This is a genomic window from Streptomyces sp. NPDC020965, from assembly GCF_044333555.1.
GTDB lineage: Bacteria > Actinomycetota > Actinomycetes > Streptomycetales > Streptomycetaceae > Streptomyces.
This window is the reverse complement of record NZ_JBIRRE010000017.1, coordinates 57,672-141,892: the sequence shown is the minus strand read 5'-3', so window position 1 is coordinate 141,892 and position 84,221 is coordinate 57,672. Positions and strand designations below refer to the sequence as shown.

The following is an 84,221-nucleotide window of genomic DNA, read 5'->3' as shown; positions in this document are numbered from 1 at the left end:
GTGGTGGGGGCCGGAGAGGACCAGGGATGTGGGGCCGTTGATGGCGGCTATGGATACGTCTGAGGTGAGTAGGGGTTGTATGTCGTGTTCGCTGACGCGGATGGCGATCATGGTGCCGCCGGAGGGCAGTGATTGGATGAGCCTGCCCCGGGCGGCGACGAGTTGTGCGGCGTCTTTGAGGGACATGATTCCGGCGATGTGGGCGGCGGAGATCTCGCCGATGGAGTGGCCCAGGAGTGCGGTGGGTCGTAGGCCCCAGGAGGTGACGAGTGTGGCCATGGCGACTTCGACGGCGAAGAGTCCCGCTTGGGTGAAGACTGTTTCGCGCAGGAGGGCGGCCTTCTCACTGTCGGCCGGGGCGAAGACCACGTCCTTCACGGGGCAGGGCACCGACCCCGCCAGCGCCTGGTCCAGTTCTGCACAGGCCGCGTCGAACGCCTCCGCGTACACGGGGTAGGTCTCGTAGAGTTCCTGTCCCATGCCGGGCCATTGGGCGCCCTGACCGGCGAACACCCACCCCACCCCGCCACCGCTCGCGGGGGCCGTTGGTACGGTCAGCCCGCGCAGCCCCTTCACGGCCTCCGTCGTGTCCTCGGCGATGACGACAGCGCGCCATTCCCAGGACGTGGTACGGGTCGTGGCCAGGGAGCGGGCCACCGCAGCCGGTGTGGCACCGGTCGATTCCAGGTGGTCGGCCAACCGCTCGGCCTGAGCCTTGAGCGCGACCGCCGAACGCGCCGACAGCACCAGCGGCACTGGCCCCGCCACCACCTCCGGAGCAGTCAAGGCTGCATCAGCCGGAGGTTCCTCGATGACGATATGGGCGTTGGTCCCGGAGACACCGAAGGAGGAGACAGCGGCCCGACGCGGGCGCCCCTTCGCCTCCCACGGCACCGGTTCGGTGAGCAGTGAGATCTGGCCACCCTCCCACTCCACGAGGCTGGAGGGCTGGTCCACGTGCAGGGTGCGGGGGAGGAGTTCGTGGCGTAGGGCGAGGATCATTTTGATCACGCCGGTGACTCCGGCCGCCGCTTGCGCATGGCCGATGTTGGACTTGACCGAGCCGAGGTGTAGAGGTTGGTCGCGTTCCTGACCGTAGGTGGCCAGGAGTGCTTCCGCCTCGATCGGGTCACCCAGTGAGGTACCCGTGCCGTGGGCTTCGACAGCGTCGACTTCGGCGGGGGTGAGTCCTGCGTTGGCGAGGGCTTGGCGGATGACCTTCTGTTGTGCGGGGCCGTTGGGTGTGGTGAGGCCGTTGGACGCACCGTCCTGGTTGACGGCGGACCCCCGTACCACCGCCAAGATGTCACGACCGTCCCGTACGGCATCGGAGAGGCGTTGGAGCACCAGCACGCCCACGCCCTCGGCCCACCCCGTACCGTCCGCGCCCTCGGCGAACGACTTGCACCGACCATCCGGCGACAAGCCGCGCTGCCGGGAGAACTCCACGAAGACATCGGGTGTCGCCATCACGGTCACCCCACCTGCCAACGCCATGGAGCACTCACCCGACCGCACCGACTGAGCCGCCATATGCAGGGCGACCAGCGACGACGAACACGCCGTGTCCACCGTCACCGCGGGCCCCTCGACACCGAGGACATACGACACCCGACCCGAAATGACACTCGGCTGGGTGCCGGTGAGGAGATGGCCCTCGGCGTTGCCAGGGGTGAGCGGGCTCGGGCCGTAGGACTGAGGGGTCGCGCCGACGAAGACACCGGTCTGCTGTCCCCGAAGGGAGGTGGGATCGATCCCGGCGTCCTCCAACGCTTCCCAGATGGTCTCCAGCAGCAGCCGTTGTTGGGGGTCCATCGCCAGTGCTTCACGCGGCGAGATCCCGAAGAAGGCCGCGTCGAACGCCCCTGCGTCGGCCAGGAAGCCGCCGTGCCGGGTGTACGTCGTCCCTGACGCGTCCGGATCGGGGTCGTAGAGCCGCTCCAGGTCCCAGCCCCGATCGGTCGGGAACCCGCCGACCACGTCCCGCCCGTCGGACAGCAACTCCCAGAACTCCGCGGGGGTCCCGACTCCACCTGGCAGCCGTACGCCCATCCCGACCACCGCCACGGGCTCGGAGCTGGCCAAGGCCGCGGTGGGCCCTTTCCGTTCGGTGCCGAGCACGCGGTCGTGGAGGTGTGCGGCGAGGAGAGCCGCGGTCGGGAAGTCGAAGGCGACCGTGGCGGGCAGCCGCATCCCAAGGGCCGCGTTCAGCCGGGTCCGCAGGTCGACGGAGGTCAGCGAATCGAATCCGGCCTCCTTGAACACCTGCTTGGCGGGTATGACACCGGGTTCGCCCAGCACGATGGCCGCCTCGCGACGGACCAGATCAGTGAGGTCCGCCAGCAGTCGCTCACGTTCTGCGGCGACGAACACCCCATTGAGTTGCGGCGGCTCGCGGCGGGCGGAGTCCGCCCGGTCCGAAGCTCCCTCGCTGGTGGTCGCTGCCGGGTCAGGCAGGGGGGAGCCGTCGGGGGTGAGCCAGAAGCGGCGGCGTTCGAAGGCGGAGGTGGGGAGGGCGGTGAGTGGTGCCGGGGGCAGCACGCTGGTCCAGTCGATGGGCGCCCCCGCGACGAACGCCTCCGCCAGGGAGCGGGTGAAGCGATCGAGGCCGCCGTCATCACGGCGCAGTGAACCGCAGACGACGGTGTCCGTCCCCGCCGCGTCGGCGATGTCGGCGATCGCGGCGGCCAGTGTCGGGTGGGCGCTGGACTCGATGAAGAGGCCGAACCCTTGGGCGCAGAGGGCGGTGATCGCGTCGGCGAACTGGACACGGCTGCGGAGGTTGCGTGTCCAGTAGTGGGGGTCGACGGGGTCGTGGAGCCAGTTGACGTCCACCGTGGAGTACCAGGGGATGGTGGGTGTACGGGAGGAGATGTCGGCGAGGAGTTCGTTGAGGCGCGGTGCGATCGTGTCGACGTGAGCGGAGTGTGAGGCGTAGTCGACGGGGATGCGTCGTACGCGTGTGTTGTGGGTGCGGTGGTGGTGTTCGAGTGCGTCGAGGGCGGTGGTGTCGCCGGCCAGGACGGTCGCGTGGGGGCCGTTGACGGCGGCGATCTCGACCCCTTCGGGGAGGTCGATGGTGTCGGGTGGCAGGGCGATGGAGAGCATGCCGCCCTTGCCGGAGAGCTGCTCGGCGATGACCTGGCTGCGTAGTGTGACGATTTTGGCTGCGTCGTGGAGGGTGAGTGCGCCGGCTACGCAGGCGGCGGCGATTTCGCCTTGTGAGTGTCCGATGACGGCGTCGGGTTGGAAGCCGTAGGTGTTCCACAGTGCTGCGAGTGACACCATCACGGCGAAGGACACGGGTTGGACCACGTTCACCCGGTCGAGCCCGGGGGCATCCGCTGTCCCGTACACGACATCGCGTAGGGACCATTCCACATGCGGGGCGAGCGCCGCGGCACACTCTTCCATCCGTGCGGCGAAGGCGGGTTCCGTCTCCCACAGCTCGCGGCCCATGCCGGCCCACTGCGCACCCTGACCGGGAAAGACCAGCACCGAACGGCCTGCGTCCCGGGCCACCCCCGCCACCACACCCTGATCCGGACGGCCCTCGGCCAACGACCGCAGACTGTCGGCTCCGAAGGCCACCGCCCGGTGGTCACGCAGCGGGCGGCAGGCGATGAGGGAGCGGGCCACGGCAGCCGGGGTGGTGTTGGCCGAGTCCAGATGCCGGGTGAGGCGTGCGGCTTGTGTGGCGAGGGCGGTCGCGGTACGACCGGACACGACCAGCGGCGGTGTGTCGGCGCCGTGCGGGTCCGTCGTCAGGAGACCGGCACCACCAGGCCGTGGCGGCGAGGCGGGCCGCGCGGTGGGTGCCTCTTCCACCACCAGGTGCGCGTTGGTCCCGGAGATACCGAAGGAGGAGACTCCGGCCCGGCGCGGGCGACCCTTCGTCTCCCACGGCACCGGCTCGGTCAGGAGTTCCACCTTGCCCGTCGTCCAGTCGACCCTTTCGGAGGGCTGGTCCACGTGCAGGGTGCGGGGGAGGAGTCCATGGTGCAGGGCGAGGATCACTTTGATGACGCCGGTGACTCCGGCGGCGGCCTGGGTGTGTCCGAGGTTGGATTTCACCGAGCCCAGCCACAGCGGCAGTTCACGTTCCTGACCGTAGGTGGCCAGCAGGGCCTGGGCCTCGATCGGGTCGCCGAGTACCGTGCCCGTGCCGTGCGCCTCGACCGCGTCGACCTCGGACGGAGCGAGTCCCGCGTTCATCAGTGCCCGCCGGATGACCTGCTCCTGGGCGAGGCCGTTGGGTGCGGTGAGGCCGTTGGACGCACCGTCCTGGTTGACGGCGGACCCCCGTACCACCGCCAACACTTCACGACCCTCCCGTACGGCGTCCGAGAGGCGTTGGAGCACCAGCACGCCCACGCCCTCGGCCCACCCCGTACCATCCGCGCCATCGGCGAACGACTTGCACCGACCATCCGGCGACAGCCCGCCCTGCCGGGAGAACTCCACGAAGACGCCGGGTCCGGCCATCACCGTCACCCCGCCCGCCAGCGCCGTAGAGCACTCGCCGGACCGGACCGACTGTGCCGCCATATGCAGGGCGACCAGCGACGACGAACACGCCGTGTCGATGGTCACGGCGGGTCCCTGGAGGCCGAGGACATAGGAGATCCGGCCGGACAGGACGCTGGGTGAGGTGCCGGTGAGGGTGTAGCCGCCGGTGTCGCCGCTGGATTCCTGCATACGACTGCCGTACTCCTGCGCCATGGCGCCGAAGAACACACCGGTATCCGCACCCTGCAGGGCGGCGGGGTTGATGCCGGCGCGTTCCAATGCCTCCCAGGAGGTCTCCAGGAGCAGCCGCTGTTGCGGGTCCATCGCCAGCGCCTCACGCGAGGAGATCCCGAAGAACCCCGCGTCGAAGAGGGCGGCGTCAGGGAGGAAGCCGCCGCTGAAGCCGCGGACCTCGTCGCTCCAACCCCGGTCGTCGGGTGCGGGGGTGACGAGGTCGGCGCCCGCTTCGAGCGCGTTCCAGAAGGATTCGGGCGAGTCGATGCCGCCGGGGTAGCGGCAGCCGATGCCGACGACGACAACCGGGTCGTCGGTCGCGTCAGTCACGCCGGCCGGGGCGGTCGGTGTGGGGCTGGTGGGGGCGTCGTAGGGGAGCACCGGACCGTCGCCGAGGTGGGCGATCAGGCGCTCTGGCGTCGGGTGGTTGAAGAGCGTCGCGCTGGTGAGACGGTGGCCGACGGCCGAGTCGAGCCGGGAGGTCAGTTCGACGAGCATGGCCGAGTCGAAGCCGAGGTCCTTGAAGGAGGCGGCCCGGTCCACACGGGTCGGGTCGGACACCCCGAGGACGGTCGCGATCTCACGCAGGACGACGTCGGTACGGTCCCGTGCGGGAGCCGGCGGTCGGGCCGGCGCGTCGGTATCGCCGACCCAGTGGCGCTCGCGCTGGAAGGCGTAGGACGGCAGCGGGACGCGTCGGGCGCCGGGGAAATGGCGGTCCCACGGCACCGGCACGCCTTGGGTGTGCAGTTCGGCGAGGGAGGTGAGGAAGCGGCCCCAGCCGCCCTCGCCCCGGCGCAGGGTCGGTACGGCGACGACGGCGCGGTCTTCGGCGAACGCGCAGTCCCGCACCCCGGAGAGCAGGATCGGATGCGGGCTGATCTCGATGAACGCGTCGTGGTCGGTGGCGAGGAGGGCGCGGAGGGTGCCCTGGAGGTCAACCGGTTCGCGCAGGTTGCGGTACCAGTAGGCGGCGCCCAGCTCGGTACCGTCGAGCGGGCCGCCGGTCACCGTGGAGTGGAAGGGGACGCGCGACGCGCGGGGGCACAGTGGGGCCAGCGCGGTGATCAGCTCGTCTTCGAGGGGTTCCACGGCGGCGGTGTGGGAGGCGTAGTCGGCCTCCACCCGCCGCACCCTGGTGTCCGGTTCCCACGCGGCGACGATCTCTTCGAGTGCCGCGCGGTCACCGGCGATGACGACGGATTCGGGCCCGGAGACGACCGCGACGGAGACCCGGCCCTCCCAGGGGGCGAGTCGGGACCGTACCTCCGGTGCGGCGAGCCCGACCCACACCATGCCGCCGACGCCGGTGAGGTGCTCCGCCGTGAGCTGGGAGCGGATCGCGATGAGCCGGGCGCCGTCGGCGAGCGAGAGCGCACCGGCCACGCAGGCGGCGGCGACCTCGCCCTGGGACTGGCCGACGACGGCGGCGGGTTCGATGCCGCTGGAGCGCCACACCTCGGCGAGGGCGACCATCACCGCCCACAGCACGGGCTGGTTGACGTCGGTGCGTTCCATGGAGGGGGCGCCCTCGGCGCCGCGCAGGACATCGCGGAGCGACCAGTCGACCCAGGGAGCGAGGGCCTGCTCGCAGGAGAGCAGGGCGGCGGCGAACACCGGCGACTCCATGAGGAGCCGCTCGGCCATACCGGTCCACTGCGACCCTTGGCCGGGGAAGACGAAGACGGCGCGGTCGGCGACGGGGCGTGCGACGCCGCGGACGACCCCGCCCGCCGGCTGGCCGTCGGCGAGTGTGCGCAGGGCCGTGATCAGCTCATCACGGTCGCGGCCCATGGCCGCGGCCCGGTGGGTGAGGGGTGTACGCGCGGCGGTGAGGGTGTGCCCGACATCGGCAGCCGAGAGCTCTGGACGCGCCTCGACATGGTCGGCCAGCCGTTGGGCCTGCGCTCGTAGGGCGGCCTCGGTGTGGCCGGAGAGCACCCACACGTTCGTGGGTGCCCCGGCCCGCGCGGTGTCCGTCTCCGGCTCGTCGTCGTACGGAGGTGGGGACGAGCGGTCCGGTCCGGCCTCGTCCCGCGCGGGCGGGGACTCCACCACCACATGTGCGTTGGTGCCGCCGGCGCCGAAGGAGGAGACGCCCGCGAGGACCGGGCGCCCCTCGGCGCGGGGCCACGCGGTCGGCTCGGTGACGACCTTGAGCTGCCATGCTTCGGTGTCGATGGCCGGATGGGGCCGTAGGTGGTTCAGGCTCGGCGGAAGAGTGCGGTGACCGACCGCGAGCAGGGTCTTGAGCAGTCCGGCGATACCGGCAGCACCCTCCAGGTGCCCGATGTTGGTCTTCACCGAGCCGACGAGGAGCGGGGCGTCGCGCGGTTGGGAACCGTAGGCGGCGCCGAGCGCCTCGGCCTCGATCGGGTCGCCGACCGGTGTCCCGGTGCCGTGCAGTTCCACGTAGTCCACGGCACCGGGCGCCACCCCGGCGCGGCGGCAGGCGGCGCGCACGGCCCGCGCCTGGGCGCGGGCGCTGGGGGTGGTGAGGCCGGGCGCGGGGCCGTCGTTGTTGACGGCCGTGCCCCGTATGACGCCGTGGATCCGATCACCATCGGCGACGGCGCGCGCGAGTGGCTTGAGGACCACCAGCCCGCCGCCTTCGCCGCGGACGAACCCATTGGCGCGGGCGTCGAAGGTGAAGCACGCGGCGTCCGGCGACAACACGCCGAGCCCGGCGACGGCCTCGGCGCCCTCCTCGCTCAGGTTCAGTTGCACACCGCCCGCGACGGCCAGTGACGACTCGCCGGAACGGATGCTCTCGCAGGCGGCGTGGACGGCCACCAGCGCCGATGACTGACCGGTGTCCAGGGTCATGCTCGGGCCGGACAGGCCGAAGAAGTGGGAGAGCCTGTTGGCCAGGAAGCCGCGGTTGGTGCCGGTGAGGTGGTGGTGGCCGACCGGCGTACCGGCGCGGCGCAGGAGCAGCCCGTACTCCTCGGCGGTGGCACCGACGAACACGCCGGTACGGGGGGCGTCGGCGGCGTCCGGCCGGATGCCCGCGTCGTCGAACGCCTCCCAGCACAGCTCCAGCAGGAGTCGCTGCTGTGGGTCCGTGGCACGGGCCTCACGCGGTGAGAGGGCGAAGAGGGCGGCGTCGAACTCTTCGACGGCGTCCAGATATCCGGCCGTCGCCATCACGCCGGGCCGGGTCGCGGCGCCCAGTGCCTCGGCGCGGCCCGCTGGGGGTGGGCCGATCGCGCTCCGTCCGCCGATCAGCAGCTCCCAGAAGGCGGCGGGGTTCGCGGCGCCGGGCAGGCGGCAGGCCATGCCGACCACGGCGATGTGATCACCGGGTGCGTCGTCGGGACACCGGTCGGCGAGTTCGCCGGCCCCCTCGGATTCGGTGGACCTCCCGGGTTCGGTGAACCTCTCGGAGTCGGCCGCGCCCCCGGAGTCGGTGGGGCGCGCGGGGCCGATCACCCTGGTGGACGCGGCTGTCGTCCCGGATGTGGTGGGGGGCGTGGCACGGGCCGACGGGTTCATCGACAACTCCTGTGGACGGGGCTGTGGAGAGGCGGGCTCGACTCCGACGGGACGCATCGCGCGAACAGCGCACGGGGGACGCGCCGGGAACAGGCAGCACCGGGAAGCGGCCGTGTGGCGCGTCTTCCGCCAGGGGCCACGGATGTCTGCTCTGAGGTGGGGGGAGTGGGGAGTGGTGGGGGAGCTCGCGGCTGTGGAGCGCCTACTCGGCTGCGTCCAGGCCCGCGGCTTCAAGAGGGGCCGCGTACGGGGCGATCGATGTCATCAGCTCGGCTTCCCAGACCGACGGGTGGGTGGCCCGGCTGCCGGTCGCGGGCAGTGCCCTGGCCGACTCGACGGCCGCGAGCAGAGCATCGGTGGTGACCTTGGCGTTGTACCGTTCGGTCAGCCAGTGGCGGCCGGCGTCGCGGACGCGTTGCTGGTCCGGCGAGTGGACCAGCTCTAGTGCGCGATCGGCGAGCTCTACGGTGCGCAGATTGGGCACCGGCCAGGCCGACGGTGCCTCGAACAGCTCGTCGCCGCCGCCGAGCCCGTAACCGGTGACCAGACAACCGCTGGCCAGCGCTTCGGCGATGGGCAGACCGAAGCCCTCCCCTTCCGGGGCGCCGAGTGCGATGAACACCGAGGTGTCGGCGAGCACCCGGGCGACCTCTTCGTGCGGCAGACCACGGATGTCCCGCAGCTCGACGCCTTCGCTGCGCGGGTCGTTACGGAGGAGTTGCTTGAGCAAGGAGCTCTCCGACGGCCGTTTGCGGGACATCCAGGCGATGCTGGGCGTCCTCTCGTCGGCCGGGCGGAAGAGGTCGGCGTCGATGGGGTTGGGCACGAGCATCGGCGGTGGCAGATGGGGGATGGCCCGGCTGAGCACCTCGACACCGTCGCGGGAGATGGTCCAGAGCGCGGGCTGGTGGTCCCAGCCCGGGTAGGGGTGGACGTCGGGGCAGGTCAGGAAGGTCATGAAGTGGCCCTGAACAAAGATGACCTTGCGTCCGCCCGGCGCCGGGTCCACCCCGGGCAGGATCGTCAGTTCGGGGAGGACCACCAAGTCGTCAGCGTCCAGATCGATCTCGGTGCCGGACAGGGTGGGCACCGTGTCGTCGAACCAGGTGTAGCGAAATCCCGGGGTCGGGGACCATCGGTAGGCATCGACACCAGCGGCCACGAGCAGTGCCACATGCTCGGTCAACAGCCGGTTTCCCCCCACTGGGTATTGGTACTCGAACCCCGTGTAGATAACCCGTCCACCCATCATTGACCTCGCATCCATGGCACACGACAAAGGGACTCGCGCTGGTGACGACTGGTTAATGGCAAGAGCGTCGAAGGGGCGTTCATGCCCGACCTCGGCGGTGTCCCTCGAAGGGACAAAGGGACTAGATGGCCTGACCATCCGATCGCATGGAATTTCGCGGAAATGAACGACTCGAATCGCTGTCGACCATACCTGCAAGATCCAGACGGGGCAATGGTCTAGTCCCTTCGTAGGCGCTTCGAAAGGTTGCCGTCAAGAGAGATGGCAATGGTTCAAGCCATGAAACGTAATTTCGGGCCAATGTCATTTTTGCGTGTCACCGACTGGGGGTTTCTGTCGTCCGGGCTCCCGGCTGAGGGTCATCACGGCTGGTCCAGACCAAGGGTCGGATGGGTGGGTTGCCGGGACGCGGGCCTCTGGCTGCCCGGGGGGATGCCCCGTGCGGCCGGGCAATGGCGGCGCCATTGCCTTTGACTGCGTGCCTCACAGTCACCGGCGGAAGTGCTAGGGCTCATCCGCTGGATAGCCTCGATGAATTCCCGGAAAACCCTCCAGGTCGGACAATCCGCACGCATCGTTATGCATCCTTCGATGGTGCAATTCCGCCGCTGTAGTCCGCCGCTGTAGTCCGCACCCGGCAGAACGGTGCCGGTAGAACGGTGTCAACAGAGCAGTGCCGGCGGAACGGTGAGGCGGATCAAACGTAAGGGGTTCACGCCTATCGACTGGGTCGATCGTTTGGATGTCGCGGTGGCGGAGGCGGCCGAACAGGCGTGGAGTGCTGGACGGTGGACGCAGGCTTTGATTCCGCGCCCCCACTGGACTCCCGCCCCGGCCGATGGCTGTGCGGGGTGCCCCTAGGGGAAGGCAACTCTCCGTATCAACCTGCTGGTTGATCACGTTGCGTCCCTGGGTTGACGCGGTGCCGGCGGTCGGCGCGTGACGATGGCAGCCGATCGATCCACGAGGAGGACCACAGTGACACCAGTGACGCCCTCGGCAGGTGCTGGGGAAGCCGGCGGTCGGCCGACTTCCGGCAGCCCGCACCCTTCCGGGAGACGGGGCGCTCTCGACGGCGCGGACGCTCCCGGGAAGCCATCCGCATCCGCGCCACACCGGGCTCGACGCGGTGTGCTCATGACGGCGGGAACCCTGCTCGCGCTGGCGGGCTCGCTCGGCACGGCCGCCGCCGCACCCGCCGGCAGTCGCTCCCCGGACACCGGCACGGCCGCCGCGCAGGCCGGTGGGACGAGTCGGTCGACGGACGGCGTCTGGCGGTTGGACGGTTACGGGATGGTGGTCTCCGTCCGTGGCGGGGAACTGCGGAGCTGGGACACCACGGCGATCAGCTGTATTCCCGCCCTGGCCGCTCCGCAGCAGGGCGCACCCGCCCCCGACGGTACCGTCCGGTTCGACGCGGGCGACTTCACCCTGACCGTACGGCCCCAGGCCCGGGACCGTGCGGTCCTGCGCGTCCTCGGCACGGTGGGCGACCGGGGGATGCGCCGGATCGGCGCCGTGCCCCCGCTCTGCGGCCGGGCTCAGCCGACCGGCCCGGTGGCCTCGTTCGACGTCTACTGGCAGACGTTCAAGGAGAATTACGCCTTCTTCGCGAGCCGGGGCGTCGACTGGGAAGCGGCCCGCGCGGAGTACCGGCCCAAGGTCCACGCCCGGACGACCCCCGATCAACTCTTCGACATCCTCAGCGAGATGACCGCGCCACTCCAGGACGCGCATGTCGCCCTGGGCGCGGCCACCCCTGAGCTCACCCGCTCCTTCGAGATGTTCCGGCCCGGAACCACCCCACCCACCGATGAGTACGACCGTCGGATCAGGAAGTTCATCGAGCGCCGCGACCTCGGCGGCACGCCCCTGGAGCAGCACGCCAAGGGCGCCGTCGGCTATGCGGAGCTGCCCGGTGGCATCGCCTATCTGAGGATCAGCCGCTTCGGCGACTACGCACCCGGCACGGGTGACTTCGAGGCCGACTCCGCCGAGCTCACCCGAGTGCTGGACCGGATCATCACCCGGACCCGCACCACCGGCCCCGGCGCCTGGCGCGGCCTGATCATCGACGCCAGGTTCAACCAGGGCGGGAGCGATGCCCTGGGTCTCCAGATCGCGGCCCGGCTCACCAACCGCTCCTACCCGGCCTACGCCAAGCAGGCCCGCAACCACCCCGACGACGACACCCGGTTCACCCGGCGGCAGACCCTGCACGTCGTCCCGGCCACCGGATCACCCCGCTACACCGGGCCGATCGCACTCCTCACCAGTGGATCGACGGTCAGCGCCGGAGAGACCTTCACCAAGGCACTGGCCGAGCGCCCCGAGTCCACGACCCTGATCGGGGCGAACACCCAGGGCGTTCTCTCCGACACACTCGGCCGCTCGCTCCCCAACGGCTGGCAGTTCAGTCTCTCCAACGAGAAGTACACCAACCCCAGGGGGTTCTCCTACGAAGGGCCCGGGATCCCTCCGCACATATCCACACCGGTGTTCACCGAGAAGGAGTTCGCGGCCGACCGCGACTCGGCGTTCGACCGCGCCAGGGCGCTGCTCACCCGACGCCCCTGAACCCGTACCCGGTCCCACCGGCCCGACGTCACCGATGCGGTGTGACATCCGGTGGGACCGGCTGGTTCACGCACCTTCCACCTCGGCCATGGCCGCGACCGAACGGTGGAAACCCATCCCGGTCCGCCGCAGCGCGGCGTCGAGCTCCACCGTCCCGAGCTCCCGCTTGCTGCGCATCGCATTGAAGTCGTCGACCGCCAGATGGAAGAACACCCCGTCGTCCAGGACGTCCAGTAGCTTCCGGGCGATGCCCGACTTCCCCGAACTGGAAGTGCCATGGAGAAGGATGATCCGCCCGGATGCCATGCCCGAATGCTCGCACGGGGCTGCTCCGGCCCTCCTCGACGCCTTGGACCTGGATGGCCTGACGTTCCGCGGGCCGGGCGCGGTCTCGGGGACGTGGGTCAACCGGGGACGGATGTGTGATAATCGCGACTGATCACTTCGTGCGCGATGTCCGATGGCGGCGGAACTTTTCGCCGGTCGGGGCCTCCTACGGGCCCGCGCTGTTCACAGGGAGAGGACCGGTCTCCATGGCGACCGAGCAAGGGTCGGGGCCTGCGGAGACGGCCTGGACGCGATCCGACTCCGGGCCCGCAGTAGCGGGTGGGACGGGGGGGTCGGGTGGCGCGACCGTGCAGATCGTTGATCACGCCCTGCTCGTCCTCAAGGCGATCGCCGAGGCCGACCGACCGCGCGGGGTCCGCGAGCTGAGCCGCGATCTGGTGATCAGTAAGAGTTCCACCCAGCGGATCCTGGCCTCCCTGGAGCGGGTCGGGCTCGCTGTGATGGAGGAGCATTCCCGGAAGTACGTGATCGGCCCGGCGGCGCTCACTCTCGCGTGGAAACACGCGGCCAACAGCGACCTGGTGGGTGCGGCGGCCGGAGCCACCACCCGGATCGCCGCTGTGACCGGGGAGACCGCATGCGTCTCCACGGTCGTGGACGGCCGGCGTGTGACGGTCTTCGAGGCCGAGAGCTCCCAGCCGCTGCGCTTGATCACCGGTGTCGGCCGGCCCTACTCGCTGTTCTCCGGGGCCACCGGCAGGGTCCTCCTCTCGATGTTGCCCGAGGCGGAGACCGAGCGGCTGATCCAGGCGCATGAACAGGGTGGGCCGGATGATGCCGCCTCGGTGCATCGAGAGATCGCCGACCGTGTCGCCACCGCCCGGGAGCAGGGCTATGCGCTGAGCCGGGGCGAGTGGATCAATGGCGGCTGCGGTGTGGCCGTACCCATCGGTGTCCAGGGGAGCGTCACCGCCGCCTTGAGCATCTACGGCCCCGAGGCGCGGCTCAGTGACCGGCGTATGACGGATCTCGTCCCGGACCTGCTGTCGGCAGCCGCGGAGATCGCTGTCCGCTGGCGGCAGCCGGCCTGACGCCAGGGACGTCCGCCGCCCCGTCGTTCTTACTGACACCGCACCGGGAGCCCCGGTGCGGTGTTGCTGTCTGCCCTGCCGCAGAGCCCTGCGGCAGGGCCTTTCCGCTGTCGCCTCGACGTACCCCATTGACCTGGCCGAAAGCCGTCGGTACGTTGTCCCAAACAATCTGGTCCACTGTCCCAGATCGCTCGCACGGTCGGTGGGTCCGGGGGGAACCCGGTGTCGCCGGGGGCTGATTCCCGCCGGGCGCCCCCGCGTGAATGCGCATGTATGACGTCATGTCAAGGGTGGACTTATGCCTGGAAGCGTGACAGCTCTATCTATAGTCCGATGTTGAGGAGAAAAGCCTTATGTTGCTCGGCTGGCGTGCACGAATCGGTCAGATACGCCCCGCTACGGCCATCGAGGGAGCGGAGGAGTGGCGGTCCGTGGCCCCCACCGGAGTCGCCTTCGCGGATGCCCGGACCATCGTTCCGCGCGTGGACGCGGAAGGGCTCAAGGAGATGATGAGCCAGGTCCTGGAAGCCTCCCGGCAGCTCGCGACCGCGAAGGTGGACCTGATCGTGCAGTGCGGTGCGCCCGGCACCTTCATCCCGGGGCCCGGTACCGATCAGAAGGTGACCGACGAGATCACCGCCGAGACCGGCGTCCCGGCCATCACGATGATGCAGGCGACCGTCGACGCGCTGCGGGCGGTCGGGGCGACGTCGGTCGCCGTCGGCAGTATCTACACCGACGAGGTCAATGAGGCACTGCGGGTCTATCTCACCGCGCTCGGCTTCGAGGTCCCGGTGATGGAGGGCCTACAGATGACCGACCCCTACGAGGCCAGCGTGCACGACGCGGACAGCGCGTACCGCCTGGGACGCCGGCTCCACCGGGCGGCACCCGATGTGGACGCCCTGCTGATCTCCTGTGGCACCTACCGGACCTTCGAGATCCTGCCCTACCTCGAAATGGACACCGGGCTGCCGGTGGTGACCAGCAATCAGGCATCACTGTGGAAGGCCCTGCGCCACCTCGGACTGCGTGACGAGATCCCGGCGCTCGGCCGGCTGGGCCGGCTCGACTGAACCCCGCGACCGCGACCGGCAGGGTCGCCGTCCGTTCCCCTCCCGTGTAACGCCCGCCCCGTTCGCCCTGTCCCACCAGCAGAGGAAGCATCACCGTGCTCGTAGACGCGCTGCAGTTCGTCAAGCCCTCCCGGGAGCGATTCGAGGAGTGGCACACCGCTGGAATAGCCGGTGTCCATGCCACCGTCGCCATCTGGGAGGACTCCACCGAGACCATGCGTGAGGTCGGCCGCTGGCAGCGGCTGCTCACCGAGAACGCCGATCTGCTCCGTGAGGGCCGCTCCGGCGACGATATCCGCGCCGCCGGCGAAGCCGGCCGTACCGCCGTCGTTCTCGGATTCCAGAACAGCAGCCCGTTCGAGGACGACCTCGACCTCGTCGGCGCCTTCCACCAGGCCGGGGTGCGCATCGCACAGCTCACCTACAACACACAGAACTCGGCCGGCGCGGGCTGCTGGGAAGGCGACGACGCGGGGCTCTCCCGCACCTACGGGGTCAACCTGATCCGCGAGATGAACCAGGTCGGGATGGTCATCGACATCTCGCACTGCAATGAACGCACCTCCCTCGAAGCGCTTGAGGCATCCGCGCGGCCCGTCGCGATCACCCACTCCAACCCCCGGGCGTTCGTCGGCGAGAACGTCGAACTCGCCTTCCGCAACAAGTCCGACACGGTCCTGAAGAAGGCGGCGGAGAGCGGCGGGGTGGTGGGGCTGAGCATGTACCCGCGCATCGCGCCGAACGGGGTCGCGTGCAGCATCGGCGAGTTCTGCGACATGGTCGTCTACACCGTCGACCTGATCGGCGTGGACCACGTCGGACTCGGCTCCGACTACTACGCGGGCCAGGGCGACGAAGAGCTGCACTGGTGGCGCCAGGGGCGGTGGAGCCGCAAGCCGATGGTGCCGATCTCCGGGCCCGTCGAATTCCCCGAGTGGTTCGCGGCGGGCAGCGGCTACGCGGCCGTGCTGAAGGAACTGCGCACCCGTGGCTTCAGCGAGGAGGAGGTCGGGCGGATATCCGGCGGCAATTGGCTCCGGATGTTCGACGAGGGCTTCGCGGCCGGTCCGCGGAACTGACTCCAGAGCAACGGCGCGATGGCGTGGAGAGGGACGGGGTGGGGCATGAACCGGTTTGACGTGGTGGTCGTCGGGGGTGGGCACAACGGCCTGGTGACCGCCGCCTATCTGGGCCGTGCGGGACTGAGGGTCGCCGTGATCGAGGCCCGCGAGGGCCTCGGCGGTCCCTGCGGCGGGTATGAGTTCCTGCCGGGCCGCCGCCTCGCCTTCACCAATTCGCCCGGCTCGCTCAACCCGGCCGTGGTCGGCGAATTGAAGCTGGCGGAGTACGGTCTCCGATTTGTACGGGCGGACCCGACCGTCGTCCAGCAGTTCGGCGGTCGCTGCTTCCTCGGCTGGCGCGACCCCGTTCGGATCGACCGCCAGCTCGATGCCTTCGCACCGGGGGAGGCGCGCCGGTACCGCGGACTCATCGGCGCTCTCGAACGCCTCGGAGCGAGCCTGGGCGTCTCGCTGGACGAACCCCCGCCCGCGCTGGACACCTTGCGGGAGCGGCTGACCGACCCCGCCGACCAGCGGCTCTTCACCGCCGTGTTCGAGGGCAGCCTCACCGGTCTCCTCGATGAGCATCTGGTGTCGGACCAGGCCAAGGCGCTGCTGGGGATGCTCGCCCTCAATGCGCAGCTCGTACCGCCGTCCGCCCCCGGCACCGCCGTAGGGCTGATGATGCGCCCGTTCGCCCTCGCCGCGGCCGCGGCGGGCGCGGACGCCGCCGAGCGGGTGGCACTGCGCGGTTCCACCGGACTCCCGGTGGGATCCATGAGCGCGATCATCGACGCGCTGGAGGGTTGCTGCCGTCGACACGGTGTGGAGATCCGGACCGGTACGGCGGTGGCCCGCGTCCGCTACGACGCGGACGGCGTACGCGGCGTCGTCACCACGACCGGGGAGGAGTTCACCGCCGATCGGGTGGTGTCGGCGATCAACCCGGTTCACCTGTTCCGCGATCTGCTCGACGACGGGGCCATGGGGGCGCCGGTCCGCGCCGCGGTCACCAGCGCGGACATGCGCGGTTCGGCGTTCAAGCTGGTCCTCGAAGTCGACTCGCTGCCCGCCTATGCCGGACTGCCCGGGGACGTGGCCGCCGACCAGGTCCGGGCTTGCCAGTTCCGGGTTGGCTCCTCCCTCGCCCATATCGAGGAGTCCGTCGGTCGGGCACAGGCGGGCGACTGCTCCGAGCACCCCTTGATGTGGGGGTTGATCCCCACCCTGACCTCGCCCGGACTCACCCCCGGAGACACCCACCTCATCAGCGTCAACGCCTGGCACGCCCCCTACCGTCCGAGCGACGGCGACTGGCACGCCGCACGGACCGAGCAATTCGGTCGGCGCTGCGTCGAGGAACTCTCACGGCTGATGCCGGGGCTCGCCGACCGCGTCGTCGACCACCGATTCATGAACCCCGTGGACCTGGAGAGCGAACTGGGTCTCATCGAAAGCAACATCACCCACGGCGACATGCTGCCGGAGAACCTCTTCGGCAACCGTCCGCACCCCGCTGTGGCGGGATACCGCACCCCGCTCGCCGGCTTCTACCTCACCGGCGCCGGCACCTGGCCCGGCGGCTATGTCACCGGAACGCCCGGCAGGAACGCGGCGACCGCGATTCTCCACGACCTTTCCGACAAGTGAAGGCGACAGCCATGAGGCATTCCCACCCCCGTGGGGCGGCGCGCTCACGAATACACCGGCTGCCCCGGGCGATCGTCTGCACGCTCGCCGCCGCTGCCCTGGTCACCGGCTGCAGCACCAACCCCGGGTTCGGCCGCGACCCGGACACCGTGATCATCGGCGCCGAGGGCGAGATACCCACCCTGGATCCGCACCGGCTCTCCGGAACCGTGGGACTACGGCTCGTCGACGTCCTCTTCGACCCCCTGATCCGCGAGGACCTCACCACCAGGACCGACCGCGCGCCGGAACTCCGCCCCGGGCTGGCCCTGTCCTGGACCATCTCACCGGACGCCCGTACCTATACCCTCGCGCTCCGGAAGAACGTCACCTTCACCGACGGCGCGCCGTTCGACGCCGCCGCCGTCAAGGTCAACTTCGACCGGATCATGAACAAGAAGTCCGCTGTCTACGACGCGACCGCCAGTGGGAACATGAAGTTCCTGACCCGCTGGATCGAACGGGTCGAGGTCAGCGGCCCGTACACCCTCGCACTCCGGCTCACCAAGCCCTACGCCGGCCTGCCGAGGATGCTCACCGACCGGCGGATGTCGATCATCAGTCCGCGGGCGCTCAACGGACAGCGGCCCGACGACATCGGTCTGCACCCGGTCGGCACCGGGCCCTTCCGCCAGCGCAAAGCCGACCACGGCAAACGCGTCACACTGAAGCGGAACTCCACCTACTGGGACGGCGCACCAGCCGCCCCCACGATCATCGTCGAATCCGTCACCGACCCCACCACCCTGGCCATCGCCGCCCAGACCGGAGAAGTGGACGCCATCCTGAGCGCGGGCGCGCAGCAGGTGCAGCAGCTCACCCACGACGACGCCATGGCCGTGCAGTACCCGGAGCCCGCGAACCAGTACTTCCTCCGCCTCAACACGCGGATCGCCCCGACCAATGACATCGCGTTCCGGCAGGCACTCAACCACGCGGTCGACCGGAAGGCGATCGCCACCCTCACCGGAGGCCAGGTCACCCCTTCCACGGGACCCCTGCCACGCGGCAACGAGGCTTACACCGCCGCATCCGGGAACAGTGGGAGCACTCCGTACACCCACGATCCCGAACGGGCCAGGGAACTCATCCGGCAGAGCGGGGTCAGCACGCCGGTACGGCTGAGGCTGCTCGCCCCCGACAGCGGGCCCGGCTTCTCGCAGGCCACCGAGATCATGTCACTGGTCCAACAGGACCTGAAGGCAGTCGGCGTCCAACTGGACCTCCAGTACATGGAGTTCGCGTCCTTGGTCGCCGAGGAGGGCAAAGGCTACAACGGCACCACCCACGGCTCCTTCAACGGCTGGACGACAGGAGCCGACGCCGCCGACTTCCTGGAACGGATGTTCAGCGGCGATCTGCACCCGCCCAACGGTGTCAACCGCGGCTGGTACCGCAACACCGCCGTGGACACCCTCTTCGACCGGGCCCGCGCCGAGCGGGACAACGGTCGTCGGATGACGCTCTACCAGCAGGCAGCCGCCCAGGTCGCCACCGACGCACCCTGGCTCTTCCTCTACCAGGACCGGCTGCCCCGACTGCTGAGCCACCAGGTGCACGGCGTCACCGCCGCCGCCTCCCCTTACATCGACTACACCACCCTCCGCCGCGGGTGAGGAGAGCAGCCATGAAGGCCACTGCGGCACCCCGTTCCGAGACCGTGCCCCCCGTGCGCCCCCGCCGACGCGACCGGCTCCGGGCCCGGGCCGGAGGCGGCAGTGCCACCGCCGTCATCGGCGGCACGATCGTCGCCCTCACCATCGTCGTCGCCGTCCTGGCACCGGTCATCGCCCCCTACGACCCACTCGCCACCAACCCGTCGGCCGTCGGACTCACCCCGTTCAGCGACGGACACCATCTGCTCGGCACCGACGAGGTCGGCCGGGACATCCTCAGCCGGCTGATGCACGGCGCCCGGCTCGCCCTGCTGGTCGCGGTCCTCCCGACCCTCCTCGCCCTCATGGTCGGCGGCCTTCTCGGACTGCTCTCCGGCTATGTCGGCGGCTGGCTCGACAGCACCCTGATGCGGATCTTCGATGTGATGTTCTCCTTCCCGGGCATCCTGCTCGCCCTGGGGATCAGCGTCGCCCTGGGCCCCGGCACCACCTCCATGATCGTCGCGATGGTGGTGGTGACGGTCCCCGAGTTCGGACGGATCGTCCGCGGCCAGGTCGTCAGCCTCCGTCAGGAGCAGTACGTGGAGGCCGCCGGCGCCCTCGGCTACGGCCATCCGAGGATCGCACTCCGGCACATCACCCCCAACCTGCTCGGCGGTGTGGTCGTCTTCGCCACCCTCCAGACCGGGCGGAACGTCATTCTCAGCTCCAGCCTCGCCTTCCTCGGGCTCGGGGCCCAACCCCCCACCCCCGACTGGGGCCAGATGCTCAGCGGCGGGCGCGCCCTCCTCGTGACGGCGCAGCACGTCGCCACGATCCCGGGCCTGGCGATCGTCGTCCTCGCCGTCGGCTTCAACCTGCTCGGTGACGGCATCCGCGACCGTCTCGACCCGCGCACCCGGCAGTCCCGGGCCGCGCGCGGCAGCAAGCCCGCGTCATGGAACCGGTGGCGCCGGTCATGAACAGTCCTGGAGATTCGCCATGTTGACCTTCACCCTGCGCCGCGCCCTGCAGATGCTCCCGGTCATCCTGGGGGTGACCATCGCCACCTTCGGCCTCGGTCAGATCATCCCCGGGGACCAGGCGAGCGCCCTGCTGGGCCCCAGCTCATCGGAGGAGGACCGCCAGGCCCTCCGCGCGGACCTGGGCCTGGACGAGCCGGCGCTCTCCCGCTACTTCAGCTATCTCGGCAATCTGCTCGGCGGTGACCTGGGCCGCTCGCTCTCCTTCGGCCGGCCGGTGTCCGAGGTGCTGTCCGAACGGCTGCTCAACACCGTTCTGCTCTCCGGCACCGCAATCGTCGTGGCGGCGGTGGTGGGTGTCGCGATCGGCACCTGGGCCGCGCAGAAGCCGGGGTCCGCCCGGGACCGTGGACTCACGGTCGGCGTCCTGTTCTTCAACTCCGTCCCGTCGTTCTGGTTCGGCCTGGTGCTGATCGTGGTGTTCTCCCTCCAGCTACGGATACTGCCCGCGACCGGGATGACCTCGATCGGCGGCGGCGGGGCCCTCGACGTCGCCGCGCACATGGTCCTGCCGGTCACGACACTCGCCGCCTGGTCACTGGCCGTGATCGCCCGGATGACCCGCTCAGCAGTGCTGGAGGTGATCGGCAACGACTATGTGCGCACCGCCCGCTCACGCGGCGTCGGCGAATTCCGGGTCATCGTCCGGCACGTCCTCCCGAACGCCATGCCGTCCGTCATCACCGTCATCGGCCTCCAAGCTGGGTTCCTCCTCAGCGGCGCGGTCCTCACCGAGACGGTGTTCTCCTGGCCCGGCATCGGACTCGCCCTCCACCAAGCCATCTCCACCCGGGACATCCCCCTCGTCCAAGGCGGAATCCTGGTGATCGCCATCGCCTTCGTGCTGATCAACTTTCTGGTCGACGTACTCCAGGCTTACTTCAATCCGAAGATCAAACTTGCCTAGGGAGAGGGAACGCACCATGACCGTTCTGCAGGTGGAACACCTCAAGGTCTCCTACGGCGGCCGGGGCCCTGGCCAGGGCACCCCGCTGGAGACCGTCCGCGACGTCTCCTTCAGCGTCGCGGCCGGCGAATCACTCGGCGTCGTCGGCGAATCCGGGTGCGGCAAGAGCCAGACCATGCTGGCCGTGCTCCGGATGCTCGGCACGACCGACGCCGCGATATCGGGCCGCGTCGACTTCGCGGGCGAGGACCTCACCGCGCTCTCCCCGAAACAGATGCGCGCAATCCGGGGCTCCGGGATCGGACTCGTCTCCCAGGACGCGCTCTCGGCCCTCAACCCCGCCATGACCATCGGCAAGCAGATGGCCGAACCACTCATCCACTACGACGGGCTCAACCGCCGCGCCGCCACCACCCGGTGCGCCGAACTCCTCGACCTCGTCGGCCTGCCCGCCGCCCGCGAACGCCTGAACAACCACCCCCATGAACTCTCCGGCGGAATGCGCCAGCGCGTCCTCATCGCCATGGCCATCAGCCGCGACCCCAAGGTCCTGATCGCCGACGAACCCACCACCGCCCTCGACGTCACCATCCAGGCACAGGTCCTCCAGCTCATCGACCGGCTCCGCAAGGAGCTGCGGATGGCACTGATCCTGATCACTCATGACCTCGGCGTGGTCGCCGGGATCACCGACCGGATCGCCGTGATGTACGCGGGGCGGATCGTGGAACTCGCGCCCACCACGGCCCTCTTCGACGCCCCTGGACACCCGTACACCCGCGCCCTGATGAAATCCGTACCCCGGATGGACCGCCCCCGGGTGGACCGGTTGCCCGCGATCCCCGGCTTCCCGCCCGACCCCGCCGCCCCACCACCGGGCTGCGCCTTCCAGCCCCGCTGCACGGACGCCCGCACGGAGTGCGGACAGTCCGTCCCGCCGCTGCTCACCGTGGCGGGCGGAGTGGCCGGACACCAGGTCCGCTGTCCGTACACCGGCCCGGCCGGCGAAGGAGGGAACGCATGACCACCGAAGCCCTGACTCCGGACGCCGTCACCGTCGAGGACCTGACCGTGCTCTTCCCCGTCCGCTCCGGTGTCCTGCGCCGGCTGACCGGCACGGTGCGCGCCGTGGACGGTGTCTCCTTCACGGTTCCCGCCCGCACCATCGTCACCATCGTCGGCGAGAGCGGCAGCGGCAAGACCACCACCGGACGCGCCCTGGTGGGACTGTCGCCCATCGCCTCCGGGCGGGTCCGGGTGCACGGTACCGACCTGAACGAACTGCGCCGGGACAGAACCCTGCCCCGGCTGTCCCAGATCGTCTACCAGGACCCGTACGCCAGCCTCAACCCCCGGATGACCGTACGGGCGATGATCGCCGAGGTCGTCACCGTGCACGGCACCGTCCCCCGGCACGAGACCGCCGAACAGGTCACCAAACTCCTCGGCCAGGTCGGCCTCCAGCCGGAACTGGCCGACCGCTACCCCCACGAACTCTCCGGCGGCCAGCGCCAGCGGGCGGCGATCGCCCGTGCCCTCGCCGTGGAGCCCCGCTTCATCGTCTGTGACGAGATCGTCTCCGCGCTCGACGTCAGTGTCCAGGGCCAGATCGTCAACCTCCTCAAGGACCTCCGCCGCGACCGGGACGTCAGCTTCCTCTTCATCTCCCACGACATGAGCGTGGTCCGGCACATCTCCGACCAGGTGGTGGTGATGTACGGCGGCAGGATCATGGAGAGCGCGCCCTGCGAGGAGTTGTTCACCACGCCCCGCCACCCCTACACCCACGCACTGCTGGCGGCCGTCCCGGTTCCCGACCCCCGGTCGCCGGGCCTGCGCGACGGCGTACGGATCAGGGCCGAACCACCGGACCCGGCCTCCGTGTTGGCCGGGTGCCGCTTCCAGCGGTCCTGTCCGTTCGCCACCGAGATCTGCCGCGAGGGCGATCCGCCGCCCCAGCTCCCCGCCGGAGGCCCGGGGCACACCGTGGCCTGCCACCACGCCGACACCCCGGCCGTCCGCACAGCCCTGTCCCCGGAAAGGACCCCCGCACCATGACCCCCACCCCCACCACGGCTCAGCACTACACCTCCCACACCGGGGGAGTCCGGCGTACCCCCGCGGGCACCGCCGTACCGCTGACCGACCCGGCCACCGGCCGGACGTGGGCACACGCCCACCAGGACCCGGACGCCGTCGAGGACGCGGTGCGCGGCGCCCGCGCCGCGTTCGCCGACCCCTCCTGGGCCGCGCTGGCCGGTCACGCCCGCGCCGATCTCCTCTACCGGCTCGGGGACGTGCTCGTCGCACACGCCGATGAACTCGCCTCCCTGGAGACCCTGGCGAACGGCAAGCCGCTGGCCGCGACCCGCGCCGAGGTCCGGGCCCTGGCCCGCTGGTACCGCTATTTCGCGGCCACCGCGGAGACCCTCCAGGGCGCGTCCCGCCCGCTCAGCGGCACAGCTCAGGCGCTGATCAGCCATGAACCCCTGGGCGTCGTCGCGGCGCTCACGCCGTTCAACGGCGCTCTCTCGCTCGGCTCCTGGAAGCTCGCCCCCGCCCTGGCCGCGGGCAACACCGTGATCCTCAAGCCGCCGCCGCAGGCCCCGGCGTCCTCGGTCCGGCTGGCCGAACTGGCGCGGGAAGCGGGCTTCCCGCCGGGCGTGGTCAGCGTCGTCATCGGCGGCGCGGAGGAGGGTCGGAAGCTGGTGGAGCACCCTGATGTCGCCATGGTGACCTTCACCGGGAGCACCGCCGTCGCCCGTACCCTCGGCGCGCTGGCGGCCGGCCACATGAAGCGGTACGTCTGTGAGGCGGGCGGCAAGTCGGCACATATCGTCTTCGCCGACGCCGACCTCGGCGCCGCCGTCACCGCCGCTCGCCAGGGAGCCTTCTCCGCCGCCGGCCAGACCTGCGTCGCGGGCTCCCGAATCCTGGTCCAGCGCGAGGTGTACGAGGAGTTCCTGACCCGGTACACGGAGGCGGTCGGGCGCCTGCGCGTGGGCGACCCCCGTGACCCGCGCACCCATATCGGCCCGCTGGCCTCCGCCGGGGCGTTGGCACGCGTCGAATCCTATGTCGAGGACGCCGTACAGCACGGCGCCAAGGCCCTGACCGGCGGTCGGCGAGCGGTGGTCGACGACGAAGCCGGAAACGGATTCTGGTACCAGCCCACCGTACTGGTCGACGCCGGACCGGACCTCGCGGTCTGCCGGGAGGAGGTCTTCGGCCCCGTCGTCACCGTCCACCCCTTCGATACGGAGGACGAGGCCGTGGCGCTCGCCAACTCCACCGAGTTCGGCCTGGCGGCCGGCTTCTGGACCCGTGACAGCGCCCGCGCGCATCGGCTGGCGGGTCGGCTGGAGGCGGGCGTGGTCTGGGTGAACACCTACCGCCTGCTGCACTGGAGCGTGCCGTTCGGCGGCTACAAGCAGTCCGGGCTCGGCCGGGAGAACGGCGTGGAGGCGGTCGCCGAATTCCTCCAGACGAAGTCCGTCATCACCGAACACGGCACGCCGGCCGATCCGTTCGCCGACTGACCGCCACCACCCCCTTCGCCCCAGCCACCACCAGCCAAGGACGTCCCGTGGAATTCCTCGTCAACATCACGATCAACTGGCCCGAGGGAATGGATCCCGAACGCAAGGAGTCCATCTCCGCTGCCGAACGCCTCCGCGCCGCCGAACTCATCGCGGCCGGGCACCTCGTCCGCATGTGGCGCGTCCCCGGACGGACCGAGAACTGGGGCCTGTGGCGGGCGGCCGACCCCACCGAGATGCACACGATCATCTCCTCCCTGCCGGTATGGCCGTGGATGGACGTCACCGTGCACGCGATGGCGACGCACCCCGTCGATCCCGGCCCGGCCACGGGCGCCTGACCACGCCCCGCATCCGGCAGTGGCGCATCGTCTTCGAGCGGGGGGCTACGGTTCCGTGAAGCCTGCCACCAGGGCCTTCTTCGGAGCCGGCGATGGCCGGAGACTCGTACCGGAGGTGGGGCTGATGGCAGGATTCATGGGCCGCGGCCGGACCGTAGGGGTGACCGTGCTGCTGGTCGGGACGGTATCGGCCGGGGCGTTCCTGGCCGACCTGACGGCCGGTGGCCGGGTAGCGGTGGTCTTCGGCGCCGTCGCGGCGTCGGCCGGCGCAGCCTTCACCCGCGCCCTGTTCCCCGTCGGGGAACTCGATGGTGGACGGTTCATCCCCGGCATCGACGAGTACGCCGAGCTCTACGGGGTGGACGCCTGCCTGTCCAGCTTCGGGCGGATGCCCGTGGCCATGGACAACCTGGTGCTGGGCATCATGCCGACGGATGTGCCTTAGGCCCTGTCCGGGCGATCTGGTCGGGCCCCCTGCCTTGCGGCTTCCCGGCCCGGGACACCAAGGACGATTCTCGCTTCCGGTGCCGACGCGCGCCGCATCCCTCGGACGCCGTACCCCCCGCCGGCCAGAACATCCCTGCCGGTCCACGAGAGTGCCGTCGTCGACACCTTACGTGGAATGTGGGGGGCATGGGGCATGAGTACGATGCGGCAGCACATCAGGTACGAGGGAGAGCGAGTAGCGATGCCCCACGAGTACGTCAGTCCCACGACCAAGGATGTCAGGGACCGGTACGCGACGCAGTTCGCGGACGACCTGGCAGCCAACGAGACGGAGCAGGCGAGCATCCGTTCTCAACTGGACGCATTCACCGCCCGGTTGGACCAGTTGGAGGAGGAGCACACCCTGCTCCTCGCCCTGCGGGGCACAGTCGTGGTCCCGCATACCACCACACCGGAAGGCGCAATGCCGACCGAGGACGGCAGGAACAGCGCAGGCCACGCCGGCGTACAGAGCGTCGCGGAGCCGGCGGTGCCCCGGCCCCGGAGGAAGCGCGGAGCGGTGCAGGCTCCCCGCCGAACCCCGGCGGCGAAGAAGGCAGCCGAAGCCCCGGCCCAGAGCGGTTCCGAGGCGCCCGGCACGGACGGCGGGACGGGGGCGGGCGCACACCTGACCCTTCGCGCAGCCGTCCTGCGACTGCTCCGTCAGCACCGGGAGCCGCGGACCGTTCGCGAGGTCCACGAGGAAGTGACCCGGGACTATCCGCAGTTCACCCCGAAGCAGACCGTGGTCCGGGACGCGCTGAACGCACACGTCGCGAAAGGGCGGGTGGAACGCGAGAGGAAGCAGAACGCGATCTGGTACACCGCTGCCCAGCCCGGTGACCAGGGCACCACTGCGGCCGACGCGGCCACGGCCCCCGGCACCACCACAACCGCGGTCTCCGAAACCGCCGAAGAGAACACCACCGCCGGTATCTGACGGAGTACGCCGGACACCGAACGGGGGACATCGGTGCCACCCATCCCGACCATGGGCCGGGCGGTGAGCGGACCTCGCCGCCCTACTGAAGGTCGGATCGGCCCTCCCTGACCGACGGGAAAGCGGCCGCATCGACGCTGAAGGCGACGAGCACGCCCCAGCAACCGGAGGACCGTGCCGTCGACGCGCTGACGCGGTCCTTCCGCAGCCCGGGAACGCCCGCGGTCGTCAACGAGCAGCGGTCATGCCGGGTCGCGCTCGTACTGGCCCGCCTTGTAGTCCACGAACAGGGTGAACTCGACCGTCGTCCGGCCCGAGTCCGAGCGCGACCCGGGGATGTCCTTCTCGACCGGCTCCAGGTCCACCACGGCGTACTCGCTGTACCCGTCGAAGTCGCCGGGGCCGTCCGCGACCCCGACATGAAGCGGAGTCTCGTCGGGCAGCGCCTCAAGGGCCCGCCGCAGTTGCCCCGCGGTCCATACCTGCGGGGCGTGATCGAATGTGTCAGTCATGGCGCGACGCTATGGCCGATGGGGCCACGAGGGGCGCTCCCATGCCGCAACGCCGCGCACTGTCAGCCGATCGCCTCATCGGCGTGCGGAAACCCGCCGCGCCGCCGGGGGGGCCGCCCCGAGCCTCCGCCATCGATTCCGGCCCGGGGCCCCGCTGACCGATTCCGGCCCCGGGGCCGCCGCGCCGCTCCGGATCAGACGAGGGCGCTCTTGGTCTGCCACTCCTGCCAGGACAGGTTCCACTCGCCGTAGCCGTTGCCCGGTGCGGGGTCACCCTTGTGGCCGGGACCCGCGATCTCGAAGGGGTCGCCGGGGCGGAGCTGGGAGTACAGCCAGGACGCGTTCCCCGTGCTCATGCCTATGCATCCGGAGCTGCGGTTCGCGTTGCCGAAGTAGGCGGCGTTCCAGGGCGCTGCGTGGGCGTACATCCCCGACCAGGTGAGCCGCATCGAGTAGTCGACCATCTTGTTGTAGGCGTCCCCGAGGCCGACCGTCTCGGAGTTCATGTTGATGGTGCCCTCCTTGGCCATCAGCACGGAGGTGCCGCCCCAGGAGCGCTTCTTACCGCCGGGCGTTCCCGCCGACACCGGTATCGAGCGGAGCTGCTTGCCGTCCTGCATCAGCTTCAGCGTCTTCGACGCCAGGTCCACCTTGACGATCTGCGCGCGGCCGATCGTGAACCCCATGTCGTAGTCCCGGACGAACCAGCCGCCCGCCGCACCGGAGTCGATGCCGTTGAGCTCCGCCCGGAGGCGCACCGTGGTACCCGGGCGCCAGTACTCCTTGGGCCGCCAGTCGACGCGGGTCCGTCCGTCGTAGTGCTCCATCCAGCCCCAGGAGCCGACGGTGTTGTTCGAGGTGGTGATCTTGAGAGAGCGCTCGACGGCGGCCCGATCCTTCACCGGGTGGTCGAAGACGATCGAGACCGGCTGGGCGATGCCGACCGTGGTCCCCTTGCCGGGCGCGAGCTCCAGCTTGTTGACCTTCGTAGCGGCGGCGGTCGCGAAGGACGCCTGCGCCGAACCGCCCTTCTTCGTGATGGCGTGGATCTGGTACGAGGTCCCCGGCGCCGCGACCCGGTGCGAGGTCCAGGTGCTGCCGTCCTTCGACACCGCACCGCCGAGCGGCGCACCCTTGGCACCGGTGACCTTCACTTCCTTCAGCTCACCCTGGGCGAGTCGTACGGTGACGGGCTTGCCCGCGAGGGCCGCTCGACCCTGGAGGTTCACGGAGATCTCCGGCCGCTCGGTCCCCGCCGCCGTGGACCCGCCCTTCGCATCGTCCTTCGCCCCGCTCGAACAAGCGCTGAGGAGCACTACGAGTCCGGTGGCGACCACCACCGTCCTGCGGTGCCCTCGGCGACCGGCTGAGCGTGCGTGGCCGGCTTCCGGCGTTCTGTCGTGCGGGGTGGACGAGAGCGGTGCGCTGGACAAGGTCCGTACCTCCTTGCGAAAGGGAATCGAAAACAAAGAGTGGTCAAAAGCCGAAAAGGTTGCACCAGGGGTTGATTGCCTCGTTCTCGTCACAGAATGGGGTCATGGGTTGCGCGATCGACACCTCCCCTGCATCGGCCCCGGCCCGGTTCAGGAGGGTGTCACCGAGCCGCGGGAGGTTGAACCGATGGTCACGGCCCGGGGCCCAGGACGTCCGGTTGGCGTCAGGCCCCGGACCGGACCGCGTCTCAGGCGCGCTGGGCCCGGTCGTACACCTTCTGGGCCGTGGCCCCCAGGATCTCGCCGTACATCTTGGTCGGGGTCGTGGAGTCGAGCGCGGAGTTGACCGAGACCAGGGTGCCCTTGCCGGTGGTGGTGCTGAAGTCGGCGAACCAGGGGCCGCCGCTGGCGCCGCCGCTCAGGCTGCAGGGGATGACCTGCGTGCCGTGCTCCTTCTTCGGCTTACCGACGCAGCGCAGGAGTTCTTCGCCGAGCTGCGGACGGGTGGCGGGGTAGCCGAGGGCGGAGACAGTGCCGCCGACGGGTCGGTTGAAGGCGATGGCCTGGCCGCCCACGACGTCGGTGAGCTTGCGGTCCTTGTGGTCGGCGTCGACGGTCAGGGCGGCCATGTCGTTGAGGGAGTCGTTTTCCCAGACACGGGGGGTGGCGGCGCTGCGCACCGCGAAGGTGCCGTGCGGCTTCCTGCCCTTGTCGTAGCCGGGGACGAACACCATATGCATGCTGGTGTTGTAGGGGGAGGAGCCCCGGCGCACGCAGTGGGCCGCGGTCATCACGGCGGACTTGTTGGCGCTCTTCACCGCGGTGGCCGTGCACCAGGTGTCGGCGCCGTTGGCGTTGATGAAGAAGAGCCTCCCCACGGTCTTCAGGGGGGTGCCCCGGTACGGCTTGGCTTTCGGGCCGGTCGGTCCGAGGTCCACGGATTTGCCGACGGCCTTCATACGGGCCGTCGTCCAGTAGGCGAGGGCGGCCTTGCGCTCCTTGGCGGTGTACTTCAGGACGGAGACCGGGTCGGCGGGGGCGGCCTGGGCGGGCCCGGCCGTCACCACGACGGGGACGGCGAGAGCGAGGACCGTACCGGCCACGGCGAGTCCCGTGGCGCGGCCACGAAGGCGCCGGTTCACGGGAGTTGAGGTCTCGGGCATGGCAGATGTCTCCTCGGCTGATGCAGTCGGCGGACGGACCGTCCGTTCGTACTACAGGAGAGAGGGACTCGCTGACTGGTTGTCGCTGTCGACGTCCTGTGACATGCGCGTGCGGATATGCGCACACATGCCCGGCAACCCGTGCCTGGAGCGGCCGGCCCGGGCGGGCCTTCCCGGCTCAGCCGAGTAGTGCCTCGACCGCGAGGGTGCCCAGGCCCACCAGCACTCCGTACCCGGGGATCATCAGCACGGGAAACGGCAGCAGCACCCGCCAGTGGAACGCCCGGTCGCGGTACTGGGGCATGCCTTCGGTCCCGGGGAGGGTGAAGAACGCGGGGCGCAGGGTGCAGAACACCCACCAGTCGACGATCAGCAGATCGACGAGGTTGATCCAACTGAACAGTGCGGTGCCGAATCCGAATCCCGGCCAGAAACCCAGGTCGGAACCCCGCTCCTGGTGCAGGCCGGTGAGCGCGGCCAGGGGCGCGGCCACCAGCAGTACGGTCATCAGAGCACCCATCACCGCGGAGGTGCGGGCCCCTCGGGCGGACTTCCCTCCGTGCTCGGCACGGAAGCGGTCCCTGATCGCGGGCGGGTAGTCATGCTCCAGGGAATCCGGGGCGATCATCGCCCCGCCGATCAGCACGGCGCAGAACAGCACCGAAGCAACCAGCGAGTACAACGCCGTGACGTGGACGATCGAGGACCATTGCACCCGTCGAGGGTAGTCCGAGCGCGGTGAACGGGGCTATGGCCTCAAGGGACTTGGCGATGCCTGAATCCGCTGCTCCACCTGCCCTCGCTTCGACACCGACGGAGCCGGTCTGGTCGCGATCGGTGGGCACCACGACGGCGAGAGTCCGCTTCTCCTGGCCGTGCCGTCGACACACCGGCCGACGGCACGCTCCCAGGGCGGGGTCAGCCGGTCACGATCGAGACGCCCAGTGCCGTGGAGATCCGGGTCCACGACGTCACGAAGCACTCCGCTCCGACGGCCACGTAGACCTGTCCGCGGACATGGGCACCGGCGGCATCCTTGAAGTAGAAGGGGGCGCCTTGGTCTCCCGGCTGAGGGGGGCTGCCGCCGCGGGTGACGATCAGGCCGTACGTGCATTCCCGCGGCCCGCAGAGCTGGCCGTTGAGGCTGACCACCTTGTTGGCGCAGACCTCGCCCGAGGTTCGGCCGCTGTAGCAGTGCTCGACGGGCCCGACGGTGGCCGCGCCCGCCGAGGCCACCGGGATGGTGCTGGAAGTGACGAGGCCCCCGACATAGATCCGGCCCCCGTAGGTCCTGCCGCCGATGACCACCGTGTCCACCTGGGGGACTCGATGGAAGGCGGTGCCCAAGGGAGTGGCGCCGACTTCGGTCTGTACGGGCCCGTTGTGCGGGAAACAACTCGCGGAGGTGGTCAGATAGACCTGCCCAGTGGACACCTTCACCGCGAGGCCGGAGGTACAGGGCGGTGTGGTCGCGGTGCGGATGGCGGCGCCGCCGCTGAACGGGGCATTGTCCTGGTAACGGTGGGGCGCGTTGATCCCGGGATCCTGGAAGGGGGCGGCGGCCGGGGCGGGTAGTGGTGTGGTCAGCGGTGCGGTGGCGCGCCGGCCGGTCACGGCGATCACGACCTCGGAGGGAGCGTCGGACTTCAGGACGATGCGCCCGGTGGTGCGGTCGAGATAGCTGGCAAAGGTGTGGGCGGTCTCGCCTGCCGTGACATGGGCGGCGATCCGCTGCTGGATCCGGGTCAGTTCGCGTACCGCGCCGGGCAGTTCCGGGAGGAAGGCGTCCGCGCCTCCCGACCGGGTGCTCTCCGGCACCACCCGGATCGTTTCGGTGGCGGGAGCCGCGTCCCGGTCCCCGCCCTGGGCCGAACCCGTTCCCATGGCCATGATCGAGATGAGTGCGACGGCAACCGTGCCCATCGACATTCTCCTCCTGCCCGCTCTGGTTCTCGTTCTGCCCATGGGGACCTCCTGGGACCCTCGGATGGCACCCGGCCGGACGGCAGGGGCTCGTCCCGCATCGTCGGGGCGGACGGGATGCGCGGCTAGGGGCCGGGCGCCGCCGTACCATCCGATGGGCGCACGCAGGGGGCGCGGGCTGCTCGATGAGCGCTCCCTCTATGGCTGACCAGGGTGAACGGTGTGGCCGATGCCCCTCACCGCGACGGTTGATGAGAGTGTGGCGCGCACGTCTCAGAGGGGCGTTCGGCGAACGGGAGGAGTGGCAGCCCCAAGAGCCCGGGGCGCCCGCGGTCAGCGCGTCGGTATCGCGTCAGGGGTCTGGCGCGGCCGGAACCTGCCCCGGGCGACCAGGACGGCCGCCGCGAGCACCACCCCGTTGGCGAGGCCGGCAGAGTATTCGGATCGGGCGATGTGCACGGCTGTTCCGCCGACCATGACGACGCCGAGCCCGGCTGCGGCGATCGGGGTCAGCAGCGGGGCGGTCGAGGTGGCGGCGGGGAGGATCAGCCCGGCCGCGCCGAGCACTTCGACCACTCCGATCGCCTTCACCGTCTCCGGGGCGAAGTCGACCACCCAGGGCATGAGCGGAATCAGCGACTCCGGTGACATGGCGATCTTCATGCCGCCCGCTCCGGCGAACAGCACGGCAAGAAGGGCCTGAGCGACCCACAGGATGACATTCACGGCGCACTCTCCAGAAGTGAAGGGATGCCTGCGTTTCAATGGCGGCGCTAACCTACCAGAACCGCAGCCTCTCCTTCACTTGTAGGATGGGCGCATGACATCTGCTGAGCGCCGGGGACTTCGCAAAGACGCCGAGTTCAACCGGAAGCGCATCGCGTCGGCGGCCCGCACCGTGTTCGCCGAGCGCGGGCTCGGAGCACCGCTGGAGGAGATCGCGCGGCAGGCGGAGGTGAACATCGCCACGCTCTATCGTCGGTTCCCCGAACGGGAGGCGCTCATCGAGGCGGTGCTCACCGACCGGATGAACGAACTGGCCCGGCTCGCCGAAGAAGCCTCACTGGCGGCCGACCCGTGGGCCGGATTCCGGGGTTTCGTCGAGCACGTCTGTGCCATGCAGGCCGCCGACCGCGGAGTGACCGAGGGCTTCACCGCCTGCTTCCCCGACTCGCCGGGCATGGAGGAGCCGCGCTCGCGCGCCGTGGCCGCGGTGGACGCCCTGATCCGCCGCGCGCAGGAACAGGGCAGCCTCCGCCCCGAGTTGACGAGCGGCGACGTCATGCTGTTCCTGATGGCCAACGCCGGCGTGCTGTCGTCGACCCGTCATGCCGCGCCGGGTGCGTGGCAGCGTCTGGTCGCGCTGCTGCTGGACTCCTGCCGCGCGACGCCGACGGCATCCGCACTGCCTCCCGTACCCAGTCCCGGTGAACTGCACGACGCGATGGTCGCCGCCCGCCCGCACCACTGAACCAGGAGGGCGTACGCCTGCCCACGCGCAGATCCCGCGCGGGTGGATCGCCAGCGGGTGAAGGGTCGACCCGCCCGGATGGCGCAGGGCGCCGCGGCGGCGGGATCCTGTCACGGGCCGTTCAGGGACGGATCACGAGCGGCGGGTCCGGTCAGGGGGAGGGAACGGCGTCCGCCTGGGAGGTGTGCCAGTTGGTGACGATCGGGTCCTCGACGGTCATGGTGCCGACCGGCAGGTCGACCGGGTTGGGGTCGTCGTCACTGATGCCGACGACGATGCTGTCCAGTTCCTTGCCACCGTTTCCGCCGCTGCCCTTCGGGTTCACCCCGGCGTAGGCGGCCGTACGACCGCTCAGCGTGATCTGCTTGCCGACGGCCTGCTCCGCGGGACCCGCCTCGGTGCCGTCGGAACCGAACGCCACGGTCGGATGCGCGGCCGGCAGGACACAGGTGATCCCCGACTTCGCCTTCGCGATGATGAGGAGGTAACCGCCGGCCTGAGGCTCGGACCTGGCGCTCCAGGAGATGTCGTTGGTGCCGCAGTTCTGCCCGATCGACTCCCGCTCGCCACTGCCGGCCCCGTCCTCGCCGCCGTCGGGCCCCGTGCCCGTCGCGCCGGCGTCGTCGTCGGTTCCCTGACCGCTGCCCGCGGTCGATGAACCGGACGGGGTGGCCGCCTTGCCGGCCGGAGTGGCGGACGAAGAACCCTGAGCGGCGCCGGCGTCCTTGGCCGAGCCCGCATCCTGGCACGCCGTCATCAGCATGGCGCCGCCCGCGAGGGCTAGGGAGACGAGAAGGGCCTTGTGACGGTTGCCGGACATGAAATCCCCTTGGTTCACCAGCGGTTGAGGCCGATCAGGTGCGGCCTCTCGTGTGCCTGTTCGATCACTATGAGGGGAGTGGGAGCCGAAGGGGACCCGGTGTCTTCGTTCCAGGACCACGCTGTCGCAGGTCGGTGACATGATCACGAAGTGGGAGCGCCGGCCGCCGTCGATCTCATTCCGTGTCGGCCACCGGGTCCTGCGGCGGGGTGCCCGCTGGGCCGAGGTGCCCCGCATCGCCGGTCACCCCGGCGGCCGGCTGGCTCGTACCACTGCCGCAGCCGGACCCCAAGTACTGGCGCAGAGCCTCCCGCCCGCCCGGAACGAAGCGCCATTCATCAAGGACTCCGCGCAGTTCGGTCACTGTCAGCCAGTCGTACCAGTCGATCTCATCCGAGTCCGGTACCAAGGTCTCCGACACGACGGCCTCATGCACCCCGAGCCAGATGGGGCTGATCCCCTCTCGGAAAAGGAGCTTGAACAGGAAACGCACCGGCATGCGAACGCCCAGTTCTTCGGCCAACTCGCGGACCGCCGCTTCCTCGTACGATTCGCCCACGTCCACGGCGCCGCCGACCATCGCGTCGTAGTGGCCCGGGAACCGGGACAACGTCTCAGCGCGCCGCAGCACCAGGATCCGACCTTCGCGATCACGGCAGATCGTCGCCGCAATGCGATGCAGCCGGTTCTCCCGCACCGCCTCATCCCGCTCGACGATCCCCAGCACGCGGTCGTGCTCATCGACATGCTCAACCAGTTCGCTCACGGATGCACGATCTCAGGTGCCACTGACACACCGACGACCCCATGGGAAAAAGGTGATGAGTGATCTGCACCACTGAAGGTTCCGCGGGGATGCGACCAACCGCACGATCCGGGAGCGGGCCGGAAAGACCTGATGAGCCGGACGGGGCGCCCGCCCTCAGGGTGACGCCTGCCTGGTGAGGCTGGACTCATGGTCCAGCCCGCGACCACTCCGGCCGGTCCATCGCCAGGCGCCGTTCGCCCATGATCTCCTTGTGTATCAACAACTGATACAGCGTCGCATCGCAGCCGTGCGCACGGCGATGAAGTACGGAGATGTTCGCGCACTAGCGTCCCGTCCATGCGAAGTCGATCTCTGTTAATCGGCCTGGTGCTCGCGCTGGGCACGACCACCGTCGCCACCAACCAGGCGCAGGCCATCGTGGGTGGTACCGAGTCAACCCAGGCGTATTCCTTCATGGGCTCCTTCCAGCCCGCCTACCCCGCACCTCCGCGTGCGGACAGTCACGGCTGTGGGGTGGTGGTCCTCGCGCCGCAGTGGGTGTTGACCGCAAGTCACTGTGCGGGCAAGAACCCGACCGGATCGCGCGTGGGCGTCCCCCAGGGCTGGAAGGTCCGCGTCGGATCGCCGAACACCACGTCCGGAGGTGAGGTGGCGGAGGTCGATCACTACTACCGTCTGGCCATCGAGCGGGACCAGGGAGGGTACTGGGGCAAGGATCTCGCGTTGCTGCATCTGCGGACTCCGGTGCGTGCCAAGCCCGTGAAGATCGCCTCGGCCACACCGGCCGCGAACACCCCCACTCGGATCATGGGATGGGGCATGACCTGCGATGACTTCGGCAATCCAGCTTGTTTCCCCACCAAGCTGCGTGAGGCGGACACCGTGGTGCAGCCGGCCTCGGCCTGTGGGTCCGACAGGGTCGGAGAGCTGTGCATCGGCAGCCGCGACGGCAGCGTCGGGGCGACCAACATGGACTCCGGAGGGCCTGCGCTGGTCCGCGAGGGGGATCAATGGGCGGTGGCCGGTACCGTCACCGGTCCCAGCGGCGACCGGATGCCGACGCACTACACCGATGTCACCATGTACACCGACTGGATCAACGGCATCATCAGCGGCACCAACGTGCCCCCCGACGACCAGATCCCGAACGTGGAAGGCGCGGTGAACCTGGACGGCTGTACGGGCTCGGTGGTCCGCACTGCCACCTCGCGGCCACAGGACCGGGCGCTGATGCTGACCAACGGGCGCTGTGTCGGGGAGGGATGGCCCGCGCCCGGAAAGGCGCTGGTGAACCAGCCCGCCGACGTCAAGGTGCCGATCGCCAACCGCCAGGGCTACCCCCGGGTCACCGCCCATGCGGACCGACTGGTGTACGCGACGATGACCGGCACCGACATCGCGCTGTACCGACTCGACAAGACCTATGCGCAGTTGAAGTCGGCGCGCGCGAAGGTCTTCCGGCTCACCACCACTCCAGCGCGCGCGGGTGACCGGCTGACCATGGCCTACGCCAGCCAGCGCTGGAGCTGCACCGCCGAGACCGTCGTCAAGCAGCTACGCGAGGGTGACCACCAGCAGGATGACGCGATCCGGTACTCCGCCAGCCCGGGCTGCGCCCCGTACGACACCTCACCGGCCGGTTCGGCGTTGCTCGCCCCCGACGGCGGCACGGTCATGGGGGTGCATAGCACCCAGAACATGGACGGAGGCAAGTGCGTCACCGATAACCCCTGTGAGGTGCTTCCGGACGGGTCCGTGACCGCTGTCCAGGGACGTAACTACGGACAACAGGTTCACATGATCGCTTCCTGTCTTACCCAGGGGTCCGAGCTGGACCTGTCCCGAAAGGGCTGCACTCTCACAGGCTCCACACACCGACCCGCCACCCCCACGCGCTGACCGATCCCCTGCACCGGCGACAGCGCCGTCACCGTCGCGACGGTGACGGCGCTGTCGCCACTCCCGGACAGCTCCCGGACAGCTTTCGGACCGGTGATGCGTCCGTTGCCGGATGATCGGTCTGCGGTCCGGGCCCCCTGCGATAGGGCGGGGTCCGTCGCGTCAGGTTCCCCGGGGCGGGTCGTTTCGCCCCCCGGTTCGCCGTACGCCCCCGGTTACCCGCTTCCCCCGCCGCCGTAGCGGGAAGGAACACCCCGTACGGCCCACCGCACCGCCCCGTGACCGACGAGGGTGTACCGGCAGTCGGGGCGGGGAGGCCGGTCCACGGGTGCTCGGCATGGTCTTCGGGAAGAGGGAGGTGCCGCTCATGGGCGGCGAGTCCGGTGAGTTAGCTGCAGGTGACGTCGGTGACTCGGCGGAGGCAGGGTCGGACAACGGATTCGGATTCCGCAGGATCGAGCGCGGCGGGACGGCGGCGGAGTGTCCCGTCGTGCGGGGCGTTGGGGGGGTGTGGGAGGTGCGCGGGTACGACGAGGCGCGTGCCGTGCTGCGCAGTACGTCGACCGTGCAGGCCGGGCTCGGAATCGAGATGGTGTCGAAGCTGCCGAAGCGCATCCGGCGGCCGGTGCTCTACCGGGACGGTCCCGAGCATCGTGAACACCGCCGCCAGACCGCGAGGTTCTTCACCCCACGCCGCGTCGATGAGCACTACCGGGACGTCATGGTCCGCGTCGCGCAGGCCCAGATCGACCGGCTCAGGGCCGAGGGCAGGGCCCGGCTGTCCGATCTCAGCTTCGATCTCGCGATCGAGGTGGCCTGCGCGGTCATCGGCCTGACGGACAGCAGGCCCGGCATCAAGGAACGGTTGGAGCGCTTCTTCCCGGAGCGGTTCGGCACGCCGGGGCTGACGAGTCTGCACGGCATCTACTGGACGCTGCGACAGAACACCAACTGGCTGCGCGTGTACCTCGGCGATGTGCGCCCCGCCGTGCGGGCCCGCCGCCGGACCAGGCGGGACGATCTCATCTCCCACCTCATCGACGACGGCTGTTCGAACACGGAGATCCTCGGCGAGTGCCTCACCTTCGCGGCGGCGGGCATGGTCACCACCCGTGAGTTCATCAGCGCGGCGGCCTGGCACCTGTTCTCCGACGCCGATCTGCTGGCGCACTACCGGGCGGCGGACGAGCCGGGCAGGCTCGCGGTGCTCGGGGAGATCCTGCGGCTCGAACCGGTCGTGGGCCGTCTCAGCCGCCGCACCACCGAACCACTCGACCTCCCCGGTGCCGACGGCGGGAGACTCACCGTCCCGGTCGGCGACCGGATCGACATCCTGGTCGATCACACCAACGTCGACGAACGAACCGTCGGGGCACAGCCGCGCTGTCTGCGTCCCGGGCGCACCATGAAGTACCCCGGGCCGCCAGGGCTGGCCTTCGGCGATGGCCCGCACAAGTGCCCCGGGCTGCACATCGCACTCCTGGAGACGGACGTCTTCCTCAGCCGGCTGCTCGCCCTGCCCGGAGTGCGGATGGCGAGTCCACCGACGATCGGGTTCAGCGACACCATCGGCGGTTACGAACTGCGGCACTGCATGGTGGAGGTGACCCCCGGGGGCAGTGGCTGAGCCTTCTCCTCATCCTGTCGCTGCTCCCGGACGTACTCCCCCTTCCCATCCACTTGTTCCACCAGGTATCTTGCATCGCATGGAACCAGGTGATTCGACCAAGCAGGCCCGGGCGGCCGCCCAACTGCGCAAGGGTGTCCTGGAGTACTGCGTACTCGCCCTGATGCGGGACCGCCCGCGCTACGGCGTCGAACTCCTCCGCGCCTTGGAGGAGTCCGGCGCCCTGGCCACCAGTCAGGGCACGGTCTACCCGCTGCTCTCCCGGCTCCGCCGCGACGACCTGGTCACCACCACCTGGCAGGAGTCCGCCTCCGGTCCGCCCCGTCGCTACTACGCGCTCACCGACAGCGGTCGGTCCGCGCTCGACGAGTTCACCCGAGTCTGGCCCGGCTTCCGTGACGCCGTCGACGCCTTTCTGACCTCCCCCCACCCCGTTACCGGAGACCCCGCATGAAGACCTCTGCCGACCCCGTACGCGACTACCTCTCCGCCGTCGAGCGCGAGACCTCCGGGCTCGCCGCCGACCGTCGCCAGGAACTCCTCGCCGACCTCGCCGAGCACATCGAGGTGACGCGCGCCGAACAGCCCGGCGCCGCCATCGGCGAGATCCTGGCGGAGCTGGGGGACCCCCGCACGATCGCGGCGACGGCGCTGGCCGAGGCGGGGAGCGGAGTGGCCGGGGTCCCGGCGCGAGCCGATCTCGGTGCGCCCGCTCGGCGCGGCAAGGTGCATCCCTTGGTACCGCTCCTGATGCTCAGCCTCTCGCTGCCCTTCACGATGGTCTTCTCCATCGGCCCCGACGCGGCGTTCGACCCCGGCTCCGTGTTCGGCTTCCTGTTCCGTGTCACCGGCATGGTGCTGCTCTGTACCTCGGTGCACTGGACCGCCGTTCAGAAGACCACCGGCGTACTGCTCAGCGTCATCGTGCCGACGACCGTCATCGTCACCTGGAACCTGATCTCGGGCCACCAGGCCGCGGAGATCCCGGCCCTCCTGGCCAACCTGGGGTCGCTCGCCCTGATAGCCGGCACGGCCGTATGGCTCTGGCGGGTCCGCCGCGCCTGAGTGCGGCCCCCCTCGCGCCCGGCGGTCACCCCAAGGGCCGGCCGCGCGGCCGGTCCCGCCGTTGCGGAAGCACGGCAGTGGTGAGCATCCACCAGTGCCGCGCGGGTGCGCCGAGGGTCCGCTGTCGAACGCCCCGGCCGGCTGGGGGTCCCGGCTGGTGACCCTCGGTGTGGCCGACTATATATCGGTGCTCGATATATAGTCGGCTCATGACACGACAGAGCCCGTCCCTGACGGAGCCGCAGTACTTCATCCTCGCCGCGCTCATGGACGGACCGTTGCACGGCTACGGCATCATCAAGGCGGCCGAGCAGGCGACCGACGGGCGGCTCCGGATCGCTGTCGGCACTCTCTACGGCGCGCTGGAGCGGTTGGAGCGGGCCGGGCTGGTGGCGCCCGGCGACGAGGAGATCGTGGACGGGCGGGCGCGGCGCTACTACCGGCTCACGGAGGGCGGCGGCAAGGCGCTCGACCGGGAGGCGCTGCGGATGCGGCAGGCGGCGGCTGTCGTTCTCGGGCGGTCGCGGGACGCCGGGGTGGCCCCGGCATGAACCGTCTGCTGCTCGCGGCCTACCCCGAGCCCTACCGCTCCCGGCAGGGAAAGGAGTTGCTGGCGTGCCTGTCCGAGGCGTATCCCGGCCGGTCCTGGCCCCCGCCGCGGGAGGTCGTCGCCGTGGTGCGTGCCGGGGTCCAGGCCCGCGCCCGTGCCGTTGTCGACGACACGGCCCGGCCATGGTGGCTGGACGGCATCCATCTGACCGCTCTCGTCCTCGCCGCGCTGGCGCTGGTGCCGTACCTGCAGGACGTCTGGCACTGGGCGCTGCGCATCGATCCCGGTCAGCACGCCATCGCCTTCGACTTCTCCGGCTGGTACCCATGGGCGCACGGTCCCGGTACGCGGACCCGGCTCCTGCCCTACGGGCTGCTCCCGCTGGTCTGCTTGGTCGCCCTGTTGCGGGGCAGGCCGTGGATCGCCCTGCCGGCCGCGGCGGCGATGATCTACGCCGGTGCCACGTTCACCACCAACACGTTCTTCGGCGACGAGGGCAAGGCGGGCCTGGGCTACTACGGTCTCGGCGCCCCGATCACCGCCCGTGACCTGGTGCTGTCCGGTGTGCTGTGCATCGCGTGCGCCGTGTTGGCGGCCTGCCGCCCCGGCCGGCTGCGGCGCCACTCGTACCGCTGGCTCATCCCCGTCGTGTTCGCCATGTTCGCGGCCGGGGCCCTGCACATCATCGCCATCAGCCCGGCCTTCCAACGCGGCCTGTTCGTCCTCGAAGTCGCCGCGCTGATCGCCGCTTGGGTGGCGACGGCCGCCACCGGTGACCACCGGTGGCTGATCCCCGTCGCGGCGTTCGCGTTCATCCGTACCCAGGCGATCGTCATCCAGCCGAACGGGTTCCTACAGTCCCTGCCGGATCTGGTCGTCCTCGTCCTCCTTATCGCCCCCCTCCCGGCCCTGGCGATCGCCGCCCAGCGCCGGCAGAGCCGGGCGCTCCTCCCATAGCAGCGGATCCCCGGTGGCCCGAGCGGATCCGCCGGGGGGGTCCACCTCACGCGCGCCCCGGCGGCGCGTGACCGTGCATCGCTTCCCCGCGAAGACCCGCGAAGACCCGCGAAGACCCGCAAAGATCCGCGAAGACCCCGTCAAGACAGAGAAAGTAATGACTCGGCAAGACCTCTCCACCCTGTCCACGCACCCGGACTCCCACCAGGCCCCGGGCACCACGATCGAACCCGGCCCCACCAGGACGGTACGGCCACGGATCTCGGCTCCGCTGTGCTTCCTGGGATTCCTGGCGGTCTATCTGATCGCCGTCTGCACACCGCTCGGGCAGCGGGCGGAGAACGCCCTGTTCGGCGAAGGCGACGCCCGGGAGGCATGGATCTACGGTTGGTCGGGGACGGCCTTCCAGTCGTCTGCCATGCCGCCCCTGAATCACACCGCCCTGCCCACGCTGCTCGTGGGCCTCGCGGTCATCGCGGCCGTCACCCTGGTGCGGAGGTGCTGGTGGCAGGGGTGCGCGGCGATCGGGATCGTCGTGGTCACGATCGCGAGCAAGGAACTGACCAGGACGATCCTGCCCCGCCCCGAGCTGGTCGACGCGGAGGTCTCGCTCATCGATCCGAGCTTCCCCAGTGGACACGCGGCCGTCCCCATCGCGCTGGCTCTCGGCGCTGCACTCGTCGCTTCCCCCCGTATCCGCCCCTACGTCCTCGTGGCCGGCATGGTGTGGCTCGCCGTCACCGCAGCCGCCGTCCAGGCCACCTACCACCACCGGCCCAGCGACGTACTGGGCTCCGCACTGCTGGCCTGCGCCTGCTACTGCCTCGCGACCCGGTGGTTGCCGCCACCGGCCGACGCGCCAGGGGTTACGCGGCGCCCTCGTGCGCTGCCCGCGGTCGCCCTGAGTCTGTCAGCGGCGGGTGCGCTCGTCGCCGGGGCGCGGACCGACTCCCTCACGCAGTCGCTGGTCTTCGCGGCAGCGGGCTTCCTGTGCGCGACCCTGTTCTGGTTCACCACGGCACGGAGGCCCGTACACACCGGACGCCGCGTGCGCCCCGCAGTGGGCTGACCGTTCCGGCCCGCTCCACCGTCCATCGCTTCGGCGCGAGGTGTGGAGCCGGCGTGGTGTCGCCCCGGGCGGTCACACCGGGTTCAGGTGAGTGCTGTCGCCACCAGGGTGGCGGTCTTGGCGATCAGAGGGTTGTCCGCCGGGGCCTCGGGCTCGGGCTGTGTCGTCAGCACGGCCATGACGATGGGGGAGTGGTTGGGCGGCCAGACGATGCCCACGTCGTGGTTGGTGCCGTACTTCCCGCCCCCGGTCTTGTCCGCGACGATCCAGTCAGAGGGCAGACCGGCCCGCAGCTTCGCTCCACCCGTGGTGTTGGCCAGCAGCCAATCGGTGAGCCGTGCGCGGTCCGGGGGCGGAAGCGCGGTGCCCAGGGTGAGGCGGGCGTAGGTCTGCCCGATGGCACGCGGGCTGGTGGTATCGGTGACACGCCCTGGTTCAGCGGAGTTCAGATCGGGCTCCCACCGATCGAGGCGAGTCGTACGGTCCCCGATCGAGCGGCAGAACCGGGTGATCGCCGTGGGCCCTCCCAGCTCGCGGAGGAGGAGATTCCCAGCGGCATTGTCGCTGTAGCAGATCGTGGCGGCGCACAATTCCTCAACGGTCATGCCGCCGGAGAGGTTCTCGGGCTTGCTGGTGATCGGCGCGTAGCCCGAGTCCGTGGCTTCCTTCGCGGTGTACCGGATGCGTCGGGCCAGGAACTCCCCGTCGTGATCGAGGTCGCGCAGGACGGCTGCTGCGGCCAGTGTCTTGAAGACCGAGCAGAGGGGAAAGGTCTCGGTCGCGCGGTACTGCACGCGCCGGCCGGTCGCCGTGTTGAGGGCGTAGACCCCCAGGCGGGCGGAGTGCTCCCGTTCGAGATCCTTCAGCAGTTGCGAGAGCGATGTGCCGGATGTCGAGGCGTACGCGCTCCCGCTCAGGGGCAAGCTGGCGGCCAGTGCCACTCCGGCTCCCCAGGTGAGCGCCGTACGCCGGGACGGGGGCTTGTCTGCGGTGATCAAGGCTGTCCACTCCTCAAGGTATGGCTTCACCTTCAAGAACGCGGACCCGCAAGGCTTGGTTTCCTTGATCTCCGCGCTGTCCGAGTCCAGCCCCATGGGGCGCTGGACCCGGACACGTCGGGGGCGGCGGCGTCACGGGCCGTGGCGGTTGGCGCGGGATGAGGCGGCGGACCAGGTCCGGTGTCCATTCCACGGACACGACCTCGGCTTCCCCGGCGTGTCATGTGTACCGATGGCGGCCCATGGGGGCGGGCGTGGCCGGCTCGGTGATGACGGCGCCGGCCACGGTCAGGGTCGCTTCGGCGCCAGGGGGCGGTCGCATCAGAGCAGTGAGACGTATCAGGTCAGTGAGGCGAGGAGCCCGATCCCCGGTGCCAGCACTCCGGGCTGTCCGAGGGCGCGGAAGTCCGCCTCGACCGCAGCCAGATCGAGGACGCCGGCGCGCACGGCGTGGTACCGGACGATCGACCACAGGTAGACGTCGAGGGTGTCGAACTGCGTGCCGGCCTCGATGACCTCCTCCTCGTGGAACCACACCGCGACCCGGCCGTTGGCGAGCACGACGTAGTAGTTGCCTCCTCCGTCGGCGCCGATGGACCACACATCGTCGTCGGACAGCTCCGTCTCATAGTCGGAGTCGAGGATCCGGCAGTCGTTGGCCTCGAAGTCGAAGGCGTACGACCAGTCGTGTATGTCGAAGCACTGTGGCAGGGATCCCGAACGGACCCTGCGGTCGAAGCCGGCCAACGCGGTTGCCGCGTTGGCCGGGAGCTTGGCGAGGAAGGGGTCGACCGGGCGGGTCGACGCCGGGATGTCGACCCGCGGCCCGTCGGGAAACCAGCGCGCCAGGTCGCTGTCCAAATCCCCGTCCACGTAACCGGTCAACTGATCAACGGTGAGAGACATGCGGTGAGGTTAGCCGAGGGAAATCGGGCCCGGATTCCGGCCCCGATTTCGCTGCCCGTGATGGCTGAAGCCCTGCGTCGTGCCGGGCTGGCCGACTCCGCTGACCGGGCGCCTCCTTCCGGTCCGCAGGGTTGCGGGGCGCCGGATCCCGGACGAGTCCGCTCGGCCGGAAGCCTGCGCGACAGCCCAGGCGCACACCTGGCCTTGTCGCTCTACCGTGCGCCGGATCCCGGGCGCAGCCCGATCTCCGCCAGCAGCAGCCGGAGTTGCTGCTCGGCCAGGGGGGCGGTGTCATGCCCGAGCCAGCGGAGATGGCCGAACGCCTCGAAGATGACGAGCCCGTGCAGACGGCTCCAGGCTCCGAAGACGGCCGCCGCTGCGGCGGGCGGCAGATCGGGGTGGATTTCGGCGGCGTAACGGGCCAGTGCCGGATCGGGCGCGACTTCACTGGCCGGACGCAGTCGGCCCTGTTGCCAGGCATCGACAAACAGCGGCGTGAACATTCCGCCGACGCGACGGGTCGCCACACTGGTCGGTCCGTCCGGCGGGGCGGCGTAACCGGGCACGGGGGTTCCATAGACCAGGCCGAACTCCTGCGGGTGTTCGACGGCCCATCGGCGGTAGGCCGCCAGGGCGGCGAACAGTCGGTCGGCCACATCGGCGGCGGGGTCGGCGTCCCGGGCCCGTTCGACCGTGTCGGCGAGCCGGTCGAAGGCGTCGGTGATCAGTGCGGTCAGCAGCGCGTCGCGGCTGTCGAAGTAGCGGTACAGCCCGGCCGGGCTCATGCCCAGCGCGGTCGCGACCGCCCGTAGCGAGAGCTGGGCCGCCCCGACCTCGCGCAACTGGCGCAGGGAAACGGTCTTGATCTCGTCCAGTGTCTCGGCGCGGAGCCGGTCACGGCGGGTGGGTGCGGACATGCGAGCACTCTATCAAATAGTGAACGGTGTTTACATCGCGAACGTCGTACTCTACTTTTGCGAACACCAGTCGCTTTGCGAACGACATACGCAAGGAGTGTGTAGCCATGTCCGTCACCCATCCGCCGGAACATCCCGTCGACGCGCGGCCCGGCGCCTTCGGCCCACGGCGTACCGCCGCCGCCCTGCTGGCCGTCGAGGGGCTACTGATCTTCATCCCCCTGCTCGTGCTCGGATCCGCGATCGGCTGGCCCGCCAGCCTCGACGACCCGGCCGCCATCGCACTGCCCCGGTTGCTTGAGGAGGAAGGTGCCGTCCGCGCCGGATACGCCGTCTATCTGGCCTACTCCGTTCTGTTCCTGCCCGTCGCGGTGTGGACCACCCGGGTTCTGACCGGCGGTACGGACACTTTGCTCAGCCGGGTGGCCGTCGGGTTCGCCGTCGTCTCGACCCTCGCCCGCGCGATCGGGATATCCCGCTGGCTGCTCTCGATGCCCGGTCTGGCAGCGGCCTACGGCGACGCGTCCGACGCGTCCGTCCGTGAGGCGGTGGCCGTGCAGTACCAGGTGCTCAATGACTTCGGTGGCGGGATCGGTGAAGTGCTCGGCGTCTCCCTGTTCGCCGTGGGCTGGCTGGTGTGCACCGTGGTGGCGGCCCTGCGCACGGGCGCCGCTCCCCGCTGGCTGCTGATCGCCGGCTTCCCCGTCGCGGCCGGCCTCGCGCTGCCGCTGGTGGAGATGGCCGGCGCCGACGCCGGCGCCGCCACCTCGATCGGCACCGCCCTCCTGCATCTGTGGTTCCTGGCCGCTGCCGCCACCCTCGTCCGTCGACCCCGTCGACCCCGCTGACTCCGCCGGCTCGGCCGAGTGCAGCACCGTCTGTAGCGGTCGGATCCGGTCCGGTGCGGGCGCTGCGGAAGGTGCGGGACGCGGCCAGTCGGGAGCGACACGGATGCCCGGGGCCGCCCCTGCTGCCCAGAACTCCAGGTCCGACCGATCCTTCGAGTGAGCAGCTCGTACGTACCACCAGGAGATGAGGCACCATGTCCACCCCCCTGCACGTTGTCCTCGGCGCCAGTGGCGGCATCGGGTCGTCCGTCGTCCAAGAGTTGGCCCGCCGCGGCCACCGCGCCCGCGCCGTCCAGCGCCGCCCGGCCTCCGGCCTGCCGAGCGGCGTCCCCACCCTCGCCGCCGATCTCGCCACGGCCGAAGGTGCCCGCGCGGCCTGTGCTGACGCGACCGTCGTGTACCACTGCGTCCAGCCGCCCTACCACCGCTGGCCACGGGAATTCCCCCCGCTCACCGAGGCCGTCATCGACGGCGCCGCAGCCGCCGGCGCGAAACTCGTCTTCGCCGACAACCTCTACCTGTACGAACCGGTCGACGGTCCGGTGTCCGAACGGACACCCCGGCGGCCGACGAGCCGGAAGGGCTCCGTACGCAAGGCGATGGCGGACCGGCTCCTTGAGGCCCACGGAACCGGCCGTCTGAACGTGACCATCGGTCAGGCCAGCGACTACTACGGTCCCGGCGGTACGAACAGCGTCATCGGCGCCGTGGTGCTGCCTGCCGTGCTGCGCGGCAGAACGGTCAACTGGCCCGGACGGCTCGACGTCCCCCACGCCCTGCACTATCTGCCCGACATCGCCGCCGCGCTGGTCACGCTCGGCGAGCGGGACGACGCCGACGGGCGGACCTTCATCCTTCCCGCTGCACCGGCTCCCACCCCGCGTCACTTCATCGAGCAGGTCGCCGCGGCGGCCGGCCGCCGCGCCCGTATGCGCGGAGTCACGAAACCGCTCCTGCGCCTCGCGGGCCTGTCTGACCCGGCCGCCCGTGAACTGGTCGACATCTGGTACCAGTTCAGCCGTCCCTGGACCGTCGACGATGGGCTGTACCGCCGCACCTTCGGCCCCGTGGAGACCGCCGCTCCCGACGAGGCCGTGGCCGCGACCGTCGCCTGGCACCGCGCCCACACGGCGACGGCCGGCTGACCGGTCGGGCGCGTCCGCCCGACCGGCGCCCGCACCCCCCGCCGAGCCCGCTCGTGACGCACCCCGCGCGCGATTCACGCCGTAGTCGAACAGCCGTGAACCCCCCCATTGGGTGATTTCTGGGCGGAGTAGCATCAATACTGCACAATCCAACAATCGTCATGGGAGAAGAGCGATGAAGGCAGTGCAGTACCGCACTATCGGCGCTGCGCCGGAAGTCGTGGACATCGAAGTACCCGAGCCGGGCCCTGGCCAGGTGTTGCTGAAGGTGACCGCGGCGGGGGTGTGCCACTCCGACATCATGGTGATGTCGCTGCCCGCGGAGCGACTGCCCTTCCCGCTTCCGCTCACCCTCGGCCACGAAGGCGCCGGCACCGTCGCCGCCCTGGGGGAGGGGGTCTCCTCCCTCACCGTCGGCGATGCCGTCGTGGTCTACGGCCCACAGGGGTGCGGACTCTGTCCCGTCTGCTCGTCGGGGCGTGAGAACTACTGCCCGCACGCCCGCCGGCTCGGTATCCACCCGCCCGGTCTCGGTGCACCGGGAGCCATGGCCGATTACATGATCGTCAACGATCCGCGCCACCTGGTCCCGATCGGTGACCTCGACCCGGTCACTGCCGTACCGCTGACCGATGCGGGCCTGACCCCGTACCACTCCGTGCGGCGCGCCCTGCCCAAACTGGTGCCCGGCTCCACCGCCGTCGTCATCGGCACCGGCGGCCTCGGTCACCTCGCCATCCAACTGCTGCGCGCCCTCACCCCGGCCCGTGTCATCGCGCTCGACGTCTCTGCCGACAAGCTGGAGTTCGCCCGCAGCGTCGGCGCCCACGAGGCGCTCCTGTCGGACGCGCACGCCGCGGCGGGTGTACGCGAGCTGACCGGCGGCCTCGGTGCCGAGGCCGTCTTCGACTTCGTCGGCGCGGACGTCACCGGGCAGTCCGCCGTCGCCATGGCCGCACTCGACGCGGACATCCAGATCGTCGGTATCGGCGGCGGCGCCATCCCCGTCGGCTTCGGCCGTGTCCCGTACGGCACCACGGTCAGTACGCCCTACTGGGGCAGCCGCACCGAACTCGCCGAAGTCATCGCCCTCGCCCGCGCGGGCGCGCTCTCCGTGCACACGGAGACCTACGGCATCGACGACGCCCCCCGTGCCTACGAACGACTCCACCAGGGACGGATCTCCGGCCGCGCCGTCATCCTCCCCAACGGCTGACCCGCACCGTACGAGCAACCACCCCCCCCACAGGATCGCGAGCCCGCCCGCGCGGGAGAAGAGGCGACGGCCCGGGAGCAGTGCACGGTTCCGCGGGCCTGCTGCTCGGGCCCCGAGCAGGACCGGCCCTTCTTCCGCGCGGGCGGCTGTGGCGGCACGCATGATGACGTACGAGCCCGCACCGTAGGCCGCGACACCGCGACACCGCGACACCGCGACACCGCGCCCCGGTGGACGCCACGCGAGCGGACGTTCGCACCGGGCCGTTGAGCGACCGTCCTGCGCACTCCGCGCACCGCGCCGCAGTAGGCGCACGAACTCTCGGGACTGTTCGCCGTGTCCCGTCGCTGCTATCTTGACCCGCATGTCCCTCCTCCTGGCGTAGGCATGCCCGAGCCCCGCGACCGCGCACCGCGCTCGCGGCACTTCGGCGTCCCTTCTTCCGCCTCGATCGAGGACTTCCCATGTCTCAGCCCGTTGTCGGGCGGCCTTCGTATGCCGCCGTCCTGCGCCTCCCCCATGCCCGACGCACTTTCGGTGCCGCCCTACTGGGGCGGTTCTCGTACGGGATCGTCGCCCTGTCCGTGATGCTGGCGGTGACCCGCTCCACCGGGTCGTACGCCGTGGCCGGCACCGTCATGGCGCTGTTCGGTGCCACCAGCGTCTTCCTCTCCCCGCTCCGGGCGGCCCTCGTCGACCGCCACGGTCCACGCCCCGCTCTGCTCCCGATGGCCCTGCTCTACGCGGGCCTCCTCGGCGCCCTCGCCGCAGCCTCCTGGCGGCCCGGCGCCTCCGCCGTCCTGCTCTGTGTGCTGGCCGCCGCCGCGGGTGCCGTGACACCGCCGCTGGGCCCCTCGATGCGTGCCGTCTGGCGTGAACTCACCGACGAACCAGCCCTGCTCCAGCGGGCGTTCAGCCTGGACGGGGTCGCGGAGGAGATCCTCTTCGTCTCCGGTCCGCTGCTGGTCGGCGCGCTGGTGCAGATCGCGCACCCGGCCGCCGGCATCGTGGTGAGCGCGCTTCTCGTGGCCGTGGGGACCTGTGCCTTCGTCCTGTCGCCCGCCGTGCGGGAGCTGCGGCCCGCCGTTGTCGATCCGGCGGCGGGCAGTTCCCGGGCGCGGGGACGGGGTGGACTGGGCCTGGTGTCGCCCGTGGTGGCGGCCGTGGTCGGGCTGGCGCTGGGGGCCATGGATCTCCTCGTCCTCGCCTTCGCCGCCCAACAGCGCCACGGGGACGAGGTGGTCGCCTGGGTCCTCGCGGCCCTCTCGGCGGGCAGCGCGGCCGGCGGCCTTCTGAACGGTGCGGTCACCTGGCGCACCAGTGCCCGGGTGCGGTTGCCGTTGCTGGCCGTCTGCCTGGGTCTCGCACTGGCCGCCGCCGGACTCGCGCCGGGCCTCGGGACGTTGACCGTGGCGGTGGCGTGTGCCGGCTTCTTCGTGGCGCCGGCCCTCACCACGGCCTATCTGCTGGCGGACGAGACGGCACCGCCGGGGCGCCGCATCCAGGCAGGTGCCTGGGTCAACACGGCGGTGAACGCGGGGGTTTCGGCCGGCACGGCGGCGGCCGGCCTGCTGGTGGCCCGCCTTCCGCTGGGGGTGTGCTTCGCGCTCGCGGGCGGCGTCACCCTCCTGACGGCCCTGGCCTGCCTCGGCAGGGGACCGAAGGTTCGGATCGCGGTGTCCACCCCGGCAGGGGCGGCGTCCGAGCCGCTCGCGATGTCATCTCAGCCGCCTTGCTGAGGCTGGATAGCATCGTCGGACCGCCCTTCATGAGGAGACCTGAACGTCATGCGCAGACGAACATTCCTTGCCGCCTCCGGCACCGCCCCGCTGGCGGCGATGGTGCCCTCGGCGAGTGCGAGTGCGAGTGTGAACGCGGCTGCCGCGCCCCCGATCGCCCCGAAACTCACCGCCCGTGATCCCCAGGCGTCGCGGAACGCACAGGCGGTCTACGCGCACCTGGTCGCCTCGGAGAATGCCGCGCGTGCCGGCAACACACCGATGACGATCATCGGGCAGCACATCGAAGCCCAGAACGAGCTCTACAACCCGCGGTACGGGGACACGGGCGGTGCTACCCACGTCGGTTACTACTACAACAAGGCGAGGGCCATCACCGGCAGACTGCCGGGCTTCGTCGAGATCGACCTGGGGCCCGGGTACGGCAGTGGCAACGGCTGGGGCATCGCCACCCCGCGCTCCTACAACCAGGACCTGGGTCTCCCGTCCGGACAGCGGCAGTGGCGGTACGTCGATGACGCCATTGACCTCGCCTTCGGCATCTGGAAGGGCCTGCCACGCGCCGAGGACGGCACCTACAACCACAGCGGCACCATGGTCGGTGCCGACGGCAGGCTCTCCGCAGTGGCCAATGGCGGGGCCGCGGCGGGAATGGTCGGTGTCAGTTTCCACCAGCCCTATCCCGGTTCGTCACTCAAGGATTTCAGCCAGGTCCTCACTCAGGTCACGGACCAGCGACCCGGCGGCATCGAGTACTACCCTCCCGCCACGATCAACACCGATCAGGCGTGGTTCGACCGGGTCGTCGACTGGGCGGCCGACACCCCTCAGTACCGGGCGCTCCTGGCCGACCTGGAGATACTCGCGGCCAACCTCTCCTACTTCGCCGCCTATGACATCCCTGTCCTACTGCGCCCGTACCACGAGATGAACGGCCCCTGGTTCTGGTGGGGAGGCAAGACGCCGACCAGCTACAAGAAGTTGTGGTCGATCACCTACGACTACCTCGTCAAGACCAAGGGTCTCCACAACCTGATCTTCGTGTGGTCTCCCAACGCCTGGACCCCCAACGGCACCAATGTGCCCTGGGACTACTATCCGGGCGCCGGTCGCGTGGACATCGTCGCCGTCGATGACTACAACGCGAAGTACGGCTCCGGTGTCGGTACGCCGGAGAACCAGAACTTCACGAACATCTACTACACCGGACTGGTCGATTACGCCAAGCCCCGGATGCTCGCCGAGACCGGCTATGTCCCGATCACCGCCCCCGCAGGCGCCGCCCCCGCCACCAACGCGCTCACCGCCAGCCCATGGGTGATCTGGAGTGTCTGGGGAGACAGACTCACCGCGAGTAACTCGAATGCGGATGTGAAGGCTACCTACTACGCCACCAGTCAGGTCTGGACCGGGGGATCCGGCACGGGATATGGCCAGAACTTCAACTGGGGTTCGATCCACGCTCACTGACTCGGCACAGCGGTGTCAGGCCCGCACCCCGTCCCGCTGGCGAGGCAGGTCTAAGGGGAACCGATGTTCGACAGTACGGACCTGATCCACACGCATCCGCCCCCGACATCTTCGATGGTGGACGGCGTCGTCGCACGACCTGTAGTCGGGAGTCGGGAGTTCGGGCCGGTTCGGGTGCTGGTGGTCACAGCACTCGAACCGGCCCGCTTCACCCTGTGCCGTGTCACCCGCGCAAGGTCGTCACCCGCAAGGCCGGGTCGTCGGCGATCTCCGCTTCCGTGAAGCGTCCGGTGACCCACTGCTTTCGGGAGAAGAGGCGGGTCTGGTCCGTGTAGTGGGGTGAGGCCGGGTTCGCCGACTGGCCGTAGGTGAGGAGGGTGTGGGTGCGAGGGCCGTCGGGGGTCAGTTCCACGGCCATCAGGAAGCTGGTGCCGAAGACCCTGGCGGGCGGGGTGGGGTCCGGCGCCACGATGTTGAAGCAGCCCCTGCGACCGGTGCAGCCGGGCAGCGGTACACCGGCCCACTTCTGTACGCTGCCGAGCTCGGTGTCGACCGGGAGGTCACGGGCGGCGAATTCCTGGACGGTGTCGGCCAGAGCGCGTTGCACGCGCAGGTCATCGCCCTTGATTCCGCGCGGTGTGGTGAGGGGGCGGGCCGGGTCGTACGGGACGCGGTGCCAGGTGTCGGACGGGCCGCTCCGGAGGAGGCGGTCGAAGAAGGCGCCCCAGAACGCGGCGCCCCGGCTGTCGGCGTCGGCGCGGGTGTCCCAGTGGGCGAGGGTCGCGCAGACCTGCCGTACGTCGACCTCCTGGCCGTCCGTGGCCGTCACGCGTGGACGGGTGCGGCACATGCCGACCACGTCGTCCCGGCCTGTCTCGGCCCACCGGACGCGATTGCCGAGCATGGACGCGCGCAGGGTGGCCAGGGTGAAGCCCGGGGCGCCGAGCCCGTCCGTGCCGTCCGCGCGCTGGTCGATCATGTGAAGACCGAGCTGGGCTCGCTGACTGAGGCCGGGATCGCTGTCGTATGTGCCCGGGAAGCCGGTGAGGGGGGCGTCGGGGTTGGTGTACCGGAGCCCGTTGTTGGAGTTGGCGACGTAGTCGCTGCGGGTCAGCCTCGGCTGGTGCGACGGGCCGTGGATGCCCGGCACGAGCGCGTCGGAGTCACTGCCCCAGGCGCAGGCCGATGTCGAACCGTCCAGGACGGCGAGCCCCTCCATGCTCTCCGGGCGGGCGCAGCTCTTCAGCTGTCCGTCGGTGAGGTGCGGGACGGCCGAGGAGTCGGTGAAGTACGTGCTGCCGCTGGTGTCGGCCGCGAGGGTGTAGGTCCAGGGGATGCCCTGATAGGTGTGCTGGGCGGTGCGCAGCCCGCTGAGGTCCCGGGCCTTGCCCATAGCGAGCCAGTTGTTCATGGAGCGCAGGTTGTCGGCTTTGGCATCGCGGATGGCGTAGGCGGTCTCGGTGGTCCAGCCGGAGGACAGGACCGGGCCGAAGCGTGAGGTGTACAGGGTCCGGTCGACGGTCGAGAGACCGCCGTTCCCGTCCCGGACGGTGACCGGCACGGTCTGACGCTTCATCCGCTCGGTCCTGCCGTCGAAGACATAGCTGGTCGGGTCACCGGGCACGAGTTTCAGGGCGTAGCCGGTGGCGTGCTGGGCGCCGCTCGCGGTGTGGGTCCAGGCGAGGGTCCGATTGTGGCCGATCTGGACCACGGGGATGCCGTAGAGACTGGCGCCGGAGACGTCCAGGACGCCGGGGATCGTCAACTGCACCTGGTAGAAGCGGAAGGTGCCCTCGGTCCAGGAGAGGTGCGGGTTGGCGAGGACCATCGCGTTGCCGGTACGGGTGGCATCACGGCCGAGCGCCCAGCCGTTGCTGCCGATGTCGGTAGGGGCGGTGCCCTGCCCGTTCGGGGAGCCGGACGTCGCGGCGATCGCCCCGAGGGCCTGGGGGGCCGTCCTGCCCTTGCCGTCGGCGCCCGCTGCCGGAGGCTTCGCCTCGCCGATGTCCGGCGCCAGCGGCACCACCCCGGTGACCCCGTTGACGTTGTACACGACGCTCCACAGATCGAGCGGGGTGATCGGCCGCACCCAGGGCTTGCCCTGGCAGCGCGGGTCCGGGAGCTTGTCGACGCCCGTGTCCCGCAGATAGCGGTTGTGTCCGGCGACGTACCCCTCGACCATCCGGCGCAGCTCCGCCGTCGGTCCCAGCGGCGCCTTCCGGTCGAGCAGCCGCTGGACGGTGCCCGCGCGCCGCTGCCCTTGGTAGTACGTGTCGCTCGCGAGGTCGGCGCGACCGCCGGGCGCCGCGCCGGGCCCGGGGAACCGGGACCGTTCACCCCGTAGGGTCACCACTTGGTCGGCGAGTTCGCACGCGTTGTCCTGCGCGAACGCGTAACCGTAGCCGTATCCGAGCCCGTCGAAGTCCCGGGCCAGGATGTGGGGGACGCCGTATTCGGTCCGGCTGATCCGTGCTGTGTACCCGCTCCCGGTCACCGTCTCGCCGCCGGGGGGCGCCGCGGCGGACGAGGGTGCGGGCAGCAGTGCCGCGGTGACCGAGGCGAGACCGAGAGCGGCCACGACGGCCGTCAACCGGCCTGTCACGGAAGGTTTATGACGTCTCGTCAATGATGTCGTTTCATCCATGACCGCCACGTTTCAGGGTGAACGGGCGGGGCGTCGTCCGTCCCCGGGCTGATATCCGAGGGGCGTGTCAGCCCGGGAGCGTACGCCGTGAGACTCGTTCGGCCGCTCGGACCGCCGCCCCGCCGCGTCTTCTGTGGCAGGGTCGGACCATGCCCTTCGATCACAATGATCACTATCACCGTCTGTTGTTGCGTCAGGTGCCGCGGGACTGCCGTACGGCCCTGGACGTCGGCTGTGGTACCGGCCGGTTCTCCCGTCGGCTCGCCCGACTGGGCATAGCGGTCGATGCGATCGACCCGTCGAAGGAGGCCATTGCGGAGGCTCGTGCGCTGTCCGGGCGGAATGCCGGTGAGCAGAGCCCGCGCTTCCACCACGCGGACGCCACCGAACACGAGCTGCCCAAGGCCCATTACGACTTCATCTCGTGCCTGGCCAGCATTCATCACATGCCGTTCGACACCGTCGCCGCACTGCGCGACGCACTCGCCCCCGGGGGCGTCCTCGTGATCCTGGGGTGCTATCCGGAGAAGACCCGGCTCGACTGGGCCTGGAGCCTGGCAGCCGTGCCCGTCAACGCCGTCGCCAGGCCGGCCGTAGCCGTGAAGGACAGGCTTCACCCTGCCGCGACCGGTCGACAACGGGTGAAGGCCCCGGTGCGACAGCCGATCATGCCCCTGGCTCAGATCCGCCGGGAGGCCGCGGTTCTGCTGCCCGGATGCAGCATTCGCAGGCTCCTGTTCTGGCGCTATCTGCTCACCTTCCGCGGTGGCGGTGCGTAGGCGGCCCGGCTACCCCACCATCTTCACAAGGTCGTTCGCGGCGATGAGACCGAGCCCCGGCACGGCTTCGCGAAGGGTCTTGACGGCACGGACATGGTCGCGCACCGGATCGACGCCCGCCTCCCGCAGCGTCCGCCGGACCCATTCCTCCGTCCGCTGCTCGTCCGTCAGCGCCGTGTGACGTTCGACGATGCGCAGCGCCTCCCGGAGCCCGGGCAGCGACGACGCGTCGGCCGATTCCAGCGCGCCGAGGAGGTCCACGCGAACGGCGTCCACGTCGTGGAGGAGCACGATGGGCAGGGTGCGCTTGCTCGCCATGAGGTGATGTGATCCCTTCAGAGGATATGGGGGTGAACTCATCGTATCCTCTGGCATTTCTTGATATCCGGCTGGATTGCGGGACAGTCCTTAGGCCCCGGCCCGCAATGTGCGAACGGGCGGTACGCGATCCCGGCCGGTGATCCGGGTGGTGGCAGGGCCCTGGGTCGGTGCGGCTGAAATCGGTTGCCGAGTCAGGTTTCCCGTGGGTAGCGTCGCCGCCTGTGACACCTACTCTGCGTACCGAACGACTGCTGCTGGAACCGTACGTCCCCGAGGACGAGGACGGCTTCGTCGCCCTTTTCCAGGACACCCGGGTGTCGCGGTGGATGGGTGACGGCCCTGACTCCGAAGCGGCGGACCGGGCCCTGTTCGGGCGGATCTTCACCAAGGTCTACGCCCAGGAGCTGTTCGACGTCTGGGCTGTTCGCCGGGACGGTCTCCTGGTCGGACATGCCGAGATCAAGCGGACCGACGTCGTCGGAGGGTACGAGATCATCTACGCCCTGGCGCCGACCGCCTGGGGGGCCGGTCTGGGCACCGAGCTGGCCGAGGCGATCATCTCCTACGGCTTCGGCTCCCTCGGGCTGACCACGGTCTACGCCACCGTGGCCGCGCCGAACACGGCCTCACTGACCCTGCTGGACAGGATCGGTTTCGACCATGTCCGGGACATCACCGAGGACGACGGCAGCACCACCCGTGTGCTGGCACTGTCCGATGCCGGGCGATAGGGCACCGCAGGACGCCACTCCGAGTGCGATACCGAGGGACTGCGATACCGAGGGACACCGTCATCTGGTGACCGGTAGCACCCGGACCGCGACTGAGCCCCGGGCTTCAAGCGGAAAGGCCGGCGGGAATGCCCTTCGCCCGTGGTCCCTCCCGCACCGCCCGCGCGCTCAGGCGGGCCCGGCCCCGTCTTCGGCGAGCAGCAGCGCCATGCCGATTTCGGCCAGTCGGTCCGCCAGGTCCGGTCGCCGTCCCAGCCGTCCCGTGCGGGAGGCGTTGTCAACGACGTTCAGTACCGCACTCACCACGATCCTCGCCTCGGCCGGGTCGAGACCGGGTCTGACCTGATCGAGCAGCCGCACCCACAGGGCGAGATAGTCCCGCTGTGCCTGACGTGCCGCTCGGCGCTGGTTCTCCGGCAGTTGGTCCAGTTCGCCGATGAGCAGCGCGATCAGGTGGCTCTGGCCGCGGGCGAATTCGATGTACGAGCGCAGCAGCCGCTCCAGGGTCTCGCGCGGGGTGCCGTTTCCGGCGAGTGCCGAGGCCGTGCCGGTCCTGCGCTGTTCGCCGCCCCGGACCACGGCGGCCACCAGCAGATCCGTCTTGGTGGGGAAGTGCTTGTAGATGCTGGGCCCGGAGGCTCCGGCGGCCTCGCCGATGTCGTCGGTGCTCACCGACTGGAAGCCCCGTTCGTCGAAGAGCCGGATCGCCTCGATGAGGATCTCCTCGCGCCGGGAGACCGCGAGCCCTTCGTACCCCCCGCCGGGGGGCGGTTCGACGACGGAGGAGGTCGCTCCGGCGCCGAGCGGGCACTCGGCCGCCGAGCGCGCGAGTCGGTGCAGCAGCCGCTCGAAGCGACGCCGTGGCAGGGATGTGCGGTGCCAGGAGATCGAGGCGAAGACCGACAGCACCGACCACGCCAGCAGTTCCCGGTCGGGCTGTTCGAGGCCGGGCCGCTCGGTCTGGATCAGCGCGCCCAGTCGCTCGGAGATGACGGCGAGGTCGGCCCGTAGCCGCTCGCGGTGTTCGCCGGACAGGTGGCGGGCCTCCCGCTGCCACAGGACCGCCGAGCCCCGGCGGCCCATGCTGTGGGCCGCGGTGGTTTCGAGGTAGGTCGCCAGATCCGCCGCCTCGTCCACGGAGGCCGAGATCGTGGTCATCGTTCTGGTCACGACCTGGAGCAGCAGATCGGGTTTGCCCCGGAAGTGCCGGTAGAGCGCGGGAGCGGTGATGCCCACCGCCTCGGCCACATCCGCGACCGAGACATTGTGATACCCACGCTCACGGAAGAGGTCGGACGCGGCCGTGACGATGCGGTCCTTGCGGTCCGGGGGCCTCCTCGTGGTCGTGCGCCCCGGAGCTTCCGTGTGCATCCCTGTCCGCCCTCGTCGTGGGCCCGCCGCTCTCCGGCCGGTGGCCGGCCCCGCGGCGAACCATTGGTCACCGGTGTTGTTCGCTGCGGACGAAGGTACCGCACCCGTCTCCCTCTGTGGGTGGGCGCGCGTCCGTCGCCGTTCGAGGCCCTGGCGGGAAAGGCTTCCAGGGGAATATCGGCTCGGGTGGGAGGTCGTTCCGAGTCGCCTGGAATGAGTCGTCCAACACCGATAAGTGAAGTATACGTAACCCTCGGTGCGCGGGGCCGGGGAGCTCTTACGGGGGTGGACGGCCGCCATCGGCGGCGCGGCCCCCGTCCCGCCGTACCCACCACGCCTCCGGCGGCGGGCGGTGTCCCCAGGGGGCCGGGGGCACCGAGCCTCGGGAGTGTGCGCGCCAGGGCGCGGCGGACAGGCGGGACTTCGAAGACACGACCTAGAGCAGTTCCAGCACGGTGGCGTTGGCCATGCCGCCCGCCTCGCACATGGCCTGGAGGCCGTAGCGGATACCGTTGTCCCGCATGTGGTGGACGAGGGTGGTCATCAGCCGCGCGCCGGAGCCGCCGAGCGGGTGGCCGATGGCCATCGCGCCACCGTTCGGGTTCAGGAGGGCGTACTCCGCCCCGGTCTCCGCGAGCCAGGCCAGGGTGACGGGCGCGAACGCCTCATTGACCTCGAACGCGCCGATGTCGCCGAGGGAGAGCCCGGCCCGCTTGAGGGCCTTGGCGGTCGCCGGGATGGGCCCGAGCGCCATGGTGACGGGGTCGCAGCCCGCGAGTACCGCGGTGTGCACCCGGGCGATCGGCTGCCAGCCCTGGGCCCGCGCGATATCGCTCGTGGTGATGAGCAGTGCGGCGGCCCCGTCCGAGATCTGCGAGGAGTTCCCGGCGCTGACCAGCCCGTTCTCCTTGAACGGAGTCTTCAGCGTGGCGAGACGGTCCAGGGTCGATCCCCGCCGCACCCCTTCGTCGGTGTCGAAGACACGGGATGCGCCGTCCTCGGGGGTAACCGTGACCGGGGCGATCTGGGCGGTGAACCGACCCTCGTCGATGGCGCGCGCGGCACGGGCGTGCGAGTCCAGCGCGTGCTGGTCGAGTTGGGTGCGGCTGAGCCCGTACCGTTCGGCGATCAGCTCGGCCCCGACGCCCTGGTCGAACTCGCCCTCTCGGTCGCGGTGGTAGCGGGCCCGCACGAGCGGGCCGAACGGCTTCCCGCACCCGGCCGCGTCGCGGGCCGATCCCATCGGCACCCGGCTCATCGACTCCCCCCCGCCCGCGACGGCGATGTCGTACTGCCCGGCGATGACCAGACCGGCGGCGAAGTGCACCGACTGCTGAGAGGAGCCACAGGCGCGGGAGACCGAGACGCCGGGCACGGACTCCGGCCAGCCGGCCGCGAGTACGGCGAACCTACCGACCACCCCGGACTGCTCGCCGACCTGGGAGACACAGCCCCAGACCACGTCGTCCACGGTCGAGGGATCCAGTCCATTGCGTTCGGCGAGCGCGCCGAGGACATGGGCGGAGAGATCCACCGGGTGTACACCGGACAGGGAACCGCCGCGCTTGCCGACGGGGGTCCGCACGGCATCGACGATAACCGCGTCTCGCATGGGGCTGCTCCTCGTGGCGGGGTGTGGTGTGGCTGATTGGCGGTGCCGGCGCATCCGCCCCACTCACAGGGGCGGGCGGGCGGTCGGGTCGGGACGGCGATGCCGGACGCATGAGCGCCATCCGGGGGCCTCGTGACGTGGAGGCACCCGCGCCGGTCACGTCGCCAACAGGGATAAGTTATTTGAGGCTAACCCAAGTGTCTAGAGGTTGGGAGAGGTTAGGGAGCCTGGGTGCGGCTCCGCTGATTCTTCGCCCATGGAGAACTTCAATGAGCTGGTAGCGCCTGGCGGAGGGGCCTTGACAGGTCGGCAGCCTGACCGTGAAAGTGAAAGCGCGCTAACTTGCTGAGAGTGATTGAGAGGCCATCATGCCCCGCACGGTTTTCGATCAGGAGCACGAGGCTTTCCGGGGAGTGATCCGGGACTTCCTCGCCAAGGAGGCGGTTCCGCACCAGCAGGAGTGGATGGACGCCAAGGCCGTACCCCGCGGCTTCTACCGCGAGTTGGGCGCGCTCGGCGTCCTCGGCATCGAGGTGGCGGAGGAGTACGGCGGAGGGGGCGGGCACGGCTACCACTTCGGCGCCGTCGTCGCCGAGGAGGTCGCGCGCGCCGGGGTCTCCATCGGCACCGCACTCACCCATGCCAATGTGATCCTGCCGTATCTGCTGAACTTCGCGACCGAGGACCAGAAGCGCCGCTGGGTCCCGGGCTGTGTCTCCGGCGACCTGATGCTCGCCATCGCCATGACCGAGCCGGGCACCGGCTCCGACCTGGCCGGGATCCAGACCTCGGCCGCGCTCTCCGGGGACGGGACCCACTACGTCCTCAACGGCGCCAAGACCTTCATCACCGGCGGCACCCAGTGCGATCTCGTGCTGGTGGTCTGCCGCACCTCCCCGCCGACGGCCGGCAATCGCCGCAAGGGCCTGTCGATCCTGGTCGTGGACACCGCGTCCGAGGGCTACGCCGTCGGACGCAGTCTGCACAAGATCGGTATGCATGCCTCCGACACCGCCGAGCTCTCCTTCACCGACGTCCGGGTGCCGGTGGAGAACCTGCTCGGTGAGAAGGGCGAGGCGTTCTCCTGTCTGACCGCCAACCTGCCGCGCGAACGCCTGGTCATCGCCATCCAGGCCGCCGCGACCGCTTCCGCCGCCGTGCGGTTCGCCATCGACTACGCCAAGGAGCGCGAGGTGTTCGGCACCCCGGTCGCCTCCTTCCAGAACACCAAGTTCGTCCTCGCCGACTGTGCCACCGAGGTGGAGACGGCCCGACTCCTCGCCTACGAGGCGCTGGAGCGCGACCAGCGCGGCGAACTCACCCCCCAGTACGCCGCCATGGCGAAGCTCTACTGCACCGAGACGGCGGGCCGGGTGATCGACAAATGCCTCCAGGTGCACGGCGGTTACGGCTACATGCTGGAGTACCCGATCGCCCGGCTGTACGCGGACACCCGGGTCTCCCGGATCTACGGCGGGACCAGCGAGGTCATGAAGACCATCATCGCCAAGGACATCGGCCTCTGAACCGGTAGCCGGAGGCACCGCCGCCCCTTGAGCGAGCGGCGGGCCGGGGCCCAGGCCCGCCGCCGTACCTTCCCCCAAGACGATGGAGGGACCCCTTCATGGCCGTGCATCTGCCCGACGCCATCCGCCGGTACGCCAGGGAGCGGGCCGGGTCGGCCGCGCTGATCTGCGAGGGCCGCACCGTCGACTACGCCACCCTGGACACCCGCACCAACCGCGTCGCCCGCGCGCTCCTCTCCGTCGCCCCCGCCGGGTCCCGGATCGGCCTTCTCGCGCGCACCCGTACCGAAGCGGCCGAGACCCTGATCGCCGCGGGCAAGGCCGGACTGGTCACCGTACCCCTCAACTGGCGGCTGTCCCGCGGCGAGCTGACGGAGGTCGCCCGGGACGCCGGACTGCGGGTCCTCATCGCCGAGCGGGAGTTCCTGCCCGCCGCGCACGCCGTGCGCGAGGCGCTGCCCGGCCTGCCACTGGTGACCATCGGCCCCGCCGCCGACCACGCGCCGAACGGCACCCGGGACGGCGACCCCGGTGAGGTGCCCGGCTATGAGGCATGGCTCGCCGCGCACCCCGACGACGACCCGCACCGCGGCTCGGACGCCGATGGCGGCGAGGTCTTCCTCCAGATCTACACCTCCGGCACCACCGCCGCGCCCAAAGGAGTCCTGCTCACCCACGACAACCTCAGTGCCGACCAGCGGGACCTCGACGCCCATCTCTGGACCGCCGACTCGGTGGCGCTCAACGCCCTGCCGCTGTTCCATATCGGCGGGCTGAGCTGGCTGAGGGTGGCCCTCGGCGCCGGCGCCGCCAGCCTGCTGCTCCCGGACTTCACCCCCGCATCGGCGGCGGACGCCATCGAGCGGGGCCGGGTCACCCACTCCTTCCTGGTGCCATCGGTGCTCCATATGCTCACCGAACTCCCCGGCATCGACCGGCGCGACTTCTCCCGGCTGCGGTTGATTTCTTACGGCGCCGCGCCCATCACCCCCGCGTTGCTCCGCCGCTCGATGGCCGTCTTCGGCTGCCGGTTCATGGGCAAGTACGGGTTGACCGAGGCCGGTGGCACCGTCACCCAACTGCCCCCGGACGACCATGTCGCCGACGGCCCCCGGCGGCATCTGCTGAAGTCCACCGGACGACCCCGGCACGGCGTCGAGGTGGTGATCGCGGACATCACCACCGGCAGACCGGTCCCGCCGGGGACCGTCGGCGAGATCCGCGTACGCTCGCCCCACAACACCCCGGGGTACTGGAACCGCCCCCGGGAGACGGCCGAACTGTTCGACCGGGACGGCCTGCTGCGCACCGGGGACGGCGGCTACCTGGACGAGAACGGCTATCTCCACCTCACCGACCGGATCAAGGACATGATCGTCACCGGTGGCGAGAACGTGTACCCCGCTGAGGTCGAGGCGGTGCTCGCGGAGCACCCGGCGGTCTCCGAGGTGGCGGTCATCGGCGTCCCGCACGACACCTGGGGCGAAGCCGTCACCGCCGTCGTGGTCCCGCGCCCGGACGTGCCCCGACCCGCCGAACGGGAACTCATCGAATTCACCCGGGCGCGGATCGCCTCGTACAAGAAACCCCACCGGATCCACTTCGCCGCCGAGCTGCCCCGGAACCCGGGCGGCAAGGTCCTCAAACGCGCCCTGCGCGCCGAGTTCGGCGACCGCTGACACACCGGCCGCCCGGCCGCCCGTACGGAGAAGGAGAGAAGCGATGGAGATCCCGGCCGAACTCGACTGGAACGACACCACCGACCACGACAACGCCACCCGCGGTCTGATCGACAGCGTGCGGCCCTGTGTCATCCGCAACGAGCGGGGACGCGTCGTCTGGGACAATGACCGCTGGGACTTCCTCAACGAGGGGGAGTGCCCGGACACCGTGCACCCCAGCCTCTGGCGGCAGAGCGGGCTCAACACCGCGCAGGGGCTCTTCGAGGTCGCCGCCGGCGTCTACCAGATCCGCGGCCTGGACGCGTCGAACATGACGATCGTCGAGGGCACCGACGGCGTGGTCGTCATCGACCCGCTGACCACCGCTGAGGTCGCCGCCACGGGACTGGCGCTCTACCGGACCCACCGCGGCGAACGGCCCGTCCAGGCGGTGATCTACACCCACAGCCACGGCGACCACTTCGGCGGAGTGCTCGGCGTCACCACGGCCGCGGCCGTCGCGTCGGGGGAGTGTGCCGTGGTGGCCCCCGAGGGCTTCATGCACCACGCCGTGAGCGAGAACATCTTCGCGGGGCCCGCGATGCTCCGCCGCGCCGTCTACATGTACGGACGCACGCTACCGGCGGGGGCCCGTGGAAACGTGGGATTCGGTCTGGCGCAGGCCCTGTCCACCGGCACCGCGGGCCTCCTCCCGCCGACCGCCACCGTCACCACCACCGGCCAGGAGATGCTGCTCGCGGGGGTGCGGTTCGTCTTCCAGCTCACACCGGACACCGAGGCGCCGTCGGAGATGAACTTCTATCTCCCCGAGAGCAAGATCCTGCTCATCGCCGAGAACGTCAACCACACCCTGCACAACGTCCTCACCCTGCGCGGAGCCCTGGTGCGCGACGCGCACGCCTGGGCGTCGTACATCACCGAGTCGATCCAACTCTTCGAGGATGCCGACATCGTCATCGGCTCCCACAACTGGCCCACCTGGGGCAACGCCGAAGTCCTGCGGATGCTCACCGAACAGCGCGACGCCTACGCCTACCTCCACGACCAGACCGTCCGGCTGATGAACCAGGGCCGCACCGGTGCCGAGATAGCCGAGGAGATCCACTCCTTCCCCGGCGAACTGGGGCGGGCCTGGAGCACCCGTGGCTACTACGGCTCGATCAGCCACAACGTCAAAGCCGTCTACCAGCGCTACATGGGCTGGTACGACGGTAACCCCGCGCACCTCTGGCAGCACCCGCCGGTCGAGCAGGCCAAGCGGTACGTCGCCGCGATCGGCGGCGCCGACGCGACCGTGGCCCGCGCCCGCGCGGCCCTCGACGAGGGCGATCCGCGCTGGGCGGCCGAACTGCTCAACCATGTCCTCTTCGCCGAGCCGGACCACCCGGAAGCGGCCGAACTCCAGGCGACCGTCTACGAACGGCTCGGCTTCGCCCAGGAGAACGGCACCTGGCGCAATATCTACCTCACCGGGGCCCAGGAACTGCGGAGCACCGACGCACCGGCGGGCGGAGCCCCGCGCCGGGAGAGCCCCCAGGTGCTGGCGGCCCTCGCCACTCGACAGATCTTCGAGATGCTCGCCGTGCGACTGCACGGCCCCCGGGCCGCGGCGCACCGGCTGCTGATGCGCTGGGAGTTCACCGACACCGACGAGATCTGGACGGTCCTCGTCGGCAACGGGGTCCTCACCCCGATGCCCGGCGACGCGCCGGGCAAGGAGAACCCCGGGCTGACGATCCGCCTGGGGCGCCGCGACCTCAACGGGATCGTCGCCGGGCTCACCTCCTTCACCGAGGCCGCCGCCGCGGGGACGCTGGAACTGGACGGCGAAGCCGCCGTGCTCACCGTCTTCGAAGGGCTCTTCGAGCAGCCGGACCGAGACTTCCGGATCGTCCGGCCCTGACGGCCGCCCGGCACGCGGAGAGAGAGCCGGCGAGCAGGCCGGAGAGCGAGCCGGCTTCCAGAGAGCACGCCGGAGACAGAGTCGGAGAGAAAGAACGACATGACAGACCTGGAGTACGCGGTCCGCGACCGGATCGCCACGATCCTGCTCAACCGCCCCGAGCGCAAGAACGCCTTCACCATGGAGATGGTCAACGCCTGGGCCGACGCCCTGCTGAAGGCCGAACAGGACCCCGACGTACGGGTCATCGTCGTCACCGGCGCGGGCGGCGCCTTCTGCTCCGGAGTGGACCTCGCGGAGTTCGCGGGCGGCGAGAAGCGCACCCCCCTCGCCGAGAAGGAACTACTGACCCGGAACGTCCACCGGGTCGCGCTCACCCTCGAAGAGGTCACCAAACCGGTGATCGCCGCCGTGGCGGGCCCCGCCGTCGGCGCGGGCATGGATATGGCGCTCCTCTGCGATCTGCGCTTCGCCGGACGCGGCGCCCGGTTCTCCGAGGGCTATATCAAGGTCGGCCTCGTGCCCGGCGACGGCGGGTGCTGGCTGCTGCCCCGTGTCGTCGGCGTCTCCACCGCCCTGCGGCTGCTGTGGACCGGAGACTTCGTGAACGCCGACGACGCCCTGCGGATCGGCCTGGTGGACGAGGTGCACGACGACGAGGACCTGCTGGACGCCGCCTACGCGTACGCCGCCCGACTCGCCGAGCGCCCGCCCATCGCCGTCCAGACCATCAAACGCGCCGTCCGGCAGGGCGCGCGCCACGATCTGCGGACCGCGCTCGACCTGATCTCGTCCCATCTGGCCGTGATCACCTCGACCGAGGACTCGGCGGAAGCCTTCACGGCCTTCCAGGAGAAGCGCCCCGGCGTCTTCACCGGCCGCTGACCCCGCTGCCCGAAAGGCTGTCATGGAGCACCCACCCTCCCCGGAGACCTCCGGCGCACTGCGCCAACAGGTCCGCCGACTGACCGACGACTGGCGATCCGCCGGGCGCTACACCCCCCGGAGCGACTCCTGGCTACGCTCCTTCGACCTGGAGTTCAGCAGAGAACTCGCCGCGCGCGGGCTGATCGCCATGACCTATCCGAAGGAGTTCGGCGGCGCGGGACGCACCCACGTCGAGCGGCTGGCCGTCACCGAGGAACTGCTGCGAGCCGGCGCGCCGGTCGCGGCGCACTGGATCGGCGACCGTCAGATCGGGCCCGCGATCCTGCGGCACGGCTCGCCCGAACTCCAGGAGGAGATCGTGCCACGGATCGCCTCCGCCGACGCGGTCTTCTGCCTCGGCATGAGCGAACCGGAGGCGGGCTCCGACCTCGCCTCGGTGCGCACCACGGCGGAGCCCGTCGACGGCGGCTGGCGGATCAACGGCCACAAGATCTGGACCACCCAGGCCCACCGTGCCACCCACGCCTATCTGCTCGCCCGCACCGCCCGCACCGACCGCAAGCACGACGGACTCACCGAGTTCATCGTCGACATGACCGCCGAAGGCGTCTCCGTCACCCCGATCATCGACCTCTCCGGCGAACACCACTTCAACGAGGTGCGCTTCGACGACGTCCGCGTCCCGGCGCACCGGGTGCTCGGCGAGGTCGGCGGCGGCTGGCGGCAGGTGGTCGAACAGCTGTCCTTCGAACGCGGCGGGGCCGAGCGGGTGCTCTCCAGCTACCCCGTGCTGGTCGAACTGATCGCCGAGGCCGCGCGCCACGGCGCGGACCGCGAGCTGCGGTCCCTGCTCGGCTCCCTGGTGGCCAGGCTGGCGGTGCTGCGCAGGCTCTGCTTCGAAGTCGCCCGGGCCATGGACGCCGGTGCGGCGCCGGTCCAGCGGGCCGCCGCCCTCAAATACCTGGGCAACGCCTTCGAGTACGACGTCATCGAGGCGCTCCGCCGTACCGGCCTCGCCCGGGACGCCGCTCCCGACTCCGTCTTCGGCCAGGCGCTCCTCGCGTCGCCCGCATTCGCGCTGCGCGGCGGCGCGGCCGATGTGCTGCTCTCCCTCATCGCCCGTCAGGAGGCCCGATCATGAGCCAGTTCGCCGCCGAAATCCGGGAGCTGGTGGACGATCTGGTGCGTCGCGGCGCCGATGGCGAGCGGGCCGCGCTCTGGGCGCAACTGCGTGAGCTGGGGCTGCCCCGGGTGGGCGTCGGCGAGGCCCTGGGCGGCTCCGGCGGCACCTTCGACGATCTGCTCGTCCTGGTGGCGGCGCTGGCCGGACACGGAGTCGGCCAGCCCGTGATCGAGGCGTCCGCCGCGGACTGGGTGCTCAGCCACGCGGGGCCCCTGGACGAGCGGTTCAGCACCCTCGTGCTGCTCGACGGGCCCCTGGACCACGCCCTCACGGGCGACGGGACGCTCCACGTCGAACTGGCCTCCGTGCCCTGGGCACGCGACGCCGACCGGCTGGTGATCTGCGCTCCTGGCGCCGGTCCCGTCGTGGTGGATCTGGACCACCCCTCGGTGACCGTACGCCCCGGTGACGATCTGGCCGGCGATCCGCGCGACACCGTGCTGCTGGTCGGGACGCCCGCCGCCGAGATCGATGCCGCACCCGGATACGGGCGGATCCGCGCACGAACCGCCGTGCTCTGGTCCACCGCGGTCACCGGCGCCGCCCAGGGCGCGTACCGGCTGACCAAGTCCTATGTCTCCGAGCGGCAGCAGTTCGGCGCACCGCTGCTGAAGATCCCGGCGGTGGCGGGCGGGCTGGCGCTCATGAGGGTCGAACTGATCCAGGCCGATGCCGCGCTGGCACACGCCCGGGATGCCGGGGTGAGCGCGGACACGGCGGCGATCGCCCGGATCGTCACCGCCCGCACCGCCACCGCGGTCGCCCGCGCCGCACACCAGTTGCACGGTGCGATGGGCGTCACCGAGGAGTACCCGCTGCACCGGTTCACCCGTCGGCTGTGGGCCTGGCGGGACGCGGTCGACAGCGAGCGCCGGTGGGCCGAGGACCTGGGCGGCCGTGCCGCCGACGCCGGTGAGTCGGGTGTCTGGACCCGGCTCACCGACGCGGGAGGCTGACGCCGTTCCCCTCGGCGGCCCGGTCCGGATGCTGTCCCGGCCCGTCTCGCACGGATACCGGCCCCCGTGGCGGGGGCCGGTACAGCCGTGTGTCGATGGCGCCCGCGACGGCCTCCGCCACGGCACGGTTGACGGCGTCGCGGGCCTCGGGCGGTTGATCGTGACGACGGCGATGCCCCCACCCACGGCGCGACGGCGATGCCCCACCCGTACACGGCGCTGGGCTGTGCCGGTGGAAGAGCATCCACGCGGGTGTCGGTCCCGGGCATCAGGCCCCCCGGCCGGCGCGGGGTCTCCCCGGCCGGGGGCTGCGGGCGGACCGGAACGGGCCGGCCCCAGAGAGTCAGAGGAGTTCGAGGACCGTGGCGTTGGCCATGCCGCCGCCCTCGCACATGGACTGGAGGCCGTAGCGGATTCCGTTGTCCCGCATGTGGTGGACCATGGTGGTCATGATCCGCGCGCCCGAGCCGCCAATGGGGTGACCGATCGCCATGGCGCCGCCGAGGGGGTTCATCCGCTCGTAGTCGGCGCCCGTCTCACGGAGCCAGGCGAGGGTGACGGCGGCGAACGCCTCGTTGATCTCGTAGACGCCGATGTCCCCGAGGGCCAGTCCGGATTTGCGCAGCGCCTTGGCGGTGGCGGGGATGGGGCCCTTGAGCATGGTCACCGGATCCGTCCCGGCGACGACGGCGGTGTGGATACGGGCCATCGGGGTCCAGCCCTGGGACCTGGCGAACCCACTCGTGGTGACCAGCAGGGCGCCGGACCCGTCGGACACCTGCGAGGCGTTGCCCGCGGTGATCGAGCCGTCCGGTCCGAAGGCGGGCTTCAGGCCGGCGAGGGTCTCCAAGGTCGAACCGCGGCGCACTCCCTCGTCGGTGTCGAACACCCCGGGGGTGCCGTTCTCGTCGGTCGTCGGGACGGGGACGATCTGGCCCGTGAAGCGGCCCTCGTCGACGGCCCCGGCCGCACGGGCGTGGGAGTCCAGGCCGTGCTGGTCCATCTCGCCCCGGGAGATCCCGTACTCGTCGGCGATCAACTGGGCGCCGGTGCCCTGGTGGAAGCGGACTCCGGCGTAGCGGTCGAAGACGTCCGGGCCGAACGGCTCCCCGCACCGGCCGTCGAGCCGGGTGGTGCCCAGCGGAATGCTGCTCATCATTTCGACGCCGCCCGCCACGGCCACGTCGTACTGTCCGGCGATCACACCCGCCGCCGCCTGGTGGACGGCCTGCTGCGACGAGCCGCACTGGCGGTCGACGGTGACCCCGGGTACGGACTCCGGCCAGCCCGCCGCCAGCACGGCCGCCCGGCCGATGCAGCCGCCCTGCATACCGACCCCGGAGGCGCAGCCCCAGATGACGTCGTCCACCAGGGCCGGATCGAGTCCGGTGCGTTCGGCGAGGGCATGGAGGACCTGGCCGGAGAGCGAGGCCGCGTGCAGCCCGGAGAGTGAGCCTCCCCGCTTGCCGACGGCGGTGCGTACGGCGTCGACGATCACTGCGTCACGCATGGAAGTCTCCTTGTCGGGGGGAGTTGTCGGGGACGTCACGGGGGAGTCCCCCCCGCCGCGGGGATGTTCCCCTGACGGGACGGGACGGGAGAGCGGGGTGCCGGGGGCGGTGCTCGGTGGGCGGCCGGTTCAGAGGCCGAGGTCCTTGGCGATGATGGTCTTCATGACCTCGCTGGTCCCGGCGTAGATCCGGGAGACCCGGGTGTCCGCGTACAGCCGGGCGATCGGGTACTCCCGCATATAGCCGTAGCCGCCGTGCAGTTGCAGGCACTTGTCGATCACCCGGCCCGCGGTCTCCGTGCAGACGAGCTTGGCCTTGGCGGCGTCGGCGGGGGTCAGCTCACCCGAGGCGTGCAGCTCCAGGGCCCGGTCCACCAGTGCCTGCGCGGCCTCGGTCTCGGCGGCGCACTCGGCGAGGACGAACCTGGTGTTCTGGAAGGCGGCCACCGGCTTGCCGAAGACGTGGCGCTCCTGGACGTACTCCCGGGTGAATCCGATCGCGGCGACGGCGTTGGCGCAGGCGTTGACGGCCGCACCGAGGCGTTCCACCACGAGGTTGTGCGTCAGATAGGCGAAGGCCCCGCCCTCCGCACCGAGGAGGTTCGCCACCGGGACTCGAACGTCGCTGAAGGACAGTTCGGCGGTGTCCTGGGCCCGCAGACCGATCTTCTCCAGCTTCCGGCCGACGGTGAACCCCGGGGAATCGGTCTCCACACAGAGGATGGAGAGGCCGGCCCGGCGGTTCTCCGGATCGTGCGGGCTGGTGCGGCAGACCACCAGGATGAGATCGGCCTGCGCGCCTCCGGTGATGAAGGTCTTGGCCCCGTTGAGAACGTAGTGGGTGCCGTCCTCCGAGAGCCGCGCCGAGGTGCGGATGCCCGCGAGATCGGAGCCGGCGCCCGGCTCGGTCATGGCGATGGCGGTCATCATCTCGCCGGAGACGAAGCGGCCCAGCCAGCGAGTCTTCTGTTCCGGACTGCCGAACTCCAGCAGATAGGGCAGCACCAGACAGGTGTGCACCGTCTCCGCGCCGAGCCCCACGGCCGCGCGGGCGCATTCCTCCCGCAGTACCGCCTGGTACCGGAAGTCGTCGATGCCCGCGCCGCCGTACTCCTCGGGGACCTGGATCCCGAAGACGCCCAGTTCGCCGAGGCTCCGGTACAGCTCGCGCGGTACCTGGCCCTGCCGCTCCCAGGCGGCGTAGTGCGCGGCGACCTCCTCGGCGATGAACTTCCGGACAGTCGTGCGGAATGCCTCGTGGTCTTCGGTGAAGATGCTGCGGCGCATGATCGGACCTCCTTCCCCAGCTGCTCGGCAGAGCGGCCGAGCACCCATGAAGTTAATCCTTGATAACCATCGTGTCTAGATCTCAATGCCCCTTCTGTGCTGGCGGGATGGGCTCTGGTGGGATGGCTGGTGACTCCGATGTTCCATCGAATTCCCTGGTGGTGGCCGTGGTGGTGCGGGTGCTGGCCGACGGGTCGGGCGCGGTGTGTCCGGGCTCTGGACACCGACGTTAGCCTGAATTAACTTACTAGGTGCCAGCCCCGGCATCAGGGCTTGCGTGGCTCAGAGCTGTCTGTCCGGCTCGGATCGGTAACGGCTCGGGCAGGGCCCTACGGTCGTCGTCCGCAGGGTGAGTCCTTGCGCGTCATCAGCGCGGCAGCATCGATTCACTTCGACAGCTACTCAGGAGATCTCATGGCCCGTGTCCTGCACCAGAGCACGCTGTCGACCCTGGACATACCCGACGTGGCGGCCGACGCGCTGCTCCGCGGTGCGGCCCGCGCGTATCCGGACCGGATCGCGCTGCTCGACGGCGCGGAGACGCTGACGTTCAGTGCGCTGGAGGACGCCGCCCTGCGGGTCGCGCGCGGACTGCGGGAGAGGGGGGTGCGGCCCGGCGACGTCATCGCGCTCCACATGCCCAACACCACCTGGTACCTCGTCGCCTACTACGGCGCGCTCTGCGCGGGCGCCGCCGTCGCCCCGCTCAACCCCGCCCAGCCGGCCCCTGCGCTCCGCGCCCAACTCGCCGACTGCGGCGCGCGGGCGATCGTCACCCACCCCGCCAACGCCGCCGTCCTCGCCGAGGCCGCCGACGATATCCGGCTCATCGTCCACGTCCCCGGCTCCGCCGCCGCTCCGGCGCCCGCGGACGCCGTCCTGCCCGACGGCGCCGTGCCCCTCGCGGAGCTACTCGTCCATGACCGGCTGACGGAGTACCGGCCCGACCCCGCTCTGGTTGCCCACCTCCAACTGACCGGTGGCACCACCGGCCGCTCCAAGGCGGTTCGGGTGCTCCACCGCAATCTGGTCGCCAATGTGCTGCAGGGCCTCTGCTGGCGCACCTGCTCGCGCCCGGTGCTGGACGACGACGGCGGCGTCCGGCTCGCGCCGATCGAGCCTCCCGCGCCGGGGGCCCTCGCCCCCGGAACCGGGACCACCATCTCCATCGCGCCCCTCTTCCACGGTCTCGGGCTGGTCGGGCACAACGGCACCACCGTGCTGGGCAGCACCGCGGTCATCACCGGAGGCCGGTTCGACGCCGACCAGTTCATCATCGACATCGAGCGGTACGGCGTCACCCAGATGTCCGGCTCGCCCGCCATGTACTACGGGATGCTCCGCAGTCCCGAAGCGGGCCGGCGCGATCTCTCATCCGTCCGCTCGGTCACCTCGGGCGCCGCGCCGATCGACTCCGGCGCGCTGCGCAGGCTCCGCGAACTCCTCCCCGGGGCTGACGTCCACGAGGGGTACGGCCTCAGCGAGGCCACCATGGGCCTGACGATGACGCCGCCCGGCTGCGCGATCGAGACCCCGCCCGGCAGCGTCGGCATCGCCCTCGCCGGAACCGAACTCCAGATCCGGGCCGAGGACGGGACCACCGTCCTGCCCCAGGGTGACACCGGCGAGATCTGGGCCCGCGGCCCGCAGATCACCGACGGCTACCAGAACGACCCGGAGCTGACCGCCGCGCAGTTCATTGATGGTTGGCTCCGCACCGGAGACCTGGGCCGTCTCGACGAGCACGGTTTCCTCTTCCTCGTCGGGCGCGCCAAGGACATGCTCATCTACAAGGGGTACAACGTCTATCCACAGCCCCTCGAAGAGCTGCTCTGCTCCCATCCGGCCATCGCCCAGGCGTCGGTCGTCGGCCGTCGCGACCCGGAGGCCGGGGAGATTCCCGTCGGCTTCGTGCTCCTGCGACCCCAGGCGGCTGCCGAGGCCGAGCGCGGGCAGGAATTCCGCGACGAGGTGCTGGCCTATGTCGCCCGCCGGGTCGCGCCGTACCAGCGGGTGCGGGAGCTGCATGTGGTGGACGCGCTGCCGCTCACCCCGACCGGGAAGATCCTCAAGACCGAGCTGCGCGCCCGCCTCCAGCACCAGTGAGGACCGCGCGGACACCCCGTGGTGGACCGGGTACTGCCGGCCGTACCGGCGGGGGGGTCCGCGACTCAGGCCGGCATCGGGATGGGACCGGACCTGTGGAGCACCCGTGAATACCCTGTGGAAGTGATGTCGGTGAGCCCGCTTATGCTGCACCGGAACACACGCGGGCCAGGGAGGGTGCGGCATGTTGGGCAGATTGTTCGGCAGGGACGGGGAGAGACCGGCGGCGGATCCTCATGCCCTGCCCGTCCCGCGCAGACAGCGGAACGGCATGTACACGCTGCGCGCGCTCGGCGACCAGCGGGTGCTCGCGCTGATCGAGGCCGCCGACGCGGGTGACTGGGCGGCGGTCAAGGCCGCGCTGGCCCCCTTCGATCTCGGTCGCGACCACCAGGTCCTCGGTGTGCTGGCCGGTTTGGACGGTGTGCAGGACTGGATCGGCCGGGCCGTCGACGAGGACCCGGAGCACCGGGCGACGGCCCTGCTGATATCCGGTGCCCGGCACGTCAGTTGGGGCTGGGAGGCGCGCACCGCCGCGCGCGCCGTGCATGTCACGCGGGAGCAGTGGCGGGTCTTCCACGAGCGGCTGCACATCGCCGAGGAGCACCTCTTCGAGGCCGCCGAGTTGCGGCCGGAGTGGGTCACACCGTGGTGCCGCCTCCTCACCTCCGGCCGTGGCATGTCGCTGGGCGCCGGCCTCCACGAGGTCCGGTTCGCCGCCGCCCTGCGCCGCGACCCGCTGGGTCTGGAGACCCACGTCGAACGACTGTCGCAGCTCCAGCCCCGTTGGAGTGGCGAGCCCGGTCAGGCCCTGGCGTTCGCCCGCGAGGCGCTCTCCCGTGCCCCGCAGGGGCACCGGCTCGGCTGTGTGATCGCCTCCGCCCACATCGAGGAATGGGTGGAGTCGGACCGTGCGGACTGCCTTGAATCCCCGCAGATCCAGGCCGAGTTGCGACACGCCGCCGACCACAGCATCCTGCACCCCGCCCATGTGCGACAGCCGGGCTGGCAGCAGGACTTCAACACCTTCGCCATGGCCCTGTCGCTGGCCGGTGAGCGCCAGGCGGTCCGGCGCGTCTTCCAGGCGCTCGACGGCGCCTACACCCGCTGGCCCTGGGCCCATTTCGAAGAACCCGAGAAGGAGTTCGCCCGCCAGCAGCGCGGCGCCTGACCGCACGCCGGCCCGGCTCCTCCCGTCACCCGTCGCCCTCCCACATCGGACTGCCTGATGACTCTGCCCGACACCGCCGCGACCCCGGCAGGCACCGATCGCACCTTCCAGGTGGATCTGCGCGGCCTCGTCGATCTCCTCTCCCACCACCTCTACTCCAGTCCACGGGTCTACCTGCGCGAACTCCTACAGAACGCGGTGGACGCGCTGACCGCCCGACGCGGCCTCGAACCGGACGCCCCCGCCGACGCCTTCGGTATCCGGCTCTACGCCGACGGTTCGGCGGTACGCGTCGAGGACGACGGCGTCGGACTCACCGAGGCCGACGTGCACGCCTTCCTCGCCACGATCGGCCGCAGCAGCAAGCGCGCCGACCGGATCGCCGAGCAACGCGCCGACTTTATCGGGCAGTTCGGCATCGGTCTGCTCTCCTGCTTCCTGGTCGCGGACGAGATCCACGTCCTGAGCCGGTCCGCCCGCACCCCCGACGCGCGGGCCGTGGAGTGGCGGGGACGCGGCGACGGCAGCTACACCGTCCGTACCCTGCCCGCATCCGCCCGTCCCCGGCCCGGCACCACGGTCACGCTGACGCCCCGTGCCGACACGGGCGAATGGACCCGGCCGGCTCAGGTGCACGAGCTGGCCCGGCACTTCGGCTCCCTGCTGCGCCATCCGGTGACCTTCGACGACGGCAGGGACGGTCCGGTCGCGTCCGTCAACCCGGAGCCCGCACCCTGGGCGCGTACCCACCCCACCCCCGGAGCCCGGTCCCGCGCACTGGCCGCGTACGGCGAGGAGGTCTTCGGGTTCACACCGCTGGACACCATCGAGCTGGACCTGCCGGCCGTGGGTCTGAAGGGCATCGCCTGTGTGCTGCCCGAGGCCGTACCGGCCGGTCGGCGTCACGGCCATCGCGTGCACGTCAAGGGCATGTTGCTGTCCGAGCGGGCCGAGGAGATCCTGCCCGAATGGGCGTTCTTCGTCCGCTGCCTCATCGACGCCGAGAGCCTGCGTCCGACGGCGTCCCGCGAGTCCCTGTACGAGGACGACACGCTCGCCGCGGTCCGTGACGCCCTCGCCGAGCGGCTGCGCGCATGGATCGCCCGGGCCGCCGCCACCGACCCGGACCTCCTCAGCCGCTTCCTCCAGGCCCACCACCTGGCCGTGAAGTCGCTCGCGGTGCACGACGACGAGATCATGCGGATGCTCCTGCCCTGGCTGCCGTTCGAGACCACCGACGGGCACACCACCCTCGATGAGTTCGCGCGCACCCACCGCACCGTGCTCGTGACATCGAGCGTGGAGGAGTTCCGGCAGATCGCGGCGATCGCCTCAGCGGCCGGGCTCGGCGTCGTCAACGGCGGCTACACATACGACCGCGAACTGGTCCACCGACTGCCCGAGATCAGGTCCGGGGTCAGCGTCGCCGACCTCGACCCGGCGACCCTCACCGCCCACCTCGACCCCGTCGACCGTGCGACGGAACTGGCCGCCGGGGGGTACCTCGCCCTGGCCCGCGACGCCCTCGCCGTCTTCGACTGCGATGTCGCACTGCGCACCTTCCAGCCCGCCTCCGCCCCCGCACTCCTCGTCGACAGCCGCGAGGCCCGGCACGAGCGCACCCGCTCCCAGCTCGCCCGTGAGCAGGAGGGCGGCCTGTGGGGCGACATCCTCGGCGCGCTGCGCCAGGAGGCCCCACAGGCCCAACTGATCCTCAACCAGCTCAACCCGCTGGTCCGTGCCGCCGTCGCCATCGACGAGCCCGAGCTGGCCCGCACCAGCGCCGAAGCGCTCTACGGGCAGGCCGCGCTGCTGTCCCGACGCCCGCTCAGGCCCGCCGAATCGAGTCTGATCAACCGATCCTTCCTCGACCTCCTCGCCCACGCCCTCCGCAAGGACAGCTGACGATGCCGACCGCACCCCAGAACACCGACGAGCTGTACCAGGCGCTCCAGGAGAACGACCGGCGCCCCTACGGCCGTACCCGCACCGTCACCGCCGAGGATCTCGTCGAGGCCGCCGAGCAGTTGGCGGAGCCGGTCCCGCTCGTCCTCGCGCTCTTCGAACTCCAGGACGCGTACACCTACGGCTCCGAGCCCCGGAAGTCACCGGTCGTCTTCGCCCGCCTGCTCACCCTGTTCGACGAGCAGCCCGAAGTCTTCGACGAGCGCCGTCGCCACACTCTGTTCTGGCGATTCAAGTGGGTGTCCAACGCCCTGCGCGCGCTGCCCGAGATACCGCTGGCCAGTCTGCGCCAGTGGCTGACGGAGATGCGCGACCGGTACGAGAAGGCCGGCCTGGGCCTCCAGCCCTACTACGGGCAGGCGTACCAGCTCGCCGCCCACATCGGCGAGGACACCACCCTCGCCCACGAACTGTGGGCGGGCCGCACCCGGACCCCGCTCAGCGACTGCGAGGCATGCGAGATCTGCGAACTCGCCCTGTACCACCTCGCGGCGGGTGACGACCAGCGCGCGCTGGCGATCTGGGAGCCCGTCCTCGCCGGGAAGGAGTCCTGCAAGGAGGAGCCGGCCCGCTCCGTCTCGTACGCGCTGCTGCCCCTGCTGCGCACCGGCCGCGTCGACCGGGCCCGCGAACTGCACCTCGCCGGCTACCGCGGCTGCCGCCGCAACCCCTCGATGTCCGGAGAGGTCAGCCGGCACCTGGAGTTCTGCGCACTCACCGGCAACGAGGCCCGCGGATTGGAACTGCTCGCCGAGAACCGGAGCCTGTTCGACGAGGTGGAGTCGCCGCTGGACATGCTCGACTTCCTCACCGGCGTCGAGGTCCTCCTCCAGCGCGTCGAGCTCCTCGGCCATGGCGAACTGCCGGCCCTCGGATACACGGGCCGCACCTGGACGGTGGCCGGCCTGCGCGCTGAAGTGCGGGGTCGCGCGGACGACCTCGCCGCCCGCTTCGACGCCCGCAACGGGACCACGACACACTCCGCCCGCCGCAGGGCCCGCCTGGACCGGGCCCCGCTCCTGGAGGCGCTCGAACTGACCCTGCGCACCCCCCGCCTCGACGACGTGACCCCGGCCACCCCGGTGGCCCCGCCCGCCGCCCGTACGACCGCCGCCGTCCCGGACGCGCTGCCCGAACTCATCGTCCGGGCAAGGGCCTTGGCCGAACAGGGGCATCCGGACGCGGAGGCGTACTGGGCGCGGCTGCGCACGCTCGTCGCCGCCCGCGACTACACCCATCCCGACGACCCGGCCGTGGGCCCGTTCGTGCGGCTCTGCGCGGACCTGCTGGCCGACGAGGCGAGCCGGGCGCAGAACAAGGACGACTTCGCCGTCGCCGCCGCTCTCCACGAGGAGGCCGCGGGCCTGTATGAGGACGCCGGAGCGCCGGGTGACGCGGTACTCGCCGGCGCCTGCGCCCTGCTCGCCGCCGCTGAGATCCCCGCGGATGGTGCCGACGGAGCCGGGGCGAAGGCCGCCGCGTTGACCGCCGTCCACACGGCCGTGGTCCGTCTTCAGGAGGAGGCGTCCGGCCTCGCCCCGTACCAGCAGGCCCGCCTGCTGCGGCTGCGGGCGACCGCGCTCGGTATGCGCCTACAGGCGTCCGGGAGCGAGGAGCACGTCGCGCCGGTCTTCGCCGAGGCGGACCTCCTGCTCGCGTTCGCCACCCGGCACGACATCGGCAGCCAGATCTCCGGCGCCCTGCTGACCCGGGCCAGCGCCCACGCCATCTCCGGCGACCTGCCCGCCGCGGTCACCGAGGTCGACGGTCTCCTCGGCCGGCTGAAGGCGCACGGCCCCGCCTGGCACCTGCCCCGCACGCTCGGCCTGCGCGGCCGGCTCCAGCTCGGCCTGCGGGCCCCGCAGGCCGCGCACGCGGACCTGACCGAGGGCCTGCGACTGGCCACCGACTGGCCGGCCGACGTGGTTGACACCGCCCGCCTCCACGGCGATCTGGCCGAGGTGTCCATGCACCTCGGTCGCCCCGACGAGGCACTGCGCCATCTGACGAGCTCGGCGGAGCTGGAGCTGCGCCGCGGCAACCGGACGGACGCGTTCTGCGCCTACAGCAACGCGGCTCAGCTCTGCCTCGACCTGGGCCGCTTCGAGGACTGCATCGCTCTGCTCGACTCCCTCCTGGCCGAACCGGACGTCACCGCCGGAGAGCTGGACGACCGGCTGGTCGCGCAGTTGCGCCTGACCCGCGCCCGCGCGCTGCACGTGGGGGAGGACCTCAAGGCCGCCACGGCGGAGTTCGTCACCCTCGCGGCCGAGTCGGCCGACTGGGCCGACGACCCGGGCAGCCACGCCATGATCGCCGCGGAGACCGCCGTACTCCTCGGCGAGTCAGGGGAGTTCGGGCGGGCCCGCGCCGCCGCCGGTCAGGCACTTGCCGCCCATGCCCGTGCCCCCCGCTATGAGCAGCTCAGTAACTGCCTGCGCGAACTCGCCCGCCTCCAGGCCCAGCAGCAGGGACCCGACGGCCTCGCCGACGCCCTCGCCCACCTCGCCGACGCCGGCCGGATCGCCGACGAGGCCCGCGCCGCCGGGTACGAGGCGCGTGGTCGCTCCTTGGACACGGCCCTGGCCTACGAACACGGGCGGGTCCATGCCCACGCCGGTGCGTACGAGAACGCCCTGGCCGCCTTGGAGAAGGCCCTCGCCCTGCTCGGCGAGCCGGGACCAGAGGAGAACCACGCCGGTGAATGGGCCGAGTGCGTCCGTCTCGCGGGTGCCGTGGAGGGCATCTACCTGGAACGCACCGCCCCGGCCGTCGTCCGCCTCGACGCGGCGGTCGCCCGGCTGACCGCCCTGGGCCACACCGGGGAGATCGAGTCCCTGACCTCCCTGGTGGCCCGGCTGCGCGACGAGGAGTGACCGGGCGGGCGAGGCGGGGGGGCACCTCGCTCCTCATGCCGATGGCACCGGCCCCCGGGCGGGAGACGGTGCCATCGTTCAGGAGGGTGCGCTACGGCACCCCCCGGGGCCGTGGGGCGCGGGCCCCGGCGTCAGCGCTACCGCGGGTCCGTGACCTTGGCCGTGAGGGTCGGGCCGTCGGACCAACTCTCGTCCGGCCGGAGGACGCTGAACTGCATCCGCAGGGACTCCTCCGGCTCGGTCAGCGCGTCGGCGATCGTGGGTATGGACACGTCGACGCTCGTCTCGCCCTCGGGAATGTGGACCCAGAGCTCCGCCCCTGACAGGGACCGCTCCGGATCGGGGTCCAGGCTGATCTCGGGCAGCCACGCCGGGTCGACGTCCTTGGTGGAGAGCTCCGGGCCACCCGTCGGTCCGAAGACGAACCGGGTCATGAAGTAGGTGTCGGCGGGCTGCGAGAGCCGGATCCTCCAGGTGAGCTTCCCGCCCTCGGTGACCGAGTCGGTGACCGGGGCCACGGTGATCGTGGGGATGGGGTCGTCGTTCTCGGCGATGACGCCCCCGGTTGCGCCGCCGACCATCGCGCCGCGCACGGCCTTGACCACGACCGGGTGGTGGACGTCGTCTCCGTAGCTGCGGTTGCCCCGGACCGTGATCGGCACGCTCACGGGGGAACCGGCCTTCACCGTCACGGTGCGGACCGTGGACTGGTCGCTGTGCGGGTCGATGACGCCGAGTTTGATCACGGCGGTGCCCTTGCCGGTGGCCCGGACGCTCGCCTGGTGGGTACGGGTACCGGAGTCCCCCTCCTTGACCGACTTCAGGCTGACGTCGACGCGCGGGAGCGGTACGGGGCGTACCGCCGGAGTGCCGGGTCGCCAGCCCCAGGCGTCCATCAGCCAGAGCTTGCCGGACGTGTTGCGCGGGGTGAGCTCCAGCGACCGGATCCGCTTCAGGTCGACACCGGCGGCGGTGGCGGGCTTCAGCGGGACGCGGATCTCGCGTGCCCAGTGCCCAGCCGCCATACCGGTGTCGGGAAGCCCGGCGATCTCCGCCCGGCCGAGGGTCACCCGATTGCCGGAGGTGTCGGTGACGGCGACGTCGAGCCGGGTGCCCGAGACGTCCGGCGGCACGATCACCCGCAGGGCGAGCGCGTCGGAGCCCGCCAGCGAGAAGGCGCTCTTCGGCGTCAGCCTCACCGGGGTGCCGGGCTTCTTCCAGTCCGCCCTGACCGCGTTCCGGCCCGGTTCTTCACTGGTGTAGTCCCAGGGCGCGAAGTGCGGCGACTGACCCGGCTCGGAGCGCGCCATGCATGCCTGGGTGTTCTTCTCCGTGACCTGCTGGCACACGCGCCCGTTGGTCACCGAGAGCGGGGCGTCGGGCAGGATCGCCGCGGTGCGGTTGCCGCCGATGGCGTGGGTCAGCACCCGGGCGGGTCCGGCGGACGGCGCGCGCCGGCCGGTCCCGTCGATGAGCGGGCGGGCCCGGTCGTCGCCCGCGATGAAGAGCCGTGCGGCGGTGGCGATGTAGGAGGTGCCCGCCGTCTGCTGCTGTTTGGCGCTCAGCCGGAGCTTGGCCCCCGCCGAGCAGACCGGATTGTCGTCGCCCCAGACGTCGTCGTGGGCGGGTGCCTCGGCCTGGCCGGGCGTCCACTCGCTGTTGAAGTAGTTGTGGTTGGCGCCGACCACGTAGACCGCGCTGTGCAGTGCGGTGCCCCGGCCGATGCCCCGGGTGGCGTCCAGGTACATCTGCCCCTGGAGGTCGTTCATATCGCCGTCGCAGCCCGGCAGGATCGTCATCGAGGGCACATCGGGTGCGGGGTTCTGGCCGAAGAGGGTGGGGCCGATCAGAACGGTGCCACGGATCCGCCAGCTCACCGGGCCCCGGTAGCCGTCCTCGGCGCGCGGCGGCGGGGAGATGCTGTCGAGGACCGCCCGGTTGACGCCCTCGCCGCCGCGGGAGTGGCCGACGAGCAGCACCTTCGAGAGGTCGGCGGGCTCCGTCGCGCGCACGGCCTTGGGGGCCTTCGCGGGGTTCGCGCCCCACTCCGCCCAGCGTCCCAGGTGCTGGCGCACCAGCGAGGATCGGGCCTGCGCCCCGGCGTCGGCCTTCCAGCCGTCCTGTCCGTTGACACCGTTCGCGGAGATGGAGACGGTCACATAGCCCTGCGACGCCAGGCGCTTCTGGTCGTGCAGATAGCCGCGGTAGCTCGGGATCGGCTTCTCACCGGACGGGCACGGCCAGAGGATGTTCGACTCGTCCGTACCGGGCTTGTAGCAGGTGCCGTGACGGCCGTGCAGGAAGAGCGCCAGGGGTCGTTTGCCCGGCGCGTCCGTCGGCCCGACGACCGTGGCGCGCATCTCCACGGGATGCTGGTAGCCCGGCAGTTTGATCGACTTCAGCGCGTACTCACCGCTGGTGACGCGGTACTTGCCCGCGACACCGGGATCGACCGGGTTGGCGGGGAGCGGGGCCTGGGGCGCCGCCGGGACCGGCGCTCGCCGCTGACCGGGCGCCCGGTCAGCCCCTGCCGCGTCCAGCCGCCGCGCACCGGCGACCACCTGGAGCTCGTTGACCGGCCCGACCCGTGACCTGTCGATGCGGAGCCGGAAGGTGCGGTGGTCGGGAGAGGCTTCCGCAACGCCGAGGGTCTGCTCCCCCGAGCGGAACTCGACCCGGGCACTGCCCAGGCCCACGGGCTTGGGCGAGCTCCAGACCAGCTCGCCGCCGGCGATGTGCCACCCGTCCGGCAGTCGTTCCTCCGAGGCGCCCGGAGGCGCCCCGGGTATGGACTCGGCGGCCGGCTGCGCCTGTGCAGCCCCCGCGGCCAGCGCCACGGCCGTCAGGGCGGCCGTCAGCGCGCGTGAGACCAGTCTCACGATGGTTCTCCTCGTCGTCGGTCGGGCATCGGCGCACCGGTGGTCTCCGGTGCGCCTCCGCACGGGGAGAGGGCGACGCACCGTCATCGGTTGCCCCGGGTAGGGAATATGGCGGGAGTCCGTAGGTGCGCGCTCGGCCGGTTGAACGCGTTGCGAGCGATCCCGCCCCCGGGGCGATGATCCCGGGGGCGAGCCTCCCTTCTTCGGTCACCTGTCCGCGGGATCCCGAGGGGTCGGGCCCGCTCGGGTCTTCCCCCCGCCGGCTGGCGCGATCTCGCCCATGGGGTTCGCGGACGACGCGACAGGGCGTGCGCTTGGAGCGCTGGAGATCCGCACAGCGGGATGCGGATCCCCGCCCCCGGCCTGCGGAGTTCAGCCCCGAGCGGAGGTCGAGGTGAAGTCGCCCAGATTCCGGCGGGGGCGCCAGCCCTGGCGTTCGGCCTTGGCCGTGTCCAGCACGACGGTGTGCGCCAGTTGGTCGACGGCGTACCGGGTCAGTGGCGGCTCGGCGTTCGGGCGCCACCGGCACAGGAACTCGGCCGCCGTCGCGGCCCCGTGGGCCAGGGGGAGTGGAAGGTGGCCGATCCGGGCCCGGACGCCATGGGCGCGCAGGACCGCGCGTACCGCGTCGTCGCGGGAGTACGGCGCGGAGTCGGCGATGTTGTACGCGCCGGGCGGCCAGCCGACGGCGCTGAGGCAGGCGTCGGCGAGGTTCTCGACGGCGGTCAGGCTGAGCCGTACGTCGGGACCGGGCAGCAGCAGGAGTCCGGCGCGGACGCGGGCCAGCAGACGGGGAGTCAGATGCGGGTCGCCGTCTCCGTAGACCGCGCGGGGGCGCAGCACCACCGCCCCGGCCGCCAGCGCCAGGGCCTCGCCCGCGGCTTTGGTGCGGCCGTACGCGTTGAGCTGTCCGTGTACGGGGTGGCTCTCGGTGACGCGTTCCCGGCCGGGCCCGGGGGCGTAGACACTGGCACTGCTCACCCACACCACCGGGCGGCCGGCCGCCGCGTCCAGCAGCCTGGCCGTGCCGTCGACGTTGACGGCACGCATCGCGGCCTCGGCCGGTGAGCCGGGCACGGGGTCGCCGACCGAGGCGGCGCAGTGGACGACGAGGTCGGCCCCGGTGAGATCGGGGGAGTGGGCGGCGGCGTCCCAGGGGATGTGGCGTCCGACGGAACCCGGCCGCCGTCCCACGGAGAGGACGTTCGCGCCCCGGGCGGCGGCGAGGGCGGCGATGTGGGAGCCGCAGAAGCCGCTCGCTCCGGTGACGGCGATGGTGGTCATCCCGACTCCACGAGGGTGGTCGCCCGGACGGTCAGTGAGCGCCAGCCGGGCAGTGCGGCGTGCCGGTCGGCGCGGGCGCGCACCACGGTCGGACGGTGCGGCGCGAGCGCCGCGAGGGCGTCGTCGAGCTGGGCGCGGGCGAGCCGCGCGCCCGGACAGGCGTGTGGTCCGGTGCCGAAGACGAGCCGGGCGAGCGCGGGTTCGGCCGGGCGGTGCGCGTCGGGCGGTTCGCTGTGCGCGCCGGCGGCGTGCCGCGCGATGAGGATCAGTCGGTCGCCGGCCCGTACGGGGCAGCCGTCGAGGACGCCGTCCGCAGCGGCCACGCGCGGCAGCAGCGGGGAGGGTGCGGTGACCCGGAGCAGTTCGCCGACGAGGGCGGGCCGTAGCCGGTCATCGGCCGCCTCGGCCCACAGTCCGGCGTCGGCGCACCAGGCGGCGGCGCGGGGGAGGGCCGCGACCGTGGTGTTGACGGCGGCCACGGCGAGCATCGCACGCAGGCCCGCTTCGCCGGCGGCGCCGTCGGCGAGCAGTGCCTCCAGCCGGGCCGTCGCCGCGGCGGCCTCCCGTGCCGCGCCCGGCCGGCGAGGGCCCGGGAGATGATCGCGCACGGCTGCCGCCGCCGCGTCGGAGGCGGCCGACGCGAGGGCGCACGCGTCCGCCTGGGTGCCCAGCAGGGCGCGGAGACTCGCCCCGGCCAGCTCCCGGGCCAGCGGGACGAGGTCGACCTCGTCGCCGGCACCGAGCGGGGCCAGCCGGCGGGTGAGGACCTCCCGCCACACCGGGCGGAGCCGTTCCACTCCGGCCGAGCCCAGATCTGCGGCCACTCCTCGGCGGGTGTCGCGATGGCCCGCGCCCTCCTGGTCGAAGAGCAGCCCGCCACCGGACAGCTCGCGGGCCGCGCCCCCGGTGGTCCCCACGGCCGTCCGGTCCAGCGGAATCCGGGTGAGCGCATGGCGGTACGCACCGGTCCCGCTCACCAGGACCGCCCGGCCGACCCGGACCACCGGCCGGCGGCGGACCGCCGCGAGGACGGCGAACAACAGCGGATGGGAACGGGTGTAGACCTGCCGGTCACGGCGGCGCGCCGCGCGGAGGGACGGTCTCGGGTCAGTGCTCATCGGACATGCGCCTGTCTCTCGTCGGTCGGCAGGTAGCGGCGGTCCCAACACCACAGCAGGGTCCGCCGGGCGCCCCATGCGCGCAGCCGCCGCAGGCTGGCGTGGACCACCATCCGTTCGGCGCGGACGATCCGCTCGCTGTGCTCCCGCGCGCGGTTGAGCAGGACGACATCCTCGGGCGGGCCCGCGAGCGGAATCCGGGGCGCGCCGCCGCAGCGCAGGTACAACTCGGCGGTGAGGGCGATGTTGTGCCCGTGGCACAGGACGTACGGGGCGAGGTAGCGCGGGTCCCGGTGCGTGGCGCGGAAGCGCCCGTACAGTGCGGTCGTCCGTACCACCGCGGGCAGCAGGAACCATTCGGCGAACGACGGGGACTCGTCGGGGCGCGGCACGCTGCGCCCACAGGCCATCTCCGTACCCCGTGCGAACTCGGCCTTTGCGGCGGCGATCCAGTCGCGGGCGGGCAGACAGTCGGCGTCGGTGCGCGTCAGCAGGGCCGCACCGTGTCCGATCGCGTACCGGAATCCGGTGTCGGCGGCGGACCCGGCGCCCGGCTCGGGCTCGTGGACGAGGTGGACGGGGAAGGGCGCGGTGGCGGCGAAGCCGCGGACCGTGTCGGCGGTCGCGTCGGTGGAGGCGTTGTCGACGACGACCAGGGTGAAGGCGGTGTCGCTCTGGGCGGCGAGGGCGGCCAGCGTGCCGCCGATGGAGGCATCCTCGTTGAAGGCCGGCACCACCGTCCACAGTGATCCCTTCATCCGACTCCCCTTCCTATGCGGGTTCCTGTGCGAGTTCCCATGCGGGCGGCGGCGAGCCGGGCGGTGGCCGCGCGGTCGGGTTTGCGGGAGCGGCCGGACAGCGGGATGTCCGCCAGGACCACGGCGTCCGGGCGGGCGGAGCCCATCCGGCCCAGCGGCCCGACCAGCGCGGCGCGCAGCAGGGCCGGATCGGCCCCCCGGACGGGCTGGACGACGGCCGCCAGCCGTTCGTCGCCGTCGTCGGCGGCCACCCCGACCAGCACGGCCAGCTCCACACCGGGCACATGGAGCGAGGGCTCGTACAGCCCCGGGTAGATGTTCTCCGCGCCCCGCAGCACCATGTCCTTGCACCGGCCCTCCAACACGATCCCGCCCTCCTCGATCCTGGCCCGATCGCCGGTGGCGACCCAGGGCCGGGGCTGCTGCCCGAGGTAGCGGTGCCGGGCGGCCGGCCCCCACAGCAGCAGCTCACCGCCCGCGCCGACTTCGGCGCCCACCCCCGGCAGCGGTACGCCCACCAGATCGCCGTCACCGGTGAACGCCGCCTTCTCCGCCGCCTCCACGGCCGCCGCGGGGAACAACTCCGTCAGCGCGTACACCCCCCACGCCTCCTCGGCCCCGGCGGCCCTGACCCGGGTGAGCAGACCGGCGCTCGCCGGGGCGGAGCCGGTCCACACCCGCCCGGTGAACCGCGCCCCTTCCGCGAGCGCGGCCCGTAGCTGAGGTGGCGTCAGATAGGTGGACCGGGGGGCCAGCCGGCGCAACTGCCGGGCCAGCACCCGGGGGGAGCGGGCGGGCAGCGCCACCGGAGCGCCGCTCGCCAGGGACGGGACGAGCACGAAGAACGTGCCGCCGAGCACCGGTCTACCGGGCTCGGGCCGCACCAGATCGGTCACCGTCGCCATGCCCGCGGCGAGCGAGGAGCGGGTGTGGACCACCGCACGGGGCCGGGCGGTGGTCCCGGAGGTGAAGACGATGACCGCGTCGCCGTCCCCGTCCACCGGACGCGGCAGCACGGTCGCCCCCTGACCGCTGTCCAGCGCGGGGGCGC

At 71.0% G+C, this 84,221-nt stretch carries 63 protein-coding genes and 1 pseudogene (1 of these 64 only partly in view); 39 read left to right on the top strand and 25 right to left on the bottom strand.

Annotated features, from left to right (window positions below; all coding sequences use genetic code 11):
• Positions 1-8,238 (bottom strand): beta-ketoacyl synthase N-terminal-like domain-containing protein (locus ACH4S7_RS34845; RefSeq protein WP_398525419.1); only part of this gene is annotated, 8,238 nt, incomplete at its 3' end.
• 202 nt (positions 8,239-8,440) lie between these two features.
• Positions 8,441-9,424: a hypothetical protein gene (locus ACH4S7_RS34840; RefSeq protein ID WP_398525418.1), complete on the bottom strand. Its 984-nt coding sequence runs from the start codon at positions 9,422-9,424 to the stop codon at positions 8,441-8,443.
• Between the two features lie 1,203 nt (positions 9,425-10,627).
• On the opposite strand from ACH4S7_RS34840, the gene ACH4S7_RS34835 reads away from it, so the two are divergent.
• Positions 10,628-12,067 (top strand): S41 family peptidase, encoded by a 1,440-nt coding sequence (locus tag ACH4S7_RS34835; RefSeq protein WP_398525417.1) that lies wholly within the window; start codon positions 10,628-10,630, stop codon positions 12,065-12,067.
• Between the two features lie 81 nt (positions 12,068-12,148).
• Here ACH4S7_RS34835 and ACH4S7_RS34830 read toward each other — a convergent pair.
• Positions 12,149-12,373, bottom strand: a pseudogene (locus ACH4S7_RS34830) (chloramphenicol phosphotransferase); the annotation flags it as partial.
• Between the two features lie 227 nt (positions 12,374-12,600).
• On the opposite strand from ACH4S7_RS34830, the gene ACH4S7_RS34825 reads away from it, so the two are divergent.
• The 13 genes from ACH4S7_RS34825 to ACH4S7_RS34765 all read left to right on the top strand — a co-directional run bounded on the left by ACH4S7_RS34825 (position 12,601) and on the right by ACH4S7_RS34765 (position 26,123).
• Entirely contained in the window at positions 12,601-13,446 is an 846-nt protein-coding gene (locus ACH4S7_RS34825; protein WP_398525416.1) for an IclR family transcriptional regulator, read from the top strand.
• Positions 13,447-13,799: 353 nt separating this feature from the next.
• Positions 13,800-14,522 carry an aspartate/glutamate racemase family protein gene (locus tag ACH4S7_RS34820; protein WP_398525415.1) on the top strand — a complete coding sequence of 241 codons (723 nt, stop codon included), beginning with the start codon at positions 13,800-13,802 and terminating at the stop codon, positions 14,520-14,522.
• Between the two features lie 95 nt (positions 14,523-14,617).
• On the top strand, positions 14,618-15,601 hold the full coding sequence (locus ACH4S7_RS34815) for a dipeptidase (RefSeq protein WP_398525414.1): 984 nt from the start codon (positions 14,618-14,620) through the stop codon (positions 15,599-15,601).
• A gap of 45 nt (positions 15,602-15,646) precedes the next feature.
• The gene (locus ACH4S7_RS34810; protein WP_398525413.1) at positions 15,647-17,233 is read left to right on the top strand and encodes a phytoene desaturase family protein; all 1,587 of its coding nucleotides are present in this window, start codon (positions 15,647-15,649) and stop codon (positions 17,231-17,233) included.
• 11 nt (positions 17,234-17,244) lie between these two features.
• Positions 17,245-18,888 carry an ABC transporter substrate-binding protein gene (locus tag ACH4S7_RS34805; RefSeq protein WP_398525412.1) on the top strand — a complete coding sequence of 548 codons (1,644 nt, stop codon included), beginning with the start codon at positions 17,245-17,247 and terminating at the stop codon, positions 18,886-18,888.
• Between the two features lie 11 nt (positions 18,889-18,899).
• Positions 18,900-19,850 carry an ABC transporter permease gene (locus tag ACH4S7_RS34800; RefSeq protein ID WP_398525411.1) on the top strand — a complete coding sequence of 317 codons (951 nt, stop codon included), beginning with the start codon at positions 18,900-18,902 and terminating at the stop codon, positions 19,848-19,850.
• Positions 19,851-19,869: 19 nt separating this feature from the next.
• Positions 19,870-20,817, top strand: a complete 948-nt coding sequence (locus tag ACH4S7_RS34795) for an ABC transporter permease (RefSeq protein WP_398525410.1) — start codon at positions 19,870-19,872, stop codon at positions 20,815-20,817.
• Between the two features lie 16 nt (positions 20,818-20,833).
• Positions 20,834-21,841: an ABC transporter ATP-binding protein gene (locus ACH4S7_RS34790; protein ID WP_398525409.1), complete on the top strand. Its 1,008-nt coding sequence runs from the start codon at positions 20,834-20,836 to the stop codon at positions 21,839-21,841.
• Positions 21,838-22,875 carry an ABC transporter ATP-binding protein gene (locus ACH4S7_RS34785; RefSeq protein WP_398525408.1) on the top strand — a complete coding sequence of 346 codons (1,038 nt, stop codon included), beginning with the start codon at positions 21,838-21,840 and terminating at the stop codon, positions 22,873-22,875. Before ACH4S7_RS34790 ends, ACH4S7_RS34785 begins: the two co-directional genes overlap by 4 nt.
• Complete coding sequence (locus tag ACH4S7_RS34780; RefSeq protein ID WP_398525407.1) at positions 22,872-24,356, top strand: aldehyde dehydrogenase; 1,485 nt, start codon at positions 22,872-22,874, stop codon at positions 24,354-24,356. The genes ACH4S7_RS34785 and ACH4S7_RS34780 overlap by 4 nt, the downstream gene beginning before the upstream one ends.
• A 47-nt stretch (positions 24,357-24,403) precedes the next feature.
• Positions 24,404-24,697, top strand: a complete 294-nt coding sequence (locus tag ACH4S7_RS34775; protein WP_398525406.1) for a muconolactone Delta-isomerase — start codon at positions 24,404-24,406, stop codon at positions 24,695-24,697.
• A 124-nt stretch (positions 24,698-24,821) separates the two neighbouring features.
• Entirely contained in the window at positions 24,822-25,142 is a 321-nt protein-coding gene (locus ACH4S7_RS34770) for a hypothetical protein (RefSeq protein WP_398525405.1), read from the top strand.
• Between the two features lie 243 nt (positions 25,143-25,385).
• Complete coding sequence (locus ACH4S7_RS34765) at positions 25,386-26,123, top strand: BlaI/MecI/CopY family transcriptional regulator (RefSeq protein ID WP_398525404.1); 738 nt, start codon at positions 25,386-25,388, stop codon at positions 26,121-26,123.
• A 242-nt stretch (positions 26,124-26,365) separates the two neighbouring features.
• On the opposite strand, the gene ACH4S7_RS34760 is transcribed toward ACH4S7_RS34765, so the two are convergent.
• The 6 genes from ACH4S7_RS34760 to ACH4S7_RS34735 form a co-directional block, all read right to left on the bottom strand.
• The gene (locus tag ACH4S7_RS34760) at positions 26,366-26,635 is read right to left on the bottom strand and encodes a DUF6225 family protein (protein ID WP_398525403.1); all 270 of its coding nucleotides are present in this window, start codon (positions 26,633-26,635) and stop codon (positions 26,366-26,368) included.
• Between the two features lie 194 nt (positions 26,636-26,829).
• On the bottom strand, positions 26,830-28,068 hold the full coding sequence (locus tag ACH4S7_RS34755; RefSeq protein WP_398525402.1) for an Ig-like domain-containing protein: 1,239 nt from the start codon (positions 28,066-28,068) through the stop codon (positions 26,830-26,832).
• A gap of 248 nt (positions 28,069-28,316) precedes the next feature.
• Positions 28,317-29,231 (bottom strand): trypsin-like serine peptidase, encoded by a 915-nt coding sequence (locus ACH4S7_RS34750; protein ID WP_398525401.1) that lies wholly within the window; start codon positions 29,229-29,231, stop codon positions 28,317-28,319.
• Positions 29,232-29,409: 178 nt separating this feature from the next.
• Complete coding sequence (locus ACH4S7_RS34745; protein ID WP_398525400.1) at positions 29,410-29,946, bottom strand: hypothetical protein; 537 nt, start codon at positions 29,944-29,946, stop codon at positions 29,410-29,412.
• 203 nt (positions 29,947-30,149) lie between these two features.
• On the bottom strand, positions 30,150-31,154 hold the full coding sequence (locus ACH4S7_RS34740) for a hypothetical protein (protein ID WP_398525399.1): 1,005 nt from the start codon (positions 31,152-31,154) through the stop codon (positions 30,150-30,152).
• A 333-nt stretch (positions 31,155-31,487) separates the two neighbouring features.
• Positions 31,488-31,880: a DoxX family protein gene (locus tag ACH4S7_RS34735; protein WP_398525398.1), complete on the bottom strand. Its 393-nt coding sequence runs from the start codon at positions 31,878-31,880 to the stop codon at positions 31,488-31,490.
• 94 nt (positions 31,881-31,974) lie between these two features.
• On the opposite strand from ACH4S7_RS34735, the gene ACH4S7_RS34730 reads away from it, so the two are divergent.
• Positions 31,975-32,625 (top strand): TetR/AcrR family transcriptional regulator, encoded by a 651-nt coding sequence (locus tag ACH4S7_RS34730; protein WP_398525397.1) that lies wholly within the window; start codon positions 31,975-31,977, stop codon positions 32,623-32,625.
• A 151-nt stretch (positions 32,626-32,776) separates the two neighbouring features.
• Here ACH4S7_RS34730 and ACH4S7_RS34725 read toward each other — a convergent pair whose 3' ends face one another.
• Together ACH4S7_RS34725 and ACH4S7_RS34720 are read right to left on the bottom strand one after the other, a co-directional pair.
• Positions 32,777-33,445: a hypothetical protein gene (locus tag ACH4S7_RS34725; protein ID WP_398525396.1), complete on the bottom strand. Its 669-nt coding sequence runs from the start codon at positions 33,443-33,445 to the stop codon at positions 32,777-32,779.
• A gap of 175 nt (positions 33,446-33,620) precedes the next feature.
• Positions 33,621-34,211: an NUDIX hydrolase gene (locus tag ACH4S7_RS34720; protein WP_398525395.1), complete on the bottom strand. Its 591-nt coding sequence runs from the start codon at positions 34,209-34,211 to the stop codon at positions 33,621-33,623.
• A 339-nt stretch (positions 34,212-34,550) separates the two neighbouring features.
• Between ACH4S7_RS34720 and ACH4S7_RS34715 the strand changes: the two genes are divergently transcribed.
• The 7 genes from ACH4S7_RS34715 to ACH4S7_RS34685 all read left to right on the top strand — a co-directional run bounded on the left by ACH4S7_RS34715 (position 34,551) and on the right by ACH4S7_RS34685 (position 41,381).
• Positions 34,551-36,113: a S1 family peptidase gene (locus tag ACH4S7_RS34715; RefSeq protein WP_398525394.1), complete on the top strand. Its 1,563-nt coding sequence runs from the start codon at positions 34,551-34,553 to the stop codon at positions 36,111-36,113.
• A 367-nt stretch (positions 36,114-36,480) separates the two neighbouring features.
• Complete coding sequence (locus ACH4S7_RS34710; RefSeq protein WP_398525393.1) at positions 36,481-37,740, top strand: cytochrome P450; 1,260 nt, start codon at positions 36,481-36,483, stop codon at positions 37,738-37,740.
• A 79-nt stretch (positions 37,741-37,819) separates the two neighbouring features.
• The gene (locus ACH4S7_RS34705) at positions 37,820-38,194 is read left to right on the top strand and encodes a PadR family transcriptional regulator (RefSeq protein WP_398525392.1); all 375 of its coding nucleotides are present in this window, start codon (positions 37,820-37,822) and stop codon (positions 38,192-38,194) included.
• Positions 38,191-38,805, top strand: coding sequence for an HAAS signaling domain-containing protein (locus ACH4S7_RS34700; protein ID WP_398525391.1), 615 nt, complete (start codon positions 38,191-38,193; stop codon positions 38,803-38,805). The genes ACH4S7_RS34705 and ACH4S7_RS34700 overlap by 4 nt, the downstream gene beginning before the upstream one ends.
• 209 nt (positions 38,806-39,014) lie before the next feature.
• Positions 39,015-39,356 (top strand): PadR family transcriptional regulator, encoded by a 342-nt coding sequence (locus ACH4S7_RS34695; RefSeq protein ID WP_398525390.1) that lies wholly within the window; start codon positions 39,015-39,017, stop codon positions 39,354-39,356.
• Positions 39,353-40,312 (top strand): hypothetical protein, encoded by a 960-nt coding sequence (locus tag ACH4S7_RS34690; RefSeq protein WP_398525389.1) that lies wholly within the window; start codon positions 39,353-39,355, stop codon positions 40,310-40,312. Before ACH4S7_RS34695 ends, ACH4S7_RS34690 begins: the two co-directional genes overlap by 4 nt.
• A gap of 157 nt (positions 40,313-40,469) precedes the next feature.
• The gene (locus ACH4S7_RS34685) at positions 40,470-41,381 is read left to right on the top strand and encodes a phosphatase PAP2 family protein (RefSeq protein WP_398525388.1); all 912 of its coding nucleotides are present in this window, start codon (positions 40,470-40,472) and stop codon (positions 41,379-41,381) included.
• An 83-nt stretch (positions 41,382-41,464) separates the two neighbouring features.
• Here ACH4S7_RS34685 and bla read toward each other — a convergent pair whose 3' ends face one another.
• The 3 genes from bla to ACH4S7_RS34670 form a co-directional block, all read right to left on the bottom strand.
• On the bottom strand, positions 41,465-42,379 hold the full coding sequence (gene bla / locus ACH4S7_RS34680; protein ID WP_398525387.1) for a class A beta-lactamase: 915 nt from the start codon (positions 42,377-42,379) through the stop codon (positions 41,465-41,467).
• Positions 42,380-42,718: 339 nt separating this feature from the next.
• Entirely contained in the window at positions 42,719-43,285 is a 567-nt protein-coding gene (locus tag ACH4S7_RS34675) for a hypothetical protein (protein ID WP_398525386.1), read from the bottom strand.
• Positions 43,286-43,497: 212 nt separating this feature from the next.
• Positions 43,498-44,202, bottom strand: coding sequence for a TetR/AcrR family transcriptional regulator (locus ACH4S7_RS34670; protein WP_398525385.1), 705 nt, complete (start codon positions 44,200-44,202; stop codon positions 43,498-43,500).
• Positions 44,203-44,309: 107 nt separating this feature from the next.
• On the opposite strand from ACH4S7_RS34670, the gene ACH4S7_RS34665 reads away from it, so the two are divergent.
• The 5 genes from ACH4S7_RS34665 (at position 44,310) to ACH4S7_RS34645 (ending at position 50,620) form a co-directional block, all read left to right on the top strand.
• Positions 44,310-45,050 carry a DUF4386 domain-containing protein gene (locus ACH4S7_RS34665; RefSeq protein ID WP_398525384.1) on the top strand — a complete coding sequence of 247 codons (741 nt, stop codon included), beginning with the start codon at positions 44,310-44,312 and terminating at the stop codon, positions 45,048-45,050.
• Between the two features lie 194 nt (positions 45,051-45,244).
• On the top strand, positions 45,245-46,195 hold the full coding sequence (locus tag ACH4S7_RS34660) for an NAD-dependent epimerase/dehydratase family protein (RefSeq protein WP_398525383.1): 951 nt from the start codon (positions 45,245-45,247) through the stop codon (positions 46,193-46,195).
• 175 nt (positions 46,196-46,370) lie between these two features.
• On the top strand, positions 46,371-47,411 hold the full coding sequence (locus ACH4S7_RS34655) for an NAD(P)-dependent alcohol dehydrogenase (protein WP_398525382.1): 1,041 nt from the start codon (positions 46,371-46,373) through the stop codon (positions 47,409-47,411).
• Positions 47,412-47,875: 464 nt separating this feature from the next.
• Positions 47,876-49,150 carry an MFS transporter gene (locus ACH4S7_RS34650; protein ID WP_398525381.1) on the top strand — a complete coding sequence of 425 codons (1,275 nt, stop codon included), beginning with the start codon at positions 47,876-47,878 and terminating at the stop codon, positions 49,148-49,150.
• A gap of 48 nt (positions 49,151-49,198) precedes the next feature.
• Positions 49,199-50,620: a glycoside hydrolase family 26 protein gene (locus tag ACH4S7_RS34645; protein ID WP_398525380.1), complete on the top strand. Its 1,422-nt coding sequence runs from the start codon at positions 49,199-49,201 to the stop codon at positions 50,618-50,620.
• Positions 50,621-50,843: 223 nt separating this feature from the next.
• Here the strand turns inward: ACH4S7_RS34645 and ACH4S7_RS34640 are convergent, their stop codons facing one another.
• On the bottom strand, positions 50,844-53,222 hold the full coding sequence (locus ACH4S7_RS34640; protein ID WP_398525379.1) for a penicillin acylase family protein: 2,379 nt from the start codon (positions 53,220-53,222) through the stop codon (positions 50,844-50,846).
• A 191-nt stretch (positions 53,223-53,413) separates the two neighbouring features.
• On the opposite strand from ACH4S7_RS34640, the gene ACH4S7_RS34635 reads away from it, so the two are divergent.
• Positions 53,414-54,043 carry a class I SAM-dependent methyltransferase gene (locus ACH4S7_RS34635; RefSeq protein WP_398525378.1) on the top strand — a complete coding sequence of 210 codons (630 nt, stop codon included), beginning with the start codon at positions 53,414-53,416 and terminating at the stop codon, positions 54,041-54,043.
• Between the two features lie 9 nt (positions 54,044-54,052).
• On the opposite strand, the gene ACH4S7_RS34630 is transcribed toward ACH4S7_RS34635, so the two are convergent.
• On the bottom strand, positions 54,053-54,361 hold the full coding sequence (locus tag ACH4S7_RS34630; RefSeq protein WP_398525377.1) for a hypothetical protein: 309 nt from the start codon (positions 54,359-54,361) through the stop codon (positions 54,053-54,055).
• 224 nt (positions 54,362-54,585) lie between these two features.
• Between ACH4S7_RS34630 and ACH4S7_RS34625 the strand changes: the two genes are divergently transcribed.
• Entirely contained in the window at positions 54,586-55,095 is a 510-nt protein-coding gene (locus tag ACH4S7_RS34625) for a GNAT family N-acetyltransferase (protein WP_398525376.1), read from the top strand.
• Between the two features lie 168 nt (positions 55,096-55,263).
• Here the strand turns inward: ACH4S7_RS34625 and ACH4S7_RS34620 are convergent, their stop codons facing one another.
• Complete coding sequence (locus tag ACH4S7_RS34620) at positions 55,264-56,466, bottom strand: TetR/AcrR family transcriptional regulator (protein ID WP_398525375.1); 1,203 nt, start codon at positions 56,464-56,466, stop codon at positions 55,264-55,266.
• Between the two features lie 436 nt (positions 56,467-56,902).
• Positions 56,903-58,078, bottom strand: coding sequence for a thiolase family protein (locus ACH4S7_RS34615; RefSeq protein ID WP_398525374.1), 1,176 nt, complete (start codon positions 58,076-58,078; stop codon positions 56,903-56,905).
• Between the two features lie 368 nt (positions 58,079-58,446).
• On the opposite strand from ACH4S7_RS34615, the gene ACH4S7_RS34610 reads away from it, so the two are divergent.
• The 6 genes from ACH4S7_RS34610 (at position 58,447) to ACH4S7_RS34585 (ending at position 66,216) form a co-directional block, all read left to right on the top strand.
• Positions 58,447-59,604 (top strand): acyl-CoA dehydrogenase family protein, encoded by a 1,158-nt coding sequence (locus tag ACH4S7_RS34610; protein ID WP_398525373.1) that lies wholly within the window; start codon positions 58,447-58,449, stop codon positions 59,602-59,604.
• A gap of 98 nt (positions 59,605-59,702) precedes the next feature.
• Positions 59,703-61,283, top strand: a complete 1,581-nt coding sequence (locus ACH4S7_RS34605) for an AMP-binding protein (RefSeq protein WP_398525372.1) — start codon at positions 59,703-59,705, stop codon at positions 61,281-61,283.
• A 43-nt stretch (positions 61,284-61,326) separates the two neighbouring features.
• Entirely contained in the window at positions 61,327-63,189 is a 1,863-nt protein-coding gene (locus tag ACH4S7_RS34600) for an alkyl/aryl-sulfatase (RefSeq protein WP_398525371.1), read from the top strand.
• Positions 63,190-63,288: 99 nt separating this feature from the next.
• Positions 63,289-64,074 (top strand): enoyl-CoA hydratase/isomerase family protein, encoded by a 786-nt coding sequence (locus ACH4S7_RS34595; RefSeq protein ID WP_398525370.1) that lies wholly within the window; start codon positions 63,289-63,291, stop codon positions 64,072-64,074.
• 22 nt (positions 64,075-64,096) lie between these two features.
• A complete protein-coding gene (locus ACH4S7_RS34590; protein ID WP_398525369.1) occupies positions 64,097-65,218 on the top strand; it encodes an acyl-CoA dehydrogenase family protein in 1,122 nt (373 codons plus the stop codon).
• Complete coding sequence (locus ACH4S7_RS34585) at positions 65,215-66,216, top strand: acyl-CoA dehydrogenase family protein (protein WP_398525368.1); 1,002 nt, start codon at positions 65,215-65,217, stop codon at positions 66,214-66,216. Before ACH4S7_RS34590 ends, ACH4S7_RS34585 begins: the two co-directional genes overlap by 4 nt.
• A 343-nt stretch (positions 66,217-66,559) precedes the next feature.
• Here the strand turns inward: ACH4S7_RS34585 and ACH4S7_RS34580 are convergent, their stop codons facing one another.
• The gene (locus tag ACH4S7_RS34580) at positions 66,560-67,726 is read right to left on the bottom strand and encodes a thiolase family protein (protein WP_398525367.1); all 1,167 of its coding nucleotides are present in this window, start codon (positions 67,724-67,726) and stop codon (positions 66,560-66,562) included.
• A gap of 129 nt (positions 67,727-67,855) precedes the next feature.
• Complete coding sequence (locus ACH4S7_RS34575) at positions 67,856-69,013, bottom strand: acyl-CoA dehydrogenase family protein (RefSeq protein WP_398525366.1); 1,158 nt, start codon at positions 69,011-69,013, stop codon at positions 67,856-67,858.
• Between the two features lie 414 nt (positions 69,014-69,427).
• On the opposite strand from ACH4S7_RS34575, the gene ACH4S7_RS34570 reads away from it, so the two are divergent.
• The 4 genes from ACH4S7_RS34570 (at position 69,428) to ACH4S7_RS34555 (ending at position 77,131) form a co-directional block, all read left to right on the top strand.
• Complete coding sequence (locus ACH4S7_RS34570) at positions 69,428-71,119, top strand: class I adenylate-forming enzyme family protein (RefSeq protein ID WP_398525365.1); 1,692 nt, start codon at positions 69,428-69,430, stop codon at positions 71,117-71,119.
• 184 nt (positions 71,120-71,303) lie between these two features.
• Positions 71,304-72,290 (top strand): hypothetical protein, encoded by a 987-nt coding sequence (locus tag ACH4S7_RS34565; RefSeq protein WP_398525364.1) that lies wholly within the window; start codon positions 71,304-71,306, stop codon positions 72,288-72,290.
• A 57-nt stretch (positions 72,291-72,347) separates the two neighbouring features.
• On the top strand, positions 72,348-74,195 hold the full coding sequence (locus tag ACH4S7_RS34560; RefSeq protein ID WP_398525363.1) for an HSP90 family protein: 1,848 nt from the start codon (positions 72,348-72,350) through the stop codon (positions 74,193-74,195).
• Between the two features lie 2 nt (positions 74,196-74,197).
• Positions 74,198-77,131 carry a hypothetical protein gene (locus ACH4S7_RS34555; protein ID WP_398525362.1) on the top strand — a complete coding sequence of 978 codons (2,934 nt, stop codon included), beginning with the start codon at positions 74,198-74,200 and terminating at the stop codon, positions 77,129-77,131.
• A 137-nt stretch (positions 77,132-77,268) separates the two neighbouring features.
• Here ACH4S7_RS34555 and ACH4S7_RS34550 read toward each other — a convergent pair whose 3' ends face one another.
• From ACH4S7_RS34550 to ACH4S7_RS34530, 5 genes are all read right to left on the bottom strand, one after another.
• Positions 77,269-80,010: a hypothetical protein gene (locus ACH4S7_RS34550; RefSeq protein WP_398525361.1), complete on the bottom strand. Its 2,742-nt coding sequence runs from the start codon at positions 80,008-80,010 to the stop codon at positions 77,269-77,271.
• A 372-nt stretch (positions 80,011-80,382) separates the two neighbouring features.
• A complete protein-coding gene (locus ACH4S7_RS34545; RefSeq protein WP_398525360.1) occupies positions 80,383-81,294 on the bottom strand; it encodes an NAD-dependent epimerase/dehydratase family protein in 912 nt (303 codons plus the stop codon).
• Positions 81,291-82,412 carry a cytochrome P450 gene (locus ACH4S7_RS34540; RefSeq protein WP_398525359.1) on the bottom strand — a complete coding sequence of 374 codons (1,122 nt, stop codon included), beginning with the start codon at positions 82,410-82,412 and terminating at the stop codon, positions 81,291-81,293. Before ACH4S7_RS34540 ends, ACH4S7_RS34545 begins: the two co-directional genes overlap by 4 nt.
• Positions 82,409-83,170 carry a glycosyltransferase gene (locus ACH4S7_RS34535; protein WP_398525358.1) on the bottom strand — a complete coding sequence of 254 codons (762 nt, stop codon included), beginning with the start codon at positions 83,168-83,170 and terminating at the stop codon, positions 82,409-82,411. The genes ACH4S7_RS34540 and ACH4S7_RS34535 overlap by 4 nt, the downstream gene beginning before the upstream one ends.
• Positions 83,167-84,221, bottom strand: the 3' portion of a protein-coding gene (locus tag ACH4S7_RS34530) for an AMP-binding protein (RefSeq protein WP_398525357.1). 445 nt of this gene lie beyond the right edge of the window; the window shows 1,055 of its 1,500 coding nt (coding positions 446-1,500); its start codon lies beyond the right edge, outside the window; it ends in the stop codon at positions 83,167-83,169. The genes ACH4S7_RS34535 and ACH4S7_RS34530 overlap by 4 nt, the downstream gene beginning before the upstream one ends.

Bases quoted from the DNA above. Each gene is read 5' to 3' on its own strand.
- ACH4S7_RS34685 (WP_398525388.1), top strand. From the start codon at position 40,470: ATGACTCGGCAAGACCTCTCCACCCTGTCCACGCACCCGGACTCCCAC.
- ACH4S7_RS34655 (WP_398525382.1), top strand. From the start codon at position 46,371: ATGAAGGCAGTGCAGTACCGCACTATCGGCGCTGCGCCGGAAGTCGTG.
- ACH4S7_RS34810 (WP_398525413.1), top strand. From the start codon at position 15,647: ATGAACCGGTTTGACGTGGTGGTCGTCGGGGGTGGGCACAACGGCCTG.
- ACH4S7_RS34700 (WP_398525391.1), top strand. From the start codon at position 38,191: ATGAAGACCTCTGCCGACCCCGTACGCGACTACCTCTCCGCCGTCGAG.
- ACH4S7_RS34705 (WP_398525392.1), top strand. From the start codon at position 37,820: ATGGAACCAGGTGATTCGACCAAGCAGGCCCGGGCGGCCGCCCAACTG.
- ACH4S7_RS34600 (WP_398525371.1), top strand. From the start codon at position 61,327: ATGGAGATCCCGGCCGAACTCGACTGGAACGACACCACCGACCACGAC.
- ACH4S7_RS34725 (WP_398525396.1), bottom strand. From the start codon at position 33,445: ATGTCCGGCAACCGTCACAAGGCCCTTCTCGTCTCCCTAGCCCTCGCG.
- ACH4S7_RS34615 (WP_398525374.1), bottom strand. From the start codon at position 58,078: ATGCGAGACGCGGTTATCGTCGATGCCGTGCGGACCCCCGTCGGCAAG.
- ACH4S7_RS34575 (WP_398525366.1), bottom strand. From the start codon at position 69,013: ATGCGCCGCAGCATCTTCACCGAAGACCACGAGGCATTCCGCACGACT.
- ACH4S7_RS34565 (WP_398525364.1), top strand. From the start codon at position 71,304: ATGTTGGGCAGATTGTTCGGCAGGGACGGGGAGAGACCGGCGGCGGAT.
- ACH4S7_RS34795 (WP_398525410.1), top strand. From the start codon at position 19,870: ATGTTGACCTTCACCCTGCGCCGCGCCCTGCAGATGCTCCCGGTCATC.
- ACH4S7_RS34740 (WP_398525399.1), bottom strand. From the start codon at position 31,154: ATGGGCACGGTTGCCGTCGCACTCATCTCGATCATGGCCATGGGAACG.
- ACH4S7_RS34695 (WP_398525390.1), top strand. From the start codon at position 39,015: ATGACACGACAGAGCCCGTCCCTGACGGAGCCGCAGTACTTCATCCTC.
- ACH4S7_RS34805 (WP_398525412.1), top strand. From the start codon at position 17,245: ATGAGGCATTCCCACCCCCGTGGGGCGGCGCGCTCACGAATACACCGG.
- ACH4S7_RS34620 (WP_398525375.1), bottom strand. From the start codon at position 56,466: ATGCACACGGAAGCTCCGGGGCGCACGACCACGAGGAGGCCCCCGGAC.
- ACH4S7_RS34790 (WP_398525409.1), top strand. From the start codon at position 20,834: ATGACCGTTCTGCAGGTGGAACACCTCAAGGTCTCCTACGGCGGCCGG.
- ACH4S7_RS34660 (WP_398525383.1), top strand. From the start codon at position 45,245: ATGTCCACCCCCCTGCACGTTGTCCTCGGCGCCAGTGGCGGCATCGGG.
- ACH4S7_RS34630 (WP_398525377.1), bottom strand. From the start codon at position 54,361: ATGGCGAGCAAGCGCACCCTGCCCATCGTGCTCCTCCACGACGTGGAC.
- ACH4S7_RS34765 (WP_398525404.1), top strand. From the start codon at position 25,386: ATGCCCCACGAGTACGTCAGTCCCACGACCAAGGATGTCAGGGACCGG.
- ACH4S7_RS34780 (WP_398525407.1), top strand. From the start codon at position 22,872: ATGACCCCCACCCCCACCACGGCTCAGCACTACACCTCCCACACCGGG.
- ACH4S7_RS34820 (WP_398525415.1), top strand. From the start codon at position 13,800: ATGTTGCTCGGCTGGCGTGCACGAATCGGTCAGATACGCCCCGCTACG.
- ACH4S7_RS34610 (WP_398525373.1), top strand. From the start codon at position 58,447: ATGCCCCGCACGGTTTTCGATCAGGAGCACGAGGCTTTCCGGGGAGTG.
- ACH4S7_RS34710 (WP_398525393.1), top strand. From the start codon at position 36,481: ATGGGCGGCGAGTCCGGTGAGTTAGCTGCAGGTGACGTCGGTGACTCG.
- ACH4S7_RS34760 (WP_398525403.1), bottom strand. From the start codon at position 26,635: ATGACTGACACATTCGATCACGCCCCGCAGGTATGGACCGCGGGGCAA.
- ACH4S7_RS34595 (WP_398525370.1), top strand. From the start codon at position 63,289: ATGACAGACCTGGAGTACGCGGTCCGCGACCGGATCGCCACGATCCTG.
- ACH4S7_RS34750 (WP_398525401.1), bottom strand. From the start codon at position 29,231: ATGCCCGAGACCTCAACTCCCGTGAACCGGCGCCTTCGTGGCCGCGCC.
- ACH4S7_RS34825 (WP_398525416.1), top strand. From the start codon at position 12,601: ATGGCGACCGAGCAAGGGTCGGGGCCTGCGGAGACGGCCTGGACGCGA.
- ACH4S7_RS34585 (WP_398525368.1), top strand. From the start codon at position 65,215: ATGAGCCAGTTCGCCGCCGAAATCCGGGAGCTGGTGGACGATCTGGTG.
- ACH4S7_RS34535 (WP_398525358.1), bottom strand. From the start codon at position 83,170: ATGAAGGGATCACTGTGGACGGTGGTGCCGGCCTTCAACGAGGATGCC.
- ACH4S7_RS34785 (WP_398525408.1), top strand. From the start codon at position 21,838: ATGACCACCGAAGCCCTGACTCCGGACGCCGTCACCGTCGAGGACCTG.
- ACH4S7_RS34665 (WP_398525384.1), top strand. From the start codon at position 44,310: ATGTCCGTCACCCATCCGCCGGAACATCCCGTCGACGCGCGGCCCGGC.
- ACH4S7_RS34605 (WP_398525372.1), top strand. From the start codon at position 59,703: ATGGCCGTGCATCTGCCCGACGCCATCCGCCGGTACGCCAGGGAGCGG.
- ACH4S7_RS34770 (WP_398525405.1), top strand. From the start codon at position 24,822: ATGGCAGGATTCATGGGCCGCGGCCGGACCGTAGGGGTGACCGTGCTG.
- ACH4S7_RS34645 (WP_398525380.1), top strand. From the start codon at position 49,199: ATGCGCAGACGAACATTCCTTGCCGCCTCCGGCACCGCCCCGCTGGCG.
- ACH4S7_RS34690 (WP_398525389.1), top strand. From the start codon at position 39,353: ATGAACCGTCTGCTGCTCGCGGCCTACCCCGAGCCCTACCGCTCCCGG.
- ACH4S7_RS34560 (WP_398525363.1), top strand. From the start codon at position 72,348: ATGACTCTGCCCGACACCGCCGCGACCCCGGCAGGCACCGATCGCACC.
- ACH4S7_RS34800 (WP_398525411.1), top strand. From the start codon at position 18,900: ATGAAGGCCACTGCGGCACCCCGTTCCGAGACCGTGCCCCCCGTGCGC.
- ACH4S7_RS34730 (WP_398525397.1), top strand. From the start codon at position 31,975: ATGACATCTGCTGAGCGCCGGGGACTTCGCAAAGACGCCGAGTTCAAC.
- ACH4S7_RS34670 (WP_398525385.1), bottom strand. From the start codon at position 44,202: ATGTCCGCACCCACCCGCCGTGACCGGCTCCGCGCCGAGACACTGGAC.
- ACH4S7_RS34835 (WP_398525417.1), top strand. From the start codon at position 10,628: ATGACGGCGGGAACCCTGCTCGCGCTGGCGGGCTCGCTCGGCACGGCC.
- ACH4S7_RS34540 (WP_398525359.1), bottom strand. From the start codon at position 82,412: ATGAGCACTGACCCGAGACCGTCCCTCCGCGCGGCGCGCCGCCGTGAC.
- ACH4S7_RS34715 (WP_398525394.1), top strand. From the start codon at position 34,551: ATGCGAAGTCGATCTCTGTTAATCGGCCTGGTGCTCGCGCTGGGCACG.
- ACH4S7_RS34555 (WP_398525362.1), top strand. From the start codon at position 74,198: ATGCCGACCGCACCCCAGAACACCGACGAGCTGTACCAGGCGCTCCAG.
- ACH4S7_RS34580 (WP_398525367.1), bottom strand. From the start codon at position 67,726: ATGCGTGACGCAGTGATCGTCGACGCCGTACGCACCGCCGTCGGCAAG.
- ACH4S7_RS34650 (WP_398525381.1), top strand. From the start codon at position 47,876: ATGTCTCAGCCCGTTGTCGGGCGGCCTTCGTATGCCGCCGTCCTGCGC.
- ACH4S7_RS34675 (WP_398525386.1), bottom strand. From the start codon at position 43,285: ATGTCTCTCACCGTTGATCAGTTGACCGGTTACGTGGACGGGGATTTG.
- ACH4S7_RS34590 (WP_398525369.1), top strand. From the start codon at position 64,097: ATGGAGCACCCACCCTCCCCGGAGACCTCCGGCGCACTGCGCCAACAG.
- ACH4S7_RS34635 (WP_398525378.1), top strand. From the start codon at position 53,414: ATGCCCTTCGATCACAATGATCACTATCACCGTCTGTTGTTGCGTCAG.
- ACH4S7_RS34545 (WP_398525360.1), bottom strand. From the start codon at position 81,294: ATGACCACCATCGCCGTCACCGGAGCGAGCGGCTTCTGCGGCTCCCAC.
- ACH4S7_RS34570 (WP_398525365.1), top strand. From the start codon at position 69,428: ATGGCCCGTGTCCTGCACCAGAGCACGCTGTCGACCCTGGACATACCC.